The sequence below is a fragment of the Intestinimonas timonensis genome (assembly GCF_900626145.1).
Taxonomy (GTDB): Bacteria; Bacillota; Clostridia; order Oscillospirales; family Oscillospiraceae; genus Intestinimonas; species Intestinimonas aquisgranensis.
The window spans coordinates 1,596,073-1,711,415 of record NZ_LR130817.1; the positions used below are offsets into that span (position 1 = coordinate 1,596,073).

General features: G+C 61.2%; 98 protein-coding genes, 4 tRNA genes, 3 rRNA genes and 1 pseudogene (2 of these 106 only partly in view). 71 read left to right on the forward strand and 35 right to left on the reverse strand.

Annotated features, from left to right (window positions below; all coding sequences use genetic code 11):
• From ilvB (E0E29_RS14655) to ilvC, 5 genes are all read left to right on the forward strand, one after another.
• Positions 1 to 74, forward strand: partial view of a biosynthetic-type acetolactate synthase large subunit gene (gene ilvB, locus E0E29_RS14655; protein WP_130850472.1) — the end only. The gene continues 1,549 nt to the left of window position 1, outside the view; only the last 74 of its 1,623 coding nucleotides appear in the window; its start codon lies beyond the left edge, outside the window; the stop codon is at positions 72 to 74.
• Between the two features lie 17 nt (positions 75 to 91).
• Entirely contained in the window at positions 92 to 577 is a 486-nt protein-coding gene (ilvN, locus tag E0E29_RS14660) for an acetolactate synthase small subunit (RefSeq protein ID WP_130850473.1), read from the forward strand.
• A gap of 175 nt (positions 578 to 752) precedes the next feature.
• Positions 753 to 2,459 (forward strand): biosynthetic-type acetolactate synthase large subunit, encoded by a 1,707-nt coding sequence (gene ilvB, locus E0E29_RS14665; RefSeq protein ID WP_130850474.1) that lies wholly within the window; start codon positions 753 to 755, stop codon positions 2,457 to 2,459.
• Positions 2,460 to 2,484: 25 nt separating this feature from the next.
• A complete protein-coding gene (gene ilvN / locus E0E29_RS14670) occupies positions 2,485 to 3,033 on the forward strand; it encodes an acetolactate synthase small subunit (RefSeq protein ID WP_130850475.1) in 549 nt (182 codons plus the stop codon).
• 109 nt (positions 3,034 to 3,142) lie between these two features.
• Entirely contained in the window at positions 3,143 to 4,162 is a 1,020-nt protein-coding gene (gene ilvC, locus E0E29_RS14675; protein ID WP_130850476.1) for a ketol-acid reductoisomerase, read from the forward strand.
• A 255-nt stretch (positions 4,163 to 4,417) separates the two neighbouring features.
• On the opposite strand, the gene E0E29_RS14680 is transcribed toward ilvC, so the two are convergent.
• The 9 genes from E0E29_RS14680 to E0E29_RS14720 form a co-directional block, all read right to left on the reverse strand.
• Entirely contained in the window at positions 4,418 to 5,275 is an 858-nt protein-coding gene (locus E0E29_RS14680) for an IS3 family transposase (RefSeq protein WP_130848459.1), read from the reverse strand.
• Positions 5,272 to 5,586 (reverse strand): imidazolonepropionase, encoded by a 315-nt coding sequence (locus E0E29_RS14685; protein WP_130848458.1) that lies wholly within the window; start codon positions 5,584 to 5,586, stop codon positions 5,272 to 5,274. Before E0E29_RS14685 ends, E0E29_RS14680 begins: the two co-directional genes overlap by 4 nt.
• 119 nt (positions 5,587 to 5,705) lie before the next feature.
• Positions 5,706 to 6,077, reverse strand: coding sequence for a DUF2085 domain-containing protein (locus E0E29_RS14690; protein ID WP_242622518.1), 372 nt, complete (start codon positions 6,075 to 6,077; stop codon positions 5,706 to 5,708).
• Complete coding sequence (locus E0E29_RS14695) at positions 6,074 to 6,364, reverse strand: zinc ribbon domain-containing protein (protein ID WP_130850477.1); 291 nt, start codon at positions 6,362 to 6,364, stop codon at positions 6,074 to 6,076. Before E0E29_RS14695 ends, E0E29_RS14690 begins: the two co-directional genes overlap by 4 nt.
• A 169-nt stretch (positions 6,365 to 6,533) precedes the next feature.
• A complete protein-coding gene (gene ftsH / locus E0E29_RS14700) occupies positions 6,534 to 8,369 on the reverse strand; it encodes an ATP-dependent zinc metalloprotease FtsH (protein WP_130850478.1) in 1,836 nt (611 codons plus the stop codon).
• A 154-nt stretch (positions 8,370 to 8,523) separates the two neighbouring features.
• On the reverse strand, positions 8,524 to 9,072 hold the full coding sequence (locus tag E0E29_RS14705) for a TetR/AcrR family transcriptional regulator C-terminal domain-containing protein (RefSeq protein WP_130850479.1): 549 nt from the start codon (positions 9,070 to 9,072) through the stop codon (positions 8,524 to 8,526).
• Between the two features lie 36 nt (positions 9,073 to 9,108).
• Entirely contained in the window at positions 9,109 to 9,873 is a 765-nt protein-coding gene (locus E0E29_RS14710) for a helix-turn-helix domain-containing protein (RefSeq protein ID WP_130850480.1), read from the reverse strand.
• Between the two features lie 139 nt (positions 9,874 to 10,012).
• A complete protein-coding gene (locus E0E29_RS14715; protein WP_130850481.1) occupies positions 10,013 to 10,273 on the reverse strand; it encodes a hypothetical protein in 261 nt (86 codons plus the stop codon).
• Positions 10,274 to 10,337: 64 nt separating this feature from the next.
• Positions 10,338 to 11,027 (reverse strand): FadR/GntR family transcriptional regulator, encoded by a 690-nt coding sequence (locus E0E29_RS14720; protein WP_130850482.1) that lies wholly within the window; start codon positions 11,025 to 11,027, stop codon positions 10,338 to 10,340.
• Positions 11,028 to 11,126: 99 nt separating this feature from the next.
• Between E0E29_RS14720 and ilvD the strand changes: the two genes are divergently transcribed.
• From ilvD to E0E29_RS14770, 10 genes are all read left to right on the forward strand, one after another.
• Positions 11,127 to 12,788 (forward strand): dihydroxy-acid dehydratase, encoded by a 1,662-nt coding sequence (gene ilvD / locus E0E29_RS14725; RefSeq protein WP_130850483.1) that lies wholly within the window; start codon positions 11,127 to 11,129, stop codon positions 12,786 to 12,788.
• A 267-nt stretch (positions 12,789 to 13,055) separates the two neighbouring features.
• Entirely contained in the window at positions 13,056 to 13,985 is a 930-nt protein-coding gene (locus E0E29_RS14730) for a helix-turn-helix domain-containing protein (protein WP_165449921.1), read from the forward strand.
• 125 nt (positions 13,986 to 14,110) lie between these two features.
• A complete protein-coding gene (locus tag E0E29_RS14735) occupies positions 14,111 to 14,434 on the forward strand; it encodes a PadR family transcriptional regulator (protein WP_130850485.1) in 324 nt (107 codons plus the stop codon).
• Entirely contained in the window at positions 14,431 to 15,519 is a 1,089-nt protein-coding gene (locus E0E29_RS19050; RefSeq protein WP_130850486.1) for a DUF2812 domain-containing protein, read from the forward strand. The genes E0E29_RS14735 and E0E29_RS19050 overlap by 4 nt, the downstream gene beginning before the upstream one ends.
• Before the next feature lies 1 nt (position 15,520).
• Positions 15,521 to 16,804 (forward strand): DUF2812 domain-containing protein, encoded by a 1,284-nt coding sequence (locus tag E0E29_RS14745; RefSeq protein WP_130850487.1) that lies wholly within the window; start codon positions 15,521 to 15,523, stop codon positions 16,802 to 16,804.
• Positions 16,805 to 16,820: 16 nt separating this feature from the next.
• On the forward strand, positions 16,821 to 17,966 hold the full coding sequence (locus E0E29_RS19055; RefSeq protein WP_130850488.1) for a DUF2812 domain-containing protein: 1,146 nt from the start codon (positions 16,821 to 16,823) through the stop codon (positions 17,964 to 17,966).
• A gap of 2 nt (positions 17,967 to 17,968) precedes the next feature.
• On the forward strand, positions 17,969 to 19,072 hold the full coding sequence (locus E0E29_RS14755) for a DUF2812 domain-containing protein (RefSeq protein WP_130850489.1): 1,104 nt from the start codon (positions 17,969 to 17,971) through the stop codon (positions 19,070 to 19,072).
• A gap of 15 nt (positions 19,073 to 19,087) precedes the next feature.
• Positions 19,088 to 20,212: a DUF2812 domain-containing protein gene (locus E0E29_RS14760; RefSeq protein WP_130850490.1), complete on the forward strand. Its 1,125-nt coding sequence runs from the start codon at positions 19,088 to 19,090 to the stop codon at positions 20,210 to 20,212.
• Positions 20,213 to 20,231: 19 nt separating this feature from the next.
• On the forward strand, positions 20,232 to 20,837 hold the full coding sequence (locus E0E29_RS14765; RefSeq protein ID WP_130850491.1) for an FMN-dependent NADH-azoreductase: 606 nt from the start codon (positions 20,232 to 20,234) through the stop codon (positions 20,835 to 20,837).
• Between the two features lie 25 nt (positions 20,838 to 20,862).
• Positions 20,863 to 21,864, forward strand: a complete 1,002-nt coding sequence (locus tag E0E29_RS14770) for an asparaginase (RefSeq protein WP_130850492.1) — start codon at positions 20,863 to 20,865, stop codon at positions 21,862 to 21,864.
• Positions 21,865 to 22,324: 460 nt separating this feature from the next.
• Here the strand turns inward: E0E29_RS14770 and recR are convergent, their stop codons facing one another.
• The 3 genes from recR to ilvA form a co-directional block, all read right to left on the reverse strand.
• A complete protein-coding gene (recR, locus tag E0E29_RS14775) occupies positions 22,325 to 22,936 on the reverse strand; it encodes a recombination mediator RecR (protein ID WP_130850493.1) in 612 nt (203 codons plus the stop codon).
• Between the two features lie 41 nt (positions 22,937 to 22,977).
• Entirely contained in the window at positions 22,978 to 23,625 is a 648-nt protein-coding gene (gene rpe, locus E0E29_RS14780; protein ID WP_130850494.1) for a ribulose-phosphate 3-epimerase, read from the reverse strand.
• A 259-nt stretch (positions 23,626 to 23,884) separates the two neighbouring features.
• Positions 23,885 to 25,099 (reverse strand): threonine ammonia-lyase, encoded by a 1,215-nt coding sequence (gene ilvA / locus E0E29_RS14785; protein WP_130850495.1) that lies wholly within the window; start codon positions 25,097 to 25,099, stop codon positions 23,885 to 23,887.
• Between the two features lie 138 nt (positions 25,100 to 25,237).
• On the opposite strand from ilvA, the gene E0E29_RS14790 reads away from it, so the two are divergent.
• From E0E29_RS14790 to E0E29_RS14810, 5 genes are all read left to right on the forward strand, one after another.
• Positions 25,238 to 25,918 carry a 5-bromo-4-chloroindolyl phosphate hydrolysis family protein gene (locus E0E29_RS14790; protein ID WP_130850496.1) on the forward strand — a complete coding sequence of 227 codons (681 nt, stop codon included), beginning with the start codon at positions 25,238 to 25,240 and terminating at the stop codon, positions 25,916 to 25,918.
• 80 nt (positions 25,919 to 25,998) lie between these two features.
• Positions 25,999 to 27,195, forward strand: coding sequence for a toxic anion resistance protein (locus E0E29_RS14795; RefSeq protein WP_130850497.1), 1,197 nt, complete (start codon positions 25,999 to 26,001; stop codon positions 27,193 to 27,195).
• A 12-nt stretch (positions 27,196 to 27,207) separates the two neighbouring features.
• Positions 27,208 to 28,263, forward strand: coding sequence for a TPM domain-containing protein (locus E0E29_RS14800; protein ID WP_130850498.1), 1,056 nt, complete (start codon positions 27,208 to 27,210; stop codon positions 28,261 to 28,263).
• A gap of 102 nt (positions 28,264 to 28,365) precedes the next feature.
• Complete coding sequence (locus E0E29_RS14805; protein WP_130850499.1) at positions 28,366 to 29,034, forward strand: response regulator transcription factor; 669 nt, start codon at positions 28,366 to 28,368, stop codon at positions 29,032 to 29,034.
• A gap of 24 nt (positions 29,035 to 29,058) precedes the next feature.
• Entirely contained in the window at positions 29,059 to 30,714 is a 1,656-nt protein-coding gene (locus tag E0E29_RS14810) for a sensor histidine kinase (protein ID WP_130850500.1), read from the forward strand.
• Between the two features lie 63 nt (positions 30,715 to 30,777).
• On the opposite strand, the gene E0E29_RS14815 is transcribed toward E0E29_RS14810, so the two are convergent.
• From E0E29_RS14815 to sfsA, 4 genes are all read right to left on the reverse strand, one after another.
• Positions 30,778 to 31,377 carry an SGNH/GDSL hydrolase family protein gene (locus tag E0E29_RS14815; protein ID WP_130850501.1) on the reverse strand — a complete coding sequence of 200 codons (600 nt, stop codon included), beginning with the start codon at positions 31,375 to 31,377 and terminating at the stop codon, positions 30,778 to 30,780.
• Positions 31,374 to 32,102, reverse strand: coding sequence for a GNAT family N-acetyltransferase (locus E0E29_RS14820; RefSeq protein WP_130850502.1), 729 nt, complete (start codon positions 32,100 to 32,102; stop codon positions 31,374 to 31,376). Before E0E29_RS14820 ends, E0E29_RS14815 begins: the two co-directional genes overlap by 4 nt.
• Before the next feature lie 155 nt (positions 32,103 to 32,257).
• Entirely contained in the window at positions 32,258 to 33,958 is a 1,701-nt protein-coding gene (locus E0E29_RS14825) for an ammonium transporter (protein ID WP_130850503.1), read from the reverse strand.
• Between the two features lie 211 nt (positions 33,959 to 34,169).
• Positions 34,170 to 34,856 carry a DNA/RNA nuclease SfsA gene (sfsA, locus tag E0E29_RS14830; RefSeq protein WP_130850504.1) on the reverse strand — a complete coding sequence of 229 codons (687 nt, stop codon included), beginning with the start codon at positions 34,854 to 34,856 and terminating at the stop codon, positions 34,170 to 34,172.
• Positions 34,857 to 34,927: 71 nt separating this feature from the next.
• On the opposite strand from sfsA, the gene E0E29_RS14835 reads away from it, so the two are divergent.
• Positions 34,928 to 35,560, forward strand: a complete 633-nt coding sequence (locus tag E0E29_RS14835) for a DUF1643 domain-containing protein (protein ID WP_130850505.1) — start codon at positions 34,928 to 34,930, stop codon at positions 35,558 to 35,560.
• A gap of 66 nt (positions 35,561 to 35,626) precedes the next feature.
• Here E0E29_RS14835 and rrf read toward each other — a convergent pair.
• From rrf to E0E29_RS18310, 8 genes are all read right to left on the reverse strand, one after another.
• Positions 35,627 to 35,742, reverse strand: a 5S ribosomal RNA gene (rrf, locus tag E0E29_RS14840).
• A gap of 50 nt (positions 35,743 to 35,792) precedes the next feature.
• Positions 35,793 to 35,867 (reverse strand) — tRNA-Glu (locus E0E29_RS14845).
• Between the two features lie 3 nt (positions 35,868 to 35,870).
• A tRNA-Lys gene (locus tag E0E29_RS14850) sits at positions 35,871 to 35,946 on the reverse strand.
• 135 nt (positions 35,947 to 36,081) lie between these two features.
• A 23S ribosomal RNA gene (locus tag E0E29_RS14855) occupies positions 36,082 to 38,923 on the reverse strand.
• Between the two features lie 266 nt (positions 38,924 to 39,189).
• Positions 39,190 to 39,265, reverse strand: a tRNA-Ala gene (locus tag E0E29_RS14860).
• 13 nt (positions 39,266 to 39,278) lie between these two features.
• Positions 39,279 to 39,355, reverse strand: a tRNA-Ile gene (locus tag E0E29_RS14865).
• A 129-nt stretch (positions 39,356 to 39,484) separates the two neighbouring features.
• Positions 39,485 to 41,016: ribosomal RNA gene (locus tag E0E29_RS14870) — 16S ribosomal RNA — on the reverse strand.
• The 16S, 23S and 5S rRNA genes sit together here with 4 tRNA genes alongside, the layout of an rRNA operon.
• A 265-nt stretch (positions 41,017 to 41,281) precedes the next feature.
• A complete protein-coding gene (locus E0E29_RS18310) occupies positions 41,282 to 41,449 on the reverse strand; it encodes a YtxH domain-containing protein (RefSeq protein ID WP_165449922.1) in 168 nt (55 codons plus the stop codon).
• 205 nt (positions 41,450 to 41,654) lie between these two features.
• On the opposite strand from E0E29_RS18310, the gene E0E29_RS14875 reads away from it, so the two are divergent.
• From E0E29_RS14875 to E0E29_RS14925, 11 genes are all read left to right on the forward strand, one after another.
• Positions 41,655 to 42,932, forward strand: a complete 1,278-nt coding sequence (locus E0E29_RS14875) for a dihydroorotase (protein WP_130850506.1) — start codon at positions 41,655 to 41,657, stop codon at positions 42,930 to 42,932.
• 14 nt (positions 42,933 to 42,946) lie between these two features.
• On the forward strand, positions 42,947 to 43,870 hold the full coding sequence (pyrF, locus tag E0E29_RS14880; RefSeq protein WP_130850507.1) for an orotidine-5'-phosphate decarboxylase: 924 nt from the start codon (positions 42,947 to 42,949) through the stop codon (positions 43,868 to 43,870).
• A 46-nt stretch (positions 43,871 to 43,916) separates the two neighbouring features.
• Positions 43,917 to 44,393, forward strand: a complete 477-nt coding sequence (locus tag E0E29_RS14885; RefSeq protein WP_130850508.1) for a hypothetical protein — start codon at positions 43,917 to 43,919, stop codon at positions 44,391 to 44,393.
• Between the two features lie 9 nt (positions 44,394 to 44,402).
• Entirely contained in the window at positions 44,403 to 44,792 is a 390-nt protein-coding gene (locus E0E29_RS14890; RefSeq protein ID WP_130850509.1) for a hypothetical protein, read from the forward strand.
• A gap of 9 nt (positions 44,793 to 44,801) precedes the next feature.
• Positions 44,802 to 45,221: a hypothetical protein gene (locus E0E29_RS14895; protein ID WP_130850510.1), complete on the forward strand. Its 420-nt coding sequence runs from the start codon at positions 44,802 to 44,804 to the stop codon at positions 45,219 to 45,221.
• 2 nt (positions 45,222 to 45,223) lie between these two features.
• Positions 45,224 to 45,424: a hypothetical protein gene (locus E0E29_RS14900; RefSeq protein WP_130850511.1), complete on the forward strand. Its 201-nt coding sequence runs from the start codon at positions 45,224 to 45,226 to the stop codon at positions 45,422 to 45,424.
• A 12-nt stretch (positions 45,425 to 45,436) separates the two neighbouring features.
• Positions 45,437 to 46,246, forward strand: coding sequence for a dihydroorotate dehydrogenase electron transfer subunit (locus E0E29_RS14905; protein WP_130850512.1), 810 nt, complete (start codon positions 45,437 to 45,439; stop codon positions 46,244 to 46,246).
• Entirely contained in the window at positions 46,239 to 47,150 is a 912-nt protein-coding gene (locus E0E29_RS14910; protein WP_130850513.1) for a dihydroorotate dehydrogenase, read from the forward strand. Before E0E29_RS14905 ends, E0E29_RS14910 begins: the two co-directional genes overlap by 8 nt.
• A 43-nt stretch (positions 47,151 to 47,193) precedes the next feature.
• The gene (locus E0E29_RS14915) at positions 47,194 to 48,348 is read left to right on the forward strand and encodes a bifunctional histidine phosphatase family protein/GNAT family N-acetyltransferase (protein ID WP_130850514.1); all 1,155 of its coding nucleotides are present in this window, start codon (positions 47,194 to 47,196) and stop codon (positions 48,346 to 48,348) included.
• A 192-nt stretch (positions 48,349 to 48,540) separates the two neighbouring features.
• Complete coding sequence (locus E0E29_RS14920) at positions 48,541 to 50,538, forward strand: YgiQ family radical SAM protein (protein ID WP_130850515.1); 1,998 nt, start codon at positions 48,541 to 48,543, stop codon at positions 50,536 to 50,538.
• A 75-nt stretch (positions 50,539 to 50,613) separates the two neighbouring features.
• Positions 50,614 to 51,765 carry a YcxB family protein gene (locus tag E0E29_RS14925; protein ID WP_130850516.1) on the forward strand — a complete coding sequence of 384 codons (1,152 nt, stop codon included), beginning with the start codon at positions 50,614 to 50,616 and terminating at the stop codon, positions 51,763 to 51,765.
• 73 nt (positions 51,766 to 51,838) lie between these two features.
• Here the strand turns inward: E0E29_RS14925 and E0E29_RS14930 are convergent, their stop codons facing one another.
• Positions 51,839 to 52,228: a hypothetical protein gene (locus tag E0E29_RS14930; RefSeq protein WP_130850517.1), complete on the reverse strand. Its 390-nt coding sequence runs from the start codon at positions 52,226 to 52,228 to the stop codon at positions 51,839 to 51,841.
• A gap of 453 nt (positions 52,229 to 52,681) precedes the next feature.
• Between E0E29_RS14930 and E0E29_RS14940 the strand changes: the two genes are divergently transcribed.
• From E0E29_RS14940 to E0E29_RS14965, 6 genes are all read left to right on the forward strand, one after another.
• A complete protein-coding gene (locus tag E0E29_RS14940; RefSeq protein ID WP_130850518.1) occupies positions 52,682 to 53,053 on the forward strand; it encodes a desulfoferrodoxin family protein in 372 nt (123 codons plus the stop codon).
• Positions 53,054 to 53,119: 66 nt separating this feature from the next.
• A complete protein-coding gene (rbr, locus tag E0E29_RS14945; protein ID WP_130850519.1) occupies positions 53,120 to 53,653 on the forward strand; it encodes a rubrerythrin in 534 nt (177 codons plus the stop codon).
• Positions 53,654 to 53,797: 144 nt separating this feature from the next.
• Complete coding sequence (locus E0E29_RS14950) at positions 53,798 to 54,775, forward strand: MBL fold metallo-hydrolase (protein WP_130850520.1); 978 nt, start codon at positions 53,798 to 53,800, stop codon at positions 54,773 to 54,775.
• Between the two features lie 25 nt (positions 54,776 to 54,800).
• Complete coding sequence (locus E0E29_RS14955) at positions 54,801 to 55,928, forward strand: DUF362 domain-containing protein (RefSeq protein ID WP_130850521.1); 1,128 nt, start codon at positions 54,801 to 54,803, stop codon at positions 55,926 to 55,928.
• Between the two features lie 28 nt (positions 55,929 to 55,956).
• Entirely contained in the window at positions 55,957 to 56,622 is a 666-nt protein-coding gene (deoC, locus tag E0E29_RS14960; protein ID WP_130850522.1) for a deoxyribose-phosphate aldolase, read from the forward strand.
• A gap of 279 nt (positions 56,623 to 56,901) precedes the next feature.
• A complete protein-coding gene (locus E0E29_RS14965; RefSeq protein WP_242622519.1) occupies positions 56,902 to 58,089 on the forward strand; it encodes a BMP family lipoprotein in 1,188 nt (395 codons plus the stop codon).
• A gap of 100 nt (positions 58,090 to 58,189) precedes the next feature.
• Here E0E29_RS14965 and E0E29_RS19315 read toward each other — a convergent pair whose 3' ends face one another.
• Positions 58,190 to 58,279, reverse strand: a complete 90-nt coding sequence (locus E0E29_RS19315) for a hypothetical protein (protein ID WP_207303613.1) — start codon at positions 58,277 to 58,279, stop codon at positions 58,190 to 58,192.
• Between the two features lie 447 nt (positions 58,280 to 58,726).
• On the opposite strand from E0E29_RS19315, the gene E0E29_RS14980 reads away from it, so the two are divergent.
• The 21 genes from E0E29_RS14980 to E0E29_RS15075 all read left to right on the forward strand — a co-directional run bounded on the left by E0E29_RS14980 (position 58,727) and on the right by E0E29_RS15075 (position 83,542).
• Positions 58,727 to 60,238, forward strand: a complete 1,512-nt coding sequence (locus E0E29_RS14980; RefSeq protein WP_130850900.1) for an ABC transporter ATP-binding protein — start codon at positions 58,727 to 58,729, stop codon at positions 60,236 to 60,238.
• Between the two features lie 3 nt (positions 60,239 to 60,241).
• Positions 60,242 to 61,369: an ABC transporter permease gene (locus tag E0E29_RS14985; protein WP_130850523.1), complete on the forward strand. Its 1,128-nt coding sequence runs from the start codon at positions 60,242 to 60,244 to the stop codon at positions 61,367 to 61,369.
• A complete protein-coding gene (locus E0E29_RS14990) occupies positions 61,369 to 62,310 on the forward strand; it encodes an ABC transporter permease (RefSeq protein ID WP_130850524.1) in 942 nt (313 codons plus the stop codon). Before E0E29_RS14985 ends, E0E29_RS14990 begins: the two co-directional genes overlap by 1 nt.
• Before the next feature lie 401 nt (positions 62,311 to 62,711).
• Positions 62,712 to 63,140 (forward strand): MarR family winged helix-turn-helix transcriptional regulator, encoded by a 429-nt coding sequence (locus E0E29_RS14995; RefSeq protein ID WP_130850901.1) that lies wholly within the window; start codon positions 62,712 to 62,714, stop codon positions 63,138 to 63,140.
• A 111-nt stretch (positions 63,141 to 63,251) separates the two neighbouring features.
• Positions 63,252 to 64,661 (forward strand): MATE family efflux transporter, encoded by a 1,410-nt coding sequence (locus E0E29_RS15000; RefSeq protein ID WP_341273115.1) that lies wholly within the window; start codon positions 63,252 to 63,254, stop codon positions 64,659 to 64,661.
• A gap of 14 nt (positions 64,662 to 64,675) precedes the next feature.
• Entirely contained in the window at positions 64,676 to 65,251 is a 576-nt protein-coding gene (locus tag E0E29_RS15005) for a cytidylate kinase-like family protein (RefSeq protein WP_130850526.1), read from the forward strand.
• 198 nt (positions 65,252 to 65,449) lie between these two features.
• Positions 65,450 to 66,196 carry a glucosamine-6-phosphate deaminase gene (gene nagB / locus E0E29_RS15010; protein ID WP_130850527.1) on the forward strand — a complete coding sequence of 249 codons (747 nt, stop codon included), beginning with the start codon at positions 65,450 to 65,452 and terminating at the stop codon, positions 66,194 to 66,196.
• Positions 66,193 to 67,320 carry an N-acetylglucosamine-6-phosphate deacetylase gene (nagA, locus tag E0E29_RS15015; protein WP_130850528.1) on the forward strand — a complete coding sequence of 376 codons (1,128 nt, stop codon included), beginning with the start codon at positions 66,193 to 66,195 and terminating at the stop codon, positions 67,318 to 67,320. The genes nagB and nagA overlap by 4 nt, the downstream gene beginning before the upstream one ends.
• 114 nt (positions 67,321 to 67,434) lie before the next feature.
• The gene (locus tag E0E29_RS15020) at positions 67,435 to 68,727 is read left to right on the forward strand and encodes a galactokinase (protein WP_130850529.1); all 1,293 of its coding nucleotides are present in this window, start codon (positions 67,435 to 67,437) and stop codon (positions 68,725 to 68,727) included.
• A complete protein-coding gene (locus E0E29_RS15025; RefSeq protein WP_130850530.1) occupies positions 68,724 to 69,761 on the forward strand; it encodes an aldose epimerase family protein in 1,038 nt (345 codons plus the stop codon). The genes E0E29_RS15020 and E0E29_RS15025 overlap by 4 nt, the downstream gene beginning before the upstream one ends.
• Positions 69,762 to 69,782: 21 nt before the next feature.
• Positions 69,783 to 71,363: a response regulator gene (locus tag E0E29_RS15030; protein ID WP_130850531.1), complete on the forward strand. Its 1,581-nt coding sequence runs from the start codon at positions 69,783 to 69,785 to the stop codon at positions 71,361 to 71,363.
• Between the two features lie 114 nt (positions 71,364 to 71,477).
• Entirely contained in the window at positions 71,478 to 73,268 is a 1,791-nt protein-coding gene (locus E0E29_RS15035; RefSeq protein WP_130850902.1) for a sensor histidine kinase, read from the forward strand.
• Positions 73,268 to 74,173 (forward strand): sugar ABC transporter substrate-binding protein, encoded by a 906-nt coding sequence (locus E0E29_RS15040; protein WP_165449923.1) that lies wholly within the window; start codon positions 73,268 to 73,270, stop codon positions 74,171 to 74,173. The genes E0E29_RS15035 and E0E29_RS15040 overlap by 1 nt, the downstream gene beginning before the upstream one ends.
• A gap of 19 nt (positions 74,174 to 74,192) precedes the next feature.
• Positions 74,193 to 75,185, forward strand: a complete 993-nt coding sequence (locus tag E0E29_RS15045) for a galactose ABC transporter substrate-binding protein (RefSeq protein ID WP_165449924.1) — start codon at positions 74,193 to 74,195, stop codon at positions 75,183 to 75,185.
• Positions 75,186 to 75,291: 106 nt separating this feature from the next.
• A complete protein-coding gene (locus E0E29_RS19060; protein WP_278045158.1) occupies positions 75,292 to 75,423 on the forward strand; it encodes a hypothetical protein in 132 nt (43 codons plus the stop codon).
• Positions 75,424 to 76,533, forward strand: coding sequence for a galactose ABC transporter substrate-binding protein (locus tag E0E29_RS15050; protein ID WP_242622520.1), 1,110 nt, complete (start codon positions 75,424 to 75,426; stop codon positions 76,531 to 76,533).
• A 187-nt stretch (positions 76,534 to 76,720) separates the two neighbouring features.
• Positions 76,721 to 78,220 carry a sugar ABC transporter ATP-binding protein gene (locus tag E0E29_RS15055; RefSeq protein ID WP_130850534.1) on the forward strand — a complete coding sequence of 500 codons (1,500 nt, stop codon included), beginning with the start codon at positions 76,721 to 76,723 and terminating at the stop codon, positions 78,218 to 78,220.
• A gap of 16 nt (positions 78,221 to 78,236) precedes the next feature.
• Complete coding sequence (locus tag E0E29_RS15060) at positions 78,237 to 79,286, forward strand: galactose/methyl galactoside ABC transporter permease MglC (protein WP_130850535.1); 1,050 nt, start codon at positions 78,237 to 78,239, stop codon at positions 79,284 to 79,286.
• A 137-nt stretch (positions 79,287 to 79,423) separates the two neighbouring features.
• Complete coding sequence (locus tag E0E29_RS15065; protein ID WP_130850536.1) at positions 79,424 to 80,728, forward strand: hexokinase family protein; 1,305 nt, start codon at positions 79,424 to 79,426, stop codon at positions 80,726 to 80,728.
• A 30-nt stretch (positions 80,729 to 80,758) separates the two neighbouring features.
• On the forward strand, positions 80,759 to 82,426 hold the full coding sequence (locus E0E29_RS15070; RefSeq protein WP_130850537.1) for a formate--tetrahydrofolate ligase: 1,668 nt from the start codon (positions 80,759 to 80,761) through the stop codon (positions 82,424 to 82,426).
• A gap of 15 nt (positions 82,427 to 82,441) precedes the next feature.
• Entirely contained in the window at positions 82,442 to 83,542 is a 1,101-nt protein-coding gene (locus E0E29_RS15075) for an SLC13 family permease (RefSeq protein WP_242622521.1), read from the forward strand.
• Between the two features lie 59 nt (positions 83,543 to 83,601).
• Here E0E29_RS15075 and E0E29_RS15080 read toward each other — a convergent pair whose 3' ends face one another.
• The gene (locus E0E29_RS15080) at positions 83,602 to 85,107 is read right to left on the reverse strand and encodes an N-acetylmuramoyl-L-alanine amidase (RefSeq protein ID WP_130850538.1); all 1,506 of its coding nucleotides are present in this window, start codon (positions 85,105 to 85,107) and stop codon (positions 83,602 to 83,604) included.
• A 298-nt stretch (positions 85,108 to 85,405) separates the two neighbouring features.
• Between E0E29_RS15080 and feoB the strand changes: the two genes are divergently transcribed.
• Positions 85,406 to 87,814 (forward strand): ferrous iron transport protein B, encoded by a 2,409-nt coding sequence (gene feoB, locus E0E29_RS15085; protein WP_242622522.1) that lies wholly within the window; start codon positions 85,406 to 85,408, stop codon positions 87,812 to 87,814.
• Positions 87,815 to 87,826: 12 nt separating this feature from the next.
• A complete protein-coding gene (locus E0E29_RS15090; RefSeq protein ID WP_130850540.1) occupies positions 87,827 to 87,988 on the forward strand; it encodes a FeoB-associated Cys-rich membrane protein in 162 nt (53 codons plus the stop codon).
• A 47-nt stretch (positions 87,989 to 88,035) separates the two neighbouring features.
• Here E0E29_RS15090 and E0E29_RS15095 read toward each other — a convergent pair whose 3' ends face one another.
• On the reverse strand, positions 88,036 to 88,536 hold the full coding sequence (locus E0E29_RS15095) for a pyridoxamine 5'-phosphate oxidase family protein (protein ID WP_130850541.1): 501 nt from the start codon (positions 88,534 to 88,536) through the stop codon (positions 88,036 to 88,038).
• A 146-nt stretch (positions 88,537 to 88,682) separates the two neighbouring features.
• On the opposite strand from E0E29_RS15095, the gene E0E29_RS15100 reads away from it, so the two are divergent.
• Positions 88,683 to 89,303: a thiamine diphosphokinase gene (locus E0E29_RS15100; protein WP_207303614.1), complete on the forward strand. Its 621-nt coding sequence runs from the start codon at positions 88,683 to 88,685 to the stop codon at positions 89,301 to 89,303.
• A gap of 53 nt (positions 89,304 to 89,356) precedes the next feature.
• Here the strand turns inward: E0E29_RS15100 and E0E29_RS15105 are convergent, their stop codons facing one another.
• Positions 89,357 to 90,841, reverse strand: a complete 1,485-nt coding sequence (locus E0E29_RS15105; protein ID WP_130850542.1) for an aldehyde dehydrogenase family protein — start codon at positions 90,839 to 90,841, stop codon at positions 89,357 to 89,359.
• 244 nt (positions 90,842 to 91,085) lie between these two features.
• Between E0E29_RS15105 and E0E29_RS15110 the strand changes: the two are divergent.
• Positions 91,086 to 91,226 (forward strand): annotated as a pseudogene (locus E0E29_RS15110) (IS5 family transposase); the annotation flags it as partial.
• A 175-nt stretch (positions 91,227 to 91,401) separates the two neighbouring features.
• The gene (locus tag E0E29_RS15115) at positions 91,402 to 98,904 is read left to right on the forward strand and encodes a SpaA isopeptide-forming pilin-related protein (RefSeq protein WP_130850544.1); all 7,503 of its coding nucleotides are present in this window, start codon (positions 91,402 to 91,404) and stop codon (positions 98,902 to 98,904) included.
• 163 nt (positions 98,905 to 99,067) lie between these two features.
• Here the strand turns inward: E0E29_RS15115 and spoVAC are convergent, their stop codons facing one another.
• Positions 99,068 to 99,505: a stage V sporulation protein AC gene (spoVAC, locus tag E0E29_RS15120; protein ID WP_130850545.1), complete on the reverse strand. Its 438-nt coding sequence runs from the start codon at positions 99,503 to 99,505 to the stop codon at positions 99,068 to 99,070.
• Between the two features lie 139 nt (positions 99,506 to 99,644).
• Here spoVAC and E0E29_RS15125 point away from each other — a divergent pair, with 139 nt between their 5' ends.
• Positions 99,645 to 100,121, forward strand: a complete 477-nt coding sequence (locus E0E29_RS15125; protein WP_130850546.1) for a DUF6530 family protein — start codon at positions 99,645 to 99,647, stop codon at positions 100,119 to 100,121.
• Positions 100,122 to 100,272: 151 nt separating this feature from the next.
• Entirely contained in the window at positions 100,273 to 101,613 is a 1,341-nt protein-coding gene (locus E0E29_RS15130) for an MATE family efflux transporter (protein WP_130850547.1), read from the forward strand.
• Positions 101,614 to 101,641: 28 nt separating this feature from the next.
• Here the strand turns inward: E0E29_RS15130 and murC are convergent, their stop codons facing one another.
• The gene (gene murC, locus E0E29_RS15135) at positions 101,642 to 103,015 is read right to left on the reverse strand and encodes a UDP-N-acetylmuramate--L-alanine ligase (protein WP_130850548.1); all 1,374 of its coding nucleotides are present in this window, start codon (positions 103,013 to 103,015) and stop codon (positions 101,642 to 101,644) included.
• 195 nt (positions 103,016 to 103,210) lie between these two features.
• Here murC and E0E29_RS15140 point away from each other — a divergent pair, with 195 nt between their 5' ends.
• Positions 103,211 to 104,200 (forward strand): CCA tRNA nucleotidyltransferase, encoded by a 990-nt coding sequence (locus E0E29_RS15140; protein WP_130850549.1) that lies wholly within the window; start codon positions 103,211 to 103,213, stop codon positions 104,198 to 104,200.
• 30 nt (positions 104,201 to 104,230) lie between these two features.
• Here E0E29_RS15140 and E0E29_RS15145 read toward each other — a convergent pair whose 3' ends face one another.
• A complete protein-coding gene (locus E0E29_RS15145; RefSeq protein WP_130850550.1) occupies positions 104,231 to 104,818 on the reverse strand; it encodes a TetR/AcrR family transcriptional regulator in 588 nt (195 codons plus the stop codon).
• Between the two features lie 141 nt (positions 104,819 to 104,959).
• Between E0E29_RS15145 and E0E29_RS15150 the strand changes: the two genes are divergently transcribed.
• Positions 104,960 to 105,823, forward strand: a complete 864-nt coding sequence (locus E0E29_RS15150) for a DegV family protein (protein WP_130850551.1) — start codon at positions 104,960 to 104,962, stop codon at positions 105,821 to 105,823.
• 84 nt (positions 105,824 to 105,907) lie between these two features.
• On the opposite strand, the gene E0E29_RS15155 is transcribed toward E0E29_RS15150, so the two are convergent.
• Genes E0E29_RS15155 through E0E29_RS15165 form a run of 3 tightly spaced genes read right to left on the reverse strand, consistent with a single transcriptional unit; the run spans position 105,908 to position 112,110 of the window.
• On the reverse strand, positions 105,908 to 109,078 hold the full coding sequence (locus tag E0E29_RS15155; RefSeq protein ID WP_130850552.1) for a GLUG motif-containing protein: 3,171 nt from the start codon (positions 109,076 to 109,078) through the stop codon (positions 105,908 to 105,910).
• Positions 109,075 to 111,519, reverse strand: coding sequence for an efflux RND transporter permease subunit (locus tag E0E29_RS15160; RefSeq protein ID WP_130850553.1), 2,445 nt, complete (start codon positions 111,517 to 111,519; stop codon positions 109,075 to 109,077). The genes E0E29_RS15155 and E0E29_RS15160 overlap by 4 nt, the downstream gene beginning before the upstream one ends.
• Positions 111,520 to 111,534: 15 nt before the next feature.
• Positions 111,535 to 112,110, reverse strand: coding sequence for a TetR/AcrR family transcriptional regulator (locus E0E29_RS15165; protein WP_130850554.1), 576 nt, complete (start codon positions 112,108 to 112,110; stop codon positions 111,535 to 111,537).
• A gap of 269 nt (positions 112,111 to 112,379) precedes the next feature.
• Here E0E29_RS15165 and E0E29_RS15170 point away from each other — a divergent pair, with 269 nt between their 5' ends.
• The 3 genes in view from E0E29_RS15170 to E0E29_RS15180 are tightly spaced (at most 42 nt apart) and all read left to right on the forward strand, a layout consistent with a single transcriptional unit that may run on beyond the window.
• Complete coding sequence (locus E0E29_RS15170) at positions 112,380 to 113,933, forward strand: ABC transporter substrate-binding protein (RefSeq protein WP_130850555.1); 1,554 nt, start codon at positions 112,380 to 112,382, stop codon at positions 113,931 to 113,933.
• A gap of 42 nt (positions 113,934 to 113,975) precedes the next feature.
• Positions 113,976 to 114,917 (forward strand): ABC transporter permease, encoded by a 942-nt coding sequence (locus E0E29_RS15175; RefSeq protein ID WP_130850556.1) that lies wholly within the window; start codon positions 113,976 to 113,978, stop codon positions 114,915 to 114,917.
• A 16-nt stretch (positions 114,918 to 114,933) separates the two neighbouring features.
• A protein-coding gene (locus E0E29_RS15180) for an ABC transporter permease (protein WP_130850557.1) crosses the window boundary here: on the forward strand, positions 114,934 to 115,343 show its 5' portion. It continues 406 nt past the right edge of the window; 410 of the gene's 816 nt are visible here — the first part of the coding sequence; its start codon is at positions 114,934 to 114,936; its stop codon lies beyond the right edge, outside the window.

The window sequence follows — 115,343 nt, forward strand, 5'->3', positions numbered from 1 at the left end:
ACATGCTCACCGCGTCCGGACCCTATCTGCTCATCTGCGACGTGGACCCCATGACCACCACGTCCATGACCTGAGAAAGGAGGAAGGCCATATGACCCAGACCATTTCCGTACTGGTGGAAAACCGGGCCGGCGTGCTCAACCGCATCACCGGTCTCTTCGCCCGCCGGGCCTTCAACATCGAGAGCCTGGCCGTGGGCGTCACCGACGACAAGAACATCTCCCGCATCACCATCATCGTGGACTCCGGCAACAACGTGGTGGAGCAGGTGGAAAAGCAGCTCAATAAGCTGGTGGACGTCATCAAGGTCCGCACCCTGGATGAGAAGAAGCTCATCGGCCGGGAGCTCATCATCGTGAAGGTCTCCACCTCCACCAAGACCCGTCAGGATGTGGCAAACCTCTGCCAGATTATGGGCGCCAAGATCGCCGACATCAGCAGCACCAGTATGACCCTGGAGCTCTCCGATACCCCCGACCGGGTGGACCTCTTCGAGAGCTTGCTGCGGCCCTTCTCCATTCTGGAGGTGGCCCGGACGGGTGTCATCGCCGTTCAAAAAGGCAGCGGAAAAATTTAAGCGTCCGAGCCGTTGTGAGCAGCGCGGATGGACCGGCGCGAGGACGGGAAACCAAGGACCGCAAAGCGGGCCTGTTTCTCGTCCGAGTCATAGGGAAGCCGCGCGTTGCGAGCAGGCGAGGCGTGATACCTCGTAGATGGCCGACGATGGACGGCCTTTGACAGGAGTTGAACACATGAAAATCCGAGCCACACAAGCCATCATGGAATGCCTGCTGGAGCAGGGGGTGGACACCATCTTCGGCTACCCCGGCGGCACTATATTAAATGTATACGACGAGCTCTACCGCTATCAGGACAAGATCCACCACATTTTGACCGCCCATGAGCAGGGCGCCTCCCACGCCGCCGACGGCTATGCCCGCTCCACCGGTAAGGTGGGCGTATGCTTTGCCACCTCCGGCCCCGGCGCCACTAACCTGACCACCGGCATCGCCACCGCCTACATGGACTCCTCCCCTGTTGTCTTCCTTACCTGCAACGTGGGAGAGAGCACCCTGGGTAAGGACGCCTTCCAGGAGGTGGACATCACCGGCATCGCCATGCCCATCACCAAGGCCACCTACCTGGTCCGGGACCCTAACGATATCCCCGACATCATCCGTGAGGCCTTTGCCGTGGCCGCCATGGGCCGGCCCGGCCCGGTGCTCATCGACCTTCTGAAGAACGTCACCGGTCTGGACGTGATGATCGACTATGAGCCTCTCCCCAAGGAGGAGCACCAGTTCCACGGCCGGCTGGCCGCCCTCCGAAAGCGGGTGGGCTGGGACCTGACCCCCCCTGCTCCCAACAGCGACGATGTGGATAAGCTGGTGGAACTGATCGCACAGTCGGAGAAGCCCATGCTCATCTGCGGCGGCGGCGTGGTCCGCAGCCGGGCTCATGAGGAGTTCCGCACCCTGGCCGAGAAGCTGGACGCCCCGGTGGCCATCACCGTCATGGGCGGCGGCGGCTTCCCCGGCGCCCACCCCCTCACCACCGGCATGCTGGGCATGCACGGCTCCCGCAGCTCCAACATCGCCTGCGACAACTGCGACCTGCTCATTGCCGTAGGCTGCCGGTTCTCCGACCGGGTGGCCACCGAACCAGCCACCTTCGCCAAGCAGGCCAAAATCGTACATATCGACATTGACCGTGCCGAGATCGACAAGAACGTCAAGACCGATCACCACATCATCGGAGACGCCAAGCAGGTCCTCCAGATGGTCAATGACCGCATCCCCGCCTACCAGCATCCGGCGTGGAAGGAATTCGTCTTCTCCCACCGGCCCGCGGCACCGGAGGAGAGCGCCGCCCTCACCCCCTACCAGATCATCCGCACCCTCCGGGAACTGTGTCCTCAGGACTCCATCGTGGCCACCGACGTGGGTCAGCACCAGATGTGGAGCATCCAGCACTTTCACTTTGACTACCCCGGCCAGCTCATCACCTCCGGCGGCTTCGGCACCATGGGATTCGGCCTGGGCGCCGCCATGGGGGCCAAGCTGGGCAACCCGGACAAGACAGTGCTCCACATGACCGGCGACGGCTGCTTCCGTATGAACGGCCAGGAGCTGGCTACCGTCTCCCACTACGATATTCCCATCATCACCGTCATCTTCAACAACCACACCTTGGGCATGGTCCACCAGTGGCAGAACCTGCTCTACGGCGGCCGCTTCTCCGAGACCGACCTCAATTTCGCCCCCGACTTTGTAAAGCTGGCCGAGGCCTACGGCGTCCACGGCAAGCGGGTCACCACCCGGGCCGAGCTGGCCGACACCGTCCGGGAGGCCCTGGAGCTGGGTCACGCCTACGTCATCGAGTGCATCATCGACACCGATGAGACCGTGCGCCCCATGGTCTCCGCCGGAAAGCCCATCACCGAATTCCTGTTGGAGTGAGGATGGAGAAAGGAGCGTGATCGTTATGGAAAGCAAAGAGCATACCCTCTCCATCCTGGTGGAGAACACCCCCGGCGTGCTGAGCCAGGTCTCCCGCCTGTTTTCCAGGAAGGGCTACAACATCGAGTCCATCGCCTCCGGCACCACCGAGGACCCCAATGTCACCCGCATCACCATCGTCATGAACGGCGACGACGCCACCATCGAGCAGCTGGCCGCCCAGCTGCGGAAGCTGTTGTGCGTCATCTCGGTCAAGGTCCTCTCCACCGAGGACGCCGTCCAACGTGAGCTGGTGCTGGTGAAGGTGAAGGCCGATACCAAGGACAAGCGGGATGAGGTGCTTCAGATCGTCAGCGTCTTCCGGGCCAGCGTGGTGGACATCAGCCGGGAGACCCTCACCATTTCCATTCTGGGCGACGAGAACAAGGCCGGCGCCCTCATGGACCTGCTGGCCGACTTCGGCCTTCTGGAGGTGGTCCGCACCGGCATCATCGCCATCGAGCGGGGCATCCGCACCATCTACGAGGACACCAAGGAGTCCGGCGAATTCAACTACGGCAAGAACGTTTTGTGACCACGTTTTTTTGCAAAGATTGTATCATACTTATCATTCTTTTCCACATTGCTGTGGTATCCTATTCATCACTTAGAACCGTCACCATGAAAAAAAGGAGTGTATTGTCATGGCAAAGATGTACTACGAGAAGGACTGCGAGCTCAGCTACCTCAACGGGAAGAAGATCGCCATCATCGGCTACGGCTCCCAGGGCCACGCCCACGCCCTCAACCTGAAGGACTCCGGCTGCGACGTCTGCGTGGGTCTCCGTCAGGGCTCCAAGAACTGGGCAAAGGCTGAGGAGGCCGGCCTCACCGTGAAGACCATTCCCGAGGCCGCCAAGTGGGCCGACATCGTCATGATGCTCATCAACGATGAGGTCCAGGCCGACGTCTACAAGAAGGACATCGCCCCCTACCTGGAGGAGGGCAACGCCCTGGCCTTCGCCCACGGCTTCAACATCCGCTACAAGCAGATCGTCCCCCCCGCCGGCGTGGACGTCTTCATGGCCGCCCCCAAGGGCCCCGGCCACACCGTCCGTTCCACCTATGTCAACGGCAAGGGTGTGCCCTGCCTGGTGGCCGTGGAGCAGGACGCCACCGGCAACGCCTATAAGATCGCCCTGGCCTACATCGCCGGCATCGGCGGCGCCCGCGCCGGTGTCATGGAGACCACCTTCCACGACGAGACCGAGACCGACCTCTTCGGTGAGCAGACCGTCCTGTGCGGCGGCGTGGTGGATCTGATGCGCTGCGGCTTCGAGGTGCTGGTGGAGGCCGGCTACGAGCCCGAGAACGCCTACTTCGAGTGCATCCACGAGATGAAGCTCATCATCGACCTCATCAACAAGGGCGGCGTGGCTGCCATGAACTACTCCATCTCCGACACCGCCGAGTACGGTGAGTATGTCTCCGGTCCCCGTGTCATCCCCCACGAGGAGACCAAGGCCCGGATGCGTGCCGTCCTCTCCGACATCCAGGACGGCACCTTCGCCGGCAAGTGGATCGCCGAGAACAAGAACGGCCGCTGCTTCTTCAACTCCAAGCGGGACAACCTCAAGAAGCACCAGATGGAGATCGTGGGCGAGGAGCTCCGCAAGAACATGATCTGGGGCGGCGACAAGGACCTGGATTCCGCTTCCAACTAAAGATCAGGGGTCCCCACAAAAGCCCAGCGCAGCGGGTTTTGTGGGGAAAGGAGCCGCAGCGTAATGGACGAGCCTTCGCCCTTGGGCGGAGGTGAGTGATATGGAGCTTGCGGCGACGCGGGGCGGCGACAAGGATCTGGATTCTGCCTCCAACTGATATCATTCCCACAGAATATGTGAAGACCCCCGGCAACTGAACTGCCCCAGATTGTGCGGACAGTACAAAAAAGAGCCCTTAGTAGGAAAGATTAAGTTTTAAGCGGAGAGGCGTCGCGCCAGCGGCGCCTCTCCAGTTTTTAACTGGATGCGCTCATGGTTATAGAAGTAAATATAGCGGTCAATCATCTCATTGGCTTCGGAAAAGGTCGCCGGTTTGTGGCGGTAAATACATTCTGTTTTGAGGATAGAGAAGAAATTTTCCGCCATGGCGTTGTCGTACGGGTTTCCTTTCCTTGACATGGATGGTGTGATTCCGTATGCTTGAGTCAGATTGAAGTATGCTGCAGAGGTGTACTGAAATCCTTGGTCGCTGTGGAGCTGCAACTCCGCAGCGACCCTCTTTTTCTCCTGTTTCATTGCCAGATGAACGGTATCCAGAACCAAATTCACTGTCTGCTGGGTTCCAGTCTTGTAGGCGATGATGCTGTTGTCATAGAGGTCCCGGATTATGGAAAGGTACAGCACACCCTGCCTGGTGTGGATGTAGGAGATGTCTGTTACCCATTTGCTGTTAGGTTTGTCCGCATGGAACTCCCTGTTCAGCAGATTCCTGTATTTGTGTGCCTGCCGCCCCATCTGCTGCCATTTCCTGCGGCGGCGGATCTCCGAGAGCAGATCATATTTCTTCATGATTCGCAGCACAGTTTTGGGATTGCAGAAGATATTCCGGCTTTTCAGCCACAGCCACATCCGCCGGTAGCCGTAGGTGCGGAAGCTGCGTTCCCGCTGCTGTGCGATGAGCCCCGCAAGAGCCGCATCCTTTTCTGGCTTGCCTAGGCGATGGACAAAAGCATAGTAGCCGCTTCTGGACACTCCAAAGAATTTGCACATGACTGCCACTGGATACTCTGTCCTGTGACGATAGATGATATGATACTTTACCTTTGCTCTCACTTCCTTTCTGTGAAGCGCAGAAAATCCCGCAGTAGTTTATTTTCCATGCGAAGCCGTTGGATCTCACAGGCCTGCTCTGCCACAACGTCTCCTGGCGCAGCATCTTTTCTCGGCCGTCCTTTCGGTCGTGGGCGGATTCCGGCTTCCAGTTTTCGTTCTTTACGGCGCTCACGCTCAAGTAGTCTTTTTACCACCTGCTTATTCCGGAAGCCATAGTATTCTGCGACTTCCCGCTGTGTTTTCCCCTCTGCCAACATGGCCTTGATCTCTGGTAAAAGCATTTGAACGTGTGTGTAATTTCGTTTCTTCATGACAAAACCCCCTGATGTAGTCTATTTTCCTACATCAGGGGGGCTTTTGTCACTGTCCGTTTTTACTGGATCTGTTCACAACGTTCAGCTGCCGGGGGTCTTGTTTGTTCTGATCTGATTCAGGCTGTCAGCGACGCCCCGATGTCCATCCCAAATCGGAATACCCAAACGGTGGAGCACAGGAACAGGGCGGTGAGCCCATAGCCGAAGAGCAGCCCGGTGACCAACCGCCGAAGGTTCCCGCTCTCATAGGGGGTGAGGGCCTGGACCCCGCCGTCCAGCACCATGGGTACCAGCAGGCCCAGTGCGAGGGGCACGGGGGGCAGAAGGAAGGGAGCGCTCAGCAGACATAGAAGGATACCCACCAGCTCTCCGGTGCACCGGGCACAGAGCGGCAGACGCGCTCCACGTATGTGGAAGGAGCGGTCCTCCCGGCAATGGCACCCAAAGACGATGGGCAGCCAGCGATACAGCCAGCTCCGCACCCTCACAGCAGCGCGGCGCCCACGCCTACGATGGCAACGAGCAGATACCACAGGATGCCTATGATCACCGACACCAGGGCGCCGATGCCGGCAGCCTTGGCCGTTCTGGGCTTCTGGTCCTTCCAGACCAGGAAGAGCACCAGTCCCACGACGGGGATACAGCAGCCCAGAAGGCCCCAGCCAAATCCGCCGTTGTCCTCCACATAGGGGGTGTTGTTCTGATAGGCGCCGCAGGACGGACAAGTGGTCGCTCCATCACTGATGGGGGCACCGCATCTCCTACAATAGGCCATCTCTACATCCTCCTCTATTGTTTTTGTCGAAGATAGTCTTATTATAGCTATATCCGCGGAACGTGGCAAGACAAACAGGATGATTGGATCATTTTTTATTCTGTCCCTTTCTGGGCGACAAAAAAACAGACGCTGTGTGCCTTGGAACACAGCGCCTGCTTTTATTGCTTTAGTTTCCGCTCTTCCCGTCCCGGTTCAGGATGGCCATGAACTCCTCGCCGGTGATGGTCTCTCTCTGGTAGAGGTAATCGGACAGCTCGTCCAGCTTCTTCCGGTCCTTTTCCAGGATCTCAATGGCCTTCCGGTGCTGGCGCTTGACCAGTTCCACCACCTGCCGGTCCACCTCGGTCTGGGTCTCGGCGGAACAGGCCAGGGAGGCGTCCCCGCCTAGGTACTGGTTCTGCACCGTCTCCTGGGCCACCATATCGAAGTCGGGGCTCATGCCGTAGCGGGTGATCATGGCCCGGGCCAGCTTGGTGGCCTGCTCGATGTCATTGGAGGCGCCCGTGGTCACCGAGCCAAAGACCACTTCCTCTGCCGCCCGGCCGCCGGTGAAGGTGGCAATCTTGTTCTCCAGCTCCTCCCGGCTCATGAGGTAGTGGTTGCCCTCCTCCACCTGCATGGTGTAACCCAGAGCGCCGGAGGTGCGGGGGATGATCGTGATCTTCTGCACCGGCGCCGAATTGGTCTGACGGGCGGCCACCAGGGCGTGGCCAATCTCATGGCAGGCCACAATCCGCTTCTCCCGGTCGGTGAGGATGGCATTCTTCTTCTGGTATCCGGCGATGACCACCTCGATGCTCTCCTCCAGGTCGGCCTGGGTGGCAAAGCGCCGGCCGTCCCGGACCGCCCGCAGGGCGGCCTCGTTGACGATGTTGGCCAGCTCTGCGCCGGAGGCGCCCGAGGCCATCCGGGCAATCTTCTCCCAGTCCACATCGTCGGCCACCTTAATCTTCTTGGCGTGGACCTTCAGAATATCCTCCCGGCCCTTCAGGTCGGGGAGCTCCACCGGTACCCGCCGGTCAAACCGGCCGGGCCGGGTGAGGGCGGGGTCCAGAGACTCGGGCCGGTTGGTGGCTGCCAGGATGATCACGCCGTTGTTGCCCTCAAAGCCATCCATCTCCGTGAGGAGCTGGTTGAGGGTCTGCTCCCGCTCGTCGTTGCCCCCCATCTGACCATCCCGCTTTTTGCCGATGGCGTCGATCTCGTCGATGAAGACGATGCAGGGGGCTTTTTCCTTGGCCTGCCGGAAGAGGTCCCTGACCTTGGAGGCACCCATGCCCACGAACATCTCCACAAATTCCGAGCCGGACATGGAGAAGAAGGGGACATTGGACTCGCCGGCCACGGCCTTGGCCAGCATGGTCTTGCCGGTGCCCGGAGGGCCCACCAGCAAAATGCCCTTGGGCATGGAGGCTCCGATCTCCTTGTACTTTCCGGGATCGTGGAGGTAGTCCACCACCTCCTGGAGATTCTCCTTTGCCTCGTCCTCTCCGGCCACATCGGAGAACTTGATTCCTTCAGAGGACTTGACATAGACCTTGGCGTTGGACTTCCCCATGCCGAACATCATGGAGTTGGGGCCGCCCATCTTGTTCATCATCCGCTTGGAGAGATACTGCCCCAGGGCCACAAAGACCACGATGGGCAGGACCCAGTTGAGCAGGATGCTCAGCAGCGGATCGGTCTGCTGGATGATCTCACCGGAGAATTTGGCGCCGGAATCCTTCAGCATCTGCGTCAGATCGGGGTCGGGCATCATACCGGTCTTGTAGACGTTGGTCCCATCCTTGTCCGTAAAAATGATCTGGTTCTCTGTCTCCTGGACCTCAACCTGGCCGATTTCCTTGTCCTCCGCCATCTGCATAAAGGTGCCGTAGTCCACCTCCCGGATCTGCCGCTGGGCGATCCATGGCATAGCCAGGAAGTTGAAGAGCAGCAGGATGAGCAGCATGATGACATAGTAATAAATCAGCGGTTTTTTCGGGGTTTTTACTTCATTCATATCATGTTCCTTCCGTTCTGCGGCTTATTTTTACATAACTCCACTTTCAGGTTATACCAGGTCTTTCCCCGCCGCGCCACTGACACTTTTCCCCTTTTGTACAGACAAAAAAACCGGACTGTCCCAAAAAGGGACAGTCCGGTCGCTTTGTTTCCTAAGACCTCTCCGGGCAGGGGACAAAGAACCTGCCGGTCAGCATGCGGTAAAGCTGATCTGCGAGCTGCTTTTCGTCCACCTGCTCCTGCTGGCTCACCTGGAACAGAATTCCGGCCAGGCCGCAGGCGCAGAAATCCAACAGCAGCCCCAGATCGGCGTGATCGATGGTATGCCGGGGCACCCGCAGTTGGTAGGACTTTTGCAAGTAGGTCCGAAGTCCTTCCACGATGATCCGTTCGATCTGCTCCCGGTGCTGAGAGTTGAGCAGGCGGCGGAGAAATCCCCGGTTCTCCACCATCATGGATACGAATATCCCCATTGCCTCCCGATCCGAAGAAGCCTCCAGGCTCCTCGCCAGGGTCCGTTCCGCCGTCTCCCTCATCCCCCACTCCAGCACGTCCATGATGTCCTTGAAGTGGTAATAAAAGGTCTGTCGGGAGATCTTGCAGCGCTCTACCAGATCGGTCACCGTGATCTTATCGATGCTCTTCCCTTTGGCCATATTGAAAAAGGTCTCAGCAATCATGGTTTTTGTGTTTGCCGGCATAGTTTGTTCCCCTGTCTTCTGATTTTTTACCGACCTCTACTCGTACCGCTTCCCGGCCACCATGGCGGCGGCCAGCACCCCCAGAACGGCAACCAGGGACAGAGCCAGTTCCACCGTTTGAGGTGGGGCCGTCCAGAGCCGGTGGATCCCCCACCACAGGGTTGGGAACAGAACCATGACTACCAACAGCCATCCGCGCATGGCGCTGAGGATGTGGGGCCAGTTGCTGTTGTTCAGCCTCACCCCGGTCAGATTGATGCGGAATGGTCCCTGGCTGTAAGCACTGATTCTGTTCTGGTCGTAGCAGGCGGGCAGGCGTTCCTGCACACCGAAGCACAGCCAGGCCCCGAAGAGGAGGCACAGCCCCTCCATCAGCACCACGCTGTCCTCCAACTCCGCCCAGCCGAAGCCCCCCACTATGAGCAGGACAGCGGTCTGGGCCAGTCCGGCCAGGGCGCAGAGCCCAAAGGCCAGTTGCCTCCGACGTCGGCGGACACCGCCAGCTTTCTGCTCCTCTCCGGTGAGATTTAGAGAGGCGTTCACCAGAGCCTCCACTTCTGCCACCGGCAGCTCCTCCCGCTGGGTGCGTTCCCCTCGAAGCAGCTCGGTCACGCTCACCCCCAGGCAGTCGGCCAGTGGGATGAGCAGGGAGACGTCGGGGAGGCTCAGTGCCCTCTCCCACTTGCTCACCGCCTTGTCCGACACATGGAGCCGGTCAGCCAACTCCCGTTGGGTCATGCCCCGCTCCTTCCGCAGCCGGGCCAAAAAGGCGCCGAAGCGCTCCTTATCGATCTCATGCATCTGAGTCCCTCCTTTCCTCTCATCCTAGCCGGAGGGCGGTCTCCCGTCAACCGACCAGCGGTAGAGTCCCTGGGGCCCAATGGATTCCGGCCACAGAAAACGGGCGGGTCCGCGCAGAGCGCGGACCCGCCCGCTCCGTTCATCGGATGGGTCTGAGCCCCGTGGCCGCCTGAGCGACCGGAAGATCTCGGCGCAGGACATAGATGGTGTACATCCAACAGTGCTCCTGGAACAGGGTGCCGCTCCGCTCCCGGCTCCCCATGCTCAGGCCGGGCGAGGTCCGATCCCTTGCCTTGACGTGGCAGTCGATCCCCGCCTGCTCCAAAGCGTCGGTGATGGCATTGCACTGCTCCATATTGAACACGATGGCCAACTCACTGCGGTTCCACGGTAGGATCATGGTTGTCCATCCTGTCTCACGGGCGGCTACCTCTCCTTTATCATGCCAGTTTTCTCATTCCCTGTCAACCGTCCTCCGACCGCTCCAGCCCCATCTCGTCCATGGCGTGGCGCATGTGGATGGCCATGGCGTACTCGGCCCCAGAGCCGTCCCGGCGCTGAAAGAACTCCAGCAGCAGGGCGTGGTCCCGAAGGGTGTCCGCCGCTAGCCGCTCTCCGTGCTCCCCCGTCCCCACCGCCGTGTAGACCGCCCGGTGGATGAGGGGCAGCAGCCGCACCATGAACTCGTTGTGGGTGGCCCGGACGATGGCAGCGTGGAAGGCCCCGTCGGCCTCCACCCGGTCCTGCCCCGTTCGAATGCAGTCCTCCACCGCCGCCCCCTTCTCCAAGATGTCAGAGAGCTCCTCTTCGGTGGCCCGGAGGCATGCCAGCTTTGCCGCCTGGGGCTCGAAGATGCTCCGCAGCTCGAAGAGATCCCGGAGCTGGCCCTTCACCCGCTCCAGACCACCGAAACCGAAGTCCTCGATCTCCCCCACCTGCTCCGACACGAAGGTGCCCTTCCCCCGTCGGACCTCCAGCACCCCTTGGGTCACCAGGGACCGGATGGCCTCCCGCAGCGTGGTCCGGCTCACCCCCAGCTCCTGGGAGAGCTCCAGCTCATTGGGCAGCTTCTCCCCCGGCCCGGGCCGGCCCTCCGCCACGATCCGGGCATACAGACCCTCTGCCGTCTGCTGGGACAGGCTCTTTTTCTCCATGCCCCCACCTCCTTTTCCTCTTGACATTCGCACACCTATCTTATAATATATTGTCAGACAATGCAAGCATAATCATACAACGCAGAGGAGGAATCTTTCATGCGCAGCGATAACGTGACCAAAGGGGTGGAGCGCGCCCCCAACCGTTCCCTCTTTTACGCTCTGGGCTACACCAAGGAGGAGCTGGAGCGGCCCCTCATCGGCGTGGTCTGCTCCCAGAACGAGATCGTTCCCGGCCACATGAACCTGGACAAGATTGCCGAGGCGGTGAAGGCAGGCATCCGCATGGCCGGCGGCACCCCCATCGAGTTCCCCGCCATCGCCGTGTGCGACGGTATCGCCATGGGCCACATCGGCATGAAGTACTCCCTGGTGACCCGGGAGCTTATCGCCGACTCCACCGAGGCCATGGCCCTCGCCCACCAGTTCGACGGCCTGGTGATGATCCCCAACTGCGACAAGAACGTGCCCGGCCTGCTGATGGCCGCCGCCCGGCTGAACATCCCCACCATCTTCTGCTCCGGCGGGCCCATGCTGGCCGGCCGCCTCAACGACGGCCGCCGCTCCTGCCTCTCCCACATGTTTGAGGCGGTGGGCGCCTACAAGGCCGGCAAGCTGGACGAGGCCGGCGTGGAGGACTATGAGAACAACGCCTGCCCCACCTGCGGCTCCTGCTCCGGCATGTACACCGCCAACTCCATGAACTGCCTCACCGAGGGCATCGGCATGGCCCTCCGGGGCAACGGCACCATTCCCGCCGTCATGTCCGCCCGGCTACGGCTGGCCAAGCACACCGGCATGCAGATCATGGAGCTGGTGAAGCGTGACATCAAGCCCCGGGACATCATGACTGAGGCCGCCTTCCACAACGCCGAGACCCTGGACATGGCCCTGGGCTGCTCCACCAACTCCATGCTCCACCTGCCCGCCATCGCCCACGAGTGCGGCATCGAGCTCTCCTTCGACATGGCCAACGAGATCAGCCGCAAGACCCCCAACCTCTGCCATCTGGCTCCCGCCGGCAACACCTACATCGAGGATCTGGACCGGGCCGGCGGCGTCTACGCCGTCATGAAGGAGCTCACCAAGAAGGGCCTGCTGGACACCTCCGGCATCACCGTCACCGGCAAGACGGTGGCCGAGAACCTGGAGGGGGTGGAGAACACCGACCCCGAGATCATCCGGCCCATCGAGAATCCCTACTCCCCCTACGGCGGCATCGCCGTCCTCAAGGGCTCCCTGGCCCCCGAGGGCTGTGTGGTCAAGCAGTCCGCCGTGGCCGAGGAGATGATGGTCCACACCGGTCCCGCCCGGGTCTTTGACTCCGAGGACGACGCCATCCAGGCCATCTACGAGGGCAAGATCAATCCCGGCGACGTGGTGGTCATCCGCTACGAGGGACCCAAGGGCGGTCCCGGCATGCGGGAGATGCTCAACCCCACCTCCGCCATCGCCGGCATGGGGCTGGACAAGTCGGTGGCCCTCATCACCGACGGCCGCTTCTCCGGCGCCACCCGCGGCGCCTCCATCGGCCACGTCTCCCCCGAGGCCGCCCTGGGCGGTCCCATCGCCTTCGTGGAAGAGGGCGACACCATCGCCATCGACATCCCCAACTGCAAGATCGATGTACTGGTTGACGAGGCCACTCTGGCTGAGCGGAAAGCGAAATGGGTCTGCCCCGAGCCCCGGGTCCAGACCGGCTACCTCCGCCGCTACGCCGAGCTGGTCACCTCCGCCGCCCGCGGCGCTGTGCTCGAATGATTTTTCTTGTTCTTTTTCTTGAAAGAAAAAGAACCAAAAAGAACTTTGGGCTTTCCTTTTGGATGGCACTGAAACGTCTGCGCACGGCCACCAAAGTAGTGCAAAATGTGGCCGCTTCGTATGCCACTTTCCAACGCCGGGCCGGGTCCTTTGACCCGGTCCGGCCTCTTTTTTCGCCCCGCAACAGATCGTTGCCCCCCGTTTTCGCAGGAATTGCTTTTCAAAATGTGTCGGAAGGCGCTATACTGGCACCAAGGAGGTGCTCCCATGATGAATCAAACGGAACCCTTCGGCGTCCGTCTGGCCCAACTGCGCCGGGACGCCGGTCTTTCCCAGCAGGGGTTGGCCCAGGCCCTCTCCGTCACCCGCCAGGCCGTCTCCAACTGGGAGCGGGACCAGACCGTCCCCGACCTGGACATGCTTCGTTCCATCGCCGCCGCCCTGGGCACCGACATGAATACCTTGTGCGGCATGGATGTGCTGCCGCGCCGTAAGCCCCGGCGGACCCTTCCGCGTCCTGCCCTGGCCCTCTCCCTCTGCGCCGCCTTCTGTCTGGGCGCGGGCCTGGGGCTGTGGTCCAGCCGCACGCCTCCGGAACCTGTCCCGGATGCCGCTATCTCTACAACCCTGTCCGCCCACCGGATCAGCTACACTACCCCCAGCGGCATCAAGGTGACCACCGCCGCCGACGGTGCCCTGGAGGTCTCCGACGAGCTGGCCGCCCTGCCGGAGCAGGGCCCCGGCCCGGTAGCGCTCACAGCGCAGCTCAGGGATGATTTTCCCTACTTCGCCCAGCAGTACGTCCTCCGCTTCCTCCCTGACTACCAGGACGGCGCCTTTCTCTCCGACTGGGACGACGTGCTGTTGTGGTGCTACCGCTCCGGGTGCAGCGACGGCGACATCATGGCCCCCCAGACGGTGGCCGATTACCTGGCCCGTTTCTTCGGCTATAAGGGGGAGCTTCCCGCCCAGGGGACAGAACAGTTTCCGCTGAAAAGTGGCGGCTATTACCCGGAGTGCGGCGCCTTTACCACCTCTGAGGACGTCTACACCCTCAGCAGCCTGGAGCTGCTGGAGGACGGGACCTACCGGGCGCTGCTCCAGGCAAAGCCCTACGGCATGACCCTGGACCTGGTCCTCTCCCCCACCGACGACGGTCTGCTCCTCCACTCTATCCTCAAGACCTACGGTTCCTGACCCGCACCGCTCCGCCCGGGCCCTTTTCAGAAGGGTCCGGGCTTTTTTTGCTTCTCTATTGACTTATATCGAATATCGTTATACTATAATTATGACGATATTCGATATAGTTGGGAGATGAGGACATGGCCCGGAAGAAGCTGGACACGCTGACGGAGCAGATGTACTATGTCCTCCTCTCCTTGACCAAGGAACGCCACGGCTACGGCATCATGCAGTATGTGTCGGAGCTCACCGGCGGGCGGGTGGCCATCGGCGCGGGGACCCTGTACGCCCTGCTGGCCCGGTTTGAAAAGGAGGGACTCATCCAGCTTGCCGCCGAGGAGGAGAACCGGAAACGCTACCGCCTCACCGACGAGGGGCGGAAGGTGCTGGAGGAGGAGTTCGACCGGCTCCGCCGGCAGGTGGCCGACGGAGAGCGGGTGCTGAGAGAGGAGGAGCCCTCATGAAGATTCAGGAGCGCCGCGCCTACTTTGGCTTTGGGGTCCGGGACCGGGCGGAGGCCCATCGCTGGCTGGAGGAGCAGGGACAGCGGGACTGGGTACTCACCCGCATTCGGACTGGCTTCTTTCCAACAGCCTGCTTCGCCCCGCTGGAGGGCCCGCCGCCCCGCTACTGTGTGGATGTGGCCCACTGGTCCCTCCGTGACCCGGAGCGGCAGCGGGACTATGACCGGTTGGCCGCCGACGCCGGCTGGTCTCTGACGGCCCAGATCAGCGGCATGAAGATCTATCGCGCCCAGCCCGACCGAGACCCAGTCCCCCTCCAGACCGACCCCGCCCTGGAGCGGGAACGGTACCGTCGGGAGGCCCTTCTCCCCGGCATCCTGACCGGCATTCTGTTTCCGTTCCTCCTTCTGCTCCTCATCTGGGCGGCGGGCGGGCGCCGGCTGTGCTTCTACCGCCTTTTTCTCCAGAGCAACGGCGGCCTGCTCTGCCTGGCGGCCCTCCCCCTCCTGGTCCTGGGTATGCTCCTCGCCCTCCGGGCGTCCCACCGGGACCGCCGCTACCGCAGGCTTCCCCTGCATTTGGCCAATGCTTTCTGCGCCCTGGTTCTCCCCCTTTGCCTGCTCCTCAGCCTCCCGCTGCACCTCCAGATAGCCGGGCCGTTGGAGGACCTGCCCTCCTGGCCCTACCTTGCCGCGGAGGACCTGGGCCGGTCCGGCTCCGCCCCCTACGGCATGGTGCTGGGGGACTCCCTCCTGCTCAAGGGCGTCTATGTCCGCACCCCCCTGGAGGGGGAGCGCTCCCTTCAGCAGACCCACTGGCACTGCAAGACCGGCTGGGCGGCGGCACTGGTGGCCCGTGGGCTGCGGGGGGACGGTCTCTCCGCCGAAGGGGATGCGGCTGTCCAGCCCTACCGCCCCATCGATCTGGACCTGGAGGAGGCCTACATCGCCGACAGCGGCGGCTACCGCGGACTGATCCTGCGTCAGGGCTCGGTGGTGGTGCTGCTGAAGGGTCCCGTCGGGGCGCTGTCCGACGCCGCCCTCCCCCATCTGCCGGAATGCCTGGACCTGAAAGGAGGCCTCTGACATGACCCGAAGCCGATGGTCCCTGTTCACCTACCCCGTCATGGACATCAAGGCCGCCGAGGCCCTTCTGAACCGTCGCGCGGTGGAGGGCTGGACCCTGGATCGAGTCTATCTTGGCACCTTTGCTCGGTTCGTCCCCGCCGACACGCGGTCGGCCTGGTGCGTGGACTGGAGCCGCTCCGGCTACAGCGAGCGGCCCGACTATCTGGCCCTCTGCACCGATGCCGGGTGGACACTGATCCAGAAGGTGGGGGCCTTCAACCTCTACAAAGCGCCTGTCGGCACACCACCTATCCAGACCGACGGCGTGGAGGAGGCCCGCCGTTTCCGGCAGGAGGTACTGAGAGCCACCTTCAAAGGCTGGGGCGTCCTGCTGGGACTGCTCCTGTTCCTGGCCGCTTTGGTGCTGCTGGTGTCGGGCGGCGCCTGGCGGAAAGGCCTTCTCGACCTTCTGCTCACCCAGACCGGTCTTTTCCTGCTTCTCTCTCTCCCCGCCATTCTGGCATGCTGGCTGTTCTGGGCGAGTCGTCTCCTGCTGCGGCTGCAGCAGTGGGACCGGACGTCTGGTGGCCCTCTGCCCGTTCCTGGCCGGACAAGCGCTGGGGTGGCGGCCTGGCTGTGCCTTCTCTGCCGCCTGTGGGGCGTGGCCGTCGTCATCTGTTTCCTGATGGATACCGGACAGCGTATGCGTCTGAGCACCGCCCTGGGCTTGCTGGTGGGTGGCTGTATTGGCCTGTACCTCAACAGGGATCGCAAAGATAAAGAGGGGCGGAAATTGCTCAGTCGCAGAGGAACCGTAGCCATCTACGGTCTCATTCTCCTTTCAGTTACCGTTCTGTCCCCCATCTTCTCCCCTTTGTCCGATGTTCTAATGCCCCCTTCCGTACTGGTAAAGGAGACCGTTCTCCCCGGCGCCGTCCGGGTAGACCGCTCCTTTTCCCGCTCTGTCTCCTACGCCGACACCGATACCTCCTCCATCGGCTCCTTCGGCCTGCGCCATCAGAGCTGGTGGGAGGCCCCCAGCGGAGAGCAGCACGATGTGGACTGCTACACCGCCCGCTGGGAATGGCTTTCCCGGCTGGTACAGGCGCTGCTGCGGGAGCCCTGGTATCCGCCTCTGGATGGATACACCGACGTCTGGCTCCAGGAGGCCGATCTGGGCGGCGGAAAGACCGAGTCCCTGCTTCTGCTCCGCTCTGGAAATACCGTAGTGACGGTGGAGACCCGCTCCGGTCCCATCCCGGCAGAGCAGATCGACCGGCTGCTCTCCCTTTTATCGTCCTAACAGGAGGTGTGACCCCATGCTGCCCTTTGCCTATCTTAACTACTTAGCACCCGACGCCAAGGCCCTGGAAGCCGCCCTGAACCGCCGGGCGGCGGCGGGCTGGGCCCTCCAGTGGCTCTTCGGCGGGCTGGCCTTCTTCCGGCGGACGGAGCGGACCGACCTGCGCTACTGCGTGGAATTGCTCCCCCGCAAAAAAGACCCCGACGAGCCGGGTGATCCCGACCAGGACTACCTGGACCTGTGCGAGGACGCCGGGTGGGAGCTGGTGGACCAGACCACCGTCTTCCGCATCTTCGCCTCGAAGTCCGGGACCGATCCCCTTCCCCTCCAGACCGACCCCGCTCTGGACTATGAGGAGCACTGGAAGGTAGCCCTCCGGGAGGCTCGGTGGAACGCCCTGGGTTTCCCCCTGTTCCTGGCCGCCCAGCTTCTGCTGCGGCAGCTCTTCCCCAAGGGTGTGTTCCACTGGTGGGAGGTCTTTCTCTCCACCGGCTCCATGGTCCTTCTGTTTCTCCTGGCCGCCGCTTTGGTCTGGGAGCTGGGTTACTTCGCCTTCCTGGGCCAGTTCCGCCGCCGGTGCCGCCGGGCAGCGGAGACTGGGGAGGACCTGCCCGTCCCACGGCCCTGGGCGGCCCGGCTCCGGGGCCTGGCGGAAGGGCTTTGGATGCCCCTGCTGGTGCTGGCCCTGGTCCTCTCCATCCTGCCCGACCTGGGAAATGACCGCATCAGCGCCGTCACCTACCCCGGGGACGAATACCCGCTGGTGCGGGCGGAGGACTTGGGCTTTCCCCGCTCCGACAGCGGCTATCTTCTGTGGGAGGGCACCGACCTCCTCCGCCATGGAGAGTCCCTCACCTTCACGAGAGACAGGATGGTCCGCTCTGTCTACTACTCCTGCCGCTGGGAGTGGCTGGCCGAAGCGGTGGCCGGCTCCCTGGTGAAGGAGGAGCAAAACGACGAGGCCATGCATTTCCACGACCCCATCACCCTCTCTCCCACCACCGAGCTGGGCCTAACCCACTGCTGGCTCTACGACAGCGGGGATTGGCAGTCACTCCTCTTCCGGCTGGACAACGTGGTGGTCTCGGTGGAGGGACCTGTTGATTTCACCGATCCGGACATATTATCCGCTGTCCTGGAGCGCATAGATCAGGAGGTGTGATCATGAAAAAGGTCAAGTACGCCTTCTTCACCTTTCAGCCCTCCGACTGCGAGGCCGCCCAGCTCTGGCTCACCCGGCTCTACGACCAGGGCTGGGAGCTGGAGCATCTGCCGCATTTCATTCTCCCCGCCAAATTCATACCCAGGACCCGGGACGACGTCAAGTACTGCGTGGACTTGACCCGCGGGGTCCGGGACCCCAACTTTGCCCCCGACGATTTTGACAAACTGGTGCAGGAGTCCGGTTGGACACTGGTTGGCACCGCCCGGACCGGTCTGGATGTCTATAAATCCCTCCCCGGCCGGGACCCCATCCCCATCCAGACCGACCCGGCCCTGTTCAAAAAGGCGTTTTTCCGAAGGGAACTGCTCCCCATCCTGATCGGCGGCCTCATCGTGGCGCTGTTCCTGGCCCTGCTGGGGTCCACACTTGGACTGCGCACCACTCTGCCCACTCGGCTCCTCACCTCCAACTGGGAGCTGCTGAACGCGGTCGCTCTACTTTATATGATTGTCTTTTTCTTCGTTACCGTCGGATGGGGGCTCCGCTTCTGGCTGCGCTCCTCGCCTTCCGCCCCCAACCTCCGGCTGGCACGGCTCAAGTCCTTCTGCGGTACGCTCTTCTACCTATGCTGGCTCTTTTGTCTAATCCTCCTCCCCTTCTCCCGGGTATTGGAGGCGGAAGGTTCCGCTCCGGTGCGTGACCCACAAGCTGTGGCCGGACTCCCACTTCTGACCCTGGAGGACCTGGGACTGTCAGGAGATACTGCCATCAGGCTCCGGCAGCAGAGCTCCATCCTGGCCTCAGAGATGGTTCTGGAGGAGAACGCCGACGTTCTCTCCCTGACCCAGACGCGCTGGGACTGCCGCTTCGGCTGGGTAGCCGACCAGATCGTGGCGGACACCCTGGCCTCCTATGAGCGATCCATGCCCTATACCCCCGCCGATCTGGGCTTTGACCAGTCCTGGACCTATACGAGTGACACCGGTTTCCACTCCCTGCTGCTGCGGCAGGGGAACACCGTGGTCCAGCTCTACGGCAGTCTGGACCTCACCACCCCCGACCGGCTGGAAAGACTCCGGGACGCCCTGGAGCTGGCTTCTTAGACAGGAGGTGTTACCATGACGGAAGAAACCTGGACCCTGTTTCCCTTTCTCACCATGGACTATAAGGCGGCGGAGGGTTGGCTCAATCAGAAGGCCGCCCAGGGCTGGCAGTATACCAGCAAAACCACCCTGTGGGGCTATCTGTTCCGCCTCCGTCGGACGGAGCGCACCGATCTCAGATACTGCGTAGACATCTCTGGCGGCAAGAAGGACCAGGACTACCGGAACTTCCTGAATCAGGCGGGCTGGGGCTGGGAGGGCACCGTCCGTCACATGGACATCTTCTCCTCCCTGCCCGGCACAGACCCTGTCCCCATCCAGACCGACGCCGGCCTGGAGCGGCAGCGGTTCGGACGGCGTTACTTCTGGAGAACCTGGCTGGGCAAGCTGATTTTCTCCCTGCTGGCGGCAACCCTTCTGGTGCTGCCGCACATCCTGCTGGGCGACCACCCCTACTATCCCCGTTTCCTCCTCAACCAGCTCTCCTCCTGGCGGGACCTCTGCCAGCTGGCTTTCTTCCCCCTCCTCCTGCTCTCCGTCCTGTGGGAGCTTACCGCTCTTCCTCTCTATTACTTCCGGTCCCGTCGAGACGGTCTGTCCGACCCCGATTCCCGTTGGGCCTGGCGGCGGGGCGTAACGGAGTTTGCCGTCTCCATGCTCATCATGCTCACCATTATCCTGCCTCTGATCCTGTCCTTTCTCCCTGACTCCGAACACACCTATACCCAGAGCGAGCGGGAAGAGCTGCGGGACCAGCCGGTGGTGACGGCGGAGGAGGTAGGACTCATCTATGCCGGCTACGCCATGGACAGTGTTCACACCGGTACTCCTCTGGTAAACCGGTGGGAATACCTGGAGCTGGTGGATTGTGACTCCACCTGGTCGCTCTTCCTGTACACCAGACGTTACCACTGCCTCTGGGAGGGGCTGGCCGTCCGGGCCGCACAGGCCCTCATGGAGGACGACCCCTTCACTCCGGTGGACCTGGGCTTTGATGAGAGCTGGATCTTCCAGCCCGATCCGCCTGACGACTATTCCATTCTGGTCCTCCGGGAGGGGCGCACCGCCGTCCGGCTGGAAGGGCCTCTGGACTGGACAGACGAAAGCGTCCGCGGTATACTGGAGGAGAAATTTGGGTAAACAACGGGAGGTCATTACCATGTCTGAACTGCTGTTTGTCAACGCCTGTGTCCGTGGAGAGCGGTCCCGCACCCTGTCCCTGGCCCGGCATTTTCTCTCCGCATACACACAAAAACACCCCGAAGTCACCATCACGGAGCGAAATCTGATAACGGAGCGGTTGGAGCCCCAGTACCCGGAGGTGCTGGCCCACCGGGATGAGCTGTGGAACGCCGGGAAGCTGGACGACCCCAGCTTTGACGCCGCCTGGCAGTTCGCCAAAGCGGACAAAATCTTCATCGCGGCCCCCTTCTGGGATCTCTCCTACCCCGCTATCCTGAAGATCTACCTGGAGCGCATCTCGGTGACCAATATCACCTTTGGCTATGACGCCGACGGAAACAGCGTCGGCCTGAGCCGGGCGGATAAGCTGCTCCTCATCACCACCAGGGGCGGCAACTTCTCTCTCCCGGAGACGGAGTGGATGGAGTCTGGGGCCCGGCACCTCAAGGCGCTGTGCGCCATGTACGGCATTCCTGACTTCCAGCTTTTGTGCGCCGAAGGGCTGGACGATATCCGAAACGACAAGGCGGCCATCCTGGCCCGGGCCATGCAGGAAGCCGAAACCCTGGCCGCTCGCTTTTGAGCAGCTCAAAACAGGGGGAACACCATTGAAACACATTCTTCTACTCACCACAGGCGGGACCATTGCCTCCCGCCCCACCGACGAGGGTCTGGCTCCCGAAATGGACGGAGAGGACCTGGCCCGGCGCATTCCCTTCCTCACCGACAGCTACACCGTCACCGTCCGTGACATCCTGCACCTGGACTCCTCCAACATCCAGCCCGAGGAGTGGCAGCTCATTGCCCGGGCGGTATACACCGAGCGGACCGGCTACGACGGCATCGTGGTCACCCACGGCACCGACACCATGGCCTACACTGCCTCGGTGCTCAGCTTCATGCTCAGGGGCATTCCCATCCCGGTGGTGCTCACCGGCAGCCAGCTGCCCATCGAGCACCCCCTCACCGATGCCCTGGAGAACCTGCGCATCGCCTTCGCCATGGCCTGTTCCGGTGCGGCTGGAGTTTTTGTGGCCTTTGACCGGAAGGTCATCCTGGGCTGCCGGGCGGTCAAGACCCGCACCGAGGATTTTGACGCCTTCGAGAGCGTCAACTGGCCTTTGGTGGGCGATGTGGACGCCGGCGGCCTCCATATCAACACCGCCGCCCTGCCGCCCCGTATCAGTGGGGACTGCGTGCTCAAAAGCGAGCTGTGCCGGGACGTCTTTCTCATTAAGCTCACCCCTGGCCTGGACCCGGAGATCTTCGACATGCTCCACCAGATGCACTACCGCGGCGTGGTCATCGAGGCCTTTGGTGCCGGCGGTCTCCACTTCATTCGCCGTGACCTCATCTCCAAGCTCCACAGCGCCGCTCAGGCTGGGATGACAGTGGTGGTGTGCTCCCAGTGCCTTTACGAGAGCAGCGACTTCACCCTCTACCAGGCGGGGCAGAAGGCCCTGGCCCAGGGTGTGCTTCAGGGCTGGGACATGACCACCGAGGCGGCTGTCACCAAGCTCATGTGGGTGCTGGGACAGACCGACGACCCGACGGAGATCCGGGACTGCTTCAGCCGCAGTCTCTGCGGTGAGGTATCTGTTCCAAACTAAATGAAAAAGCGGACGCCCGCTCGGGCGTCCGCTTCTTTTCTTCTAATTTATTTTTCAAACCACGCCGGTGACCGGGTAACAGCTTTTTGTCCTCAAACCAGTTCCAGAGCGGTAATAAAGCTCTTTTGGATTCTTTTTCTCACCAAAAAGCTCTTCCACATACGCGCCACGCCGGTGGCCGTGCGACTACCTCTCACCCTCGGACCAGTGCAAGAGCGGTAACAAAGCTCTTTTTGGTTCTTTTTCTCACCAAAAAGCTCTTCCACATACGCGCCACGCCGGTGGCCGTGCGACTGCCTCTCATCCTCGGACCAGTGCAAGAGCGGTAACAAAGCTCTTTTTGGTTCTTTTTCTCACCCAAAAAGCCTTTCATATACGAATCACGCTGGTGGCCGTGCGACTGCCTCTCATCCTCGGACCAGTGCAAGAGCGATAACAAAGCTCTTTTTGGTTCTTTTTCTCACGAGAAAAAGAACTCCCGGCGGCCCTCCAGAGCGCGCATGAGGGTAGCGTCGTCGGCGTACTCCAAATGTCCGCCCACGGGGATGCCATAGGCCAGGCGGGTGATCTTGACGCCGAAGGGGCGCAGCAGCCGGGCCAAATACATGGCGGTGGCCTCTCCCTCCGTGTCGGGGTTGGTGGCCATGATGACCTCCCGGACCTCACCGGAGGCCACCCGCTCTGTGAGCTCCTTGATGTGCAGGTCATCCGGTCCCACGTGGTTCATGGGTGAGATGACGCCGTGGAGGACATGGTAGCGGCCATTGTACTCCCGGGACCGCTCCAGGGCGATGACGTCCCGGGGATCGGCCACCACGCAGACCAGGCCGGGGTCCCGCTTGTCGCTGCTGCAGATGGCGCAGGGTCCATCTCCCTGGGTGAAGTTCCCGCAGACGGGACACAGGGAGATAGACTCCTTGGCGGCGACGATGGCGTCGGCAAACTCCTTCGCGTCCTCCTCCGGCAGGTTGAGGACGAAAAAGGCCAGCCGCTGGGCACTCTTGGCGCCGATGCCCGGCAGGCGGGCGAACTGCTCCGTGAGCCGCTCCAGGGCGGGGGGAAAGTATTCCATAGATTGGGTTACCTCCAAACGGAATCGGGATAATGGGCTGCTCAGCCCCGGAGGGCGGCGATCATGGCGGCGGGGTCGGCCGCTCCGTAGACCGCTGACCCGGCCACCAGCACATTGGCGCCGGCCTCGGTCACCAGCCGTGCCGTCTCCAGGTTGACGCCGCCGTCCACCTCCAGGTCGCAGCCGGGGCAGTACCGGTCGATGTAGTCCCGTATGGCCCGGATCTTGCTGAGCTGATCGGTCATGAACTTCTGGCCGCCGAAACCGGGCTCCACCGTCATCACCAGCACCATATCCAGCCCCTGCTCCAGGTAGGGGAGCACCGCCTCGGCGGAGGTGATGGGCCGAAGGGCGATGGCCTTTTTCACGCCGTTGTCCTCCATGGCACGGAGGGCGTCGTGGATGGCGGGGGGCAGGTCGGCCTCCAGGTGGACAGAGAGCAGGTCGGCCCCCGCCTTGGCGAAGGCCTCCACGTACCGCCCCGGCTTCTCCACCATGAGGTGGACGTCCAGAAACATGTCCGTGTGTTTCCGGATGGAGGCCACTACCGGCACTCCGATGGTGATGTTGGGCACGAACATGCCGTCCATCACATCCACATGGAGCCAGTCGGCGGTGGAAACCCGCCGGATCTCCCGGTCCAGGTCGCAGAAATCAGCAGAGAGAATAGATGGCGCGATCTTTACCATAATTCCTCACTCCTTGTGGAAAAATAACATCGGGACAAGGGCACAGCGCAGTTCCAGGCAGGGGGCAGACAGCCCGGACCGGGCACCCTCCGCCTCCGGACGGCATAGGATACGGCAAGCGGATCGTGGCCCCGGAACAGCCGCCGGCCTCCCCAGCGCGGCCCCACGCCGCCGCCCGGCACGGCGGCGACGATCCGGCGCGGCCTGCCGCATCATATAGCCGCCCGTCGGGGGACCACCCCGGCGGGCGGCACAGTTTTTACACGCTGGTGGTCATGACCTCTTTGGCATCGTAGCCCGCCTGACGCAGTGCGCTCATGACCTCCTCCTTATGGACAAGCCCGAAGGCCTCCAGAGTGACCCGCAGTTCCACACCGCTCTGGCGGTTGATGTTGACGAACTGGTTATGGTCCAGCCGGATGATGTTGCCGTTGAGCTCGGCCACCAGCTCGGCCACCCGGACCAGCTCGCCGGGCCGGTCTGGAAGCTGAACCGAGAAGGTGAACACCCGGCCCCGGCTCACCAGACCGTGCTGGACCAGGGAGGAGACGGTGATAACGTCCATGTTGCCGCCGGAGAGAACGCTCACCACGTTCTTTCCCTTACAGTCCAGGTGATTGAGTGCGGCCACGGACAGCAGTCCGGCATTCTCCACGATCATCTTGTGCTTTTCCATCATGTCCAGGAAGGCGTCCACCAGCTCGTGGTCGTCGATGGTAATGATGCCGTCCAGGTTCTGCTGGATGTAGGGGAAGATCTTGTCTCCCGGGGTCTTGACCGCTACGCCGTCGGCGATGGTGTCCACCTTGTCCAGGGTGACGATGTGGCCAGCCTCCAGGCTGGCCTTCATGGAGGCAGCGCCGGTGGGCTCCACACCGATGACCTTTACGTTGGGATTGAGCAGCTTGGTGAGGGTGGCCACACCGGAGGCCAGCCCGCCGCCGCCCACGGGCACCAGGATGATGTCCACGTCAGGCAGGTCGGAGAAGATCTCATAGGCGATGGTACCCTGACCGGTGGCCAGGACGGGATCGTTGAAGGGGTGGATGTAGGTGTAGCCCTCCGACTGGGAGAGCCGGCCGGCCAACTCGGCGGCATCGTCAAAGACGGCGCCATGAAGGATGACCTGGGCGCCGTAGTCCTTGGTGTTGTTCACCTTCACCAGGGGGGTGGTGGTGGGCATGACCACGGTGGCCTTCACCCCGGCGGCCTGAGCGGCATAGGCCACGCCCTGGGCGTGGTTGCCGGCGGATGCGGTGATGAGTCCCCGCTCCTTCTCCTCCTGGGAGAGGGTGCTGATCTTATAATAGGCGCCACGGATCTTATAGGCGCCGGTAACCTGCATGTTCTCCGGTTTAATATAGACCTGGTTCCCCGTGGCCCTGGAAAGGGCGGTGGAATGGACCAGATGGGTGTCGGCCAGCACCCCGGCGAGCACACTACGCGCGGCCTTGAAATCCTCTAATGTCATCATGGCGCTTCACTTCCTCTTGTTTTACGGCTGTATTCTTTTATCATAATGAGTTTTGCCCTCCCTGTCAATGCCCGACCATTGACACCCACCCGGCGGGAGGGTACAATAGCCATGTATCCCCTGTTTAAGGAGGCAGTTATGGCGAAAGTAGTGAAACGATCCGTACTCCCCATCTACGCGGTGGCTGTGGTGTGGCTGATTTTCGGCCTGTTCCTGCCCTTCTACCGTCCCCTCCACTATGTGGCCGCCGTTCTGGTCTCCCTGGTGGTCTTTCTCATCGCCAAGGCCCTGTGCCCCGACCGGACCTTTGAGACACCGGAGCCGGAGAAGAAGGCCAAAGCGGAACCCGCCCAGGAGAAACCCGCCTCTACCGGCGATCCGGAGCTGGACACCCTCATGCAGGAGCGGGACCGGGCGGTATCTGAGATGCACCGGCTCAACGACGCCATTGCCGATCCCACCATCTCCGCCCAGATCGACCATCTGGAGTCCACCACCAAAAAGATCATCTCCTATGTGGTGGAGCACCCCAAAAAGCTGCCCCAGATCCGGAAATTTCTCAATTACTACCTCCCCACCACCCTCAAGCTTCTCAATGCCTATGACCGTATGGGCGCCACCGGGGTCTCCGGTGAGAACATCGACGGCACCATGGGCAAGATAGAGTCCATGATGGACACTGTGGTCCGGGCCTTTGACAAGCAGCTGGACGCGCTCTTCGGAGACGAGGCCCTGGATATCTCCACCGACATCACCGTGTTGGAAAACCTGCTGGCCCAGGAGGGGCTGGCCGGTGAACAACTGGGCGGTCAGAATTGAATCCGCGGCTACGGAACGCGGAGGCTGCGCCCTCCACCTCTAAATCTTTTCACTCATGATGAAAGCGAGGGAACCATATTATGCCTGAAAACAATGATTTCACCCCTGAGCTCACCCTGACCCCCGACCTGTCCGCCGGTACCGCCGCCGCCCAGGCGCCCCAGGCGCCGGAGCTCACGCTTACTCCCGATCAGAGCGCCGAGGACGCCGCCGCGGCTCAGAAGGCCCGGGACGAGCAGGCCGTAAAGCTGGACGAGAGCCAGCTCACCGAGGCCGAGCGGAAGATGGTGGACGACTTCGCCCAGAAGATCGACATCACCGACTCCAATGTGGTCCTTCAGTACGGCGCCGCCGCCCAGAAGAACATCGCCTCCTTCTCGGAGAACACCCTGAACTCCGTCCGCACCAAGGACCTTGGTGAGATCGGCCAGTCCCTGGCCGGCCTGGTGGGGGAGCTCCAGAACTTTGGTCAGGAGGAAAAGAGCGGTATTTTCGGCTTCTTCCAGAAGAAGAAAAACGATCTGGAGGCCATGAAGGCCCAGTACGCCAAGGCCGAGACCAACGTGAACAAGATCGTCACTGTGCTGGAAGGGCATCAGGTGACCCTGATGAAGGACATCGCCATGCTGGACCAGATGTACGACCTCAACACCAAATACTATAAAGAACTCACCATGTATATCCTGGCGGGCAAGAAGCGGCTCCAGCAGGTCAGGGAGAATGACCTGGAGGCCCTGCGGAAGAAGGCGGCGGAGACCGGCGCCCAGGAGGACGCCCAGGCCTACAACGACCTGGCCAACATGTGTTCCCGTTTTGAGAAAAAGATCCACGACCTGGAGCTCACCCGCATGATCTCCATCCAGATGGGGCCCCAGACCCGGCTCATCCAGAACAACGACGCCCTCATGCTGGAGAAGATCCAGTCCTCCCTGGTGAACACCATCCCCCTGTGGAAGAGCCAGATGGTCCTCTCTCTGGGCCTGGAGCACTCCCGTCAGGCCACCGCGGCCCAGAGCGCCGTCACCAACATGACCAACGAGCTTCTGAAGAAGAATGCCGACATGCTGAAGATGGGCACCATCGAGACGGCCAAGGAGGCCGAGCGCAGCGTGGTGGACATTCAGACCCTCCAGCACACCAACCAGCAGCTCATCTCCACCCTGGACGAGGTCATGAAGATCCAGCAGGACGGCGCCCAGAAGCGCAAGGAGGCCGAGCTGGAGCTGGGCCGCATCGAAGGCGAGCTCAAGCAGAAGCTGCTGGAGCTCCGTGGCTGAGGAGTTTAAACGATGGAAATGCTGAAAAAACGCTGGGTGGCGGTGGTCATCCTGCTGCTGGTCATTGGGCTGTCTATCTGCATCGGGCTCATGAAGGCACCCACCGGCACCGACCAGCCCGCCGTAGACCAGGCCCAGAGCCTGGACACCGGCTTGGATACCCAGTCCTATACCCGTTTTCTCTATGACAAGGCCGACCTTCTCTCCGCCCAGGCGGAGGAGACCATCCTCCTCTACAATGCCAACTGGGATTACCGCTACAACAGCGTGGTGGCAGTGGTGACAGTGGAGAGCACCGACGGCGCCAGCCTGGAGGACGCCGCCTACAACCAGGGCGCCGACATGGGCCTGGGCGAGGGGGACGCCGTCCTCCTCATCTCCGTGGCGGACAACAACTATTACCTGGCCGCCGGTAACGACTTCTCCACCATCCTGACCAACCAGGCGGTGGACGACCTCCAGGGCCGGCTGGAGTCGGGCTCCGACTATCAGAGCGGCATCCTTAGCTTCTATGAGGGCATGGACCAGGTCTACCAGGCCAATTTCGGCCTAGGCAACGCCCAGCAGAGCGGCGGCGACTATTATGTCTCCTATGGCGGCTTCAGCTGGGTCTTCTCCCTGGTGGTTTTGCTGCTGGTAATCTATATCATCCTCTCCGCCATCGACTCTGCCCGGTACAGTGCCTACCGCCGGATGTATTACGGCATCCCCAATCCTCCGGTGGTGTTCCGTCCCATCTTCTTCTGGCACGGCCCCCGCTATGGCTGGTACCAGCGGCGCTGGCGCCAGCCTCCGCCCCCTCCGCCCGGCGGACCGGGCCGTGGGCCGGGTCCCGGCGGCTTCGGCGGCGGCTCCTCCTCCGGTTTCGGCGGCGCCGGCAACCGTGGTCCCCGTGGCGGCGGCACCTTTGGCGGCCGGTCCTCCGGCGGCGGACGCAGCGGCTTCGGCGGCTCCTTCGGCGGCAGCCGGAGCAACGGCTTCGGCGGCTCCCGCGGCGGCGGCTTTGGCGGCTCCCGCGGCGGCGGCTTTGGCGGCTCCCGCGGCGGCGGCTTCGGCGGCCGCAGATAACAAACTGGACACCCGGAGGGATACACACCCTCCGGGTGTTTTTTCAAACACAACTCGGACACATCTATCCGATAGGATAACGACAGAGAGGGGGAGACGGCCATGCCGGACACCATCCTGATTGTGGAGGACGAGCCCCGAATGGGAGCCATCCTTCAGGACTATTTTACCGCCCACGGCGTGGACAGCGACCTTGCCCCGGACGGCGACACCGCTCTGGAGCACTTCGCCCGGCAGGACTACGACGCGGTGCTGCTGGACGTGATGATGCCGGGACTGGACGGCTACGGCGTCTGCCGGGCCATCCGCCGGGAGAGCAGCCTGCCCATCCTCTTCCTCACCGCCCTGGGCGGAGAGGAGCAGGCCCTCCACGGCTACGCCCTGGGGGCGGACGATTATATCACGAAACCCTTCTCCCTGGCCCTCCTCTACGCCAAGACCACCGCCCTCATCCGCCGGAGCCGGGGCACCGAGGACGGCGCCCTGGTCTGCGGGGAAATTCGCCTACAACCGGGGCCCATGCTGTGTACAGTAAGTAATACGCCAGTCAAATTATCCCCTCGGGAGTACAATTTACTTCTCTGTCTCCTCCGGAACCGGGGCAGGGTCCTCTCCCGGGAGCAGCTCCTCACCCGGGTGTGGGGCTGGGACTTCGAGGGCGAGGACCGGGCGGTGGACGTGCAGATCAAGAACCTCCGTGCCGCCCTGGGGAGTGCCGGGAAACAGATCAAGACCGTGTTCAAGGCGGGCTACAAGCTGGAGTCGGAGTAACAGCCCGCCGGAAGGGAGCCTCCTATGAAACAGAAGCTGTTTTTGCCCCTCTTCCTCCGCACCGCCGCCCGCTTTCTCCTGCTGTGGGCCCTGATGGTCCTTCTCCTCTCCCTCCGGGAACTGGACGCTCAGACCACCCGGCTCAAGAGCGGCGTCAGCGAGACCCGGGACTTCGACCTGGAAAACTGCCAGCTGGTGCTGGAGGGCGGCAGCGAGCCATGGAACAGGCCGGCCATTCTGAATCATCGAATGTCTGCTTACTATTCCAGCTACGGCGCCGTGGGGGTCTTCCGGCTCTATGACACCGAGGGGTTGGAGCTGGCCCGGAGCCAGCTCACCTACGGCTCCTTCTCCCTCCCCGGCACAGGGGTCTACGACCACTTTCTGAACTTCGATGCCGTCCTTACCGACGACGAGCAGCTCTCCCTGGGCCGCCTTCTCCGGGAGGAACGGCAGCTCAACCGGTTCTACGGCACTGAGAGTGGGCTTTATGACGAGTACCTGGGCTCGGACGAGGGCGTAAACTTTACTGTGGGCCTCCGGGGCGAGGTCACCGGCGTGGTAGAGCACAACGTGGTCTACCCGCAAAAACTGGTTTATTACTACGAGGATCGTTCGGTGACCCTGCTGGATACGGACAGCTCCTTCTTTGACGGCAAGACCCTCACCACCCTCACCTTCGACACCGTCCAGCTCAGCTCTCCCCTGGCCTGGGTGGAGACCAGCCCGGAGCTCACATTAAAGCTCTTCCGGGAGGCCGAGACGCGTCTGGAAAATCTGGTGGGGGACCGCGCTCCCTCCAACTACTGGGTGGGTTCTACCGTGGGCGGCAGCGGCTATGCCCAGGTGGGCTCGGTGGCCCCCTATGACGGACTGGTCTCCGCCACGGGCGTCTCCTACCGCCCCGCCCTGATGGCCACCCACGACCTGCTTTTCCTCTACGCAGCCACCCTGCTCTTCACCCTGCTCCTGGCCTTTTTCACCGCCCGGGCCCAGGCCAGGAGCCTCCAGCGGGAGCGGGACCTCACCAATGCCGTGGCCCATGAGCTCAAGACCCCTCTGGCCCTCCTGCGTTCCTATGCCGAGGGCTTACAGGAGGATATCGCGCCTGAAAAGCGTGCAGAGTATTTAAACGTCATCATGGACCAATCCGACCAGATGGCCGCCCTGGTGAGCTCCCTTCTGGACTTGAGCCGCATGAAGGCGGGCAAGACCCATTTCGAGCCCACTCCTGTGTCCCTGGACCGAGTGGTTGACACCGTTTTCCACACCATGGAGCGGCCCATGGAGACCGCCGGCGTCACCCTGGACCTGGACCTTCTCCCCTGCACCGTCTCCGGCGAGGAGGGGCGCCTCTCCCTAGTGGTATCCAATTTGGCTTCCAATGCCCTCCGCCACACTCCGCCTGGAGGCGAGATTCGGGTGACCCTTCGGGAAAAGGGCAGCACCGCCCTCCTCCAGGTGGAAAACGACGGGGAGACCATCCCGCCGGAGGCCCTCCCCCGGATTTTCGAGCCTTTCTACCGCTCCGACACCGCCCGGGACCGTCAAAGCGGCGGCACCGGCCTGGGGCTGGCCCTGGTCAAGGAAACCGTGACCCTCCACGGTGGCACCTGCGGTGTGGAAAACCTCCCCCACGGCGTCCGCTTCTGGGTGGAGCTTCCACTTTTAAACACATGAAAAAACGCCTGTGTCCTCCTTTTTGTGGGGGACACAGGCATTTGCTTTCCACAGGCTGTGGATTTATTTTCTCTTCTCCATCTCCTGGAGTACCAATGGGAGCAACAGCTCTGCCACCCTGGTCTGGGCCGCAGCAGAGAGGTGGCGCTTGGGGGTGGTCCGTTCGTTGAACCACTGCTCCGGGTCGTCCTTGAAGGGCGTATACAGGTCCACGAAGGGGATGTTCAGCTGATCACACAGGCTCGACAGGGACTCGTTCCAGATGGGCAGCCGATTCTGAAGCTGAGGACCTGCCAGCAACTCGGAAAACCAGGGAATACCCAGCATGATGAGCGGCATTCCGGCCTCGGCAGCCTGGTCCAACACGTCGGAGATCTCGGAGAGGAATTCCCCCAAGGGGACCTCCAGCTTTTTGGCGTCGTTGGTGCCGAAGCCCAGGACACACAGGTCTGCACCGGCGGTGGCATCGGGGAAATGTTCCATCGCATAGTCGGCCTGAACGCCGGGGTGACCCTCATTTTTAACGGCTGCGTCCACACCTTTGGCCCGAAGCATGGCCTCCAGCTTGGCGGGCCAGGCCTCCTCCAGCGGTCCCAGCGTACCGGTGTCCCCCAGATAGTACCTAGTGTTGGAGTCTCCAAAGGCTACGATCTGATAACTCATATCCCATCCTCCTCCGTGTTACGCTCCTTCTGCCCTGTTGTTTCCGCCTTAAACCACCGGGAGCGCACCCGTCTGGTGCAGAAGCCGGTTTTCTGATAAAGCTGATACGCCGCCTGGTTGCCGGTGGACACCTGGAGCCAGCAGCTCTTATTCCCACGCTCCGCCAGCAGGTCCATGGCCAGCAACAGGAGCTCCCGGCCCAGGCCTCTGCCCCGGGCCGTCTCCGCCAGGCCAATACCCTCGATCTCCCCGGTCTGGAGGTCCAGCTCATAAATGCCCACCGGCATATCATCCTCCATCACAAAGCCGCAGCTGCCCGGCTTGACCAGCATTTCCGCAAGCTCCTCACGACCGTAGGTGGCAGCGTTGGGCACGGTGGAAAAAGCCTCGTTATAGAGGGTCAGCCATTGCTCTCCCAGCACCTCCGTCAGCGGTACGGCCCGGAGCCGGCCTCCGCGCCGTGGACGGTTGCCGTCCAGGTCCCGCTCCATCTCCAGCATGTCGTGGACGTGGGTGAGTCGAATTGTCCCGATCTCTCCCTCCGCAAGAGGAGCCTCCGGATCGGTGGAGGCCACATAAATCTCCTTGGCACCCTGTTCCTCCAGGTACTGGATCTCCCGTGGCAGCTGCCTGTCCCGTTCCGCTGCTGCACAGTGCCGAAAAATCAGGTAGCCAATGCCCCGATATTGGATCTCATGAGTTACACGCTGGATTTGTGTCTCCATGGCTCCCTCCTTTCGCCGCACAGAAGCTATACTCAGTTTTTATATCATATCACAGCCCGTCCGCCCGCGCAATGGCTCGTAAGCCGCGCAGCCAGAAAAACTGCGCGTAAAAATGGGATGTGGACCGCAATCCACATCCCGTTTCCACTTTTCTGTCAATCGCCCTGGAGCGCGTCATAGCCCTCCTCGCCGGTACGGACCTTCACCACGTTTTCCACATCATAAATGAAGATTTTGCCGTCGCCAATGTGGCCCGTGAACAGCGCCCGCTTGGCAGCGGCCACCACGGTGGCCACAGGCACCTTGGAGACCACCACGTCCACCTGTACCTTGGGCAGCAGGTTCATGGTCATCTCCACGCCGCGGTAATACTCGATGCGGCCCTTCTGGACACCGCAGCCCAGCACCTGGGTCACCGTCATACCGGTGACGCCGATGGCGTTCATGGCGCTCTTCAGTGTCTCGAACCGGGCTTGGTTGCAGACAATGGTCACCTTAGAGAGCTTCACGTCGGAGGCGGAGATCCCGGACCTCTCCCGGGCCACTACCTGGACAGGCACCGCCTCGTCCTCGCTGACACTGCCACTGGCAGCCTCAGGCTCCACGGGGCCGGTGAGACCGCCCGCCGGCATGAAGTCAGCGTAGGCGGAAGCCAGGCCGTGCTCGTGTATATCCAGGCCGTCGATCTCCTCCTGCGCGGAGCAGCGCAGGCCGATGGTGTGCTTGAGCACCAGGAAGACGATGGTGATGGTCGCCAGCACCCACACCGCCACAGAGGCCACACCAATGCACTGGGTGATGAAGAAGGAGGGGCCGCCGCCGTAGAACAGCCCGCCGTCCACCGCCAGCAGGCCCGTGAGCAGGGTACCCATGGAGCCGCAGACGCCGTGGACCGAGACAGCGCCCACCGGGTCATCGATTTTGACCACCTTATCAAAGAACTCTACTGCCAGGGGAAGCACGATACCGGCGCAGGCACCAATGACGGAGGCACCGAAGATGGAGACCATATCACAGCCGGCGGTAATAGCCACCAGCCCGCCCAGAGCCGCGTTGAAGGTCATGGACACGTCGGGCTTGCCGTACCGCAGCCAGGTAAAGATCATAGTGACCACGCAGGCCACAGCCGCCGACATGTTGGTGGTGCAGAAGATCGCGCCGGCCAGCTCCATGACGCTGTCACTGTCCATAGCCACTGTGGAGCAGCCGTTGAAGCCGAACCAGCAGAACCAGAGGATGAATACGCCCAGTGCGCCGATGGAGAGGTTGTGGCCCAGGATGGCCTGGGGTTTGCCGTTCTTGTCGTACTTTCCAATCCGGGGCCCAAGGATCTTGGCGCCCACACCGGCGGCAATTCCACCCACCATGTGGACGGCCGTGGAGCCGGAGAAATCATGGAAGCCCATCTGAGCCAGCCAGCCGCCGCCCCAGATCCAGTGGCCGGACACCGGGTAGATCACCGGGGAGATCATCAGGGAGTAGATGCAGTAGGAGATAAACTTGGTGCGCTCCGCCATGGCGCCGGAGACGATGGTGGCTGCCGTGGCGCAGAAGACCGTCTGGAAAATGAAGAAGGCGGTCAGGGGTACACCGTCCGGCAGGATGGCGGAATAGTCCCCCCGCACCAGGGGATCAAAGCCGCCGATAATGGCACCCGCCCCACCAAACATCAGACCGAAGCCCACCAACCAGTAGACCGCAGTGCCGATGCAGAAGTCCATGAGGTTTTTCATCAGAATGTTGCCTGTGTTCTTGCTTCTGGTGAAGCCCGCCTCACACATGGCAAACCCGGCCTGCATGAAGAAGACCAGTGCCGCGCCCATAAGCACCCAAATGGTATTGACCGACGAATACATATTCCATTCCTCCTCCTGTAAAAAAACAAGGGCGCTCGCTCCGCCATCGTCAGCGGATCGAGCGCCCTTGCCTTGTTGGGGGCAGTTTACACGCTTACTTGTGCTTTGTCAAGGCACTCTGATAAAGTTCGTAAAAATTTCCACCTTTTTCCCAACTTTTCCAGATAGGTTTATGAAATATCATCAGGCATATCCTATGAGATTTTGTGACTCAAAGGCGAACTTCCACCGGCTCGCCCATGGTGAGGGAGTCCGGCGTCACCCGACAGTCCCGGCACAAAATCTCCACACCGGCGGCCGCGGCTCGCCGAACCGCTTCACCAAAGGCGGGGTGGGTCCGGTCATTGGGGGACCAAAAGGCCACACGCTCCATCTGGACCACCAGGAACAGCGCCGCCTCGTAACCTGCCGCCCGGCAGGCTATAAGCTCCTCCACATGCTTGACGCCCCGCTCCGTAGGGGCATCAGGGAAGTAGACGGCGCCATCCTCCTCCAGGGTGACTCCCTTCACCTCCACAAAGCCTTTCCGGTCATTTTCTGATGACTCCCAGTAGAAATCAAAGCGTGAATTCCCCCATGTAGTTTCCGGGCGCAGCAATGTAAGGCCGGGACGGAAGCCACCGGAGGCGGCCCACTCCCCAAAGACCTGGTTGGGCGCCTGGGCATCCATGTTGATGAGGCGCTCCCCCTTCTCCACAGCAATGAGATCATACCGGGTCTTTCGGCTGGGATTTTTCCCCTCCACCAGGTAGACCGTAGCACCCGGAACAAGCAGTTCCCGGCACCGACCTGTATTCTTCACATGGACCGTCTCCTCCGCCCCCTCCAACGCCACCTGGGCGATGAAGCGGTTAGGACGGCGCAGGAAAACCGCCTTTTTCACAGTTTGGTATTGCATCTTTTCTCCTCTGTCTGTATCCTTGTCTTAGACCGCATAGCGGCCCCATCCCACCGTCAGGAGGCATCACCATGCACATTCCCGCTTGCGATACCACATCTCAGCTCACAGTTCTCTCCTTTGCCGACGCCCTGGAGCAGGCCCTCCAGCCCTCCCCGGACTACAACGTAGAGCAGTGGCTTTATGTCCCCAACACCTATGCCGAATACCGGTATATCCTGGGGACCCGCGGGGAAAAGCCCCTCATCTGCGTTGGGGTGAATCCCTCCACCGCCGCCCCCAACGACCTGGACAACACCCTCAAGTCAGTGGAGCGCATCGCCTTGGGCAACGGCTATGACAGCTTCATCATGTTCAACGTGTATGCCCAGCGGGCCACCCGCCCCGACGACATGGAGCGTACCCTCAATCTCCAGCTTCACGCTGAAAATATGGCGGCTTTCCGCTACGCGCTGGAGCAGACCAGAAGCGGTCGCCCAGCCATCTGGGCCGCCTGGGGCAATATCATCGAAAAACGTCCCTATTTGCCCGGCTGCGTGCGAGACATGATTTCCGTGGGCACCGAATTCGGCGCCCAGTGGTTCTCTGCCGGAAAGCGCTCCGCCAAGGGGCATCCCCACCATCCTCTCTATCTGCGCAAGGATAGCCCACTGGATCCCTTTGATGTAGAGGACTACGTTTCCCATGTGGTGAGGCATTCGTGAGGCAGCTCCGTTGCCTCATGTTTTTAAACATGCAAAAAACGGACTTCCTAAGAAGTCCGTTCTTTGTGTCGGCACTACCTATCTTCCCGGTCCGTCTCCAGACAAGTATTTTCGGCGCAGGTGAGCTTAACTGCCGTGTTCGGAATGGGAACGGGTGGACCCTCACCGCAATCAGCACCGACTGCTATTTTAACTGCTCTCACACAGCTAAAATCGATATAAAGTTCATTTTTGGTGACCCGTGCGGGAATCGAACCCACGTTTGCGGCGTGAGAGGCCGCCGTCTTAGCCGCTTGACCAACGGGCCATGTGGTGCGCCTTCACGGATTCGAACCGGGGACCCACTGATTAAGAGTCAGTTGCTCTACCAACTGAGCTAAAGGCGCATACTTTCTTTCGAGAAAGAAAGTATGCAAAGAAAGCTTTCACAAACTTTGCTTTCTCAAAAGTCAGGTTGTCTGCACCCTCAAAACTGAACAATGCGAGGTAAAGTAGAGGACAAGCGCCTGCACAATCATGTTAAGGTCAAGCCCTCGGCAGATTAGTATCGGTCAGCTGCACACGTTACCGTGCTTCCACCTCCGACCTATCAACGTCATAGTCTACGACGTGCCTTACCTCATAAAGAGTGAGAGATCTAATCTTAGGGGGAGTTTCACGCTTAGATGCCTTCAGCGTTTATCTCGTCCGAACGTAGCTACCCAGCTATGCCCTTGGCAGGACAACTGGTGCACCAGAGGTTCGTCCATCCCGGTCCTCTCGTACTAAGGACAGCTCCCTTCAAATCTCTTACGCCCGCAACAGATAGGGACCGAACTGTCTCACGACGTTCTGAACCCAGCTCGCGTGCCGCTTTAATTGGCGAACAGCCAAACCCTTGGGACCGAATTCAGCCCCAGGATGCGACGAGCCGACATCGAGGTGCCAAACCTCCCCGTCGCTGTGGACGCTTGGGGGAGATCAGCCTGTTATCCCCAGGGTAGCTTTTATCCGTTGAGCGACGGCATTTCCACGCACATACCGCCGGATCACTAACTCCAACTTTCGTTACTGCTCGACCCGTCAGTCTCGCAGTTAGGCCCGTTTATGCGTTTACACTCAATGCACGGTTTCCGTCCGTGCTGAACGAACCTTTGAGCGCCTCCGTTACCTTTTTGGAGGCGACCGCCCCAGTCAAACTGCCCACCTAACAGTGTCCCCCGACCGGATTCACGGCCGCAGGTTAGAAAACCAGCAAATCAAGGGTGGTATCCCAAGGGCGACTCCATACGAGCTGACGCCCGTACTTCCAAGTCTCCCACCTATCCTGTACATGATTTACCGATTTCCAGTATTAAGCTACAGTAAAGCTCCATGGGGTCTTTCCGTCTAGTTGCGGGTAACTGGCTTCTTCACCAGTACAACAATTTCGCCGGGTGGGCTGTTGAGACAGCGCCCAAATCGTTACGCCATTCGTGCGGGTCAGAACTTACCTGACAAGGAATTTCGCTACCTTAGGACCGTTATAGTTACGGCCGCCGTTTACTGGGGCTTCAATTCAGACCTTCGCTTGCGCTAAGCCCTCCTCTTAACCTTCCAGCACCGGGCAGGCGTCAGCCCATATACGTCATCTTTCGATTTAGCATAGACCTGTGTTTTTGGTAAACAGTCGCTTGGGCCTATTCTCTGCGGCCTGCTCGCGCAGGCTCCCCTTATCCCGAAGTTACGGGGTCATTTTGCCGAGTTCCTTAACAACCCTTCTCCCGTTGGCCTTAGGATTCTCTCCTCATCTACCTGTGTCGGTTTGCGGTACGGGCACCTTAGTATACCACATGCCTTTTCTCGCCTCTGGACATCGAAGACTTCCCTACTAAATTTCGGTCCCTTACGCCCGGGTCAACCAACGCCCGGGATCCTCTATTCCAAAGTGTCAGCATGCTTAAAGTTCGGTGGCTACGGAATTTCTACCGTATGTGCATCGACTACGCCTTGCGGCCTCGCCTTAGCTCCCGGCTTACCTTGGGCGGACGAACCTTCCCCAAGAAACCTTAGATTTTCGGCCATCATGATTCCCACATGATTCTCGCTACTCATTCCGGCATTCTCACTCGAATACAGTCCACCGCTCCTTCCGATGCGACTTCACCCCGTATTCGACGCTCCCCTACCCCGCACATTGCTGTGCAGCCCAAGCTTCGGTTGTATGCTTAGCCCCGTTATATTTTCCGCGCAGAGTCACTCGACCAGTGAGCTATTACGCACTCTTTTAATGAGTGGCTGCTTCTAAGCCAACATCCTGGTTGTTTTCGCAACTCCACATCGTTTTCCACTTAGCATACATTAGGGACCTTAGCTGTGGGTCTGGGCTGTTTCCCTTTTGACCACGAAACTTATCTCACGTAGTCTGACTGCTGGTCATCAATTATCCGGCATTCAGAGTTTGATAGGGTTCAGTAACCTTATCGGCCCCTAGCCCATTCAGTGCTTTACCTCCGGTAATCTAAACCAACGCTAGCCCTAAAGCTATTTCGGGGAGAACCAGCTATCTCCGGGTTCGATTGGAATTTCACCGCTATCCACAAGTCATCGCCGGTCATTGCAACGAACGTGCGTTCGGTCCTCCATGGAGTTTTACCTCCACTTCAACCTGCTCATGGATAGGTCACCCGGTTTCGGGTCTATTGCAACAAACTAAAGCGGGCTATTAACCCTCGGTTTCCCTTCGCCTCCGGTACTGAATACCTTAAGCTTGCTTGTTACAATAACTCGCCGGACCATTCTACAAAAGGTACCTCATCACCCGTTAACGGGCTTTGAGTGCTTGTAAGCACAAGGTTTCAGGTTCTATTTCACTCCCCTCCCGGGGTCCTTTTCACCTTTCCCTCACGGTACTGCTCCTCTATCGGTCATCAGGTAGTATTTAGGGTTGGAGGGTGGTCCCCCCAGCTTCCCACCGGGTTTCACGTGTCCGGCGGTACTCTGGATACTGACTAACAGAAATCGTTTTTCGCTTACGGGACTATCACCCGCTGTGGTCGGCCTTCCCATACCGTTCAGCTAAACTATCCTGCCGTTGTGTCAGTCCACAACCCCAGAGGATAAATCCTCTGGTTTGCCCTCTTCCGCGTTCGCTCGCCACTACTTGCGGAATCTCGGTTGATTTCTCTTCCTCGCCCTACTTAGATGTTTCAGTTCAGGCGGTTCCCCGCGTACGCCTATTTTATTCAACGCACGCTGACAGAGTATTGCTCTGCCGGGTTGCCCCATTCGGAAATCCACGGATCAAAGCGTATGTGCCGCTCCCCGTAGCTTATCGCAGCTTGTCACGTCCTTCGTCGGCTCCTGATGCCAAGGCATTCCCCTTGCGCTCTTTCTAGCTTGACCTTTCGCAGAACCTTTCTGGTTCCACGTTTTAGATCATGAATCATGCAGGCATCACAGAAGTTCAATTGGCTTCATTGTCGTTTTACCCTTCACTAGAACAGCTTTCGCCATTCTATCTTAAAGTTCCACAACATTTGCTTATTGCCCTCTGTTGCTTGCTCTCAATACTTTCTTCGCATTGTTCAGTTTTCAAGGTGCAGACCTCTGACCATCAAGGTCAGATCTCAATGCTCAACACTCGTTTAAGCATTGAGATCTGATTTTGTTGGTGGAGGTAATCGGACTCGAACCGGTGACCCCCTGCTTGCAAAGCAGGTGCTCTACCAACTGAGCTATACCCCCGTAAGGGTTTTAGTGGTGGGCCCAAGTGGACTCGAACCACCGACCTCACGATTATCAGTCGTGCGCTCTAGCCAGCTGAGCTATGGGCCCGCGCTAGGTACTCACCGTTTCAGCGGTGTGCGCCCTCTAAATTAAACAACGCGAAGTCCTCGCACGCTCCAGAAAAGCCCTGACCTTAGGACGTTACCAGCGACTCTTGGTCACCGGAAGTCTCCTTAGAAAGGAGGTGATCCAGCCGCACCTTCCGATACGGCTACCTTGTTACGACTTCACCCCAATTATCGAACCCACCTTCGGCCGCGCCCTCCTTGCGGTTAGGCTACGGACTTCGGGTGTTCCCGACTCTCATGGTGTGACGGGCGGTGTGTACAAGGCCCGGGAACGTATTCACCGCGGCATGCTGATCCGCGATTACTAGCGATTCCGACTTCATACAGGCGAGTTTCAGCCTGCAATCCGAACTGGGACGGCTTTTAGGGATTTGCTCCACCTCGCGGTATTGCTTCCCTCTGTTGACCGCCATTGTAGTACGTGTGTGGCCCAGGACATAAGGGGCATGATGATTTGACGTCGTCCCCACCTTCCTCCGTTTTGTCAACGGCAGTCTCGCTAGAGTGCTCTTGCGTAGCAACTAACAATAAGGGTTGCGCTCGTTGCGGGACTTAACCCAACATCTCACGACACGAGCTGACGACAACCATGCACCACCTGTCTCTACTTTCCCCGAAGGGCACCTAATGCATCTCTGCTTCGTTAGTAGGATGTCAAGTCCTGGTAAGGTTCTTCGCGTTGCTTCGAATTAAACCACATACTCCACCGCTTGTGCGGGCCCCCGTCAATTCCTTTGAGTTTCAACCTTGCGATCGTACTCCCCAGGTGGGATACTTATTGTGTTAACTGCGGCACGGAGGGGGTCAGACCCCCCACACCTAGTATCCATCGTTTACGGCGTGGACTACCAGGGTATCTAATCCTGTTTGCTCCCCACGCTTTCGCGCCTCAGCGTCAGTTAATGTCCAGCAGGCCGCCTTCGCCACTGGTGTTCCTCCGTATATCTACGCATTTCACCGCTACACACGGAATTCCGCCTGCCTCTCCATCACTCAAGAAAAACAGTTTCAAATGCAGGCTATGGGTTGAGCCCATAGTTTTCACATCTGACTTGCCTTCCCGCCTACACGCCCTTTACACCCAGTAAATCCGGATAACGCTTGCCACCTACGTATTACCGCGGCTGCTGGCACGTAGTTAGCCGTGGCTTATTCAAGAGGTACCGTCATTGTGTTCGTCCCTCTTAAAAGAAGTTTACAACCCGAGAGCCTTCTTCCTTCACGCGGCGTTGCTGGGTCAGGCTTGCGCCCATTGCCCAATATTCCCCACTGCTGCCTCCCGTAGGAGTCTGGGCCGTGTCTCAGTCCCAATGTGGCCGGCCAACCTCTCAGTCCGGCTACTGATCGTCGCCTTGGTGAGCCGTTACCTCACCAACTAGCTAATCAGACGCGAGTCCATCTCAGAGCGATAAATCTTTGGCATTCAGAGCCATGCAGCCCAAATGCATCATGCGGTATTAGCAGTCGTTTCCGACTGTTATTCCCCACTCCAAGGCAGGTTACTCACGCGTTACTCACCCGTCCGCCACTAAGTAACCCAATCAGTTGTCCGAAAACTCCGTCATGGGCACTCCGTTCGACTTGCATGTGTTAAGCACGCCGCCAGCGTTCATCCTGAGCCAGGATCAAACTCTCAATAAAATGGTATCTAAAGAACCGAGGTTCTTCAAATCATCTTATTGAAGCTATCCATAAGCTTCAAAGAAATCTTGTCAAGAGCCTTTCAAGTCACTCGACTAGAAAGGACATCTGTCCTTTTCTGGTGCTTCGTGTTTCGTTCTTCACGTTGTTTAATTTACAAGGTACACGCCGCTTTCACAGCATCGGGTGGTGCCGGCTCGTGGCGTGGCCGCAGGGGCGGGAAAAAGACGCTCCCCCCACCGTATGGAACGGTGGGGGGAGAGAGTTACATGCCCATATGCTGGGTCATGTTCTCGGCGGCGTCCTCCATGGCCCGGATGGCCTTCTTGGCGGTGGCCTTCATGGTCTTCTTCTGGGGGGCCATCAGCATCCCCAGGGCGGCGCCGGCGGCCATGCCGATACCGATGTTGCGCATCATGTGCTTGCTCTCCATGTTCGATTCCTCCTTCTGGACAAGGTCCGAGCTTATTGTGCCCAGGATTCACGAAAAATCCATTGCCAAACGAAGACACATCTTCTATAATTGAACCGTATCGGCGAAACGGACGGAACCGTCCCGCCGCCGGAAGAACATTCCCAGGGGAGCGGGCTGTCCGGTCCCTCTCTTGTTGTGTCCAATGTGGGAAAGGAGCAATGACGTGAAGCTTCTCATCCAAAAAGGCCGTCTGGTGGACCCCGTGGGGGGGATCGGCGGCATCATGGACATCCTCATCGAGGATGGAAAACTGGCCGTGATCGGCAGCGACCTCCGGGATCAGGACGCCCAGGTCATCGATGCCCGGGGGCTCACCGTGTGTGCCGGTCTGGTAGACATGCACGTCCACCTGCGGGAGCCGGGGTTGGAATATAAGGAAGATATTTCTACCGGTACTGCCGCCGCCGCCCGGGGAGGCATTACCTCCGTGGCCTGCATGCCCAACACCAAGCCCGCCGTGGACAGTCCTGAACAGGTCCGCTACGTCCTCCGCAGGGCCGCCGAGTCCTGCGGGGTGCGGGTTTGGCCCATCGGCGCCGTCACCGTGGGGGAGAAGGGGGAGACCCTCACCGACGGCCAGGCCCTGAAGGAGGCGGGCGCTGTGGCGCTCTCTGACGACGGCATGCCCATCCAGAACGCCAACCTGATGCGGGACGCCCTCATCCGGGCTAAGCGCCTGGGACTTACCATCCTCTCCCATTGCGAGGACGCCGACATGGTCCGCAATTACGCCGTCAACGAGGGCAGAGTCTCCCGGGCTTTGAATCTCCCGGGCCGTCCCGCCATCGCCGAGGAGCTGATGGTCATGCGGGACGCCATGCTCTCCGAGGAGACGGGGGCTGCCGTCCACATCTGCCACATCTCCACCGCCGGGAGCGTGGACATCGTCCGGCAGTTTAAAAAGAAGGGGGTCCACATCACCTGTGAGACCTGCCCCCAGTACTTCACCCTCACCGAAGACGAGGTCCTCAACCAGGGCACCATGGCCCGGGTCAATCCTCCGCTGCGGACCAGGCAGGACGTGGAGGCCATCATCGCCGGACTCAAGGACGGCACCATCGACGCCATCGCCACCGACCACGCCCCCCACTCCGCCCAGGAGAAGGCTAAGCCGCTGGCCGAAGCGCCCAGCGGCATGGTGGGCCTGGAGACCTCTCTGGGAGCTACCCTCACCGCCCTCTACCACACCGGAGAGATGGACCTCTCCGACATCCTGAAGAAGATGACCTTCAATCCGGCCTGTATCCTGGGGATTCCCAAGGGCCGGCTGAGTCTGGGGGGCGAGGCCGACTTCACCATTTTCGACCCCAACGAGACCTGGACCGTGGACCCGGAGCAGTTTGCCTCCAAGGGGCGCAATACCCCCTTCGCCGGCCGGGAGCTGACGGGCAAAGTGAAATATACCATCGTAGGCGGTAAGATCGTCTATGAAGACAGATAAGGGAGGACATAGAGATGTCGTTTGATGTTTTGCAGGAGAAGATCATTGCCAAGAAGAACCCCACCGTGGCCGGCCTGGACCCCAAGCCGGAGCAGATCCCGCCCCACATCCTGAAGGCCGCCTACGCTGAGAAGGGCGAGACCCTGGCCGGCGCCGCCGAGGCGGTGTGGCAGTTCAACAAGGGCCTCATCGACGCCCTCAAGGACGTGGTCCCCGCCGTGAAGCCCCAGACGGCTTACTATGAGCGGCTGGGCTGGCAGGGTCTGGCCGTCATGGAAAAGACCATTGCCTACGCCAAGGAGCAGGGACTTTTCGTCATCGCCGACATCAAGCGCGGTGACATCGGTTCCACCGCCCAGGCCTATGCCGACGCCTGGCTGGGCGAGACCCAGGTGGGTGCCGCCGCCCTCACCGCCTTCGGCGCCGACTGCGTCACCCTCAACGGCTATATGGGCTCCGATACCGTGGGCCCCTTCGTGGACACCTGCAAGAAGTACAATAAGTGTCTCTTCCTCTTGGCCAAGACCTCCAATCCCGGCTCCGGCGAGCTCCAGAACCTGACCGCCGGGGACAAGCTGGTCTACCAGCTCCTGGGCGACATGGCCGAGAAGCTGGGCGAGGGCACCGTGGGCAAGTACGGCTACAGCCTGGCCGGTGCCGTCACCGGTGCCACCTGGCCCGAGGAGCTCAAGGAGCTGCGTGCCCGTCTGCCCCACACCTTCTTCCTGGTCCCCGGCTACGGTGCCCAGGGCGGCACCGCCGAGGACGTGCAGTACGCCTTTGACAAGGATGGCCACGGTGCCATCGTCAACGCCTCCCGGTCCATCATGTGCGCCTGGCAGAAGACCGGCAAGGACGGCGCCGACTTCCAGGAGGCCGCCCGTGCCGCCGCTGAGACCATGCGGGATGCCATCGGCCAGTACGTGACCATCCGGTAAGACCATGAAGTGCCCGTTCTGCGGAGAGGAAATGGTCCCGGGAGCCATGCAGACCAAGCGGGTTCGGATCATGGACTGGGAGTACCGGTGGCTGCCGCCGGCTGAGGAAGGGCCGGAACAGGTTGGGCGGGAATCCCTGCCCGAGCCGGCCCGGGCCCTTCTGGACAAGGTGGAGCGCCATTGGAAGGTATCCGGCTGGGACGAGGAAAAGGCGGTAGAGCTGCGCCCGGCCAAGGAGGGCGAGCAGGGGCTGGAGGGAGTGCTTCTCTCCGGGAACATCTGCTACGAGGGCGCCTGGTACTGTCCCAAGTGTGAAAAGGCCCTGTGGCTTCTGGAGCGGGCGCGGGAGGATTCGGAGTGGCCGGAGCCGGAGGAAGAGAGCCAAAAGGATGAGCCCCGGCCGCCGGAGACGGTGCCTTCCCCCAAAACGGAAGCGCCGTCCAGACGGCCCAAGCCCAGGGATGATCCCTGGGAGGAAAAGGGATTTTTGGGCCGGCGGAAAAAGCCGGACTGGGAGAAATAGGTGAACGATATGGGAGAAAAGAAGACCTGCCCCGCCTGCGGCGGAGCCATGGAGTACGAACGCCTGGTCCGCATGGAGGGCTGGCCTGACCCCAACAGCGACCATCTGCCGGCCTTTCCCATGGAGCTCCACATCTGCCCGAAATGTGGCAGGGGAGAGCTGTATCTGCCCCAGGAGGAGCTGGAGCGCCGGGAGACGGAGCGGCGGGAGGAGGAAGAGGACCGGGCCTGGCTCCTGGGTTTCCAGGAGCGGGTGAAGGCGGGAGAGATCAGCTCCCAGATCTTCGTTTGTCCCACCTGCGGCTATCCTCGCCGGGAGCGGAAATGCCCCATCTGCGGCAGCGTGGTAAACCTGGAGACCATGGAGGAGACCTGTCCCGGTGCCCCCGACCGAAAGTGAGGGAGCGGCATGGATACGGAAGGCACAGCAAAAAAATGCTCCGCCTGCGGTGGGGAGACCGTCTACCTCCGGGATGCGCACTTGAAAAACGAACTGCCCTTCAGCCCTGACTTTTTCGATGCGGCGCTCTACCGCTGCCCGACCTGCGGCCATTTTGACTTCTATGAGCGGGAAGAGGACCGGCTGCACCGGACCCAGATGGAAAAGCAGGCGGAGGAGAGCCGGAAGTTCTATGAAAAACTGCCCGACTACCGCTGCCCTGTCTGTGGGCAGGTGGGGAAAAGCGAGCGGTGCATCTACTGCGGCATGAGCTGCGTGCCTGTGAAAAGGCCTGAAGAGCCGCAAAGAGAAAAAGCCCCGGAGCCGGAAAAGAAGAAAAAGCGCCGCTGGTTCGGCGGGAATGACGACAAGCCGGATTGGGAGGGCTGACCGTGGAAGAGAAGCAGGAGACAACGGAAAAGCGCTGCCCCGCCTGCGGGGCGGTGCTGGAATATTTGAGCCCGGCCCTTTTGCCGGCCCGGCTCAACTATCTGTGCGCCCGGGCTGACCTGTACCTGTGCCCCCAGTGCGGGCGGTACGAGTTCTACCGGGACCCCCGCTGGATCGAGCGGGACAAGGAGAAAAAGAAGTAGGGAGGGTTCTGGATGCCTGTCCAGAAGATCTGTACCGTGGCGGAGGCCGTCCGCCTCAACGAATATGCCTATGCCCTCACCCTGGAGGTGGGGGAGGAGATGGCGGCCCAGACGTCCTGCGGCCAGTTTGTCCACATCAAGTGCGGAGAGGAGCGGCTGCTCCGCCGGCCCATCTCCATCTGTTCCTGGGACAAGACCACCCTGCGGGTGGTCTTCGAGGTCCGGGGAGAGGGGACCGAGTGGCTCTCCCGGAGGAAGGTGGGAGATGAGCTGGACGTGCTGGGCCCTCTGGGCCACGGCTTTGACAGCTCGGCCAAAAAAATCCTGGTGGTAGGGGGCGGCATCGGTGTGCCCCCCATGCTGGGTGTGGCCAAGGCCGCCGCTGCCGCCGGGGCGGAGGTCCACGCCGCCCTGGGCTTCCGGGACCAGGGCCACAGGATGCTCACCGATGAGTTTGCCGAGTGCTGCCGCTCCATGAGCGTCATCAGCGACGACGGCACCACCGGCCGGAAGGGCTTTGTGACAGAGCTGGTGGAGGAGTTCCTTCAGAATACGCCCTGCGTCTCGGTCGACTGCGCCTCCTGCTCCGGCAAGCCGGTGCCCCCTGTGGTGATGGCCTGCGGCCCCAAGGGAATGCTGAAGGCGGTGGCCAAGGCCTGTGCCGCCCATGGCGTGGAGTGCCTGGTGTCCCTGGAGGAGCGCATGGGCTGCGGCGTGGGAGCCTGTCTTGTCTGCGCCTGCGACATGGCCGACGGCAGCCGAAAGCACGTCTGCAAGGACGGCCCCGTCTTCAATGCCAAGGAGGTGGACTGGAATGACTGACCTGCGGGTGAATCTGGCCGGGGTGGAGCTCAAAAACCCCATCGTGGTCCCCTCCGGCACCTTCGGCTTCGGCCGGGAGTACGGCCAGTTCTTCGACCTGAGCGAGCTGGGTGCCATTTGCGTCAAGGGGCTCACCCCCCTGCGCCGGGAGGGCAATCCCGCCCCCCGGATCGCCGAGACCCCCATGGGCATCCTCAACTCCGTGGGGCTCCAGAACCCGGGCGTGGACGCCTTCATCGCCCACGAGCTGCCCGAGCTCCGTAAGCACGATGTGAAGATCATCGCCAACATCTCCGGCAACACCCCGGAGGAGTACGGCGGCATGTGTGAGAAGCTGTCGGCGGCGGGGGTGGACATGATCGAGGTCAACATCTCCTGCCCCAACGTGAAGGCGGGCGGCCTGGCCTACGGCACCAAGCCGGAGATGGCCGCCGAGGTCACCGAGATCGCCAAGAAAAGTTCCACCGTCCCCGTGATGGTGAAGCTCTCCCCCAACGTCACCGACATCACCGAAATCGCCAAAGCGGTGGAGGGCGCCGGGGCCGACGCCATCAGCCTCATCAATACCATCCGGGGCATGCGCATCGACGTGAACACCCGCCGCCCCATTTTGAAGATGAACACCGGCGGCCTCTCCGGCCCCGCCGTGCTGCCTGTGGCGGTGCGGATGGTATGGGAGGTGGCCGATGCCGTCAAGGTGCCCATCCTGGGCATGGGTGGCGTGAGCAAGGGCGCCGACGCCGCTGAGCTCATGCTGGTCGGCGCCACGGCGGTGGCGGTGGGCACCGCCTCCTTTGCCGACGCCTACGCCCCTGTCCGGGTCAGGGACGAGCTGGCCGCCTACGCGGAAAAGCAGGGCCTGGCCCGCATCAGCGAACTTACCGGGGCCGTGAAGCCCTGGTGAGCCCCGGGCGGCATTTGAGAACGAGAAAAGAAGGAGAACCCCAATGACGAAGATCTATCTGGTCCGGCACGCGGAGGCGGAGGGCAACCTCTACCGCCGCATCCACGGGCAGTATGACAGCCTGGTCACCGACAACGGCTACCGGCAGATCGCCGCGCTGGCCCATCGGTTCGAGGGCATCCATGTGGATGCGGTGTATTCCAGCGACCTCTTCCGCACCCGCACCACCGCCAAGGCCATCTATGAGCAAAAAGGCCTGACCCTTACCACCCGGAAGAGCCTCCGGGAGGTATCCATGGGTGTGTGGGAGGACCGGACCTGGGGCGAGGTGGCCCGCACCGACGCCCAGCAGCTTGCCTGGTTCAATACCACCGACAGGCGCTGGAAGGTGGAGGGGGGCGAGAGCTTTGAGGAGGTGCGGGAACGGGTTTCCGGCGCCATCCGTCAGATCGCCCACAACCACCCCAATGAAACCGTGACGGTGGTGTGCCACGGTACCGCCATCCGCAACGCACTTGCGGTCTTCCAGGGCCTGAGCGTGGAGGAGTCGGCAAAGCTGCCCCACAGCGACAACACCGCCGTCTCCCTGCTGGAGTTTGAGGGGGACGACGTTCGGATCGTCTTTCACGACGACGCCAGCCACCTGCCCGAGGAGATCTCCACCTTCGCCAAGCAGCGCTGGTGGAAGCAGGACACCGGCAGCATGGCCGACGCCAACATGTGGTTTAAGCCCCTGGACATGGAGAAGGAGAGCGACTTCTACCGGCAGTGCCGGGGAGAGGCCTGGCTCAACATCCACGGTTCCTGGGACAACTACGACGGGGACGCCTTTGCCCGGGACGCTCTGGAGCAGTGGCGCTATGACCATAACTCTGTCATCTGTGTCATGCTGGGCGATCAGGTGGCCGGCGTCCTCCAGTTGGACCTGCGCCGGGACGCCGACAAGGGGGTGGGCTACATCCCCTTCGTCTACATGATGCCCACTTTCCGTAAGCGGGGACTGGGCGTGCAGCTCATCGGTCAGGCGGTGTCGGTGTACCGCCCCCTGGGCCGGGACTACCTGCGCCTGCGCTGCGCCCCCGACAACCTGGTGGCCCAGCGGTTCTACCAGCGCTACGGTTTCCACAAGGTGTGCAAAGCCACCGGCACCCGTGTCCCGCTGGACATTATGGAGAAGTACATCGGCTTTGGCGAGTGAACTGGACCGCTGCTCTCTTAACGAAAGATCTCGGCCACCAGCTGACCGCCCAGGCGAAAGCCCAGGGCGAAGTCCGACCACTTCGGCGTCACCATTGACTATTTGGTGGGCCGGACTGACGAACCATAAACCAAAACGGCGGCGGCCCCTGGCCGCCGCCTTCCGATTCTTTGATATTAAGGGGTATACGCTATGAACACCCGATTTCTCCCCGTCTCCAAAGCGGACATGAAGGACCTGGGCTGGGAGGACTATGACTTCCTCATCATCACCGGCGATGCCTACGTGGACCACCCCTCCTTCGGCCCGGCTATCATCTCCCGGGTGCTGGAGGCGGAGGGCTACCGGGTGGCCGTGATGGCCCAGCCCAACTGGAGGGACCCCGCGGCCTTCACCGCCCTGGGCCGTCCCCGGCTGGGGGTGATGCTCTCGGCGGGCAACATCGACTCCATGGTGGCCCACTACACCGTGGCCAAGCGCCGCCGGACCGACGACGCCTATTCCCCGGGAAAACGGGCGGGCCTGCGCCCCGACCGGGCCACCATCGTCTACGCCAACCGCATCCGGGAGGTCTTTGGGGACATCCCCCTGGTCATCGGCGGCCTGGAGGCCTCCCTCCGCCGCTTCGCCCACTACGACTATTGGGAGAACAAGGTCCGGCGCGCCATCATTTTTGACGCCCAGGCTGACCTGCTGGTCTATGGCATGGGGGAGCGGGCCACCCGGGAGATTGCCGTCCGGCTGGCCTCCGGCACCCCCATCTCTGAGATCACCGACGTGAAGGGCACCTGCTTCGTGGGCAGAAACCCGGGGGAGTGCGCCTACCCCATGGTAGAGGTCCCCTCTTTCGAGGAGGTGCGGGACGACAAGCGGGCCTACGCGCAAGCCAACATGGTGGAGTACAACGAGCACGACCCCATCGTGGGCAAGGCCATCCTCCAGCGCCACGGGGATCGGCTCCTCATCTGCAATCCCCCCGCCATGCCCCTCACCACGGAGGAGCTGGACGCCGTCTTTGAGCTCCCCTACGTCCGGGAGCCCCACCCCATGTACGACGAGATGGGGGGCGTCCCCGCCATCGAGGAGGTCCGCTTCTCCGTCATCCACAACCGGGGCTGCTTCGGCGCCTGCAACTTCTGCTCCCTGGCCTTCCACCAGGGGCGGATCATCTCCTCCCGCAGCCACGAGAGCGTCATCCGGGAGGTCACCGAGCTCACCAAGCACCCCGGCTTCAAGGGCTATATCCACGACGTGGGCGGCCCAACCGCCAACTTCCGCCGCCCCGCCTGCAAAAAGCAGATGAAGGCGGGCCTCTGCAAGAACCGGGCCTGCCTGTCGCCCACCGCCTGTCCCAACCTGGACGCCGACCACACTGATTACCTGATGTTATTGCGGAAGCTGAGAGCACTGCCTGGAATCAAAAAGATCTTCATCCGCTCCGGGATTCGCTTCGATTATATGATGAAGGACCCTAGCGGGGAGTTCTTCGCCGAGCTGGTGAAGCACCACGTCTCCGGCCAGCTGAAGGTGGCCCCGGAGCACTGCGTCAACGGGGTGTTGGACGAGATGGGCAAGCCCCACATCGAGGTCTATGAAAAGTTCCGGCAGAAGTATGAGCGGCTCAACCAGAAGTACGGCAAGGAGCAGTACCTGGTGCCCTACCTCATGTCTTCCCACCCGGGCTGCACCCTTCAGGACGCCGTGAAGCTGGCCGAGTGGCTCAACAAGTCGGGTCGCCAGCCCGAGCAGGTCCAGGACTTCTATCCCACCCCGGGCACCCTCTCCACCTGCATGTACTACACCGGCCTGGACCCCCGGACCATGAAGCCGGTCTTCGTCCCCACCGACGCCCATCACAAGGCCATGCAACGGGCGCTGATGCAGTGGAAGCGGCCGGAAAAGCGGCCTCTGGTGAAGGAGGCTCTGCGGGAGGCCCACCGGGAGGATCTGATCGGCTACGGGAAGGAGTGTCTCCTCCGGCCCGACCGGCCCGCCTGGACCGGCAAGCCGGGCGCACCCGCCAAGGGCAAGACCCAGGGACGGAGCGGAAAGCCACCCAAGCGGGAGGACCAGAAGCTCAAGCAGAAGGGCAAGCGGGTAGAGCACAATGACCCGCAGCCCAAGCGGAAGGCCGGCTGGGCAAAGCCCAAGGCCAAGAAAAACGTCAGGCCGGGGAAGGGCAGAAAATAAAGAAAAACAAAGGGCGCGGAAAACTTTTCCGCGCCCTTCGCCGTCTAACGGGCATCTGAAATTGAGAGGTGACCTATGGAACTGCGGTATAACCTGACCCAGCAGGACTTTCAACGGGGGATTCTCCTCCATGAAAAACGGCTCAAAAAGCCACTGGATGTGATTCGGAAGGTAGAGTGGTTCTTTTTCCTGGCCTTGGCGCTGTTCGGCGCTGTGATGCTGGTCATGCTGACGGTCGTTTTGGCCGCCGGACGGTGGGAGGAGGACTTTGGCACCGTGCTCGGCCTGTCTGTCGTCACACTGGTGGGCTCACTGGCTTTCCTGTGGGTGCTCTCCGCACGGCGGAGAGCTTTCCACGGCGTTCGGCTGATGGCGGGGGAGGACGGCTTCTTCGGTCCCCGGACCCTGACACTGACCAAGGACGGAGTGGCTGAGACCTTCGGCGTGGGGCGCCGGGTGGAGTCCTATGACGCCATCTCTGAGGTGTGGGAGAAGAAGGGCTATGTCCTCCTCTATCTCAAAAGCGGCGTCTGGGAGGTGGTGCCTCCCTGCGCCTTTACCGGAGAAGGGGAGCGAGAGGCCTTCCTTTCCTGCCTCGCAGAGGCCCGGCAGGGCCGGTCGCCCCAGACTGCCAATGCCGAGACGTCGGCTCCTGCGGCGCCGGAGGAGGCCGTCTTTACCCTGCACTACGCCTGGACGCCGGAAACACTGATGCCCGCCCTCCTGCGGGCCAACCTGGCCTTCCTCCGCACCCGCCTCTTCTGGCGGCCTGCGGCGGTGCTGGTGGCCATCCTCTCTGTCCCCATGCTGGTGTCTGGCGTCCTGACTCTGATCGGTACCCTCACCGCCGTGCCGCCGGCACAGCTGAGTGAGATCATCAGCGCCATCGGTATCCTGGTCATCGGCCTGGCGCTCTGCTCCATCTGGCTGAACTTCGTGCCCGACTTCATGGCCTGGGCCATCCGCCGGCAGGCGAAGAAGGACGCCTTCCACAAGCTGCTGGAGGGGCCCATCACCGACACCATCGGTCCCGGCGGGGTGGACAGTCTCCGGTCGGGCGAGCGGGAGCGCACCCTGTGGAGCCAGATCGGCGGGGTGAAGTCGGAGGACTGGGGCTTGGTCCTCTTCCGGCGGGACAGGAAGATGCTGCTCTTCCCGGCCAGCGCCTTTGCCGACCGTGATGAACAGGAGCAAGCGGCGGAATATGCCCGCGGGCAGACCCGCTGAGGGTATAGAACCTCTTCAAAATGGAAAAAACAGCGTGGAACACAACTATCGTGTGTTCCACGCTGCTTTCCGTTTAGCGCTGGCCGGTCAGCGTGTCGCCGGCCTTCTCAATGGCCCGGCCAGTCCCTTCCGCGGCGCCTTTCACCGCGTCTCCGGCATTCCTTGCGGCGTCCTCCACAGTATCCTTGGCCTCGTTCGCCGCGTTCTTCGCATCTTCGATCATACTGTGCTCATCGCTGGTGAGGCCGTCCTCGTCCAGGTCCACCTGCCCATCTTCACCGGCGTGATAGTTGTCCGTCTCCATGGGCATGTCGCTGGTGGACGGCGTCTCACTGACCGATGGCGTCTCCGAGGGAATGACCGTCGTGTCGGGCGTGGGGGACACCTTGGGCTGGCTGGAGCAGCCCGCCGCGATCAGGAGCAGCGCCAGGGCGCAGATCAGCGCAAGATAGGGTCTTTTCATATCCTTGCCTCCGCATTGTTAAAGTAAGGTTCCCAACCGCTTTTAGTGTGTGCGGTAACGCACGGTCTAGCCCCGGAAAAATTTTTGAAAAATCAAAAAATAGGGCTTGCATTTCCATAAGGATTCTGCTATACTCTAATCAGTAAAAAGAATGATTACTGATTAGAGGGAAGTGAGTTATGACTGGAAAGCGTTACTCCAAGCAGCGGGAGCTTATTTATCAATGCCTGATGGAGACCCACGAGCACTCTGGAGGGCGTGGAATACGATGCGTCCCTGGATGAAAAGGTGGGTGTGCTCAGCGGACACCAGATAGACCGCCATGATCTGGTCTTCTCCGGTATCTGCACCCACTGTGCCACGCGGCATTAAGGCCCGCGTAATCATGTCCCGTTTGTCCGCGGAAGGCGGACCTAGTGATAGAAAAGAATGAATAAATTGGAGGTCAAATCTATGGAACTCAAGCTGTATCGTTGTGCTCACTGCGGCAATATTGTATTCAAGGTTGTGGATAAGGGCGTGCCCCTGATGTGCTGCGGCCAGAAGATGGAGGAGCTGGTGCCCAACACCACCGATGGCGCTCTGGAGAAGCATGTCCCCCAGGTCACCCGTGACGGCAACCACGTCACCGTCCAGGTGGGTTCCACCATCCACCCCATGCTGGAGGAGCACTACATTCAGTTCATCGCCGCCGTCAGCGGCAACAAGGTCACCTTCCAGATTACCAAGCCCGGTGAGGAGCCTGTGATGAAGACCGGTGGCGCCGAGCCTGTTACCGCTTACGAGTACTGCAACCTCCACGGCTACTGGAAGGGCCAGGAGTAATGAAAATTTGAGCCCATGAACGGCTCATTCCACCTTTGAATCTGATTTTTGAAAGGAGATTTTCTTATGGAACTGAAGGGCAGCAAGACGGAAGCCAATCTGTGGAAAGCCTTTGCCGGAGAGTCCATGGCCCGCAATAAGTATACCTACTTCGCCAGCAAGGCCCGCAAGGAGGGCTATGAGCAGATCGCCGCTATCTTCGAGGAGACCGCCGGCAACGAGAAGGAGCATGCCAAGCTGTGGTTCAAGGCGCTCAGCGGCATCGGCGACACCGCCGCCAACCTCCTGGCCGCCGCCGAGGGTGAGCACGAGGAGTGGACCGACATGTATAAGGAGATGTCCGAGACCGCTCGTGAGGAGGGTTTCCACGCTCTGGCCGATGCCTTCGCCGCTGTGGCTAAGATCGAGAAGAGCCACGAGGAGCGCTATGTGAAGCTGGCCGAGAACCTCTCCAACAGCGAGGTCTTCAAGCGTGCCCAGGTCAAGGTCTGGTACTGCCGCAACTGCGGCCACCTGGAGTACGGCACCGAGGCCCCCAAGGTCTGCCCCGTGTGTGCCCATCCTCAGGCTTACTTCGAGATCAAGGCCGAGAACTACTAAGCAAAACCCAACGCATCCTAATAAAGGCGCCCGCTCATCGGAGCGGGCGCCTTTCGTTGCCATTGGGAAAATGCGATTGTCAAGTTTCTCCGAATGTGATATGTTTATACGTATCAACATCACAATATAGTAGGAGGCGCCGCTATGCCAGAAGAGATCGCCGCCGGGATCTACCGAATCCCGGTGCCCCTGGTGGGCAATCCGCTCAAGGAACTCAACGCTTACCTCCTGAAGGGTGAGGATGGAAACCTGCTCATCGACACCGGTTTCCGTCAGCCGGCCTGCCGGGAGGCGCTCTTTGCCGGGCTGAGGGAGCTCGGTATCCGCCGTGGGGAGACAGAGGTCCTGCTTACCCACCTCCACTCCGACCACTCCGGTCTGGCGCCGGAGGCCGCCGGAGAGCAGACCATCTATATCAGTGAGGTGGACCGCCTCAGCCTGGATGACCGGGCGTACCGGGATCGGTACTGGAACACGATGGAGGAGCGCTTCCGGGAGGAGGGCTTCCCCCGTCACCTGATGGCCAATATGAATGAGACCAACCCGGCGCGGTCTATGGCGCCGCCCGCAGGGGGGCACTATCTGGGGCTTGCCGATGGTCAGATCCTGGAGAAGGGCGGATGCCGCATCCAGTGTCTGCTCATGCCCGGCCACACACCAGGACAGATGTGTTACTGGCTGCCGGAGCGGGGTATCCTCTTCACCGGGGATCATGTGCTTTTTGACATCACGCCCAATATCACGTTCTGGCCCGTTCTGCCGGATGCGCTGGGTTCGTACCTGGAGAGCCTGAAAAAGATCCGGGTCTTTGAGCCAGAGCTCACCCTGCCCGGTCACCGGAAGAGCGGAAACCTGAAGACCCGCGTCGACCAGCTCCTCTGCCACCATCAGCGGCGGCTGGAGGAGGCTCTGAACGTGGTGAAGGCCCACCCGGGACGGGGGGCCTATGAGCTGGCCGGCCACATGACCTGGAAGATCAGGGCCAGCTCCTGGGCGGACTTCCCGGTGGCGCAGAAGTGGTTCGCCGTGGGCGAGTGCATGTCCCACCTGGACCACCTGACTGCGCTGGGACAGATCCGGCGGGAGGCGGCGGACGGCAAAGCGGTCTACTATGCCATCTGATGTAAAAAATGAGAGGAATGACGATATGGAACAGGCAAAGGTATATTTTTCTGATCTGAGAGCTCCCATCGGCACCAATCTGCTGAAGAAGCTGGAAAAGCTCATCCGTACCGCCGGCATAGGCGAGATCGATATGGAGAAGAAGCTGGTGGCCATCAAGATCCACTTCGGTGAGCCGGGCAATCTCTCCTTCCTCCGGCCCAACTACGCCAAGGTAGTGGCCGACGTGGTCAAATCCATGGGAGGCGTGCCCTTCCTCACCGACTGCAACACCCTCTATGTGGGCCGGCGGAAGAATGCCCTGGAGCACATGGACGCTGCGTATGAAAACGGCTTTTCCCCCTTCTCCACCGGCTGCCAGATCATCATCGGTGACGGCCTCAAGGGGACCGATGATGTGGAGGTGCCCGTGGAAGGCGCTGAGTATATCCAGACCGCCAAGATCGGCCGGGCCGTGATGGACGCCGACGTCTTTATCAGCCTGACCCACTTCAAGGGCCATGAGGCCACCGGTTTCGGCGGCGCCATCAAGAACATCGGCATGGGCTGCGGCTCCCGCCGGGGCAAGATGGAGCAGCACAACTCCGGTAAGCCGGAGGTCCGCCAGAAGAAGTGCGTGGGCTGCCGTCAGTGCGCCAAGCAGTGCGGCCAGGACGCCATCTCCTACGGAGAGGACCGGAAGGCCTTCATCGACCAGGACAAGTGTGTGGGCTGCGGCCGCTGCCTGGGTGCCTGCAACTTCGACGCCATCATCAACCGGAACTCCAGCGCCAACGACGACCTGAACCGTAAGATGGCCGAATACGCCAAGGGCGTGGTGGACGGCCGTCCCCAGTTCCACATCAGCCTGGTCATGGATGTCTCTCCCTTCTGTGACTGCCACGCTGAGAACGACATCCCCATCATCCCCGATGTGGGTATGTTCGCCTCCTTTGACGCGGTGGCTCTGGACCAGGCCTGCGCGGACGCCTGCCTGCGTCAGCCCGTCATGCCTGGCAGCCGCCTGGATCAGTACCTCCACACCGAGGGCTGCGAGGACCACCATGACCACTTCTGCAACAACTTCCCCGAGACCAACTGGCGCTCCTGCCTGGAGCACGCCGAGAAGATCGGCCTGGGCACCCGAAATTATGAGCTGATCGAAGTGAAATAAGCCATCAAATCGAGAAAGGATGTTATCTATGGACGTAAAGGAGATCCTGAACCACTGTGACCACACCCTCCTGAAGCAGGAGTCTACCTGGGCGCAGATCAAGGAGATTTGTGATGACGGCCGTAAATATGAGTGCGCTTCTGTGTGTATTCCCGCTTCCTATGTGCGTCAGGCCGCCGAGTATGTGGGCAACGACCTGAAGATCTGCACCGTGATCGGCTTCCCCAATGGCTACTCCACCACCGCCGTGAAGGTCTTTGAGACCGAGGACGCCATCCGCAACGGCGCCGACGAGATCGACATGGTCATCAACATCGGCTGGGTGAAGGATCAGAAGTGGGACGACCTCCTCACCGAGATCAAGGCCGTCAAGGAGAGCTGCCAGGGCCGCATCCTCAAGGTCATCGTGGAGACCTGCCTGCTCACTGAGGAGGAAAAGATCAAGATGTGCGAGATCATCACTGCCTCCGGTGCCGATTACATCAAGACCTCCACCGGCTTCTCCACCGGCGGCGCCACCCGGGAGGACGTGTCCCTGTTCGCTAAACACGTCGGCCCCGGCGTGAAGATCAAGGCCGCCGGCGGCATCTCCAGCCTGAAGGACGCCGAGGATTTCCTGGCCCTGGGCGCCGATCGCCTGGGCACTTCCCGTATCGTGAAGCTGGTAAAGGGCCAGCAGGGCGAGGGATATTGATATCTAAACCGCGTTTTGCGGGGAGCGGAGACCGTCCGAAAGACGGTCTCCGCTGTTTTTTAGGTGAGCAGCCGTCCATTTCCCCAAGAGCCGCTTGGGCGGACCAGGATCATTTAACACTTTTGTAACAAAACCGTAAACTTTTTTTGACAACCGCGAAATTTCGGTTGCGCTCCGGTAAAATGTGCGATATAATAGGCCCGTGCTCGGGAGGATGGACCATTTTTGAAGATGTCTAGGCCATACCGGGCACTGATTTTGAAAGGAAGGTAGATCAGCTTGAAGAATTTTAAGAAACTTTCCGCTCTTGTTCTGGCTGGCGCCATGGTGTTCTCCCTGGCTGCCTGCGGCGGCGGCAGCAGCGAGACTCCCGCCCCCGAGACCACCACTCCCGCTGAGACCGCTCCCGCCGAGACCGCTTCCGCCACCGACATGAAGGTGGCCATGATCACCGACTACGGCGACATCACCGACCAGTCCTTCAACCAGACCACCTATGAGGCCTGCAACGAGTTCTGCACCGCCAACAGCGTGGAGTTTACTTACTATAAGCCCGCCGGTGACTCCACCGCTGAGCGTGTGGCCATGGTGGACGCCGCTGTAGCCGAGGGCTACAACGTGGTTGTGATGCCCGGCTATGCTTTCGCCGAGACCATCAAGGAGACCGCTGAGATGTATCCCGACGTCACCTTCATCGCTCTGGACGTGGGCGAGGGTGACCTGGGCGCTGACTACACCGTCCCCTCCAATGTTTACTGCGCTGTGTACCAGGAAGAGCTGTGCGGCTATATGGCCGGCTACGCCGCTGTGAAGCTGGGCTACACTCACCTGGGCTTCCTGGGCGGCATGGCTGTCCCCGCTGTGCAGCGCTACGGCTACGGCTTCGTGCAGGGCGCTGACGCCGCTGCCGCCGAGCTGGGCAACGGCGCCGACGTGACCGTGGAGTACGTCTACGGCAACCAGTTCTTCGGCGATGCCGACATCACCGCTTACATGGACAACTGGTATCAGACTCAGGGTGTTGAGGTCGTCTTCGCCTGCGGCGGCGGCATCTACACCTCCGCTGCCGAGGCCGCTGCCAAAGTGGGCGGCAAGGTCATCGGCGTGGACGTGGACCAGGCTGCCATCATCGACGCTTACGGCGAGGGCATGACCGTGACCTCCGCCATGAAGGGCCTGGCCAACACCACCAAGCACCTCCTCCAGGAGGTCATGGACGGCAACTTCGCCAACTACGGCGGCCAGATCGAGACCCTGGGCCTGGTGTCCGGCGACGATTCCACTGCCAACTACGTCCAGCTGCCCATGGAGTCCACTCAGTGGAGCGACACCTTCACTCAGGACGACTACAAGGCTCTGGTGGCCGGTATGTATGATGGCACCATCACCGTCTCCAACGACGTGTCCGTGGCTGCTGCTGACAACGCTACCGTCATCACCGTCAACGAGTACGGCAACATTAAGTAAGAGATCCATTCGGATCTGAAAAAAGGCCGCCGCGGCTCCTGAACTGCCCCAGATTGTGCGGACAGTACAAAAAAGAGCCCTTAGTAGGAAAGATTAAGTTTTAAGCGGAGAGGCGTCGCGCCAGCGGCGCCTCTCCAGTTTTTAACTGGATGCGCTCATGGTTATAGAAGTAAATATAGCGGTCAATCATCTCATTGGCTTCGGAAAAGGTATTCTGCGACTTCCCGCTGTGTTTTCCCCTCTGCCAACATGGCCTTGATCTCTGGTAAAAGCATTTGAACGTGTGTGTAATTTCGTTTCTTCATGACAAAACCCCCTGATGTAGTCTATTTTCCTACATCAGGGGGGCTTTTGTCACTGTCCGTTTTTACTGGATCTGTTCATCCTGCCGCGGCGGCCTTTTTGCGGACGGGTGAGAAAAATGGCACATCGAACATTTTTGTTTTGAATTATGCGCCTGAATATAGTACAATAGTAAAGAACCATGTGTCCCGATACATGCTACCTCCGCACGGTGTAAGAATGCCGGGCGGACCTGGGGCGGAAGCCCCCCGGACCGGCGCTTCGCGGGCGGTCCGGCAGATACTATGCGACAAGAGGGAGGGCGGTAAGCTTGGAGCAGCCATACGCCATCGAAATGCTGAACATCACCAAGCGGTTTCCCGGCATCGTTGCCAACGATAACATTACGCTCCAGTTGAAGAAAGGTGAGATCCACGCGCTTCTGGGCGAGAACGGAGCCGGTAAGTCCACGCTGATGAGCGTCCTGTTCGGCCTTTATCGGCCGGAAGAGGGTACCATCAAAAAGGATGGCCAGGTGGTGGAGATCAAGGACCCCAACGACGCCAACGACCTAGGCATCGGCATGGTCCACCAGCACTTCAAACTGGTGGAGTGCTTCACCGTGCTGGACAATATCATTCTGGGCGTGGAGCCCTGCAAGGGCGGATTTTTGCAGAAGGCGGAGGCCCGGGAGAAGGTCATGGCCCTCTCTGACAAATATGGACTGAAGGTGGACCCGGACGCCCTGGTGGAGGACATCACCGTGGGTATGCAGCAGCGTACCGAAATTCTGAAGATGCTCTACCGGGACAACGAGATCCTCATTTTTGACGAGCCCACCGCCGTCCTCACCCCCCAGGAGATCGACGAGCTCATGGACATCATGCGTGGGCTCAAGGCCGAGGGCAAGAGCATCCTCTTCATCACTCACAAGCTCAACGAGATCATGGCAGTGGCCGACCGCTGCACCGTGCTCCGCAAGGGCAAGTATATCGGCACTGTGGACGTGCCCGTCACCACCAAGGAGGAGCTCTCCAAGATGATGGTGGGCCGTGACGTGGACTTTGTAGTCCACAAGGAGGAGGCCAAGCCCAAGGATGTGATCCTCTCGGTAGAGGGCATCACCGTGGCCTCCAAGGTTCACAGCAACAACAACGCCGTCAAAAATGTCTCCTTTACCGTCCGCGGGGGAGAGATCGTCTGTATCGCCGGTATCGACGGCAATGGCCAGACCGAACTGGTCTACGGCATTACCGGTCTGGAGCCCGTGAAGGCGGGCAAGATCACCCTGTGCGGACAGGATATCACCCATACCTCTATCCGTAAGCGCTCTACCATGGGTATGAGCCACATCCCCGAGGACCGGCACAAACACGGCCTGGTGCTGGACTACACTCTGGAGGACAACATGGTGCTCCAGCGGTATTTTGAGCCCCAGTTCGTTTCGGGAGCCGGTTTCCTGAAGCGTAAGGCCATTCGGGAGTACGCTGAGCGGCTCATCGAACAGTATGATGTGCGTTCCGGACAGGGCCCCATCACAACCGCCCGATCCATGTCCGGCGGCAACCAGCAGAAGGCCATCGTGGCCCGCGAGATCGACCGCGATCCCGAGCTGCTGGTGGCTGTCCAGCCTACCCGCGGCCTGGACGTGGGCGCCATCGAGTATATCCACAAGCAGATCGTGGCTCAGCGTGACGCCGGCAAGGGCGTGCTGCTGGTCAGTCTGGAGCTGGACGAGGTCATGGCCCTCTCCGACCGCATCCTGGTCATGTACGAGGGTGAGATCGTGGGCGAGCTGGATCCCAAGACCACCACGGTGGAAGAAATGGGCCTCTATATGGCCGGCGCCAAGCGGAAGGGGGCTTAAGGGATGAAACAGAAAAACTCGATCCTGCGCAATAAAGGTGTGCAGTCCCTGCTGGCCTCTCTGCTGTGCATCATCATTGGCCTCATCATCGGCTATCTGGTCCTCCTGGCCATCAACCCCGCCGGCGCCTGGGAGGCCATCCTGACCATCGTCAAGAACTTTTTCTACTACCCCAGCGGCCCCGCCCGGATGAAGTACCTGGGCAGCACCCTGGTCAAGACCGCGCCGCTACTCATGTGCTCCCTGTCGGTGCTCTTCGCCTATAAGGTGGGCCTCTTTAACATCGGTGCCGCCGGCCAGTATGTGGTGGGCGCCGGCGCCAGCCTCTACTGCGCACTGGGTCTCCAGATGCCCTGGTTCGTCTGCCTCATCGCCGGTATCCTGGCCGGTGCCATCCTGGGCGGCATCTCCGGTGCCCTGAAGGCCTACCGCAACGTCAACGAGGTCATCTCCTGCATCATGCTCAACTGGATCAGCCTCTATTTGGTCAATGCCCTGCTGAGCAACGTGAAGGAGTCGGCCAGTCCCTACACCATGACCCTCTCGAGCACCAACCCCTCCGCTATCATCCCCAGCCTGGGCCTGGGTGAGTTTTTCGCCAACAACCAGTATGTCACCATCGCCATCCCCATGACGGTGGTGGTGGCCATCCTGATCTGGGTGCTGCTGGAGAAGACCAAGCTGGGCTATGAGCTGCGGGCCACCGGCGGCAACAAGTTCGCCGCCAAATACTGCGGCATGCAGGAAAAGCGCAACATCATCCTTACCATGGTCATCGCCGGCGGCCTGGCCGGCTTTGGCGCCGGCGCTTTCTTCCTCACCGGCTTCGAGCAGTGGCAGTGCACTCAGTCCTCTGTGCCGGCCATGGGCTTCAACGGCATCGCCGCCGCCTTCCTGGGCGGTCTGAACCCCATCGGCGCCATCTTCTCCTCCTACTTCATCCAGCATATCACCAACGGCGGCGCCTATGTGGACAAGACCATGTACTCCGCCCAGATCTCTGACCTCATCTCTTCGCTCATCATCTACCTGTGCGGCTTTGTGTTCTTCTTCAAGACAGCGCTCACCGCTTGGCTGGACCGCCGTGCTGAGCGCCGTGCGGCCCAGGAGAAGAAAGGAGGGGAAGCATAATGCTGCTGCTGATCCAATATACCATTATCTTCGCCTCGGTCCTCATCCTGGTGGCCTTGGGCGGCTGCTTCTCCGAGCACTCCGGCGTCATCAACATCGGTCTGGAGGGCATCATGGTCATGGGCGCCCTGGGCGGAGCCCTGATGATGAAGTTTGCTCCCGCCGGACTTCCGGACATCGGCATGATCGTGCTGGTGGTCCTGGCCGCCGTAATCTTCGGCATGCTCTACTCGCTGCTGCTGGCTGTGGCCGCCATCAACTTCAAGGCCGACCAGACTCTGGTGGGCACCGCCATGAACCTGCTGGCCACCGCCGCTGCCACTGTTTTCGTCAAGGCCATGAACACCGCTGCCGACTCCGGCAACGTCTCTGCTACCATCCAGTATATCGAGCAGAAAAAGGCCTTTCTGGTCAACATCGGCGGCTTTGAGTTCAACTGGTTCATGCTGATGGCCCTGATAGCCCTCGTCTGCTCCTGGGTGGTCCTCTATCGCACCCGCTTTGGCCTCCGGCTCATGGCCTGCGGCGAGCATCCCCAGGCGGCCGACTCCGTGGGCATCAACGTCTACCGCATGCGCTATGCCGGCGTCCTCATCTCCGGCTTCCTTGGAGGCCTGGGCGGCATCGTCTATATTACCGCCGGCGTCAGCGAGTGGAAGTTCGAGTACGGCGTGGCCGGTTTCGGCTTCCTGGCCCTGGCCGTTATGATCTTTGGTCAGTGGAAGCCCACCCGCATCGCCCTGGCGGCCCTGCTCTTCGGACTCTTCCGGGCTCTGGGCAATGTCTACACCGGCTTTGACCTGCTGAAGAATCTGAACCTGCCCAGCTCCGTCTACAACATGCTGCCCTATATCGTCTCCCTGGTGGTGCTGGCCTTCACCTCTCAGAAGTCCAGAGCCCCCAAGGCCGAGGGTATCCCTTACGACAAGGGCATGCGCTGAGATTACAAGCGAAAAAAGGGACACTGTTTACACAGTGTCCCTTTCAGGTTGTCGAAAAAGGGCATATACGTCAGATTTTGTGCAAGAGCCTCGCAGAGTTCCGTCGTCCGCAGACGACGGAATCAAGTACAGTCTGTTTTTTCAGGGGACATGTGCCTCGGAAAAAACACTGCTCAGGCCGCAAACGTGCGAGCGAAGCGAGTGCGATGCAGCGGCCTGCATCTTTTCGAAAAAATGCCTGCATTTTTGAGAGAGCCTGTCGACTTTGTCGACAGGCTCAAAGGGACACTGTTTACACAGTGTCCCTTTTTTGTATCCCTCCCCGGCCTTGACAAATGCTGTGGACAGATCTATTATGTAACTAGTTACTTATTTATGAGAGGTGGAGCACTGTGGGCGAAATGCCGTTTGGTCTGAAGCTCGCCGTCATCAACCGGGCATTCCGTAAAAAGCTGGACGAGAAGGCCAGCGCTATGGGCCTGACCGCTGTGCAGCTGCGAGTGCTTGGTTCGGTCAGCCGTCTGGAGGCTGCCGGAGAGACGGAGATCCACCAAAACGACCTGGAGCGGATCGAGCATGTCACCCATCCTGCGATGACCAAGCTACTCCAGCGTCTGGAAAGCAAGGGTTTCATCCGGTGTGTTCCCAGCGACCTGGACCGGAGGTACAAGAAGATCACCTGCACGGAGCGGTCGGCCGGAATCCACAACATGATCCTGAAACAGGATGAGGAGGTACTGTCCGAGCTGTGCCGGAATTTCACCCGGGAGCAGCAGGAGGCCCTGCACCAGTTGGCGGATATGCTCTTGGAGAACATCGACGCGGAGTGAGACGGCTGGTTAAAACTGAATTCCCCAGGCAGTGTGCTGAGGAGAAAACTCGGCGCGCTGCCTGCTTTTTTACTCAAATAAGTAACTAGTTACTTAATAAGGAGAGATGCAATGATGGAAAAAGAAGCAGCAGAAGCCAAGAGTCCTTTTGCGACGGAGCCCATCGGCAGGCTGATCGTAAAATTTGCCGTCCCATGTGTCATTTCCCTGCTGGTGAACTCATTGTATAACATCGTGGATCAGATCTTCATCGGCTGGGGCGTGGGCTATCTGGGCAACGGCGCCACGAATGCCGTGTTTCCCATCACCATTGTGGCTCTGGCCCTGTGTCTGATGATCGGCGACGGCGGAGCCGCCTATCTGAGTCTGAAGCTGGGCGAGGGAGACATTGACAGCGCCAAGCGGGGCGTAGGCAATGCGATCATTATGGTGGTTGCAGTCAGCATTGTCCTAGCAGCCGTATTTCTGATTTTGATTGAGCCCATCCTAAACCTGTTCGGCGCCACCGACGCCCTGTGGGACTACGCGCTGCAATATGGTACGATCATTGGGTTCGGCCTTCCCTTTATGATGATCCCCGGCGCGATCAACTCTATGATCCGGGCCGACGGCAGCCCCAAATATGCCATGCTGTCCATGGCGCTGGGTGCCGTGATCAACACCATTCTGGACCCTGTGTTCATTTTTATCTTCCATATGGGTGTGCAGGGTGCAGCCATTGCCACGGTGATCGGTCAGGTGGCCACCTTTATCATGGCGGTGACCTATCTCTTCCGGTTCAAGACCTTCCGGATTGACTGCACGGCATTTGTCCTGAAAGCAAAGACCTGCGCCACAGTGCTCAGTCTGGGTATCAGCAGCTTCATCACCCAGTTTGCCATCACCATCGTCATGGCGCTGACCAACAATCTGCTGGTTTCCTACGGCGCTTTGTCCATTTACGGTTCCGAGATCCCTATGACGGCCACGGGCATCGTCATGAAGGTCAACCAGATCCTTATCTCCATCCTGGTCGGTATCGCCGTAGGGGCTCAGCCGATCATCGGCTTCAACTATGGCGCCAAGGATTTTACCCGTGTGAAAAAGGCGCTGGACATTGCCATCGTAGTCTCTGAGATCATCGCCATCATTGCCTTCCTGATCTTCCAGTTTGCTCCCATGACAGTGGTGTCCCTGTTTGGCTCGGAAGAGGGGCTTTACAATGAGTTTGCTGTTATGGCCTTCCGCACGTTCCTGCTGCTGTGTCCCCTGACCGGTTTTCAGACGGTGATCGCTGTCTATCTCCAGGCGGTGGGCAAGCCAATCAAGTCGGCCATCTTGTCTCTGGCGCGTCAAATCATCTTCTTTGTGCCCGCGGCGCTGATCCTGCCCAAATTCCTAGGTGTAGTGGGCGTGCTGTGGACCGGCCCTGTGGCCGACGGTTTGGCCTTTTTGCTGTCGGTCGGACTGCTGATTTATGAGAGAAAGCAGCTGAAGGGAATGGAAACCGCTGAATCACCGGCGGAGATGGAGATACAGTGAAAGGAGCGAGCGTTATGAAACATAGAATCATTACCATCAGCCGTGAATTCGGGAGCGGCGGCCGCACCATCGGGAAAAAGGTGGCAGAGGCGCTGGGGCTGCCGTGCTACGACAGTGAATTGATCCAGAAAATGGCGAAAGAGAGCGGTTTTGATGAGCAGTATATCAGGGACAACGGCGAATGTGCCCCTGTGGGCGTTCTGTCCAACCTCACCAACCGTGCCTTCGGGCCCACCAACGAGGATTATCTGTGGGAGGTCCAGTGCAGGATCATTACGGACCTGGCGGAAAAGGGACCCTGTGTGATCGTGGGCCCGTGTGCCGACTATATTCTCAGGGACAAGGCGGACTGCCTGCGGGTCTTTATTCACGCGGATATGGACTTCCGGGCCAGGCGCATCGTGGAGGTGTACGGGGAACGGGAGACATCTCCGGAACAGCGGCTGAAGGACAAGGACAAACGCCGTGCGGCCTATCACCGGTTCTACACCAACATGAAGTGGGGCCACGCGCAGAATTACGACATCACCCTGAACAGCGGGACGCTGGGGATTGAGCGTTGTGCGGATATCATCAAAGGCCTCTATTGATTGAGTGAAGGGAGAGCAGAGCGGGACAGATCCGCTCTGCTTTTTCCGTATTCTGGGATATAGACAAGATGCGGTGGGAAAAAGCCTGTCTCCCCCTTGGCTTTTGGTGGATATACCGATATAATAGGGGCAGTGAGAGGCGGACAGACCTGAGGCCCGCCGTGCACAGTCAGAATAATCAAAAGGAGAAACAGGGGAATGAGGATCTATCAGGAAGCCGACTACGATGCCATGAGCCGCCGGACGGCGGCCATAATCGCCGCCGAAGTCATCCGGAAGCCGGACTGTGTCCTGGGCCTGGCCACCGGCTCCACGCCAGTGGGAGCCTACCGTCAGCTGGCCGCTTGGGAGCGGGGGGGCCTGCTCAGTTTCGGTGACGTCACCACGGTGAACCTGGATGAATACAGAGGCCTGGGGCCCGACCATGAGCAGAGCTACCGCTATTTCATGCGTACCAACCTCTTTGACCAGGTGGACATCCGCCTGGAACGCACCCATGTCCCCGACGGCCTGGCCGCCGATCCGGAGGCGGAGTGCCGCCGATATGACGCCCTGGTGGAGTCCCTGGGCGGGACCGACCTCCAGCTGCTGGGCATGGGACACAACGGCCACATCGGCTTCAACGAGCCTGGGCCGGCCTTCGTTCGGGAGACCCATGTGGTGGATCTGGCCAAGAGCACCATTGAGGCCAATGCCCGCTTCTTTGCCCACCGTGACGAGGTGCCCCGTCAGGCCATCACCATGGGCATCGGCACCATCATGTCCGCTAAGCGGGTGCTGGTGGCGGTCAGCGGCGCCGACAAGGCGGAGGCGGTGCGCAAGGCATTCTGCGGCCCCATCACGCCGGAAATGCCCGCCTCCATTTTGCAGCTCCACCGGGATGTGGTGCTGGTGGGCGATGTGGCTGCCCTGAGCGGCCTGAGAGAAGCGGGGGTATTGCAGTGAGGATCATCGGCGCAAATGTGTTTGATGTGCAGAACGGCTTTGCCCGCCGGGATCTGTGTACCGACGGAGAGCTTATCTCCTACCGCAGCGGGGACGATACGGTGGTGGAGGCCGACGGCTGCTGGCTGATTCCCGGCCTCACCGATCTCCACTTCCACGGCTGCCGGGGAGAGGATTTCAGCGATGGCTCCCCGGAGGGGCTGGCCGTCATGGCCGACTATGAGCTCTCCCGGGGCGTCACCCAGATCTGCCCGGCGGGGATGACCCTGGACCGGGAGGCTCTGCTGGCCATGTGTGCCAACGCCCGCCGCCACCGGGAGACCGCCAAAGGCGGCGCCGATCTGGTTGGGATCAACCTGGAGGGTCCCTTCCTCTCTCCGGAGAAAAAGGGCGCCCAAAACGGCGCCTGGCTCCGAAACCCGGACACCGCCCTCTTCCGGGAACTGCAAAATGAGGCCAAGGGCCTGGTGAAGCTGGTGTCTGTGGCGCCGGAGCTTCCAGGCGCTCTGGACTTTATCCAACAGGTGGGGGGGCGGGTGTGCGTCTCCATTGCACACACCGCCGCCGACTACGAGACAGCCCTGGCCGCCTTCCAGGCCGGCGCCCGGCAGGTGACCCACCTCTATAATGCTATGCCCCCCTTTGCACACCGGGCGCCGGGGGTGGTTGGGGCCGCCTTTGATACCCCTGAGAGCCGGGTGGAACTCATCTGCGACGGTGTCCACGTCCATCCGTCGGTGGTCCGGGCCACCTTCCGCATGTTTGGGCCTGACCGGGTCATCCTCATCAGCGACACCATGCGGGCAGCCGGTATGCCCGACGGGGACTACACCCTGGGCGGACAGGATGTCCACGTGGAGGGCCGCCGGGCCACCCTGGCCGACGGTACCCTGGCCGGTTCGGCCACCGACCTCATGGCCTGTATGGTGACGGCAGTACAGATGGGCATTCCCCTTCACCACGCGGTGAAGGCGGCTGCGGTGAATCCCGCCCGGGCCATCGGCATTTACAGCCGGGTGGGTTCCCTGGAGCCGGGCAAGCGGGCCAACCTGGTGCTGCTGGACCGTGACCTCCAGGTGCGCGAGGTGATTTTCAGGGGGAGAACGGTGGAGCCTGTCCGCTGAGGGCGGACAAATGGGATGGAAAATGTGCCTTGCCTCAGCAGAGGAAAAAGGGTACAATACAAATATCGACTGGGCTGGAGAGGGCCCGGATCAATAGTCCGAGAGGGGCGGAGAATGATGAACATTCAGGAGTTAAAGCAGGCGCTGAACGCCGGCGCATACGATGAGACCTTCCGAAAGCTGTACCCCGGCCGCTGGGAGGGCCAGCGGGAGCGGTATCTGCATATTGTCAACGCCTTTGCCGAGCGTTTTGGCGAAGAGCATGTGGTGGAGATCTACTCCGCCCCCGGCCGCAGTGAGATCGGCGGCAACCACACCGACCACCAGCGGGGCCGGGTCTTGGCGGCGGCCGTCACCCTGGACGCGGTGGCGGTTGTGGCCAAAAATGACCGCAATGTCATCCGCATCTACTCCGAGGGCCATGGCGAGGAGCGCATCAATCTGGAGAAACTGGAGATCGTTCCTGAGGAGAAAGGCACTACCGCCGCCCTCATCCGGGGCATCGCTGCCCGGTTCTACGAGCTGGACCTGCGCTTCGGCGGCTTTGACGCCTATGTGAGTTCCGATGTGCTGCCCGGCTCCGGCCTCTCCTCCTCCGCCGCCTACGAGGTGCTGGTGGGCACCATCCTCAGCGGCCTCTACAACAATGGCCGGGCCACCCCCGTCCTCATCGCCAAGGTGGGTCAGTTCGCTGAGAACACCTACTTCGGCAAGCCCTGCGGCCTCATGGACCAGTGCGCCTCCGCCGTGGGCGACTTCTGCCTCATGGACTTTGCCGACCCCGCCTCCCCTGTGGTGGAGTCCATCCCCTGCGTCCCCGCCGACCACGGCTACGCCCTGTGCCTCATCGACGCCGGTGGCAGCCACGCCAATCTCACTGATGAATACGCCGCCATTCCCCAGGAGATGCGCTCCGTGGCCAAGCTGATGGGCAAGGAAGTGCTGGGCGAGACCGACCCCGCGGAGTTCTATGCCCGGCTGGGCGAGTTCCGGGGCAAGGTGCCTGACCGTGCCCTCCTGCGGGCCATGCACTTCTACGGCGACAACCAGCGGGTGCTGGACCAGGCCGATGCCCTGCGGAAGGGAGATTTCCAGCAGTTCCTGGCCCTGGTGCGGGACTCCGGAGCCTCTTCCATGGATCTGTTGCAGAACATCTACCCCTCCGGCGACCCCTCGGAGCGCAGCCTCTCCCTGGCCCTGGCTCTGTGCCGGCGGCTGCTGGAGAAGGACGGCGCCTGGCGGGTCCACGGCGGCGGCTTTGCCGGTACCGTTCAGGCCTTTGTGCCCGTGAAGCAGCTGGAGTCGTTCCGGCAGAAGATGGAGGCCGTCTTTGGTGCGGGAACCTGCCATGACCTGTCGGTGCGGCCGGCAGGCGGCATTAAGGTGATAGCGGAGGGCGAGGTATGATCACCACCAGACCCTTCGGCACCACCGCTGACGGTACATCAGTGACCTGCTTCCGTCTGGAAAATGCCGCCGGCGCCTGGGTGGAGGTGCTGGACTACGGCTGCATCCTCCGGGCGGTGGCCGTTCCTGACCGTGCCGGCGCCCTCCGGGACGTGTGCCTGGGTTTTGACACTGTGGCGGAGTACCAGGAGAACCACCAGGGCTATCTGGGCGCCATGGTAGGCCGGTGTGCCAACCGCATCCGGGACGCCCGGTTCACTCTGGACGGCCGGGAATATGTACTGGCGGCCAATGAACGCCCCAATCACCTCCACGGCGGCGACCGGGGCTTTGACCAATATGTATGGGATCACAGTATCGAAGGGGATACAGTGGTCTTTTCCCGTACTTCTCCCGACGGGGAGGAGGGGTATCCCGGTACCCTGAAGGTGCGGGTGAGCTATACCTTGACGGAGGACAACGCCCTCCGGCTGGTGCTGGAGGGGGAGAGTGACGCCGATACGGTGGTGAACCTCACCAGCCACGCCTATTGGAACCTGAACGGCCACGGCGCCGGGGGTGTGGGGAGCCATACCCTGTCCATTGACGCCATCGCCCTCACCGAGCTGGGGGCGGACAACTGCCCCAACGGTACCATTGCCTCTGTGGTGGGGACCCCATTTGACCTGCGGACCGCCTGCCCCCTGGAGGCGGGCTGGGACGCCGACCACCCGCAGATCCGCCAGGGCGGCGGCTATGACCACAACTGGGTCCTGCGGGGAAGCGGCCTGCATCGGGCGGCCGTGCTCGCCGCTCCGGAGAGCGGAATTACCCTGTCCCTCTCCACCACCCAGCCGGGGCTTCAGGTCTACACCGGAAATTTCCTGCCGGAGACGGCAGGAAAGGGCGGTGCGCGGTATGCTCCCCGCTGCGGTGTGGCCATGGAGGCCCAAGGCTTTCCCAATGCCATGAACCTGCCCGGTTTTCCCTCCGTTGTGCTGCGGGCAGGGGAGCGGTATCATCAGGAGATCATTTTTGCCTTCGGGCACAACTGAGTGACACAAGGAGGTGTCCCGGTGAGCCTCTACAAGATCATGATCGTGGACGACGAGGCCGAAGTGCGGCAGGCCATTGCCAGAAAAATAGACTGGCGGGCTGTGGGCTTCGAAATCGTGGCCGATGCGGAAAACGGCCGGGACGCCCTGGAAAAGGTGGAGACCCTGGACCTGGACGTGGTCCTCACCGACATCAAGATGCCCTTTATGGACGGACTGGAGCTGGGGGCGGAGCTCTCCCGGCGCAAGCCCAATCTGAAGCTCATCGTCTTTTCCGGCTTCGACGAGTTTGAGTACGCCAAGGAGGCCATCAAGCTCAACGTGGTGGAATATGTGCTCAAGCCGGTGAATGCCGCCGAGCTCACCGCCATTCTGGACCGTGTGCGGAAGGTGCTGGATGAGGAGATCGAGCAGCGGCGGAACATCAGTCAGCTCACCCAGGCCTATCAGGAGAGCCTGCCTCTGCTGCGGGAGAAATTTCTTCAGGACCTCATGCGGGGCCCCATGGACCCTCGGGTGCTGGAGGCGCAGGCGGAGCGTTTCGCCCTCACCGTCCGGGAGGGGGCATATAAGGTGGCGGCGGTGTGCGACATCGTCCACAGCGGCGAGCGGCGGCCCGCTCTCAGCGCCGAGCTGGTTCCGGTGTCGGTGCAGCAGATGCTCAGCGACGCGCTCCGGGACCGCTGTCAGAGCGAGATCGTGCTTGGAGTTTCCTCCATCTTGATCGCCACTTCCTGGGAGCGGGACCCGGTGGAGAGCCTCATGCGCATTCTGGGTGAGGTCTGTACGGAGTGTGAGCGCATCCTGGGCGTCACCTTGACGGTGGGGATCGGACGCCCCTGTCAGAACCTGGAGGAACTGTGCCGTTCCTGCGGCGAGGCCCGGGCCGCCCTGGAGTACCGGGCGGTGGTGGGCATGGGGAAACCCATCTACATCCAGGACATGGAGCGCCTGGACCGGACCGTGCCGGAGGGGGACAGCCACAGGGAGCAGCAGCTGCTTTCCGTCATCAAGTTCGGCTCTCAGGAGCAGATCGCCGCCATGGTGGACAAGCTTCTGGCCGAGGGAGACGGGGAGTGGAGCGATCAGTCCAGGGCCATCGGCATGCTGGGGACCCTGCTGCCTGTAATCCAGCGCTGCCGGCTGGGGGAAGAGGCCATGCTGGGCCCCAGAGGAATGTGGCTGGGGCTTCTCGCCGAAGATACCCCAATGGAGGAGCTCCGGGCCTGGCTGCTGTCGGTGTGCCTCAATATGAGCGGCTGTATGGACCAGCGGCGGGTCTCCACCGCCAAGCGGCTGGTGGAGGAGGCGGAGCGGTATATCCGGGAGAACTATCCCGACTCCGGGCTGTCGGTGGATCGGCTTTGTGACCACCTGCACATCAGCCAGTCCTATTTCTCCACCATTTTCAAGCAGGAGACAGGGCGGAGCTACGTTCAGTACCTCACCGACGTGCGCATGGAGCACGCGGTGGAGCTACTGCGTACCACCGATGACAAGACCTATATGGTGGCAGAAAAGGTGGGCTATGATGAGCCCAATTACTTTAGTTATGTGTTTAAGAAGCGGTTCGGCGTGTCGCCGTCGCAATTCCGCAAGTAGAGATGCTCCGAAGGGGCGGTCGCCTGTTACCGGCGCGGTGAGCCGCCGGAATGGCGGCCGCCCTTTTCCGCAACGGGCATCGCGACGATGAAAGGAGGCAATGGCGTGGGAGAGATGACAAAACGGCTCCAGGTCCGGTTTTCCAGGGGCAGCATCCGGTATGTGATGTTCGCCTCCTTCACCGTCAGCGCTCTGGTGGCGGTATTGCTTACCTGTCTGACCCTGTATGCCCGGTTCTCCCGTCAGATGGACGACGCCATTCAGGAGGAAAACCAGATTCTGGTCAGCCAGGTCAACCAGTCCCTGAGCACCTATTTGAGAGACATGATCCGTCTTTCCGACTCCATCTGCTATAACGTGGTCAAAAACACCGATCTGGAGCGGGAGGGTGTTGGAGATGAGATCCGGCTCCTCTACGATACCTACAGCGACTATGTGGAGAATGTGGCTCTCTTTACAGAGAATGGGGAGCTGGTGGCCACAGCACCGGCTGCCAAGGTCAAAGACGGCGTGGACGTGACGGGGGAGGAGTGGTTCACCGCAGCCATGTCCCAGACGGAGAACCTCCACTTCGGTGTCCCCACCGTCCAGAACCTCTTTGCCGACACGGCGGGCAACTATAAGTGGGTGATTTCTCTCTCCTGTGCCGTAGAGCTCACCCGAGGGGGCGGCACTCAGCTGGGCGTTCTCCTTATGGACCTGAAGTACAGCGCCGTCACCGCTCTCTTCCAGAGCGTGAAGCTCTCGGGAAGCGGCTATGTCTATCTGGTGGACGGGGCGGGTAACCTGATCTACCACCCGGAACGCACCCTCATCGCCACAGGCCGGGTGCGGGAAAACAGCCTTCAGGCTGCCGACCGGGCGGACGGCATCTACGTTGAGGAGTGGGAGGGCAGCCGACGCTCCGTCATCGTCCAGAGCGTGGGCTACACCGGCTGGAAGGTGGTGGGCGTGGTGGAGCGCCCCGGCTTTACCATGAGTCTCCAACAGACGCTCCCCTTCCTGGTGGTCATCATATGCGCCTATGTGGAGCTGCTCATCCTCATGAATGTGCTTCTCTCCCGAAAGATCACCGAACCTCTGCGGCGGCTGCGGGAGTCGGTGGGTGAAGTGGAGGAGGGGGCAGAGCGCCCCACCATCTATGTGGGCGGTACCGCCGAGACCAGGGAGCTGGGGACGGCCATTCAAAACATGGTGGACCGACTGCGCCAGCTCACCGCTGACATCGTCCGGGAGCATGAGGCCAAGCAGAAGAGCGAACTTAACGCCCTTCAGGCCCAGATCAATCCACACTTTCTCTACAATACGCTGGATATCATCGTGTGGATGATAGAGAACGGCCAGCGGGAGGACGCCATCCGGGTGGTCACTGCCCTGGCGCGGTTCTTCCGCATCAGTCTCTCCAAGGGACGCAACATCATCCCCGTCCGGGACGAGCTGGAACATGTGCGTAACTACCTCCTCATCCAGGAGATGCGCTATAAGAACAAGTTCCACTACCAGATCACCTGCCCGGAGGAGGCGGCCAACCTCACCACCATCAAGCTGGTGGTGCAGCCCATCGTGGAGAACGCCATCTACCACTCCATGGACTTCATGGACGGGGACGGACTCATTGATATCCGGGCGGAGGTTGATGGGAAGGACCTGACCATCACCGTCTCGGACAACGGTCTGGGGATGCCCCCCGATGTGGTGGAGCGGCTGCTCACGGCCTCCCCCCAGCCTGGCGCCCAGACGGGCAGCAAGCGGGGCTCCGGCATCGGGCTCAGGAATGTCCAGGAGCGCATCCGGCTCTACTTTGGGGCGGAATACGGCGTCACCATCCAGTCTGAGCCTGACGAGGGGACTGTGGTCAAGCTGCACCTGCCGGCCGTGCCCTATGGGGAAATGGAGGACACATGATGAGTAAAAATGAGCGTCATGTGTTTATAGGAGTGTTGCTGGTGCTGGTGGCAGCGCTGGCTGTCATGCTCCTCCAGAATGTCCTAGGGAGCGGACAGACGGAGATCCGGCGGGTGTCCGTGCTGTTGGACGGTGAGGGGGAGTCCTATTGGCAGAACTTCCGCCTTGGCGTGGACAAGGCGGCCCGGGAACACAATGTGGATGTGCGCTATGTGTTCCGGTATGACGGCCCGGCCGGGACAGTTCAGGCGGAGCAGCTGCGCCGGGAGTGGGAGGGAGAGCTTGACGGTGTGATTCTGGTCCCGGTAGACGGGGAAGCTCTAGCGGAGGCCCTCCAGGAGGCGCCGGCCGGATTGGCGGTGACCGTGGTGGGGCCAGACCTTCCAAACGTGGATGGGACATGCACGATCTCAGCCTCCCCGGAGGAGATGGGCCGGCGGCTGGCCGATGCCGTGGCCGACAGCGGGGTCTCCTCCTGCGCGGTGATCCTGACCGGACAGGAGGGGGAGAACGCTCTGCGCCGGTACCGCGGCCTGGAGGAACGGTTTCAGGAACGAGGGGTGGCGTGGCGAACGGTGATGGCGTCGACGATAGAGATGCTTCCTGAGCCCAACGGCCAGCCCGTGGTGGCTCTGGAGCCCGGGACCACCGAGGCCCTCTGTACCTGGGGCGGGCCGGTCTACGGCTTCGGTACCTCCAACAGCATCCTGAGCAGCCTGGAGGAGGGCACGGCGGCGGCACTGGTGGTTCAGAGCGACTATGACGCCGGCTATCTGAGCCTGCTCAGCGTCCTGGAGGCCCTGGACGGGGCGCAGCCTGAGGACCAGACCCTGGACTGCTATACCGTCACAGCGGAGAACATGTTTACCGATCCTATGGATCAGATCCTGTTCCCGGTGGCGTGAGGCGGAAGGAGGAAGTGCTGTGAAAAGACAAGTATGTGCGCTGCTGGCGGCGGTGCTGCTGTGCCTGACCGCCTGCGCGCCCAGGGGGAGCGGTGAGGAGGAGACGCTGCGCATCGGCGTAGCGGTCTACAAGGGGACGGACACCTATATCACCAATATGACTCAGGCCATGGAAGCCGCGGCCCAGGCCTGGAGTGAGGAGAGCGGTGAGCGGGTCCAGCTCACGGTGTCCGATGCCCAGGAGAACCAGAACACCCAGAATGAGCAGATCGACCGCTTCCTATCTCTTGGCTATGATGTGCTGTGCGTCAACCTTGTGGACCGAACCGATGCCGCACGGGTCATCGGTAAGGCCCGGGAAGCCGATGTGCCGGTGGTCTTCTTCAACCGGGAACCGGTCCAGGAGGACCTGGAGAGCTGGGAGAAGGTCTACTATGTGGGCTCCGATGCCCGGCAGTCCGCTCAGCTTCAGGCACAGATCGTGCTGGAGCTGTGGGAGAGCGACCCTGCCGCCCTGGACAAAAACGGAGACGGTGTCCTTCAGTATGCCATGCTGGAGGGGGAGAGCCGCCACCAGGACGCCATGATCCGCACCGAGGTGTCGGTCCAGACGCTGCGGGACGCCGGGGTCCCGCTGGAACGGGTGGAGAGCGGTATCGCCAACTGGGAGCGCAGTCAGGCCGATGCCCTCACGGAATCCTGGCTGCTGAAGGGGGCAGATCTGGAGCTCATCCTCTGCAACAACGACGATATGGCCCTGGGGGCCGCCGACGCTGTGGAACGGCTGGGGCTGGACTTCCATAACATTGTGGGCATCGATGGAACGCCCCAGGGCCTGGAGGCGGTGGAGGACGGCACGCTGCTGGGCACCGTGGTCATGGACTACGCCGCTCACGGGACAGCCATCTTCCAGCTGGCCCGGACCTTGGGCGTCGGAGAGGAACCAACTAACATGGAAAATATGGAAGATAACACCATACGCATCCCGATGCACATCCAAAAGGCCTGGTAAGGTGCTTTCGGCTTTTCTACCAGAAAAGTATTGATTATTTTGCATAAAAGTGCCAAAGCTCGAAAAGCAAAAAATAGATTATTTATGGAAAGAGGTGATTTTTGATATGGCCTTTTCGGGGATTTCATGGTATGATGATTCTGGTAAAGCTCCGAAAGAGCTGCCAAACAAAATCAAGGAGGATTTTTACATGAAACTGAAAAAGCTGTCTGCTCTGCTTCTGGCCGGCGCCATGTGAGTGAGCATCGCCGCTTGCTCCGGCGGCACCAGCAGCACCCCCGCTCCCGCTGAGACCGGCACCACCGAGACCACTCCCGCTGAGACCGGCGCTGTCTCCGACCTGAACGTGGCCGTCTTCTACTACAACTACTCCGATGTGTACATCTCCAGCGTCCGCAACAACATGGACACCATGCTGGAAGCCATGGGCATCACCCCCGATAACTACGACGGCGCTGGCAACCAGTCCCAGCAGACTGACCAGATCAACACCGCCATCGCCAACGGCGCCAACCTGCTGATCGTCAACATCGTGGAGACTTCTTCCCCCGATGCTGCTCAGAACGCCGTGGACGCCGCCAAGGCCGCCGGCATTCCCATCATCTTCTTCAACCGCGAGGTTGACAGCGCTGTGGTGAACAGCTACGAGAACTGCGCCTTCGTGGGCACCGACGCTCCCGAGGCCGGCCACATGCAGGGCAAGATGATCGGTGACTACCTGGTCGCCAACTTCGACACCGTGGACCTCAACGGCGACGGCAAGATCTCCTACGTCATGTTCAAGGGCCAGGAGGGTAACGCCGAGGCCGAGTACCGCACCCAGTACGCCGTGGAGGACGCTGACGCCATCCTGACCGAGGCTGGCAAGGAGCCCCTCTCCTACTACGCTGGCGACGACGTGGCCACCAAGTACCTGGTTGACCAGAACGGCACCTGGTCCTCTGCCGCTGCTGTGGCTTATATGGACACCATCCTGGCTGAGTACTCCGAGGCCAACGGCAACATGATCGAGCTGGTCATCGCCAATAACGACGACATGGCCATGGGCGCCATCTCCTCCCTCCAGACCGCCGGTTACAACCTGGGCGACGGCACCTCCACCACCATCCCTGTCTTCGGCGTGGACGCCATCGACTCCGCCAAGCAGGCCATTGACGAGGGCAAGATGACCGGTACCGTTATGCAGGATGCCGAGGGTATGGCCAGCACCATCACCGCTCTGGTGGGCAACATCCAGAACGGCGGCGCTCTGATGGACGGCATCGACGAGGCCGGCGGCTACATCGTGGATACCGACGTGGCCAAGATCCGCGTGCCTTACGGCCTCTATACCGCCGACGCTGAGTAATCCAAGCGCACGCTCGATCGGCCCCAAGAAACAAGAAAGACGAGCGGGGCTGCCGGCTTGCCGGCAGCCCCGTTTCTGCTCCATGCGGAGTGTCTGCTTGAGACGCATCCTCCCTTCGGCCTGGCCGGGGAGGGCGCGCTTGAAGCAGAGGCTCTGAGGAGAGAATCGGAAAAGGAGGAGGAAGCATATGGATCAGCCGGTACTGCTGGAAATGCGTGATATCAGCAAATCCTTCCCCGGCGTCAAGGCCTTGGACAACGTCCACCTGACGGTCCGGCCCGGCACCGTCCACGCCCTCATGGGTGAGAACGGCGCGGGCAAATCCACCCTGATGAAGTGTCTCTTCGGTATTTACTCCAGAGACAGCGGCACCATCGTCCTCGACGGCAAGGAGGTCAACTTCAGGAGCTCCAAGGAGGCCCTGGAGAACGGTGTGGCCATGGTGCATCAGGAACTCAACCAGGCCCTGACCCGCAGCGTCATGGACAACCTGTGGCTGGGCCGCTACCCCAAGGTGGGCGGCATCATGGTCAGCGAGCGGGCAATGGCCAAGCGCACCAAAGAGATCTTTGAGCAGCTGGAAGTGAACGTGGACCCCAAGACCATCATGTCCACCATGCCCGTCTCTCAGCGGCAGATGGTGGAGATCGCCAAGGCGGTGTCCTACGACTCCAAGATCATCGTGTTCGACGAGCCCACCTCGTCCCTGACGGAGACCGAGGTGGAGCACCTGTTCCGCATCATCAACATGCTCCGGGACAAGGGCTGCGGCATCATTTACATCTCCCACAAGATGGAGGAGATCCTCCGTATCAGCGACGATGTCACCATCATGCGTGACGGCACCTGGGTAGCCACCCGGCCCGCCAAGGAGCTCACCATGAATGAGATCATCAAACTCATGGTGGGCCGCGAGCTCACCAACCGTTTCCCGCCCAAGACCAACGAGCCCGGCGATGTCATCCTGGACGTGCAGCACCTCTCCGGCAAGTATACCCGGCTGAAGGATGCCTCCTTCCAGCTGCGGAAGGGCGAGATCCTGGGCATCGCCGGTCTGGACGGCTCCGGCCGTACTGAGGTGCTGGAGAACCTTTTCGGCGCCATGACCAAGGGCGGCGGCACCATCAAACTCCACGGCAAGGAGATCAAGAACCGTTCTCCCCGTGAGTCTATCAAAAACGGCTTTGCCCTCCTCACCGAGGAACGCCGGGCCACCGGTATCTTCGGTATCCGGGACATCAAGGAGAACACCGTTATCTCCAACCTGAAGAGCTACCTCATCGGCGGCATCTGCCTGAGCGACAAGAAGATGCGGGAGGACACCGACTGGGCCATCCAGGCCATGCATATCAAGACCCCCAGCCAGGCCACCCAGATCCGGTCTCTCTCCGGCGGCAACCAGCAGAAGGTCATCATCGGCCGTTGGCTCCTCACTAAGCCGGAGGTGCTGCTGCTGGACGAACCCACCCGCGGTATCGACGTGGGCGCCAAGTATGAGATCTATGAGCTCATCATCGACCTGGCTAACCAGGGCAAGGGAGTCATCATGGTCTCCTCCGAGATGCCGGAGCTGCTGGGCGTGTGTGACCGTATCCTGGTCATGTCCGGCGGCCAGCTGGCCGGCGAGGTAGACGCCAAGAACACCAGCCAGGAGGAGATCCTGACCCTGGCCGCCAAATATGTGTAAAGGGGAGGAACCGAGAATGAGTAACCAGACCAAGACACTGGAAAAGCCGGCGTGGGATGCCAAGCGGATCGGGGATCTGATCCTCAACAACGCCCTCATCATCCTGATGCTGCTGGCCGTCATTTATATCGCCATTTCCAACCAAAATTTCCTGACGCCCACCTCTATCATCAACATCATCTCCCAGACTGCCGCCTATCTGCCCGCCGCCCTGGGCATCGCCGGCTGTATCGTCCTCACCGGCACCGACCTGAGCGCCGGCCGTATCGTGGGCCTGACTGCCTGTATCTCTGCCTCCCTGCTTCAGAGCACCGCCAATCTGGCCAACAAAATGTGGCCTGATATGGGCACCCTGCCCATCTGGGCCGTCATCCCCATCGCTATGGTCATCGGCGCTGTTTTCGGCGCTTTCAACGGCTTCTTTGTGGCCAAGTTCAAGCTCCATCCCTTCATCGTCACCCTGGGCACCCAGCTCATCGTGTATACCCTGCTTCTGCTCTATGTCCAGCAGGGCAACAACAAGGGTATGGCCATCTCCAACCTGGATGCCTCCTACACCGATTTCGTCAAGGGCTCCATCCTGAGCATCGGCGGCACCGCCATCCCCAACTATGTGTGGTTCGCCATCGCCCTCACCGCCATCATGTGGTTCATTTGGAACAAGACCACCTTCGGTAAGAACATGTTCGCCCTGGGCGCCAACGAGGAGGCCGCCCGGGTCTCCGGCGTCAACGTCTTCCTCACCACCATCATGGTCTTCGCTCTGGCTGGCGCCATGTATGGCTTCACCGGCTTCATCGAGGGCGCCCGCATCGGCTCCAACACCGCCAACACCGGCCTCAACTACGAGCTGGACGCCATCGCGGCCTGCGTCATCGGCGGCGTCTCCTTCGTCGGCGGCATTGGTAAGATCCGCGGCATCGTCATCGGCGTGCTGATGCTCCGCCTCATCTTCATCGGCCTGACCATGATGAAGGTGGACCCCAACCTCCAGTACCTCATCAAGGGCGCCATCATCCTCTTCGCCTGCGCTCTGGATATGCGTAAGTATCTGGCCAAGAAGTAAGTACTTTTACCAAAGGACTGTGCAGCAGCACGGGATTATGGTACAATAAGAGACAGGGCAGGAAAGGAAAGCCTGCCCTGTCTCTTTTTATCACAAGGGCGGTCATTGCCGCCAAATCATAGAGAGAGGTGAGCCATATGGCCGATATCGTCGACAAAACGCAGGCATTTCTGCGCAAATACGGTCTGGACCCGGCGCTGGTAGACGTGGATGCCTGTACCAGAGCCTTTCAGGCCGACATGGAAAAAGGGCTCCGGGGCGACCCCGATGCCTGGATGATGATGCTCACCACCTACTTGTCCCTGGACGGGGATATCCCAAAGGATACCCCAACCATCGTCATTGACGCCGGAGGCACCAACTTCCGCATCGGCCTGGTCACCATCACGGATCAGGGACCGGTGGTGGAGGACCTGCGGGTCTTCCCCATGCCCGGCTCCCAGGCTCCCATCACTTGGGAGACCTTTGTGGATGAGGTGTCCGACGCTGTCCTCCCCCTCACGGGCCGCAGCCGCCGGGTAGGGCTGTGCTTCTCCTACGCCGCCGAGATCCTGCCCAACCGGGACGGCAAGGTCCTCAACATCTCCAAGCAGGTCCAGATCTCCGGCTCCAAGGACAAGGAGCTGGGCCGTGATATCTCCGCCGCTCTGGCTGCCAAAGGGGCGGAGGGGGTCACCTTCGTGGTCCTCAACGATACGGTGGCCGCTCTGCTGGGCGGTGTGGCTGCTCTGAGAGAGGAACGCTTTGACGGATACATCGGCCTCATCTACGGCACCGGCGTCAACACCTGTTATGTGGAAAAACGGGAGCACCTGGGCAAGGTGACCACACCCTGGGACCAGGACACCATGCTCATCAACATGGAGTCGGCCCGGTTTGACGGCGCGCCTCTGAGCACCTTTGACAAAGCGCTGGATGAAAACAGCGTGGACCCCGGCCTGTGCCACTACGAGAAGATGGTCTCCGGCCGCTATCAGGGTGAGCTGGTGTGGCGGGCCCTGCGGCAGGGTGCGGCCGACGGCCTCTTTTCCGCCAAACTCACCGCCTTTCTGACCGGCCTGGAGGGACTCACCATGGTCCAGGCCGACACCTTCACCGCCCGTCCCTACGGAGACAACCTCCTGGCTGCCGCCTGTGACGGGGAGGAGGACCGGGAGGCGGTCTATACCATCATCGACCGTATCGTGGAGCGCTCCGCCCGGCTGGTGTGTGCCAACCTGGCTGGCATCCTCCTCCAGACCGGCGCAGGGCAGCACATCCACCGCCCCGCCTGTGTCGTGGCGGAGGGCTCTACCTTCTATAAAGGACACCTGTTCCGGGGCAAGCTGGAGCGGCTGTGCGGCAGCTATATTACCGGCACCCTGGGCCGGCATATGGTGTTCCGTCAGATCGAGGACGCCAATCTGGTGGGGACCGCGGCGGCGGCCCTGCTGAATCCATAAGTACGGAGAAGAGAGAAAGGGGTCGGAAGCATGAAAACGGATATTGAGATCGCCCAGGCGGCGGAGATGCTGCCCATCGCCCAGATCGCCCAGCAGGTGGGCCTGGATGAGGACAAGCTGGAGTACTACGGAAAATACAAGGCCAAGGTGGATACCCTGGCCCTGCGGGATGTGCCCCGGAAGGGTAAGCTCATCCTGGTGACTGCCATCAACCCCACCCCGGCGGGGGAGGGCAAGACCACAACCAGCGTGGGCCTGGGCGACGCCCTCCACCGGCTGGGAAAGAAGGCCGTCCTGGCTCTGCGGGAGCCCTCCCTGGGGCCGGTCTTTGGCGTGAAGGGTGGCGCTGCCGGCGGCGGCTATGCCCAGGTGGTGCCCATGGAGGATATCAACCTCCACTTTACCGGCGACTTCCACGCCATCGGCGCCGCCAACAACCTGCTGGCCGCCATGCTGGACAACCACATCCAGCAGGGGAATGCCCTGGACATTGACGTCCGCCGCATCACCTGGAAGCGGTGTGTGGACATGAACGACCGGCAGCTGCGGAACATTGTCTGCGGCCTGGGCGGCAAGGTCAACGGCGTCCCCCGGGAGGATGGCTTTGATATCACCGTGGCCAGCGAGATCATGGCGGTTCTCTGCCTGGCCTCCGACCTCATGGATTTGAAGGCCCGGCTGGGCCGCATGGTGGTGGCCTACAACCGTTCCGGCGATCCGGTGTACTGTTCCGACCTGAAGGCCCAGGGGGCCATGACCGCCCTGCTGAAGGACGCCATCCGGCCCAACCTGGTCCAGACCCTGGAGCACACCCCCGCCTTCATCCACGGCGGCCCCTTCGCCAACATTGCCCACGGCTGCAACTCTGTGTCCGCCACCGACACTGCCCTGAAGCTGGGTGACTATGTGGTCACAGAGGCCGGCTTCGGTGCCGACCTGGGAGCTGAGAAGTTCCTGGATATCAAGTGCCGGGCGGCTGGTCTTACCCCCGATGCGGTGGTCATCGTGGCCACGGTCCGGGCCCTGAAGCACCACGGCGGCTGCCCCAAGGCGGACCTGGGCAAGGAGAACCTCCCCGCTTTGGAGAAGGGCCTGCCCAACCTGCTCAAGCACGTGGAGAACATCACCAAGGTGTACGGTCTGCCCGCCGTGGTGGCCATCAACCAGTTCGACAGCGACACCGAGGCTGAGATTGCCATGATCCGGACGGCCTGCGAGAAGTACGGCGTCCGGGTGGCCCTGAGCCAGGTGTGGGGCAGGGGCGGCGAAGGCGGCGAGGAGCTGGCCCGGGAGGTTCTGCGCATCATCGACGAGGAAAAGCCCGACTTCCGCTTCGCCTATGAAAGCGAGGCTCCCCTCACTGAAAAGATCGAGGCCGTGGCCAGGAAGGTCTACGGTGCCGACGGGGTGGGCTACGCCCCCGCCGCCGCCAAGGAACTCCAGCGGCTCACTGAGCTGGGCTACGGCAGCCTCCCCGTGTGCATGGCCAAGACTCAGTACTCTCTCTCTGACGACGCCGGTAAGCTGGGCGCCCCCACCGGTTTCCACATCAAGGTGCAGAAGGTGAAGGTCTCCGCCGGAGCCGGCTTCGTGGTGGTCCTCACCGGCGACATCATGACCATGCCCGGCCTGCCCAAGGTCCCTGCCGCCGAGAACATCGATGTGGATGAAAACGGCGTCATCACCGGCCTCTTCTAAGGGGGCAGAGACCAAGTGAAGGCATTTGTCAAAAAGGAAGCAGTGCTGTGCATCGCCTTCCTGTGCGCGGTGGTCTCCATGTTCCTGGTGCCCCCTGACGGCGGCTATGCCGATTATGTGGACTACCGGGTACTGGCCCTCCTCTTCTGTCTCATGCTGGTGGTGGCCGGGCTGCAGGATTGCGGGCTCTTTGATCTGCTGGCCCGGCGGCTCCTGGCGGGAGAGAAGCGGTTCCGCTTCCTGGCGCTGGCCCTGGTGCTGCTGCCCTTTTTTAGTTCCATGCTCATCACCAACGATGTCTCCCTCATCACCTTCGTGCCCTTTGCCGTGTTGGTGCTGGAGTTGACGGGACGACAGGCCCAGCTCCCCTATATCGTCACCCTCCAGACTGTGGCTGCCAACCTGGGCAGCATGGCCATGCCGGTAGGCAACCCCCAGAACCTCTTTCTCTGCTCCAAATTCGGCATCCCCATGGGCGCCTTCTTCGCCGCCGTCCTGCCCCTGACGGCGGTAAGCCTGGTGGGGCTGGTGCTGGCTGCCGGAACCACCAGCGGAGATATCATACGGGTGGACTTCAAGGACGCCGGCGGCATCGGCAAACCGGGACAGCTCAAGCTGATGCTCCTCCTCTTCGTCCTGTGTCTCCTCTCCGTTTTTCATGTGCTGCCCTGGCCCGCCCTGCTGGTGGTGGTCATTGTGGCGGCGGCCGTCTTTGCCAGACACCTCTTTCCACGGGTGGATTACGCTCTGCTGTTCACCTTTGTGTGCTTCTTCGTCTTCTCCGGCAATTTGGGCCGGATCGGGGCGGTGCGTACCTTCCTCACCGGCCTCATGGACTGGAACACCGTGGTCACCTCTGCTCTGGCCAGCCAGGTCATCAGCAATGTGCCCGCCGCCGTGCTGCTCTCCACCTTTACCGAGGACTGGAAGGGCCTGCTGGTGGGCACCAATGTGGGCGGCCTGGGTACCCTCATCGCCTCACTGGCCAGCCTCATCTCTTTCAAGCTCTACATCCGCACCGAGGGGGCCAAGCCCCTCCGGTATCTGGGACTCTTCACCCTGGCCAATGTGATCGGGCTGGTGGTGCTGGGCGTAGTGGTCTGGCTCCTGCCCTGAATGGAAAAAAACAAGCGTGGACGCAGAGCGTCCACGCTTGTTTCATGATTTGGGAAAAGTCAGGCGTTTGCCTGGGCCTCCGCGGTGAGATAGTCCACGATGCCCTGGGCGATGCCCTGGGCCAGCAACTGCTGGTAGCTGTCATCGGTCAGGTTCATGAGCTCCTCATGGTTGGTCATAAAGCCCATCTCCACCAGCACTGCGCACATATCGGTCTCCCGCAGCACCACGAAGTCGGCATCCTTAATGCCACGGTCAAGGCCACCGGTGATCTGGCACAGGGGAGTCTGAATGGCCTGGGCCAGCCGGGCGCCCCGGTTGCTGGACGGGTGGTAGTATGTATAGATGCCCTGGTAGTCGGGGCGGTTTTCCGCGGCGTTGGAGTGCAGGGAGACAAAGACGTCGGCACCGGCGGCGTTGGCCAGGTCGGCCCGCTCATAGAGACCGATCTCCACGTCGGTGGAGCGGGTCATGATGACCTGGAAGCCCTGGTTCTGAAGGATGGAGACCAGCTTCAGCGAGACGGCCAGGTCAATGTCCTTCTCCATGATGCCCTCGTAACAGGCACCGGGCCGGTCTCCGCCGTGGCCGGGGTCAATGACGATGGCGTAGTCCTGTGGGTTGATGGAGACGGTGGGTGCGGTCTCAGAGGCGCCGTGGGTGGTCACACTGACACCAGTGAGGGTGGTGGTGATGGTCAGGTTGCCGGCAGCGGTGGCACCGGCGGCCAGATCCAGCACGAACCGCACCGTGTAATCGCTGCCGGGGTAGAAGTCAGCGCCATGCTGGGCCCAGCGCACATCAGAGAGGTAGGTGTCACTGGCGGTGCAGCCGGTGAAGTCCTCCGACAGCACGGTGTCCAGAAAGTCGATGGCCACCCGGTCGCCCAGGTCGGTGACCTTGCAGTTGGGAGCCTGGTCCGTGGCAATGGTGAGGGTGCCGTCGCTCCAGCTCATGCCGGTGATTCGGACCGCGTCAGCCGGGACTTCCGGCTCCTGGGAGGGAGTCTCCGGCTCCTCCTCCGGGGCTTCGGGGGCGGTTTCCGTGAGCTCAGCTGTCAGGTGGGCAGTATAGGTGGCCTGGTCCCACTCCACCTGAGCGCCCAGGGTCTCGGAGACGAAGCGCAGTGGGATCATGGTGCGGTCAGCACCGTCGTAGCCCACCACCTGCGCAGGGACTCCGTCGGGCAGGGGGGTGGACACGCCGTTGACGATGGCGGTGGCGCTGTCCAGGGTGAGGACGATGACATCCTCGCCTTTGGTGAGGATGACCTGTCCTGTCTGCTGGACCCAGAGGACCTGGGCCTGGAGGGCCTCACCCACCAGACGGACGGGAACGAGGGTCCGTCCGCCCTGAATCATGGCGGGGACATCGCCGCTCAAAGGGTCGCCGTTGAGGGTGAGCTTCACCACTTCTGCGGAGGCCGGTGTGTAGGTGTGCTGGTTCCAGCTGTAAAGCTGTACGGAGAGGGTCCCGTTGGGACCGGCGGCAAAGGCGGTGAGGGTCAGGGCGTACAGCAGGGCCAGGACCGTCAGCAGGATGGTGAGCTTCTTTCTCATGCTCATGGCGTCCCTCCTTGGGATGGATTTCCGTTCTATTTTATCCAACCCGTCCTCTTTCGTCAAGAAAAGAGGAGAATATTAGTTGACATAAATTTTGGCAGGAAGTTGTGCCAAGTGAACAAAACCTACCATTTTGGAGGGCGATATTTGGACTTGCCTTCCCCAGGGGGACGTAGTAGTATAAAGAGTGGAAAAAGTTTGACAAGACTAATCCTTCGGAGAAGAAATATTGTCTCCGGAGAGCAGTGGAGGCAAGGAGTAAGCGATGGCGTCAGAGACGTTGAACAAAAGGGGCACGCTGATGGACCTGGAACCGGGTCACAGCGCGGTCATCCTCAAGGTAGGCAGCGATAAGGGACCGGTGAAACGCCGGCTGGTGGACATGGGCCTCACCCCCGGCACCACGGTAACGGTGCGGAAGGTAGCGCCCTTCGGCGATCCCATCGAAGTGAATATCCGGGGCTACGAGCTCTCTCTCCGGAAGGAGGACGCGGCACAGATCGCGGTGACCACCAGCGAGGAGGAGGCCAATGCCCGTCGGCAGGAGCGCAGCCGGCGGCGGCAGGCGGTGCAGAAGACGCCGGATGAGGCTACCCGCCAAAAGATGGAGGCCGCCCACGCCCATGAGAAGGAGCACCACGGCGGTGTGCCCGACTATGCCAGCCATGACACCCGCGAGATGAAGCTGGCCCTGGTGGGCAATCCCAACTGCGGCAAGACCACCCTGTTCAACGCCCTCACAGGCTCCAACCAGTACGTGGGCAACTGGCCCGGCGTGACGGTGGAGAAGAAGGAGGGCAAGGCCTCGGTGGACGGCAAGTCGGTGACCATCGTGGACCTGCCGGGCATCTATTCCCTCTCCCCCTACTCCATGGAGGAGATTGTGGCCCGGGACTTCATTGTGGGGGAGCACCCCGACGCCATCATCGACATTGTGGATGCCACCAACATCGAGCGGAACCTGTATCTTACCGCTCAGCTCCTGGAGCTGGAGCGGCCCATGGTCATCGCCCTCAACTTCATGGACGAGGTGGAGAAGCACGGCGACCACATCGACGTGGAGAAGCTCTCCAAGGAGCTGGGGGTGCCGGTGATCCCCATCACCGCCCGGTCGGGGGAGAACGTGGAGGAGATGCTCCGGGTGGCCCACCGGCAGATGCACATTGGCGTGACGGTGGAGCCGGACGACCTCTATGATGACTATACCCACCGTATCCACCACCAGGTGGGCGAGCTCATTCACGACAAGGCCTACGAGGTGGGACTGCCCGCCCATTGGGCCTCCATCAAGCTCATCGAAGGGGATTCCCTGGTGGAGCAGGCTCTGGGCCTGGACGAAAAGACCCAAAAGTGGCTGGAGTCCATCTATCAGGATTACGAGGGCGCCTACGCCCTGGGCGACCGGGAGACGCTCATTGCCGACAGCCGCTATCAGTTCATCCAGAAGGTGGTGAGCGCGTCGGTGGTGAAGGGCCGGCCCCGGGATGCCCTCACACGTTCCGACAAGATCGACGCCATCGTCACCCATAAATACCTGGCCATTCCCGTGTTTCTCCTTATGATGCTGGCCATGTTCGCCATCACCTTCGGACCCATTGGCTCCTTCCTCTCTGATGGGGTAGAGTTCCTGGTAGGCGAGGTCTTTGCCGGCTGGGTGGCCTCGGCCCTGACCACCGCCCAGGTGGCGCCCTGGGTGGAGTCTCTGCTGGTGGACGGTGTCATCTCCGGTGTGGGCGGCGTGCTCACCTTCCTGCCCCAGATCGCCCTGCTCTTCCTCTTCCTCTCCATCCTGGAGGACTCTGGCTACATGGCTCGGGCCGCCTTCATCATGGACCGGCTGCTGCGGCGGTTCGGCCTTAGCGGCAAGGCCTTCATCCCCATGCTCATGGGCTTTGGCTGCACCGTCCCCGCCGTTATGGGCGCCCGGACCATGGAGAACGAGAAAGACCGGCGCATGACCATCATGCTGGTGCCCTTCATGTCCTGCTCCGCCCGGCTGCCGGTGTACGGCCTTATGTCCGCCGCCTTCTTCCCCAAATACAGCGGACTGGTGGTCTTTTCTCTTTACGTTATCGGCATTCTGTTCGCCATCGTCTCCGGCCTCATCCTGAAAAAGACGATGTTCCAAGGGGAGCCCGCGGCCTTCCTGCTGGAGCTGCCCCCCTACCGCCTGCCCACCTTTAAAAACTGCGCCATGCACGTGTGGGAGAAGGTCCGGGGCTTCCTGGTGAAGGCGGGTACCCTCATCCTAGCCATGAGCGTGGTCCTCTGGTTCCTCCAGAACTTTGGACCCGGCTTCACTATGGTGGAGGACGCCTCCGGTTCCTTCCTGGGCATCATCGGCGGCTTCATCGCTCCTCTCCTCCGGCCCCTGGGCTTCGGCACCTGGCAGGCGGCGGTGGCCCTCCTCTCCGGCCTCATCGCCAAGGAGGCGGTGGTCTCCTCCATGAGCATGTTCTACGGCTTCTCCCTGGGGGCCAGCGGCACCGTGGTGGCCTCCGCCCTCTCCGGTACCTTCCAGACCCCGGTGGCGGCCTACGCCTTCCTGGTCTTCGTGCTGCTGTACGTCCCCTGCGTGGCGGCGGTGTCCACCATCCGCAAGGAGATGAACTCCACCAAGTGGACCATCCGCTCCATCCTCTGGCAGGTGTGCGCAGCCTATCTGGGCTCCTTCCTGGTCTATCAGATCGGCAGCCTCATTGTGGGCTGAGAGGAGGACGCCATGAAATATGTCATCTACGCCGCCGTAGCTCTGCTCATCCTGTGGGCAGTGGTCTACCTGGTCCGCCACGTCCGAAGGCAGCTCCGGGGCGAGTGCGGCTGCGGCGGGAGCTGCGGCGGCGACTGCACCTCCTGCGGCCAGAGCTGCGGAAAGCGGAAATAAGAAAAGGAGGTCCCTGCCCACATCGGGCAGGGACCTCCTTTTGTATCTCACTCCAGCGCGTGACGGCTGCGGACCAGCTCGATGGCCTCCTTGCCGGAGAGGTGCTCCATGGTGACCTCTATTACGACCACAGCGGGCAGCTCCTTTTCCAGAATTGCCTCCCTGTGGGCCTCGCTGTCCTCGGGGGCGTAGCGGAGGGCCAGCTTCTCCAGCGCGGTTCGGATCTCCGCCGGGTCCTCCAGCACTCTGGCCTTCCCGAAGAGAATGACGCTGCGGAAGTAGGTGGTGTACTCCAGGGGGACCACCTGGTCCCGGTCCACCACGCAGAAGGTGACCTTGGGGTCCCGAAGGATGGCGTCCAGCTTGTGGCCGGTCCGGGCGCAGTGGAACCAGAGCTTTCCATCCTCGTAGGCGTAGCTCAGGGGGACGGCGTAGGGATAGCCGTCGTCGCCGTGGACCGCCAGCACCCCGGAGGTGCCGCGGTCCAGCACGGCCAGGCACTCCTCCCGAGAGAGGACTTGATCTTTTCGCCGCATATCACGAAACATGTGGAAAAACCACCTTTCTATCATTTCCTATGTGGACCAGTTATATCACGGCGGGCGGAATTTTGCAAGGAGGGAGGTCCGACGCTGGACAAGACCGGCCCAGTGGGGTATGATGATTAGATAAGACGAAAGGCGGGAGAGCAGATATGATCCAGCAGGGCACATGCTATATCGTGGGGGCGGGGACCTTTTACGACCGGAACTTTGCGCCGGGCGCGGGGGACTTTGTCATCGCTGCCGACGGTGGCTACGCTACACTAACAGTCCGGGGGACGGACATGGACCTGGTGGTGGGGGACTTCGACTCCATGGGTTTCCGGCCCGACCATCCAAAGGTTGTAGACCTGCCGGTGGAAAAGGACAACACCGACACCATGGCCGCCATCCGGCTGGGCTGGGACCGGGGCTACCGGACCTTCCGGCTCTACGGCGGCACCGGCGGCCGGGTGGACCACACCCTGGCCAACCTCCAGTCCCTGGTGTGGCTCTCCACACGGGGCGGGCGAGGCTTCCTGATGGGGGAGAACTGGACCGCCGTCGCCATTACCGACGGCTCCCTGGCCTTTTCGGCGGACCACCGGGGGACGATTTCGGTGTTTTGCCAGGGAGACCGGGCGGAAGGGGTGACCCTGGAGGGTCTCAAGTACCCCCTGAAGGACGCCGTCCTCACCTGTGATTTTCCACTGGGTGTGAGCAATTCCTTCACCGGCGTGGAGAGCCAGGTGACGGTGGGGAAGGGGACCTTGCTGATCCTGTGGTATGACTGAACAGATAAGGCGGGCGGGACCAAATGGTCCCGCCCGCCTTTGCATTGCGAGCTTTATTTGTCGGGATAGAAGCCGGAGGGGGCTTCGGAGAGGTTGATCATGATGTTCTTCATCTGGGTATAGTGCTCCAGAATGACTTTGTGGGTCTCACGGCCAATGCCGGAGGCCTTGTAGCCGCCGAAGGGGGCGCCCTCGGGGATGGCGTTGTAGGTGTTGACCCACATACGGCCGGTCTCGATGCCGCGGGACACCCGGATGGCCCGGTTGATATCCCTCGTCCAGACGGCGCCGCCCAGGCCGTAGGTGCTGTCGTTGGCCATAGCGATGACCTCGTCCTCGTCGTGGAACTTGATGACACAGGCCACCGGCCCAAAGATCTCCTCCTGGGCCACCCGCATCTTGTTGTTCACGTCCACCAGCAGGGTGGGCTTCATGAAGCAGCCCTTGGCCAGGTCGCCCTCGGTGGCGCGCTCGCCGCCGCAGGCCACCTTGGCGCCCTCTTCCTTGCCGATCTCGATGTACTGGAGGATCTTCTTCACCTGGTTCTCGTTGATCTGGGCGCCCATCTGGGTGTCAGCCTCCCAGGGCATGCCCACCTTGACCTGGTTGAAGCGGCGGGCGGCCTCCTCCACAAACTTATCATAAATAGTGTCCTGGACAAAGACGCGGGAGCCAGCGCAGCAGACCTGACCCTGATTGAAGAGGATGCCCAGATGTACGCCGTCCATGGCCATGTCCCACTTGCAGTCGTCGAAGTAGATGTTGGCGCTCTTGCCGCCCAGCTCCAGGGTGGAGGGGATGAGCCGCTCGGCGGCGGCACGGGCAACATTGCGGTCCACCTCGGTGGAGCCGGTGAAGGCCAGCTTCCGGAAGCCGGGATGGTCCAGGATGTACTGACCGGCCTTGGAGCCGGAGCCGGTGATGACGTTGAACACGCCGGCGGGGATCACGTCCTGGGTCAGGCGGGCCAGCTCCAGTACGCTCAGGGGGGTATCGCTGGAGGGCTTAAAGACGGTGCAGCAGCCGGCGGCCAGCACAGGCGCCAGCTTCCAGGCGGCCATCAGGAAGGGGAAGTTCCAGGGCACGATCTGCCCCACCACGCCGATGGGCTCCCGGAGAATCAGGGAGAGGGTAGTGCCGTCCAGAATATTAGCGGAGCCCTCCTCCGCCATGATGCAGCCGGCAAAGTAGCGGAAGTGGCGGATAGAATAGGGGATGTCGATGGCCATGGTCTCCCGGATGGGCTTGCCGTTGTCCAGAGATTCCACCATGGCCAGATGCTCGGCATTCTGCTCGATGATGTCGGCCACCTTGTTCAGGATGGCGGCCCGCTCATTGGTGGTGATGTTCTTCCAGGTTTTGAAGGCTTCCCAGGCCGCCGCCACTGCGGTGTCCACGTCCTCCTTGGTGGCCTGGGCGCAGGTGGCCAGGTGCTCACCGTTGGCGGGGCAGCGGGTCTCAAAGGTGGCGCCGTCGCCGGCGGGGACCCATTTGCCGTTGATATAAAGCCCGTAGTTCTCCTGGGTGATCCGTTCCATGGTGTGTGACTCCTTTCTAAGTAAATATGACCGGCGCAAGGTCCGGTTTGATGGATGGTGTTCCCAGTTCGTAAAGTGTACCCAAAGTCAAGGACACAATGAAATACCAAAAACATGAGAGTTGTTATGTGACCATAGATCTGGTCAGAAGCTATTTTTCATGCACAGGCGGTTTGCCTTGCAGAGGATAAACGCCTGTAGTGAGGTACGTGTAAAATTCATTTGGAGATAATTTTGCAAGCTGCTGTATAAAGAACGCCATCTGGTGGAGTGTTTTTTCCAGAAAATCAAGTGGTTTCGCAGAATCGCCACCAGATATGACAAGTCGGATGCTTCCTTCCTAGCCTTTGTGTATCTTGCCTCCATCGCTATTTTGTTGCTTTAGCACAATCTCCGCCTTTTTTCAAACAAGCCCTAATGATTGGCCATTCGGTAGCCACTACGAATACAGTAGCAAGGGCCAGTGGAAGTACTACGACGATACTTACACAGTCCCGGAGGGACAGTACGCCACCCGATTCTTCTTTGCCGCGGGTGAAACGCAAACCGGAAATGTTACTGTGGGCAATCTCATCGATGATGTGTGGTTCTCCACCGAGCTGCCCCCTGCCCAACCCAATAAGGGGCATTTGACCGTCACCAAAGAGATCACCGGCGTGGCTCCGAACACAAGCCTGAGTGATTACTCTGTCACTGTGACCGTGGGTGAGGATTCTAAGACCATCAGCAGCTTTACCTACGATCCCCAGTTGGAATGCTACGTTGGCACTGCCAGCTTCCCGAACCTGACCCCCGGTTCTTATAGTGTCACTGAGACCGTGAACGGGACGATCGAGGGGTATGAGGCGGATAGCGCTGGCAGCACCACCTCCCAGAATGTCACGGTTGTGGCAAACCAAACCGCCGCCGCTACCCTCATCAACAACTACGAGTTGGATGTCAAGGACTACGAGTTCACCAAAAAGTGGGAGGGCACCCCCACCAGCTTTGTGGTGACCCTGAAGGATAGCAAGTATGATGACCTGACTGTGAGCGTTGCCAACGATGGTACCGCCACCGTGACCGGCGGCAGTTACACCGCCACCGTCAGCGGGGCAACTGGAAAGACCTGGACCATTACCGTTGAGGACGTCCCCGCCGACAGCGACTACTATGTCTCTGCCGAGACCTCTGTGGGCGGCGAGAATGTGACCAACCATAACGGAGTCCTCGCGACCAGCGGCTATAACGGCACGACCAATGGCGCCAGCTGGTGGCAGGTCTCCATCAGCGGCAACACCATCACCAACACCCACTACTCTGTGGTCCGCAACGATCCCAAGGGCATCCTGAAGATCTACAAGACCGACGAGAGCAATAAGCCTCTGAACGGCGTTACCTTCAGCCTGACCGGCAAGGACAGCCAGACTACCAAGGATGGCGGCTATGCCATGTGGACCGATTTGGCGGTTGACGAGTACACCCTCGCCGAGACCGCCCCGGAGGGCTATGTCCAGCCCGGCAGCTGGATCGTCAAGGTGGAGAAGACTCCGGATATAGCCCCCAAAACCACCACCGCCACCAACGGTAGCAAGACCATCACCTACAACGATACCGTTGCGGTGAAGGTGAAAAAGAGCACTGAGGCAGATACTGCTTATCAGACTGTCAGCGATGCTTACACCATCACCAACAGCAAGGTGAAGGCCAGCCTGACCATCACCAAGTCTGTGGCCGGTAGCGCCAACTGGGACAGCGAGGGCTACACCTTCACAATCACTGGCCCCAACTATAATAAGACTGTGACGCTGACCAGCAACAAGCAGAGCGAAACCCTGACCGGGCTTTTGGTCGGCAAGTACACCATCACCGAGACCAACCCCGGCAACAGCGGCGACTACAAGTGGGACGGCGTGAGCTATAGCGGCACCGGCGTGAGCAGCAGCGGCAGCTCCGCCACCGTCACCATCGACCGGGACGACCACGGCAAGACCATCACCGTGAACGCCGCCAACAATTATAGCAAGCTGACCGACGGCCAGCTGCAGATCACCAAGAATGCCGTGGGCGCCCCCAACGGCGCCAGCTTCGACTTCACGGTGAAGATCGACGGTCAGCCCTACCAGGGCAATTACAAGATCGGCTCTGAGAAGAAGAAAACCGACGACGGCAAGATCACCCTGACCGGCGGCCAGACCGCCACCATCAGCGGCCTGACCCGCGGTGCCAGCTACGAAGTGGTGGAGGATGACTACACCACCGGCTATGACACCACGGTCAAGATCGGTACCGGAACGGCGACCAATTCTAGAACTGCTTCCGGCACCATCAGCGGCACCACCTCTGAAGTGACCTACACCAACACCTATGTTACCCAGAGCGTCACCTTCACCAAGGCGGATGCGGCTGAGGGCCATAGCCCGCTGTCCGGCGCGAAGTTCATCCTGAAGGATTCCAATGACAATCAGGTGGGCGAGGAAGTCACCAGCGACAACGGCGCCGTGACCTTCGCCGGCGTCCCCGTGGGCGTATACAGCCTGTGGGAGACCGAGGCCCCTGAGGGCTACGTGGACGTCCCGACGAACGGCAAGGACCTGGGGATTACGGTCACCGTCGCCAAGACCGGCGTTACCTTCAGCAAGACCAGCAAAGGCATTGGGGCCAGCATTGCCAGCTTCTTCAGCGGCGGCAACGACGATCCTTTTGAGATCGTTGGCGGCGCCCTGACCGTCTACAACACCCACAAGACGGCCAACATCCAGGTAACCAAGAACGTGACCGGCGGCTACACCCCCTCCAGCGGCGAGACCTTCACCTTCGGCCTGTTCACCCAGGAAGGCGACAAGTATGAGGCCGTCACGGATAACAGCGGCGAGGCCGTGACCATCGAGGTCGCCAAGGACGGCACCGGTACCTTTACGGGCCTGACCACTGGTCAGACTTATTACGTGGCCGAGCTCGATGAGAATCGGACCAACTACGACTGGACGGTCAAATATAATGTGTCTGCGGAGCGGATCAAGACCGCAAACGGCGTGACGTACGTGGAGGTGGTCCTGGACGCGGACAGCACCGAGACCGTGAAGCTCACTGCGACCAACGCCTACACCCGCAAGACCGGTGATCTGACGGTGGAGAAGACCGTGACCGACACCACTACCGATGAGGACTTTACCATCGTTGTGACCCTGGGTGACGGCACGGGCGAAAAGGTGACTGTCACCGGCGCTACTGCAGAATACCAGGCCAACGGCGTCTACACCTTCACCCTGAGCCACGACGAATCCGCTACCATCACCGGCGTGCCCTACGCCACAGAGTACACCGTGGAAGAGACCAAGACGGAGCCCTTCAGCTACGTGGTTTCCGGCGAGGTCACCACTCCTGCGGAGTTCCTGGGGGACCATACGGTCACTGTTACCAACGCCTACGTCACCAGCGGCTTCGTGGTGAACAAGGTGGATGATAAGGGCAACCTGATCACCACCTCCAGCGCTACCTTTACGCTGTACAACGCAGATCCCAAGGGCGCCGGCTTTGCTCCTGGAGCCGCAGTTGTGGCCAGCGCAACGACGGCCAACGGCGTGGCCACCTTCAGCAATCTGGCGGCCGGCACCTATTACCTCCAGGAGACCACCGCTCCTAATGGCTATGCCAAGGACGAAACCGTTTGGACGGTGAATGTCACCACCAGCGGCGGCAAGGTCTCTAAGGAGCAGGTCCAGGTCACAGTGAAGGAGAATACCACGCTCGCTGCCCAGCTGTGGAATTCCGTCCTGGGCTTCTTCTCCGGTAAGAACTACAGCATCTCCGAGGCGCTGCCTGTGACCATTTCCACGGCTGACAATTACAAAGAGCGCACCGCCGTGCTGAAGATGGTCAACGTGCCTCAGGTGACGGAGATCAAGAAGTACGTGGCCACCACGCTCTACACCACCGGCTCTGATCCCAGTGGATATGCGTGGGCGGACGATAAGGCAGAGTTTGAGAATCTGCTCCCCGAAACCGAAACCGTGACCGTGCTCTACAAGGTAGTCGTCACCGGCGCGCCCGGTGCGGACTACAATGTGACCGACACTCTAAAGGATACCACCAAAGCTTCCTACACTGTGACGCTGATCCAGGGTACTGAGGAAGGCGAGATCCCCGAGAGTGGTTCCGTGGAGCTGTACTACACCGCGAAGCTGGCTCCCACGACCTCCCGGAAGATTTATACCAACACCGCCTCCAACGGCACAATGAGCGACGACGCGAAGGTCTATCTCAAGAAGCAGACCTATCCTTGGCTGAAGGTGACCATCCGGTACTGGTTCCAGAATGAGTACGGTGTGTACGAGCTGAGCAACTACAAGTATGACAGCCAGCATGACCGGAACAGGTATCTGAAATTGCCTACCAGCAGCCTGATCGTCGCCGATCGTAACCCCCTTGCTCCGTCTCCGGACGGCTACGAGCTCTCCAAGAAGGTACTGGCTTCCCCCGCTCAGATCACCTATGCGGAGGCCTATGAGGAGTACAAGGCCAAAGGCACCACCCAGTGGTATATGGACATCTACTATGATCTGAAGAATCCCACTGCTACGGTGCAGGCCTACAAGGGCTGGAGCCACAGTTATCTGACTGAGGATGACCAGAGAATCAGCAGCCCCTTCCAGAGCCAGATGAAGAATGTGACCTATGGGCTCCAGCGCACCACTACCCCGGAGGTTGAGGCAAGTTGGAAGACCTATAAGACCAGCACCTTCGAGGTGAGCACCACCGGCAGCTCTTCGACGAGTTGGTTCAACGTGGAGCTCTATGAGACTGGGACCGCCAACAAGTATAGCTACCGCGTGGTGGAGACCCACATCAATGGGACAGAGCTCACTGATGAAAACCGTGTCCTGGGGTATGCCCCCAAGGAGAGCAACGTTCTGGTCAATGACGGGAATGGTCTGACGGAGAAGAAAACCTACTATGTCACGATCCAGAACGAGTATAAGCCGGTGCTTCAGCCGGTTCAGGACGGTACCAAGGCTTCCTTCACCGTCGTGAAGCTGGATGAAAACGGTGAGCTTCTTGAAAATGCGAAGTTCACCCTGACCGATGCCAGCGGCGCAGCCGTCGGCGAGCCCAAGACCAGCGGCACTGACGGCAGGATTACGTTTGACGGGCTGACGGACGGCACTTATACTCTGAAAGAGACCGATGCCCCGACCAACTACAAGAAGAGCACCAGCGAGTGGACCATCGTGGTCGCAAAGGATGAGCTGGTGTATGGCGCACCCGACCAAGACAACCATGTCACTGTGACGCAGAATTATTCCATCGAGGAAATCAGAGGCAGCAAGGACCAGGAGACCACGAAGGACTACGCGATCTCCGGTTCTACCATCACCGTGAGCGATGAGCGACTGACCACTCCCGACAACGCCGGCCTGACCATTACCAAGACCGTCACCGGCGACAAAGGCGTCACTATCCCCACCAACGATCCGTTTACCTTCACCGTGGTCTCCACTGGCGGAAACTACAAGCTGAACGGTGAGACCGTGGGGGCTGGCAGCAAAACCATCACCCTGACGAAGGAGAATGCGACCGTAACACTCACCAACATCGAGTATGGCACCACCTTCACCATTACCGAGACCATCGACGACGGCTACACCCTGGAGAGCGTGAAGCTGGACAATGAGGTCAAGAAAAACGGCCTGAACGTCATCATCGACGAGACAACTACCCAGGCGGCCGTGACCTTCACCAACCACTACGTTACCAAGGGCTTCACCATCGTCAAGGAGGATGCCGAGAAGCACCTCTACCTGTCCGGCGCCAAGTTCACCGTGTACGAGTACGCAAACGATGAGAAGGGCGACGTGGTCCTGACCACCGAGCCGACCGCTTTCAACGTGGAGACGTTGGCGCAGGAGACCTCCGTCAGCAACCTGCCCGTGGGCACCTACTGGATGGAGGAGACCACCGCCCCTGAGAACTACGTTCTCTCTGGCGAGGCTTGGATCATCACCGTGACCAAGGACGGCATTACGGTGGAGAAGGCCGAGCCCAGCATCGGGGAGCAGGCCATCCAGCTCTTCACCGGCAGCAACCTGCTGAAGGATGGCAAGCTGACGGTGAACAATACCCCTGCCGAATACAAGCTGACCATCACCAAGAATGTCACCGGCATCCCCGCACGCGATATGGAAACCTTCGCACACACCTACAACTTCAATCTGTTCCGCGGCGAAAACTTTGCGGAGAAGCTTACCACTGAGCCCATCACCGTGACCGTCACCTATGACGAAGCCTCCGGCAAGATCACCGGCTCCACCACCATCACCAGCAAGGAGTACAGCTGGCTGAAGGCGGATGAGTATCTGATCCTGGAGGATACCAGCACGGCGAACACGGAAACCTACAAGCTGACCGCAGACAGCGTTACCAGCACTGAGGTCACCCTGACTGAAGATCAGACCCAGGCCGTCATCGAGGCGACCGCAGAGCTGACCAACGACTACGACCGCATGCTGGGCGCCCTGAACATTACCAAGGCCCTGGGCGGCGAGACCGATAACGAGAAGCTCCGCGACGAGGTCGACGACAAGGAGTACACCTTCGTGATCACCGCCCCCAGCGACGAGGTGATGGACTACGGCACCGGCACCTACACCACCAGCACCAGCGACGGTACCACTACCACCGCCGATACCATTACCTTCCAGCACAATGAGGAAGACAATGTGTACACCGCCACCGTCACCGCCAAGATCGGTGAGACCGTGACCATCCCCGGCCTGCCCACCGGCACCTACACCGTCACCGAGGACCGGACCAGTGCCGACGTGGAGTACTGGGAGCTGGCCGTGACCGGCGAGGGTAGTGTGGACGTGACCAACAACGGCACCGCTGAGATCACCGTCACCAACACCTATACCCGTGAGGTCCCGCCGGTGAATCCTCCTGAGGACCAGCTCACGACTCTCACCATCACCAAGATGGTGAAGGACAGCCGCGGCGGCGATCTGACCGCTCTGGCGGCTGGCAAGAACTACTACTTCCAGATTACCGGCGAGGATGTGTACGGCGACGCGCCGCTCACCAAGAACGTGACCGTCACCGGCGCCGGTAGCGTGGACGTGGATCTGATCTGGGGCGACTACGAAGTCACTGAGGTGGACGCCAACGGCAAGCCTATCGACGCTGACAGCGCTGCTGTGATCGACGGCTACCAGTGGAACAAGGTGGAGTACACCGGCAACGAGGATATCGAACTGCTGGATGAGGGCGTTACCGCCACTGCCACCGCGACCAACATCTACGAGCCCGTTCCCATGGGCATCCCCGTGGTCAAGACCTGGAGTGGCGACTACAGCAGCCTGCCCAACAACATCGAAGTGGCCTTGTACGCCGATGGTGCCGACACCGGTCTGCGCCTGACCCTGGACAGTAGCGACCGGATGGACGCTACCCACTGGCTGGGTGTCTTTGAGTCTACAGATGAGCACCCGCTCTACCGCTATGCGGATGGCGGCAAGGAAATCGTCTACTCCGTGGTCGAGACTGAGATGAACGGCAATAGCATCACCGGCAGCTCTATCGGCTACTGGGATATCACTACTGGCCGGACCACCGCCGGCGCCGCCGGTGTGAGCGGCTATGATGCTGACACCTTGGTGCTCACCGTGCGGAACGACTACGATCTGCCCGACGATGATGACGATGACGATGATGATCCGACCCCCAGCCCCAGCACGGAGCCCACTCCCAGCCCCAGCACCGAGCCTACTTCCAGCCCCAGCCCCAGCGATGAGGTGGAGGTCCCTGACGAGGACACCCCGCTGGATGATCTGCCCGATGAGATCCCCGAGGATGAGGTGGATATCTCCGATGAGGACACCCCGCTGAGTGATCAGCCCGACGAGACCGATATCTTTGAGGAAGGCGTCCCCATGGGTGACCTGCCTCAGACGGGTAGTGTGGGCGATTACACCGCTGTGGATCCCGCTCATACCCTGGGCATGCTGGCCCTGGCGGCTTCTCTGATGGCCGCGGGCCTGCTGGTACTGATCGGCCGCCGGAAGGACGAAGAGACCGATGAGGACTGACCTGTCTAAACTTCGATCCTGAGGCATAATACAGTAAAAAGAGTGCCCCGTCTGGACAAAAGTCCAGACGGGGCACTCTTTTTTACGATTCATCGGGCCATTTCAGTATGCTGGGCATACACCGTCTATCCTAGAAGGCAATCAACAGAAAGGCCAGGCCCGGCTATGTCAGCAGACAGAGGATGAGCCCGTAGACCACGCTGGCCGAAATACCGTAGGCCAGCACCGGCCCGGCTACAGTGAAGAGCCGGGTTCCGGTGCCGGTGACGAGCCCTTCGCTTTTGAACTCCAGGGCGGGGGAGACCATGGCGTTGGCAAAACCGGTGATGGGAACAAGCGTACCGGCTCCGGCATGCTTGGCCAGGTCGTCAAAGCGGCCCAGTCCGGTGAGCAGAGCTGAGGCCAAAATGAGGGTCATGGAGACGGCGGCACCTGCGCTGTCCTGCGAGAGCCCCGCCTGGCGGTAGAAGCCCAGCAGCCACTGGCCAGCCGTGCAGATGAGTCCCCCCACGAAGAAGGCCCAGGCCAAGTCCTTGGCCATGGGGGAGGGCTTGGCCATCCGGCCCACATAGGCGCAATATTCCTGATTGGTCATGTCCATGGTATTTCGCTCCTTCCGTTGTGGACAGTTTGCCCCTTGACAGGGCAAAGCATACATGCTATGATTTCATTTACTGAATTAGTAATTTAGTAAATTAGTAAATGCCGGGCGGAGCACCGGGCGGGAATAGGAGCGAGAGATGGAGATCCCAACCAATCTGAAGCACAAGCCGGTGATTGTGGCGGAAGACTATGCACACATCGACGGCCGCAGCGCCTATGAGAGTGACGCCCAGGGGCTGTCCCTGGGACTGGCCCAGTGGAACGACCGGGGCCGGGTGGACATTTCGGCCAAGGTATGGCGGCACACCGGAGAGAAGTGGTCCCGTCAGTCGGAGGAGCTGCCCCTCCACCGGGTGCTGGATCTGGCCATTCTTACCTGCCGGGCCATGCGCTATTTCCGGGAGGAGGGCTACCGCTACCCCAATGGGTACAACAAGGAAAATCCCGTTATCGACCGGGTGGGACTTCAGGGGGATGCCATGACGGTGGCGGTGTGTACCGGAAACGACCACATTGACGGGGACATCGCCCTCTTCCAGGAGGCGCTGGCCCGGGATGGCGAGCTGCTGGGAGAGCGCATCCGGGTCTTGAAAGCGCTGGTGGCGGAGCTGTGATGGGTTGACTTCCGGGCACGGATGTGCTATACTGCCCACGCTTACTCGGAGGGCGAGTCATTCGCTGGAAATGATGAGCCGGATAAGAGGACAGGCTGAGACGCCTGTTTTCTTATCCGGCTCTTTTTTTCGGAAAAGGTGTGGAAAACGTATGGATCTTTTGCGGGAGAATGTGGGGCGGCTGTATGGGCGGTATCTGGCCGCGGCCTTTGGCAGCGCCCTCATCAGCTACATCTACGCCATGGTGGACATGGCCATGGTGGGGCAGTACCAGGGCCCGGAGGGCACTGCCGCTCTGGCGGTGGTGGCACCCATCTGGAATCTCATTTACAGTCTGGGACTCCTCACCGGCATCGGCGGCTCGGTGCTCTTCGCCACGGCCAGAGGAAGCGGTGAGGCGGGGCGGGAGAGTGAGGCCCAATCCTTCAACGCTGCCCTTTTGGCGTCTGTGGTCCTGGGGGCGCTGTGCTGGGCGGTGGTGGTGCTCTTTGACGCTCCGCTGCTTCGCTTTTTCGGTGCTGAGGATACCCTGCTGCCTCTGGCACAGCGGTATCTGCTGCCGGTCAAGTTTGGCGTTCCCCTGTTCCTGCTCAACCAGATGCTGGCCGCCTTCCTCCGCAACGACGGTGCCCCGGGACTGGCCACGGGAGCCGTTCTGGCCGGCGGCATCTTCAATGTCTTTGGGGATTATTTCTTTGTCTTTGGACTGGATCTGGGGATCTTCGGCGCCGGTCTGGCCACGGTGCTGGGTGCCCTCATCACCTTCTGTGTCCTCCTTACCCATTTTTTCTCCCAGAAGAACACCCTGAGACTGGTCCGGCCCACCCGCCTGGCTGCCCGGCTGGTGAAGATGGGCACCGCCGGCTTCTCCGCCTGCTTTGTGGATGCCGCCATGGGCATTCTCACCATCCTCTTCAACCGGCAGATCATGACCTATGCCGGGGCAGACGCCTTGGCGGTGTACGGCATTCTGGTGAACATCAGCACCTTTGTTCAGTGTTGTGCTTACAGCGTGGGACAGGCCGCCCAGCCCATCCTCTCCATCAACTTCGGCGCCGGCCGGTGGGACCGCATCCGGGCCGCCCTCCGCTGCTCCCTGCTGGCCACCGCCGCCTTCAGCCTCTTCTGGACGGCGGCGGCTCTGGCGGCGCCCTTGGTCTTTGTGTACATCTTCATGTCGCCTACCGAAGCGGTGCTGGCCATCGCCCCCAATATCATTCGCTGTTATGGCCTCTCCTTCCTGCTGCTGCCCTTTAACATCTTCTCCACCTATTATTTTCAGTCCCTCCTGCGGCCTGTCCCCGCCATGGCGGTATCAGTGGCACGGGGAGCCCTCATCAGCGGCCTTCTCATCATGACGCTCCCTGCCCTGCTGGGGCCGGATGCCCTTTGGCTGGCCATGCCCATCACTGAGCTGGTGGTGGCATTGCCGGTGGCCGCCCTTATGCTAAAGGATGCCCGGCACGGAACAAAAAAGCGCACCCTCGAATGAGGGTGCGCTTTGCATTGGGGGGAAAAGTTTACTCGCCCTTCACCAGGGCTTCGCCGGCAGTGTAGATGTCGCCGGCGCCTACGGTGAGGATGAGGTCGCCGGGCTGAGCCAGCTCACGAAGGGCGGCGGTGACCTCGGGCAGGGTGGCATAGTACCGGGCGCCGGGGATGCGCTCCGCCAGATCCTTGGAGGAGATGCCGATGTCGTTGGTTTCACGGGCGCCAAAGATCTCTGCCAGGAGCGTGATGTCGGGCTGCTTCAGAACCTCCACGAAGTCATCGAAGAGGGCCTTGGTCCGTGTGTAGGTGTGGGGTTGGAAGGCACAGATGACCCGCTTGTAGCCCAGAGTATGGGCGGTGTCCAGCAGGGCCTTGAGCTCGCCGGGGTGGTGAGCATAGTCGTCATAGACCTCGGCGCCGTTGTAGGTGCCCTTGTGCTCGAACCGGCGTCCGGCGCCCCGGAACTGGGCCAGGCCACGCTCCACCGCCTCACCGGGCACACCCAGGGCAATGGCGGCAGCGGCCGCTGCCAGGGCGTTCTTCACGTTGTGAAGGCCGGGCACCGACAGGGACACGTGGGCGTAGACCGTATCCCGATAGACCACGTCGAAGGTGGGCAGGCCCTTGCTCCAGGTAAGGTTGGCGGCGTGGATGTCGCCCTCGGTGAGACCGAAGGTGGTGACGGGGCGCTCCTCACCGGCCAGGGTGTGCATGGTGTTCTCATCGTCCCGGTTGGCGATGATCCGTCCGCCCTCAGGCACCAGGTCGGCGAAGGCCCGGAAGGACTTCTCCACGTCCTCCAGGTCCTTGAAGAAGTCCAGGTGGTCGGCCTCGATGTTCAGGATGACGGCCACGGTGGGGAAGAAGGAGAGGAAGGAGTTGCAGTACTCGCAGCTCTCCAGGATGATGGTGTCTCCCTTGCCCACCCGGTGCCCGGCCCCCAGCAGGGGGAGGGTGCCGCCGATCATCACCGTGGGGTCCAGGTCCGCAGCCATGATGATGTGGGTGCACATGGAGGTGGTGGTGGTCTTTCCGTGGGTGCCGGAGATGCACAGGGCGTGTTTGTAGCCCCGCATGATGGCACCCCAGGCCTGGGCGCGCTCAAAGACGGGGATGCCTGCGGCATGGGCGGCGGCAATCTCCGGATTGTCGTCGTGGACGGCGGCGGTGCGGATGACCAGCTCGGCCTGGCCCAGGTTCTCGGCCCGGTGGCCGATGTGGATGGTGATGCCCAGGCTCCGCAGGTGCTCCACCGTGGGACTCTCCCGCATGTCGGAGCCGGTGATGACCATACCGGCGCCGTGGAGGACCTCGGCCAGAGGGGCCATGGAGACGCCGCCGATGCCAATGAGATGGGCCCGGCGTCCGGGGGCGATATAGGGACGAATATCCATGTCAGTCATGGGTTTACACACCCTTTTTGGAAGATTATAATGTGGCGTATCGAGAGAACAGGAACAGAGGACCTGACCGCCGCAAAAACGGCCCGTCCGGTCCCGGCCACAGCGGGCCAAGCCCCGTGGGCCTTTGTTTCGTACCCTTCATTATACAGCCATTATAGGCGCTAAGCAAGGAAAAGATACCTGGGAGGGGATAAAATGGAGTGGGAACGGGTACCGGGGCCGGTGAGGACCTGCTGCGAGACCCTGTGGGCGGCGGGAGAGGAGGCCTGCCCCGTGGGGGGCTGCGTCCGGGACAGCCTGCTGGGGCGGACACCGGGGGACTGGGATGTGGCCACCTCGGCCCGGCCTGAGGTCATCCAGGGGCTCTTTGAACATACCGTTCCCACCGGCCTCCGACACGGCACCGTAACGGTGCTCCTGGACGGCATGTCCCTGGAGGTCACGGCCTTCCGCCGGGAGGAGGGCTATTCCGACGGCCGCCGGCCCGACCGGGTGGTGTTCGGGGTGGGGCTTACCGAGGACCTGGCCCGGCGTGACTTCACCATCAACGCCATGGCCCTCCTGCCAGATGGCACTGTGGCCGATCCCTTCGGCGGCGTGGCCGACCTGGCGGCAAGGCTGATCCGATGCGTGGGAGACCCGGAGCGACGATTCCGGGAGGATGCCCTGCGGATGCTTCGGGCGGTGCGCTTCGCCGCCCAGCTGGGCTTTGCCATCGAGGAGGAGACTGCCGCCGCCCTCCGCAGGGAGGCGGCGGGGCTGGAGCAGGTGTCCGGCGAGCGGGTCCGGGTGGAGCTGGAAAAGACCCTCCTCTCCCAGCGGCCGGAGCTATGTGCACTGCCGGTGGAGCTGGGGATGCTCACCCGCTTCGGTGCCCCCGCCCGGCAAGTGGACCTCACGGAACTGGCCGTCCTGCCCGCCACGCCGGAGGAGCGGTGGCGGGGGTTTTGTCAAAAAACCGGCCTGGACATCACCGTCCTGCCGGTGGAGCGGCGGCTCCGCCGGGCGGTGCTGGCGGAGCCGTCGCCGGTGCCCGCCCTCACCGGTGGGGAGCTGTACGCCATGGGGTTCCGCGGCGCCGCCATCCGAACGGCGCTGGACGCGTTGAAAAGTCATATTTCTGAATACCCAAAGGATAATACAAAAGAGAAGTTACGAGAAGTTTTAAAAAAAGCGGGGCTCTGACGGTGTCAGAGCCCCGCTACTGTATTCCGATTAGGCGTGGAACAGGGTGACGAACAGCCGGTAGTCCTCCTCCATCCTGGGGAGGAGCGGATAGGAGTAGCCGTGGAGGACCCAGTCCACCACCACGCCCCGGAAGTGGCGGAAACAGAAATCGGCGATCCATTCGGGGGAGTGGCCGGGGGCCAGAATGCCCTCCCGCTCCGCCTGGCGGAAGCACTCCACCATGGAACGGAGGGTGTATCGGCTGGGATCCATGCTCTTGGTGCCCGGTTCGGCGATGCGCTGCTGGTAGTAGCGGCCGATGAGCTCGCCGCTGTGCTCCATGAACTGGCCGTAGGCCGAAAGCAGCCGCCACAGCCGCTGGTCGGGACTCTCATCCCCGCTGTTTTCCAGCACGGAGCGCATATAGTCGTCCAGAGGGGCAAAACCGTGCTCCAGCAGGGCCTCCTTGGAGGAAAAGTGATGGTAAAAGGCACCGGTGGTGATGCCGGCGGCCTTGCAGATGTCCCGGACGGACACCTTGTCAAACCCCCGCTCCCGCATGAGTTCCAGGGCGGCGTACAGGATTTTCCGCTCCGTCTCCTGGCTCTGAAGCTTTCTGCGCTGGGCATACTCCATGTGTGCGCCTCCTTTCTTCCCGTTGACAAGGGGAATGGGATAGCCTATAATACAAGATAGCATAACACCGTTATGTGAGACTTTACATGCTGATTATATATCCGGGGCGTGAGCCCTGTCAACAGATGGAGATGATGTCCGATGGCCCCTCGCAAGATCGCCCTGCTTACCGACTCCTGTGCTGATCTGTCCGCCCGGGTGGCGGAGGAGAACCGCATCCATGTGGTACCGCTGCGTATCCGCTGCGCCGATGGGGAGTACCGGGACGGTGTGGACATCCACGCCGCCGACATCTATGCCCGGCTGAAGCGGGGGGAACTGCCCAAGACCTCCCTGCCCACGGGAGAGGACATCTCGGCGGCCTTCGACCGCATCGCCGAGCAAGGGTATGACGGCGTCATTGCGGTGATGCTCTCCGGCGGGCTCTCCGGCACCTATAATATGGTGCGGCTCATGGCGGAGGAGCGGAAGGACCTGGAAATCAAGGTCTACGACTCGGTGAGCGGCTCTCTGGGCATCGGCGTCACCATGCTGCAGCTGGCCGAGGACCTGCGTGGAGGGGCCTCCTGGCGGGAGCTCACCCACAAGCGGGTACCCCAGCTCATCAAAGGGACCACGCCCTTCTTCTCGGTGGACACGCTGGAGTACCTACAGAAGGGCGGGCGCATCGGTAAGGTGGCGGCCATGGCGGGCACCATGCTCCAGATCAAGCCCCTCATCACCTTCGCGCCCGATGGCCAGCTCCAGTCCATCGCCAAGGTCCGCGGCCGAAAGCAGGTCATGGACAAGCTGGTGGACCTGGCAGTGAAGGCCTGCGGCAGCCATAAGAAGTACAATCTGGCGGTGGCCAACGGCGGCGCACCGGAGGAGATGGAGGAGCTGCGGGAGAAGCTGAAGGCGGCGCTGCCCAACTACGACCACATCTGGGACGGCGAGATCGACGGTACCCTGAGCGTCTACATCGGCGACGGTATTCTGGGCACTGGTGTCCAGGTGCTGGACTGAAAACAGAAAAGAAACTGCCCCGGCGTCCTGAGACGCCGGGGCAGTTTTGATGATGAATCAGGTTGTGAGTGCAGTCCCCGGATATCAGCCCTGGGGGACTGCCTCTTTTTTTGTTCGCCTGCGCCAGTGGAAGCCCAACAGCAGCAGAAGGAGGAGGGCAGCGGCGCCCACGCAGATGGCCAGGATCCAGCCCTGGGCTCCGGGGGAGGTGTGGTCCAGCAGCAGCACCTGGCCCTCTGCCGGTCCTTCCAACACCAGATAGCTGCCGTCGGTCTCGGCCTCCGCCAGGCGCCAGACGCCATCCACCAGCACTGCGGCGGCGGGGCGGTCCACATCCTGGGCCCGGAGCCGCAGGGTGACGGTGTCGCTCTCACAGCCGGTGACGGTATAGGAGTAAGCGGCTGCCGGGGTATAGCCGGAGGGTCCGTTGTCCGGCAGGTCCATCGTCTCCACGGTCAAAGCGGCGTCGGGGGAGAAGGTGCCCTGGACCAGCAGGACGGGGATGGACTCCCCGGAGGCCAGGGTGGTGACGGGGGCGGAGAAGGAGGCCTCCAGCACCATGGACCGACGCAGGTCCTGGGTGGGATAGTCGGGCCAGACGCCGAACTGGCCGTCCTTCTCCGGTGCCTGAGGCACCAGAGAGAGGTCCAGATCGTCACCGTAGGAGAAGGGGAGCTCGGCTACGGTCTTGCCGTCTACCACGAAACGGTAGGAGAAGGTAAGAAAGTCAGCGGGGATGTAGTCCAGATGGGAAAAGGCGTCAAAATCCAGGCCCTGTGCCTCTCCGGCCACGTCTACCCCATCCAGGCCGGGCAGGTCCTCCCGCAGGTAGCGGTTGCCGCTGAGGTCTCCGTCGCGCTCGCCGGTAATGGCGCCCAGGGCCTCGCCGTCGCTGTCACAGCGTACCATGGCCCGACAGTCGGTGAGGTCGCCACCCAGGCCGGTAATACCGCCCAGCCAGCTGTCGCCGGTGAGGTCCACCAGGGCGGCGCACCGGGTCACAGCGCCCTGCGTCCGTCCGGCGATGCCGCCGCAGTAGTCGGTACCGGTCTCCACAGTGCCCCGGGCGGCGCAGTCCAAAATGGCCCCCGCCTCACACCGCCCGGCGATGCCGCCGGCGCAGTCGTTCATCACGGTGACGGAACCGTCAAAGCGGCAGTCCCGGATCACCGCCCGGAGGGTGGCATAGACGTCGGTGAGAAGCTCCATGTCCTCCAGACTGAAGGTCTCCTCCGGGTCAGAGCCCAGCTCGGTGGACACGGTGCCCACGATGCCGCCGGTGTTGGAGTCACCCTCCACTGCGGCGGAGACGGTGCACCCCCGAACCAGGCCGGGGCCTTCGGTGACCTCCTCGGCCAGGTCGGAGATGGTGAGTTCCGGCTTCTGGCCCAGGTCGTAGATGGCCTGGCGCACCTGGTCGAGAGAGCCGATGATCTGGTCGGCGGTGGTGTGAAGAGCGTCGTTGTCGGTGCCGGCGGCCTGGGTCATCTGGTCCACCTGGTCCCGGATGATGGTGAGCTGGGCGTCGATGTCATCGGCGGCGGACTGGGCCTTGTCACCCAGCGTATCGGTGTAGTCCTTGAGCAGGTCCCGGATCAGATCGCCGGTGGTGTCCACCGCATCCACATCGGAGGAGACCTGGCTGGAGAACCGGTCGGCGGCGCCGAGCAGGTGGTCGGCAGCGTCATAGAGGGCGTCAGCGGCCTTGTCTGCCCGGGTTTTGGCCTTGTCCAGGTCCGAGGAGGTCTCGTCGCTGATGTCCTTCCACTGGCCGGTGAGATCATTGGCCAGTCGGAAAATGGCGGCGGTGGCATCCCCGATATCGGTCAGGTGGCCCCGAGGGTCCAGGGAGGGGAAGGGCAACTCCAAAGCCCCGATATAATCCCCCGATGCCACCAGCTGAGCCACCTCCTCGAGGTAAGCGTGGAGATCTTGCATCTCCTGGTTCATCTGCGCAAGGGCATTTTGGATGGTTATGCCTTGACGGTGGATGTCATTGGCGGTGTCGTCCAGGGCTTCGATGGCCTGGGAAAGTCCGCTGTCTGCACTGGAGAGCATGTCGTCCAGGGCGGTACGGAAGTTGTCCGTCTCTTTTAAAAGGGCGTCTAGGTCGTCATCGGCGATGGACTGGAAGGCATCGGTGTTCTGGTGGAGGCGGTCCAGGGCGTCGCTGATGTCCTGGGTATAGCCGTAGAGCTGGTCGGACATGGCCTGAAAATCCTGATGTCCCTCGGTGCCGGCGTCGTGAGTGCGGTCCTGGATCTGGCCCATGGCGTCTTCGATGACCTGGGCGTCAGCCACCCCGCGGGCGGTGATATCGTTGACCTGGTCCACAAAGACGGACATCTGGTCAAAAAGTACCGACAGAGCGTCGTTGAGCTGGTCCATGGGGGAGGGGCCATAGGTGAGCTGGGTGTTGGGCTCAAATTGGCCCACGATGCCGCCCACATCTTTGCGGCCCTTGATAGCACCGGTGTTGACGCAGTCCAGCACGCTGCCGGACTGGAGTCCTACGATGCCGCCCATATTGTAGCCCAGGTGGGCATAGCCCACAGGGCCGGAGTTGCGGCAGCCCTGGATGGTCCCGCGGGAGAGGCCGGCGATGCCGCCTACGCTGGTGGGCGGTTCCTGATCGGCGGCGGTATCGACCTCGCCGCTGTTGGTACAGCTGCGGATGGCGCCCAGATTCTGACCGGTGATGCCGGCGGCATTGGTGGTGCCGGCGATGGTGGCGGTGCTGGAGCACCCCTCAATGGTGCCGCTCTCACCGTTGAGGCCGGCGATGCCGCCCACGTCCTGGACGCCGGTGGCGGCGCCCTTGGCGGTACAATTTTGGATGGTGCCATAGTTTTCGCCCACCAGGAGCCCCACCTGTTCTGCGGTGCCGCCGGGGGCCACGGCCCCCTCCACCGTGAGATTGTCAACAACGGCGGTCTCGGTGAGGGTGCGGAAGAGCCCGATCCGGGAGCCCTTCCCGGTGAGGGAGAAGCCCTGGATGGTGTGCCCGTTGCCGTGGAAGGTGCCCTGGAAGATGGGAATGGAGGTGAAGCCGCTGCCGCTCAGGTCAATGTCGGCGGTGAGGGATACGGTGAGGCCCTGGGACCAGGTATCGCTGGTGCAGTTCTCGGCGAAGGCGAGAAAGTCCTCCCGGCTGTCGATGACCAGGTCGGGGGCGGCAGCCAGAGCGGGGAGGACCTGGCCGGATAGGAGGAGCCCCGCCAGCAGCAGGGCGGCAAATCGTCTGAACTGTCTCATATTTCGTTGTCCTCCTGGGAGCGGTCGAGCTCCTGGTATTTGCTTTCGATGAGGGCGTCCACGCTGCCGTGGATGACACCCTTGAACTCGCCGTCCACGAAACCGGCCACATGGCCCCGGACGTGGCCGTCCAGGCGCATGGTGCCCTGATTGAAGCGCTGCTTCCGGTCCCGGTTGAGGGTGATGGCGGTACGCTCGATGAGTGTGTCGCCCAGCAGGAGCATCTGGGGAAGCACGGTCATCACCAGGAAAATGGAGGTGACGGTGCCCCGGCCCAGGGCCTGGCCCACGGAGCCGATGGTGGCGTCGGTGGAGATGCCGCCGATGAGGAAGCCGGCCACGGCCATAATGGTGCCCGAGGTGAGCACGGTGGGGAAGCTCTGGCTCAGGGCGGCTATGGCGGCCTCTTTCCGGTCCATGATGCCCTTGAGTTCCATGTATCGGTTGGTGATGACGATGGCGTAGTCAATGGTGGCACCCATCTGAATGGAGCTCACCACCAGATAGCTCAGGAAGAAGAGGTTGGTGTCGGTGAGCACGGGGATGGAGAAGTTGATCCAGATGGAGCCCTGGATGGTGAGCACCAGCAGGATGGGGAGACCGGCGGACTTGAAGGTAAAGAGAAGGATGACCATGACGAAGAGGGCGGTGAGGATGCTGATCTTCATGTTGTCCCCGGAGAAGGAGCTGGCCAGATCGAAGGCGTTGGTGGAGTTGCCCACCAGGATGACATCATCGCCGTACTGTGCCTGGGCAATGGCGCGGATCTGATCCAGAAGGGCGTAGGTCTCGTCTCCTTCCGTGGGGACGTCGGCCACGAAGACCAGACGGGACCAGTTTTCGCCCCGGAGCTGCTCCAGACCTAGGTCCAGCTCCTCCCGTAGGTCCTCCACCTTCTCCTCCTGCTCACCGGTTAGGTTCACCACACCCTTGTCCTTCTGCTCCAGCAGGAACTCAAAGACGTCGATGAGGGGGACAGCGTAGTTGTCGGGGTCCTGGAAGATGGCGCCGTACTCCTCCACACTCAGACCGTAGGCCTGGTAGAGGAGGCGGCAGAGCTCGATATCCACCCCGGCCAGCTCCGAGAACTGACGGGGGGTGAGGGCGTCGGTGAGGAACCGTCCGTCCTCCACCTCGATGTTGGCAAGACCGGTGGCCGAGGTGACCGGTCCCAAAGCCTCCACCTGCTGTAAGACGATTTTTTCCTTCTCGTAATCCCCCCGGGGCACCAAAACAGCGATGGTGTTCTTCTTACCAAAGGTATCGGTGACCTTCTCGTCGGCGATGCGCCAGTCGGGCTTGTTGTCAAAGTCGGCGTCGTTGGTGTCAAAGACGTATTCGCACTTGCTGGAGAGGATGGCACCTGCCGCCAGCACCACCAGGAAGATGGGGGGGAGGATGTACCGCAGCTTGACCACACCCCGGCCCCAGAAGTCGATGTTGGGCACCAGGTTCTTGTGGCGGGTCCGCTCAATGGGCCGGCTGAAGAGCATGAGGAGCCCCGGCATGAGCAGGAAGACGCACAGCATGGAGCACACGATGCCCTTGGCCAGGACGATGCCCATGTCGAAGCCAATGCGCAGCTGCATGAGCATAAGGGCCACCAGGCCCGAAATGGTGGTGAGGCTGGAGGAGGAGATCTCCACAATGGCCTTGCTCAACGCGGCGATGTCGGCCTCACGGGGGTCCAGACCGTTGTCACGCTCCTCCATGTACCGATGACAGAAGATGATGGCGTAATCAATGGCCAGCGCCAGCTGGAGCACCACGGCGATGGAGTTGGTGATGAAGGAGATGGTGCCGAAGATGAAGTTAGTGCCCATGTTGAGCACTGCCGCCGCGGCGAAGACGATGAGATAGACGGGCACCTCCATGTAGCTCTTGGAGGTGAAGAGAAGGACCACCACGATGACGGCGGCGGCGATGGCCAGAATGACCGTCATCTCCTTCTGGAGGCTGGCCGACTCGTCCCGGCCCACCTGGGTGGAGACATAGACGTCGTAGCCCTCCAAGGCGTCCTGGACGGCCTGGAGGGCGGTGACGGCCTCGGGGTCGTCCTCGGGGACGTCGAAGGTGACGGAGAAGAGAGCGGCGGAATCGTGGTAGTGGTCGTCGGTCTCGTCGAAGGTAACGCCGGAGACGCCGGGCAGGATCTCCAGCTTGTGGGAGAGGTCCCAGGCCGTGTCCAGCGGGATGTTGGAGACCATGACCTCGGCGGAACCCAGGGTGACGAACTCCTCATCCATGAGGGTGAGGCCCCGCCGGGTCTCGGTCTCCGGCGGGAGGTAAGAGGTGATGTCGTTGTTGATCTCTACCTTATTGATGGAGGCGGCGCAGAAGAGAAAGGCCGCCAGAAAGACAAGGTAGAAGGCCTTCCGCTTGTCGACGATGAAGCGGGCGAGCTTGGTCATGAAGGTTTCGGTGTGCTTTTCCTGATCCATATAGGGTCCTCCTGGTCAGAGTGCGGGAAGGAAGTGCTCAAGGTGGGCGATGAGGCGCTCCACGGGGACGGGATCTTCGCTGTCCAGCCACCAACGCAGGAGGGACAGCATGGCGCCGGTGTAGAACCGGGCGGTGATGCGGGGGTCGAAGTCGGGGAAGGAAGTGTGGAATCTGGGCTGGGAGAGGAGCTGGGCCAGATCCTCCGCGGCCTGATCCTCCAGCACATGGGCATCGATGTCGGCGCCGCTGCGCAGGCAGGCGCGGTAGAGTGACCGCCTGGACTGGAAGAAGTCCAGCACGTTCCGGGCGGCGGTGAGGAAGTAATCCCGGGCCTCCCCGGACCAGTCTTTGGGCAGACAGGTCTCCACGCATCGCCGCTCCACCCCCAGCAGCAGATAGCGCAGCAGCTCCTGCTTGTCGTTGAAGTGGGCGTAGAAGGTGGTGCGGTGTACCATGGCCCGCTGGCAGATGTCGGTGACGGAGAGGGACTGGAAGGGCCGCTCCGCCAGCAGTTCCTCCAGCGCCCGTACCAGGGACTGCCGGGTCCTGCGCTGCCGCAGGTCCAGGGACTCATCTTCTGCGTGGGTCATGTGACATACCTCCAATGGCTGCCGCCGGGGATTTTGCGGCCCGGCGCATTGTGTGGATTATCATACGCCAATAAACTACACATGTCAAGATAAAAGACATATGTAGTTTTTGAAAAGGGAAAAAGTAGGACAAAGCCACAGAAAATATCGCCTGAGTGCTTGTATTTTTTCCTGGGATGCACTACAATAGAGCGCGACAATTTAATAATGGGAGAAGAAGTTATTTTGTTGTAACGCTGTCCCCCGGGACAGTGGAAGGAGAATCGGCAATGAAAAAACGGATTCTTGCAGTTTTCCTGGCGGTGGCCGCTCTGGCGTGTTCACTCAGCGCATGCGGAGGAGCAACGTCTCAGACTCCCGCCCCCAGCGACGAAACTACGCCTTCTTCCGGGGCGCCCCACGCCAATGAACTCAACGTGGGAATCGCCCAGGACCTGGATGATAGTCTTGACCCGTATCAGATGACGGCCGCAGGAACTAGAGAGGTCATGTTCAACGTCTTCGAAGGGCTGGTAAAGCCCGACTCCAGCGGGAACTATGTCAACGCTGTTGCCTCCGACGTGTCCGTGTCGGAGGATGGTTTGACTTACGTGTTCACCCTGCGTGACAACGTGGTCTTCCACAACGGCGCTGTGTGTACCCCCGACGACGTGCTCTATTCCTTTGAAACCTGCGCCGCTACCTCGGTGACTTCCGCCGTGGTAGAGGCGCTTTCTGCTGTCACGAGCATGACGGCCGACGGCAATCAGATCACCATGGTCCTGAGTGCCCCGAACAGCGATTTCCTCAGCTATGTGGCCAGCGTGTACATTGTGCCCGCCGGCTACACCGAGCAGGCCACCCAGCCTGTGGGCACCGGCCCCTTCAAGTTCGTCTCCCGCAGTGTCCAGGAGAACATCATCCTGGAGAAGCACGACGAATACTATGGGGAGCCCGCCCACCTGGACAAGGTGACCTACAAGATCTACGAGGATAACACCGCCCTCTTCACCGCCCTGGATTCCGGCGCTCTGGATCTGGTGGCTCACCTGACCATTGACCAGGTGAACAACCTGAGCAACGGCTACCAGGTGCTGGAGGGGACCATGAACCTGGTGCAGGCCCTCTACCTCAACAATGCCGTGGAGCCCTTCAACAATGAGAAGGTGCGCCAGGCCCTGTGCTACGCGGTGGATGTGGACGCCATGATGGACCTCACCGCCGAGGGCCACGGCACCAAGGTGGGTTCCTCCATGTATCCCGCCTTCACCAAGTACTTTGACGCCAGCCTGGCCGACGCCTATCCCTATGATCCTGAGAAGGCCAAGGAGCTGCTGGCGGAGGCGGGCTATCCCGACAGCTTCTCCTTCACCATCACCGTGCCCAGCAACTACCAGCCCCACGTGGACACCGCCACGGTGCTGGTGGAGCAGCTGGCCGCTGTGGGTGTGAACGCGGAGATCCAGCTGGTGGATTGGAACACCTGGGTCAACGATGTCTACGGCGGGCGGAACTTCCAGTCCACTGTGGTGGGCTTTGACTCCAGCACCCTCAACGCCAGCGGCATGCTGGCCCGGTGGGTGAGCGACAACGACAAGAACATGATCAACTATAATAACCCTGATTATGATGCCGCTTACGCCGCCGCCCAGTCCACCGTGGATGACGAGGAGCAGACCGCCTATTACAAGGAGTGCCTGCAGATCCTCAGCGACACCGCGGCCAATGTCTATCTCCAGGACCTGGCCGACTTTGTGGCCATGCATCCTGACCTGAAGGGATATGAGTTCTATCCCCTCTATGTGATCGACATGTCCAAGCTGTACTTCGACCCGGCCGCCTGAGTTCCGGTCGGGTCCCAAATTTGAAAGAAAGGAGGCGGGGAGATGAAATATGTAGCGAAAAAATTCCTCACTCTCATTATTACATTGTTCATCGTTTCGCTCCTCGCCTTCCTTGCTTTCCAGATCATCCCCGGCGACCCTACCACCAAGCTCCTGGGCACCGAGGCCACCGAGGAGGCCAAGGCGGAGCTCCGGGCCGAGCTGGGCCTGGACCGCCCCATCCCGGTGCGCTATCTGGACTGGCTCACCAGCTTTGTGCAGGGTGACATGGGGGAGAGCTACAGCTACCATATGCCGGTATCTGAGATGCTGGGTGAGAAGCTGGTCATCACCTTCTGCCTCACCATCCTCTCCTTTGTCATCACCATCGTTCTCTCTATCCCGTTGGGCATCTTGGCCGGCAGCGTCCGCAGCGGCTGGCTGGACTGGGTGATCACCGCTCTGGACCAGGTGGTCATGAGCGTGCCCGCCTTCTTCATCGGCATCCTCTCCTGCTTTTTCTTCGGGATCATCCTGAAGATCTTTACCCCCGGTGATTTTGTCTCCTATACCCAGGACTGGGGGGCCTTTCTCAGCTATCTGATCCTGCCCGCCCTCTCCATTGCCATCCCCCGCATCGCCATGACGGTGAAAATGCTCCGCAGTGCCATCCTCCAGGAGTCGGGCAAGGACTACGTCCGTACCGCACGCAGCCGGGGCGGCGACCGGGGCGGTATTCTCCGCCGCCATGTGCTCAAAAACGCCCTCATTCCGGTCATCACCTTCCTGGCGGTCTCCGCCGCCGAGATCATGACTGGTACCATCATCATCGAGCAGGTCTTCACCATTCCCGGGGTGGGTCGGCTCCTCCTCGCCAGCATTTCCAACCGGGACTTTCCTGTGGTCCAGGCCATCGTGGTCATCATGGCCGCCTGGATCGTCATCGTGAACTTTGTGGCCGACCTTCTCTACCAGCTGGTAGACCCCCGGCTCAGACTGCGCTGAGGAGGTCATTTTGATTATGAAAGCAAAAGGGAATCCCTTACTCTATATCGGCGGCGCCATCAGCGGCGTGATGGTGGCCCTCATCCTCATGGGCTACGTGTGGACACCCTATGGCCCCACCGCCATGGACGCCTCCGCCAAGAACCAGGCGCCATCCCTGCTCCACCTGCTGGGCACCGACAACTTCGGCCGGGACATTTTCAGTCGGGTCCTCAGCGGCGCCGGCACCTCCTTCCTCATCGCCGTGTGTGTGGTGGCCATCGGGTGCGTCTTTGGTATCCTCATTGGCAGCCTGTGCGGCTACTACGGCGGCCCTGCCGATGTGATCCTCACCCGGGTGTGCGACTCCATCACCGCCTTCCCCAGCATCCTGCTGGCCCTGGTGGTAGTGAGCATCATTGGCCAGGGTACCTACAACGTGATCTT

What these genes read in the sequence shown, in the direction of transcription:
- E0E29_RS14810 (WP_130850500.1), top strand. Translation starts at nt 29,059, where the DNA reads ATGAAACAGAAGCTGTTTTTGCCCCTCTTCCTCCGCACCGCCGCCCGC.
- E0E29_RS14790 (WP_130850496.1), top strand. Translation starts at nt 25,238, where the DNA reads ATGGCGAAAGTAGTGAAACGATCCGTACTCCCCATCTACGCGGTGGCT.
- E0E29_RS19060 (WP_278045158.1), top strand. Translation starts at nt 75,292, where the DNA reads ATGGCCTTTTCGGGGATTTCATGGTATGATGATTCTGGTAAAGCTCCG.
- feoB (WP_242622522.1), top strand. Translation starts at nt 85,406, where the DNA reads ATGGACCTGGAACCGGGTCACAGCGCGGTCATCCTCAAGGTAGGCAGC.
- E0E29_RS14705 (WP_130850479.1), bottom strand. Translation starts at nt 9,072, where the DNA reads ATGCCGGCAAACACAAAAACCATGATTGCTGAGACCTTTTTCAATATG.
- E0E29_RS15130 (WP_130850547.1), top strand. Translation starts at nt 100,273, where the DNA reads ATGGATCTTTTGCGGGAGAATGTGGGGCGGCTGTATGGGCGGTATCTG.
- pyrF (WP_130850507.1), top strand. Translation starts at nt 42,947, where the DNA reads ATGTCGTTTGATGTTTTGCAGGAGAAGATCATTGCCAAGAAGAACCCC.
- E0E29_RS15090 (WP_130850540.1), top strand. Translation starts at nt 87,827, where the DNA reads ATGAAATATGTCATCTACGCCGCCGTAGCTCTGCTCATCCTGTGGGCA.
- sfsA (WP_130850504.1), bottom strand. Translation starts at nt 34,856, where the DNA reads ATGCAATACCAAACTGTGAAAAAGGCGGTTTTCCTGCGCCGTCCTAAC.
- E0E29_RS14955 (WP_130850521.1), top strand. Translation starts at nt 54,801, where the DNA reads ATGGAACAGGCAAAGGTATATTTTTCTGATCTGAGAGCTCCCATCGGC.
- E0E29_RS14940 (WP_130850518.1), top strand. Translation starts at nt 52,682, where the DNA reads ATGGAACTCAAGCTGTATCGTTGTGCTCACTGCGGCAATATTGTATTC.
- E0E29_RS14730 (WP_165449921.1), top strand. Translation starts at nt 13,056, where the DNA reads ATGATGAATCAAACGGAACCCTTCGGCGTCCGTCTGGCCCAACTGCGC.
- E0E29_RS14835 (WP_130850505.1), top strand. Translation starts at nt 34,928, where the DNA reads ATGCACATTCCCGCTTGCGATACCACATCTCAGCTCACAGTTCTCTCC.
- E0E29_RS15000 (WP_341273115.1), top strand. Translation starts at nt 63,252, where the DNA reads ATGATGGAAAAAGAAGCAGCAGAAGCCAAGAGTCCTTTTGCGACGGAG.
- E0E29_RS15145 (WP_130850550.1), bottom strand. Translation starts at nt 104,818, where the DNA reads ATGGAGTATGCCCAGCGCAGAAAGCTTCAGAGCCAGGAGACGGAGCGG.
- E0E29_RS15155 (WP_130850552.1), bottom strand. Translation starts at nt 109,078, where the DNA reads ATGAGACAGTTCAGACGATTTGCCGCCCTGCTGCTGGCGGGGCTCCTC.
- recR (WP_130850493.1), bottom strand. Translation starts at nt 22,936, where the DNA reads ATGGAATACTTTCCCCCCGCCCTGGAGCGGCTCACGGAGCAGTTCGCC.
- E0E29_RS19055 (WP_130850488.1), top strand. Translation starts at nt 16,821, where the DNA reads ATGCTGCCCTTTGCCTATCTTAACTACTTAGCACCCGACGCCAAGGCC.
- ilvN (WP_130850473.1), top strand. Translation starts at nt 92, where the DNA reads ATGACCCAGACCATTTCCGTACTGGTGGAAAACCGGGCCGGCGTGCTC.
- ilvB (WP_130850474.1), top strand. Translation starts at nt 753, where the DNA reads ATGAAAATCCGAGCCACACAAGCCATCATGGAATGCCTGCTGGAGCAG.
- E0E29_RS14985 (WP_130850523.1), top strand. Translation starts at nt 60,242, where the DNA reads ATGAAACAGAAAAACTCGATCCTGCGCAATAAAGGTGTGCAGTCCCTG.
- E0E29_RS15070 (WP_130850537.1), top strand. Translation starts at nt 80,759, where the DNA reads ATGAAAACGGATATTGAGATCGCCCAGGCGGCGGAGATGCTGCCCATC.
- E0E29_RS14895 (WP_130850510.1), top strand. Translation starts at nt 44,802, where the DNA reads ATGGATACGGAAGGCACAGCAAAAAAATGCTCCGCCTGCGGTGGGGAG.
- rpe (WP_130850494.1), bottom strand. Translation starts at nt 23,625, where the DNA reads ATGGTAAAGATCGCGCCATCTATTCTCTCTGCTGATTTCTGCGACCTG.
- E0E29_RS15065 (WP_130850536.1), top strand. Translation starts at nt 79,424, where the DNA reads ATGGCCGATATCGTCGACAAAACGCAGGCATTTCTGCGCAAATACGGT.
- E0E29_RS15150 (WP_130850551.1), top strand. Translation starts at nt 104,960, where the DNA reads ATGGCCCCTCGCAAGATCGCCCTGCTTACCGACTCCTGTGCTGATCTG.
- E0E29_RS14735 (WP_130850485.1), top strand. Translation starts at nt 14,111, where the DNA reads ATGGCCCGGAAGAAGCTGGACACGCTGACGGAGCAGATGTACTATGTC.
- ilvN (WP_130850475.1), top strand. Translation starts at nt 2,485, where the DNA reads ATGGAAAGCAAAGAGCATACCCTCTCCATCCTGGTGGAGAACACCCCC.
- E0E29_RS15080 (WP_130850538.1), bottom strand. Translation starts at nt 85,107, where the DNA reads ATGAGCATGAGAAAGAAGCTCACCATCCTGCTGACGGTCCTGGCCCTG.
- E0E29_RS15105 (WP_130850542.1), bottom strand. Translation starts at nt 90,841, where the DNA reads ATGGAACGGATCACCCAGGAGAACTACGGGCTTTATATCAACGGCAAA.
- ilvC (WP_130850476.1), top strand. Translation starts at nt 3,143, where the DNA reads ATGGCAAAGATGTACTACGAGAAGGACTGCGAGCTCAGCTACCTCAAC.
- E0E29_RS14805 (WP_130850499.1), top strand. Translation starts at nt 28,366, where the DNA reads ATGCCGGACACCATCCTGATTGTGGAGGACGAGCCCCGAATGGGAGCC.
- E0E29_RS15040 (WP_165449923.1), top strand. Translation starts at nt 73,268, where the DNA reads ATGAGTAAAAATGAGCGTCATGTGTTTATAGGAGTGTTGCTGGTGCTG.
- E0E29_RS14930 (WP_130850517.1), bottom strand. Translation starts at nt 52,228, where the DNA reads ATGAAAAGACCCTATCTTGCGCTGATCTGCGCCCTGGCGCTGCTCCTG.
- E0E29_RS14695 (WP_130850477.1), bottom strand. Translation starts at nt 6,364, where the DNA reads ATGGCCTATTGTAGGAGATGCGGTGCCCCCATCAGTGATGGAGCGACC.
- E0E29_RS15055 (WP_130850534.1), top strand. Translation starts at nt 76,721, where the DNA reads ATGGATCAGCCGGTACTGCTGGAAATGCGTGATATCAGCAAATCCTTC.
- E0E29_RS14910 (WP_130850513.1), top strand. Translation starts at nt 46,239, where the DNA reads ATGACTGACCTGCGGGTGAATCTGGCCGGGGTGGAGCTCAAAAACCCC.
- E0E29_RS15175 (WP_130850556.1), top strand. Translation starts at nt 113,976, where the DNA reads ATGAAATATGTAGCGAAAAAATTCCTCACTCTCATTATTACATTGTTC.
- E0E29_RS14925 (WP_130850516.1), top strand. Translation starts at nt 50,614, where the DNA reads ATGGAACTGCGGTATAACCTGACCCAGCAGGACTTTCAACGGGGGATT.
- E0E29_RS14905 (WP_130850512.1), top strand. Translation starts at nt 45,437, where the DNA reads ATGCCTGTCCAGAAGATCTGTACCGTGGCGGAGGCCGTCCGCCTCAAC.
- E0E29_RS14825 (WP_130850503.1), bottom strand. Translation starts at nt 33,958, where the DNA reads ATGTATTCGTCGGTCAATACCATTTGGGTGCTTATGGGCGCGGCACTG.
- E0E29_RS14990 (WP_130850524.1), top strand. Translation starts at nt 61,369, where the DNA reads ATGCTGCTGCTGATCCAATATACCATTATCTTCGCCTCGGTCCTCATC.
- rbr (WP_130850519.1), top strand. Translation starts at nt 53,120, where the DNA reads ATGGAACTGAAGGGCAGCAAGACGGAAGCCAATCTGTGGAAAGCCTTT.
- E0E29_RS14710 (WP_130850480.1), bottom strand. Translation starts at nt 9,873, where the DNA reads ATGCATGAGATCGATAAGGAGCGCTTCGGCGCCTTTTTGGCCCGGCTG.
- E0E29_RS14920 (WP_130850515.1), top strand. Translation starts at nt 48,541, where the DNA reads ATGAACACCCGATTTCTCCCCGTCTCCAAAGCGGACATGAAGGACCTG.
- E0E29_RS15035 (WP_130850902.1), top strand. Translation starts at nt 71,478, where the DNA reads ATGACAAAACGGCTCCAGGTCCGGTTTTCCAGGGGCAGCATCCGGTAT.
- spoVAC (WP_130850545.1), bottom strand. Translation starts at nt 99,505, where the DNA reads ATGGACATGACCAATCAGGAATATTGCGCCTATGTGGGCCGGATGGCC.
- ftsH (WP_130850478.1), bottom strand. Translation starts at nt 8,369, where the DNA reads ATGAATGAAGTAAAAACCCCGAAAAAACCGCTGATTTATTACTATGTC.
- E0E29_RS15160 (WP_130850553.1), bottom strand. Translation starts at nt 111,519, where the DNA reads ATGGATCAGGAAAAGCACACCGAAACCTTCATGACCAAGCTCGCCCGC.
- E0E29_RS15095 (WP_130850541.1), bottom strand. Translation starts at nt 88,536, where the DNA reads ATGTTTCGTGATATGCGGCGAAAAGATCAAGTCCTCTCTCGGGAGGAG.
- E0E29_RS14890 (WP_130850509.1), top strand. Translation starts at nt 44,403, where the DNA reads ATGGGAGAAAAGAAGACCTGCCCCGCCTGCGGCGGAGCCATGGAGTAC.
- E0E29_RS15020 (WP_130850529.1), top strand. Translation starts at nt 67,435, where the DNA reads ATGATGAACATTCAGGAGTTAAAGCAGGCGCTGAACGCCGGCGCATAC.
- E0E29_RS15170 (WP_130850555.1), top strand. Translation starts at nt 112,380, where the DNA reads ATGAAAAAACGGATTCTTGCAGTTTTCCTGGCGGTGGCCGCTCTGGCG.
- E0E29_RS14715 (WP_130850481.1), bottom strand. Translation starts at nt 10,273, where the DNA reads ATGATCCTACCGTGGAACCGCAGTGAGTTGGCCATCGTGTTCAATATG.
- E0E29_RS14795 (WP_130850497.1), top strand. Translation starts at nt 25,999, where the DNA reads ATGCCTGAAAACAATGATTTCACCCCTGAGCTCACCCTGACCCCCGAC.
- E0E29_RS15125 (WP_130850546.1), top strand. Translation starts at nt 99,645, where the DNA reads ATGGAGATCCCAACCAATCTGAAGCACAAGCCGGTGATTGTGGCGGAA.
- E0E29_RS14980 (WP_130850900.1), top strand. Translation starts at nt 58,727, where the DNA reads ATGCTGAACATCACCAAGCGGTTTCCCGGCATCGTTGCCAACGATAAC.
- E0E29_RS18310 (WP_165449922.1), bottom strand. Translation starts at nt 41,449, where the DNA reads ATGGAGAGCAAGCACATGATGCGCAACATCGGTATCGGCATGGCCGCC.
- E0E29_RS15140 (WP_130850549.1), top strand. Translation starts at nt 103,211, where the DNA reads ATGGAGTGGGAACGGGTACCGGGGCCGGTGAGGACCTGCTGCGAGACC.
- E0E29_RS15005 (WP_130850526.1), top strand. Translation starts at nt 64,676, where the DNA reads ATGAAACATAGAATCATTACCATCAGCCGTGAATTCGGGAGCGGCGGC.
- deoC (WP_130850522.1), top strand. Translation starts at nt 55,957, where the DNA reads ATGGACGTAAAGGAGATCCTGAACCACTGTGACCACACCCTCCTGAAG.
- murC (WP_130850548.1), bottom strand. Translation starts at nt 103,015, where the DNA reads ATGACTGACATGGATATTCGTCCCTATATCGCCCCCGGACGCCGGGCC.
- E0E29_RS15100 (WP_207303614.1), top strand. Translation starts at nt 88,683, where the DNA reads ATGATCCAGCAGGGCACATGCTATATCGTGGGGGCGGGGACCTTTTAC.
- E0E29_RS14820 (WP_130850502.1), bottom strand. Translation starts at nt 32,102, where the DNA reads ATGGAGACACAAATCCAGCGTGTAACTCATGAGATCCAATATCGGGGC.
- E0E29_RS14745 (WP_130850487.1), top strand. Translation starts at nt 15,521, where the DNA reads ATGACCCGAAGCCGATGGTCCCTGTTCACCTACCCCGTCATGGACATC.
- ilvD (WP_130850483.1), top strand. Translation starts at nt 11,127, where the DNA reads ATGCGCAGCGATAACGTGACCAAAGGGGTGGAGCGCGCCCCCAACCGT.
- ilvA (WP_130850495.1), bottom strand. Translation starts at nt 25,099, where the DNA reads ATGATGACATTAGAGGATTTCAAGGCCGCGCGTAGTGTGCTCGCCGGG.
- E0E29_RS15060 (WP_130850535.1), top strand. Translation starts at nt 78,237, where the DNA reads ATGAGTAACCAGACCAAGACACTGGAAAAGCCGGCGTGGGATGCCAAG.
- E0E29_RS14760 (WP_130850490.1), top strand. Translation starts at nt 19,088, where the DNA reads ATGACGGAAGAAACCTGGACCCTGTTTCCCTTTCTCACCATGGACTAT.
- E0E29_RS15025 (WP_130850530.1), top strand. Translation starts at nt 68,724, where the DNA reads ATGATCACCACCAGACCCTTCGGCACCACCGCTGACGGTACATCAGTG.
- E0E29_RS19050 (WP_130850486.1), top strand. Translation starts at nt 14,431, where the DNA reads ATGAAGATTCAGGAGCGCCGCGCCTACTTTGGCTTTGGGGTCCGGGAC.
- E0E29_RS14800 (WP_130850498.1), top strand. Translation starts at nt 27,208, where the DNA reads ATGGAAATGCTGAAAAAACGCTGGGTGGCGGTGGTCATCCTGCTGCTG.
- E0E29_RS14685 (WP_130848458.1), bottom strand. Translation starts at nt 5,586, where the DNA reads ATGAAGAAACGAAATTACACACACGTTCAAATGCTTTTACCAGAGATC.
- E0E29_RS19315 (WP_207303613.1), bottom strand. Translation starts at nt 58,279, where the DNA reads ATGATTGACCGCTATATTTACTTCTATAACCATGAGCGCATCCAGTTA.
- E0E29_RS14765 (WP_130850491.1), top strand. Translation starts at nt 20,232, where the DNA reads ATGTCTGAACTGCTGTTTGTCAACGCCTGTGTCCGTGGAGAGCGGTCC.
- E0E29_RS14755 (WP_130850489.1), top strand. Translation starts at nt 17,969, where the DNA reads ATGAAAAAGGTCAAGTACGCCTTCTTCACCTTTCAGCCCTCCGACTGC.
- E0E29_RS14815 (WP_130850501.1), bottom strand. Translation starts at nt 31,377, where the DNA reads ATGAGTTATCAGATCGTAGCCTTTGGAGACTCCAACACTAGGTACTAT.
- E0E29_RS14950 (WP_130850520.1), top strand. Translation starts at nt 53,798, where the DNA reads ATGCCAGAAGAGATCGCCGCCGGGATCTACCGAATCCCGGTGCCCCTG.
- E0E29_RS14720 (WP_130850482.1), bottom strand. Translation starts at nt 11,027, where the DNA reads ATGGAGAAAAAGAGCCTGTCCCAGCAGACGGCAGAGGGTCTGTATGCC.
- E0E29_RS15165 (WP_130850554.1), bottom strand. Translation starts at nt 112,110, where the DNA reads ATGACCCACGCAGAAGATGAGTCCCTGGACCTGCGGCAGCGCAGGACC.
- nagB (WP_130850527.1), top strand. Translation starts at nt 65,450, where the DNA reads ATGAGGATCTATCAGGAAGCCGACTACGATGCCATGAGCCGCCGGACG.
- E0E29_RS14915 (WP_130850514.1), top strand. Translation starts at nt 47,194, where the DNA reads ATGACGAAGATCTATCTGGTCCGGCACGCGGAGGCGGAGGGCAACCTC.
- E0E29_RS14885 (WP_130850508.1), top strand. Translation starts at nt 43,917, where the DNA reads ATGCAGACCAAGCGGGTTCGGATCATGGACTGGGAGTACCGGTGGCTG.
- E0E29_RS14995 (WP_130850901.1), top strand. Translation starts at nt 62,712, where the DNA reads ATGCCGTTTGGTCTGAAGCTCGCCGTCATCAACCGGGCATTCCGTAAA.